The organism is Streptococcus sp. 27098_8_12 (genome assembly GCF_041432115.1).
Lineage (GTDB): Bacteria > Bacillota > Bacilli > Lactobacillales > Streptococcaceae > Streptococcus > Streptococcus parasanguinis_V.
In genome coordinates this window covers 1-97,936 of the sequence record NZ_JAPVZA010000007.1, presented here as the reverse complement: position 1 = coordinate 97,936, position 97,936 = coordinate 1, and the positions used below count along the sequence as shown (strand labels likewise).

Annotated in this window: 77 protein-coding genes and 6 pseudogenes; 29 read left to right on the top strand and 54 right to left on the bottom strand. The window is 44.1% G+C overall.

The genetic code is table 11. The features are described 5' to 3' along the window. Nucleotides 1–40: 40 nt before the first annotated feature. From nusB to uvrA, 7 genes are all read right to left on the bottom strand, one after another. Nucleotides 41–472, bottom strand: a complete 432-nt coding sequence (nusB, locus tag O3629_RS04240; RefSeq protein ID WP_003008602.1) for a transcription antitermination factor NusB — start codon at nucleotides 470–472, stop codon at nucleotides 41–43. Beyond that, nucleotides 465–854, bottom strand: coding sequence for an Asp23/Gls24 family envelope stress response protein (locus tag O3629_RS04235; RefSeq protein ID WP_003005404.1), 390 nt, complete (start codon nucleotides 852–854; stop codon nucleotides 465–467). Before O3629_RS04235 ends, nusB begins: the two co-directional genes overlap by 8 nt. Nucleotides 855–890: 36 nt before the next feature. Next, nucleotides 891–1,451, bottom strand: a complete 561-nt coding sequence (gene efp / locus O3629_RS04230) for an elongation factor P (RefSeq protein WP_003005479.1) — start codon at nucleotides 1,449–1,451, stop codon at nucleotides 891–893. Nucleotides 1,452–1,616: 165 nt separating this feature from the next. Continuing rightward, the gene (locus O3629_RS04225) at nucleotides 1,617–2,723 is read right to left on the bottom strand and encodes an SPFH domain-containing protein (protein WP_003008607.1); all 1,107 of its coding nucleotides are present in this window, start codon (nucleotides 2,721–2,723) and stop codon (nucleotides 1,617–1,619) included. A gap of 8 nt (nucleotides 2,724–2,731) precedes the next feature. Then, the gene (locus tag O3629_RS04220) at nucleotides 2,732–3,700 is read right to left on the bottom strand and encodes a TIM44-like domain-containing protein (RefSeq protein WP_049474082.1); all 969 of its coding nucleotides are present in this window, start codon (nucleotides 3,698–3,700) and stop codon (nucleotides 2,732–2,734) included. A 56-nt stretch (nucleotides 3,701–3,756) separates the two neighbouring features. After that, nucleotides 3,757–4,824, bottom strand: a complete 1,068-nt coding sequence (locus O3629_RS04215; protein WP_049482983.1) for a Xaa-Pro peptidase family protein — start codon at nucleotides 4,822–4,824, stop codon at nucleotides 3,757–3,759. Further along, the gene (uvrA, locus tag O3629_RS04210; protein WP_023919014.1) at nucleotides 4,821–7,646 is read right to left on the bottom strand and encodes an excinuclease ABC subunit UvrA; all 2,826 of its coding nucleotides are present in this window, start codon (nucleotides 7,644–7,646) and stop codon (nucleotides 4,821–4,823) included. Before uvrA ends, O3629_RS04215 begins: the two co-directional genes overlap by 4 nt. A 121-nt stretch (nucleotides 7,647–7,767) precedes the next feature. Here uvrA and O3629_RS04205 point away from each other — a divergent pair, with 121 nt between their 5' ends. Together O3629_RS04205 and O3629_RS04200 are read left to right on the top strand one after the other, a co-directional pair. After that, nucleotides 7,768–8,712 (top strand): magnesium transporter CorA family protein, encoded by a 945-nt coding sequence (locus O3629_RS04205; protein WP_003005422.1) that lies wholly within the window; start codon nucleotides 7,768–7,770, stop codon nucleotides 8,710–8,712. A gap of 27 nt (nucleotides 8,713–8,739) precedes the next feature. Beyond that, nucleotides 8,740–9,417 (top strand): DUF1129 domain-containing protein, encoded by a 678-nt coding sequence (locus tag O3629_RS04200; RefSeq protein WP_223344914.1) that lies wholly within the window; start codon nucleotides 8,740–8,742, stop codon nucleotides 9,415–9,417. 34 nt (nucleotides 9,418–9,451) lie between these two features. On the opposite strand, the gene O3629_RS04195 is transcribed toward O3629_RS04200, so the two are convergent. From O3629_RS04195 to rpsF, 4 genes are all read right to left on the bottom strand, one after another. Beyond that, nucleotides 9,452–9,973: a GNAT family N-acetyltransferase gene (locus O3629_RS04195; RefSeq protein ID WP_049523149.1), complete on the bottom strand. Its 522-nt coding sequence runs from the start codon at nucleotides 9,971–9,973 to the stop codon at nucleotides 9,452–9,454. A 307-nt stretch (nucleotides 9,974–10,280) separates the two neighbouring features. Next, nucleotides 10,281–10,520, bottom strand: coding sequence for a 30S ribosomal protein S18 (gene rpsR / locus O3629_RS04190; RefSeq protein WP_000068664.1), 240 nt, complete (start codon nucleotides 10,518–10,520; stop codon nucleotides 10,281–10,283). Between the two features lie 41 nt (nucleotides 10,521–10,561). After that, on the bottom strand, nucleotides 10,562–11,059 hold the full coding sequence (locus O3629_RS04185) for a single-stranded DNA-binding protein (RefSeq protein ID WP_003008622.1): 498 nt from the start codon (nucleotides 11,057–11,059) through the stop codon (nucleotides 10,562–10,564). A gap of 20 nt (nucleotides 11,060–11,079) precedes the next feature. After that, complete coding sequence (gene rpsF / locus O3629_RS04180; RefSeq protein WP_003005040.1) at nucleotides 11,080–11,370, bottom strand: 30S ribosomal protein S6; 291 nt, start codon at nucleotides 11,368–11,370, stop codon at nucleotides 11,080–11,082. Between the two features lie 303 nt (nucleotides 11,371–11,673). On the opposite strand from rpsF, the pseudogene O3629_RS04175 reads away from it, so the two are divergent. The 3 genes and pseudogenes from O3629_RS04175 to O3629_RS04165 all read left to right on the top strand — a co-directional run. Further along, nucleotides 11,674–11,955: pseudogene (locus tag O3629_RS04175) on the top strand (glycosyltransferase); the annotation flags it as partial. After that, nucleotides 11,946–12,551: pseudogene (locus tag O3629_RS04170) on the top strand (phosphodiester glycosidase family protein); the annotation flags it as partial. The pseudogenes O3629_RS04175 and O3629_RS04170, both read left to right, overlap by 10 nt. Beyond that, entirely contained in the window at nucleotides 12,532–12,939 is a 408-nt protein-coding gene (locus tag O3629_RS04165; RefSeq protein WP_049490889.1) for a hypothetical protein, read from the top strand. The pseudogene O3629_RS04170 and the gene O3629_RS04165, both read left to right, overlap by 20 nt. A gap of 66 nt (nucleotides 12,940–13,005) precedes the next feature. Here O3629_RS04165 and O3629_RS04160 read toward each other — a convergent pair whose 3' ends face one another. The 3 genes from O3629_RS04160 to hutI form a co-directional block, all read right to left on the bottom strand. Next, nucleotides 13,006–15,090, bottom strand: a complete 2,085-nt coding sequence (locus tag O3629_RS04160) for a 5'-nucleotidase C-terminal domain-containing protein (RefSeq protein ID WP_371608761.1) — start codon at nucleotides 15,088–15,090, stop codon at nucleotides 13,006–13,008. Between the two features lie 388 nt (nucleotides 15,091–15,478). Continuing rightward, on the bottom strand, nucleotides 15,479–17,863 hold the full coding sequence (locus O3629_RS04155) for a phosphoketolase (RefSeq protein WP_371608760.1): 2,385 nt from the start codon (nucleotides 17,861–17,863) through the stop codon (nucleotides 15,479–15,481). Nucleotides 17,864–18,154: 291 nt separating this feature from the next. Beyond that, a complete protein-coding gene (gene hutI, locus O3629_RS04150) occupies nucleotides 18,155–19,402 on the bottom strand; it encodes an imidazolonepropionase (protein ID WP_371608759.1) in 1,248 nt (415 codons plus the stop codon). A gap of 199 nt (nucleotides 19,403–19,601) precedes the next feature. Here hutI and O3629_RS04145 point away from each other — a divergent pair, with 199 nt between their 5' ends. The 8 genes from O3629_RS04145 (at nucleotide 19,602) to hutG (ending at nucleotide 29,808) form a co-directional block, all read left to right on the top strand. Further along, on the top strand, nucleotides 19,602–21,632 hold the full coding sequence (locus tag O3629_RS04145; RefSeq protein ID WP_254727393.1) for a urocanate hydratase: 2,031 nt from the start codon (nucleotides 19,602–19,604) through the stop codon (nucleotides 21,630–21,632). A gap of 82 nt (nucleotides 21,633–21,714) precedes the next feature. Next, a complete protein-coding gene (ftcD, locus tag O3629_RS04140; RefSeq protein WP_003008641.1) occupies nucleotides 21,715–22,614 on the top strand; it encodes a glutamate formimidoyltransferase in 900 nt (299 codons plus the stop codon). 12 nt (nucleotides 22,615–22,626) lie between these two features. Beyond that, nucleotides 22,627–23,256, top strand: coding sequence for a cyclodeaminase/cyclohydrolase family protein (locus O3629_RS04135; protein ID WP_021153806.1), 630 nt, complete (start codon nucleotides 22,627–22,629; stop codon nucleotides 23,254–23,256). Between the two features lie 85 nt (nucleotides 23,257–23,341). Next, nucleotides 23,342–25,015 (top strand): formate--tetrahydrofolate ligase, encoded by a 1,674-nt coding sequence (locus O3629_RS04130; RefSeq protein WP_371608758.1) that lies wholly within the window; start codon nucleotides 23,342–23,344, stop codon nucleotides 25,013–25,015. A gap of 15 nt (nucleotides 25,016–25,030) precedes the next feature. Next, nucleotides 25,031–25,609, top strand: a complete 579-nt coding sequence (locus tag O3629_RS04125; RefSeq protein ID WP_371608757.1) for a HutD family protein — start codon at nucleotides 25,031–25,033, stop codon at nucleotides 25,607–25,609. A 21-nt stretch (nucleotides 25,610–25,630) separates the two neighbouring features. After that, a complete protein-coding gene (locus O3629_RS04120; RefSeq protein WP_371608756.1) occupies nucleotides 25,631–26,974 on the top strand; it encodes an APC family permease in 1,344 nt (447 codons plus the stop codon). Nucleotides 26,975–27,189: 215 nt separating this feature from the next. Then, complete coding sequence (gene hutH, locus O3629_RS04115) at nucleotides 27,190–28,731, top strand: histidine ammonia-lyase (RefSeq protein ID WP_371608755.1); 1,542 nt, start codon at nucleotides 27,190–27,192, stop codon at nucleotides 28,729–28,731. An 84-nt stretch (nucleotides 28,732–28,815) separates the two neighbouring features. After that, nucleotides 28,816–29,808, top strand: coding sequence for a formimidoylglutamase (gene hutG, locus O3629_RS04110; protein ID WP_371608754.1), 993 nt, complete (start codon nucleotides 28,816–28,818; stop codon nucleotides 29,806–29,808). A 143-nt stretch (nucleotides 29,809–29,951) separates the two neighbouring features. On the opposite strand, the gene O3629_RS04105 is transcribed toward hutG, so the two are convergent. The 10 genes and pseudogenes from O3629_RS04105 to O3629_RS04060 form a co-directional block, all read right to left on the bottom strand. After that, entirely contained in the window at nucleotides 29,952–32,888 is a 2,937-nt protein-coding gene (locus O3629_RS04105) for an AAA family ATPase (protein ID WP_371608753.1), read from the bottom strand. A 132-nt stretch (nucleotides 32,889–33,020) separates the two neighbouring features. Next, nucleotides 33,021–33,896, bottom strand: coding sequence for a methylenetetrahydrofolate reductase [NAD(P)H] (gene metF, locus O3629_RS04100; protein ID WP_070662748.1), 876 nt, complete (start codon nucleotides 33,894–33,896; stop codon nucleotides 33,021–33,023). A gap of 113 nt (nucleotides 33,897–34,009) precedes the next feature. Next, nucleotides 34,010–36,259 carry a 5-methyltetrahydropteroyltriglutamate--homocysteine S-methyltransferase gene (gene metE / locus O3629_RS04095; RefSeq protein WP_371608752.1) on the bottom strand — a complete coding sequence of 750 codons (2,250 nt, stop codon included), beginning with the start codon at nucleotides 36,257–36,259 and terminating at the stop codon, nucleotides 34,010–34,012. A gap of 307 nt (nucleotides 36,260–36,566) precedes the next feature. Continuing rightward, a complete protein-coding gene (locus O3629_RS04090) occupies nucleotides 36,567–38,174 on the bottom strand; it encodes an alpha-glucosidase (RefSeq protein ID WP_371608751.1) in 1,608 nt (535 codons plus the stop codon). A gap of 68 nt (nucleotides 38,175–38,242) precedes the next feature. After that, entirely contained in the window at nucleotides 38,243–40,474 is a 2,232-nt protein-coding gene (locus O3629_RS04085; RefSeq protein ID WP_272157641.1) for a glycoside hydrolase family 31 protein, read from the bottom strand. Between the two features lie 120 nt (nucleotides 40,475–40,594). Further along, a pseudogene (locus O3629_RS04080) lies at nucleotides 40,595–40,690 on the bottom strand (CPBP family intramembrane glutamate endopeptidase); the annotation flags it as partial. 353 nt (nucleotides 40,691–41,043) lie between these two features. After that, the gene (locus O3629_RS04075) at nucleotides 41,044–41,709 is read right to left on the bottom strand and encodes a TrkA family potassium uptake protein (RefSeq protein WP_023919047.1); all 666 of its coding nucleotides are present in this window, start codon (nucleotides 41,707–41,709) and stop codon (nucleotides 41,044–41,046) included. Nucleotides 41,710–41,718: 9 nt separating this feature from the next. Next, entirely contained in the window at nucleotides 41,719–43,101 is a 1,383-nt protein-coding gene (locus O3629_RS04070; protein WP_070449318.1) for a TrkH family potassium uptake protein, read from the bottom strand. Between the two features lie 31 nt (nucleotides 43,102–43,132). Then, a complete protein-coding gene (locus O3629_RS04065) occupies nucleotides 43,133–43,897 on the bottom strand; it encodes a nucleoside phosphorylase (RefSeq protein ID WP_070466515.1) in 765 nt (254 codons plus the stop codon). Then, the gene (locus O3629_RS04060; protein ID WP_371608750.1) at nucleotides 43,894–44,463 is read right to left on the bottom strand and encodes a sugar O-acetyltransferase; all 570 of its coding nucleotides are present in this window, start codon (nucleotides 44,461–44,463) and stop codon (nucleotides 43,894–43,896) included. The genes O3629_RS04065 and O3629_RS04060 overlap by 4 nt, the downstream gene beginning before the upstream one ends. A gap of 177 nt (nucleotides 44,464–44,640) precedes the next feature. Here O3629_RS04060 and O3629_RS04055 point away from each other — a divergent pair, with 177 nt between their 5' ends. Next, nucleotides 44,641–45,384, top strand: a complete 744-nt coding sequence (locus tag O3629_RS04055; protein ID WP_070466517.1) for a DeoR/GlpR family DNA-binding transcription regulator — start codon at nucleotides 44,641–44,643, stop codon at nucleotides 45,382–45,384. Nucleotides 45,385–45,396: 12 nt separating this feature from the next. Next, nucleotides 45,397–46,206 (top strand): Cof-type HAD-IIB family hydrolase, encoded by an 810-nt coding sequence (locus tag O3629_RS04050; RefSeq protein ID WP_371608749.1) that lies wholly within the window; start codon nucleotides 45,397–45,399, stop codon nucleotides 46,204–46,206. A 90-nt stretch (nucleotides 46,207–46,296) separates the two neighbouring features. On the opposite strand, the gene O3629_RS04045 is transcribed toward O3629_RS04050, so the two are convergent. Together O3629_RS04045 and O3629_RS04040 are read right to left on the bottom strand one after the other, a co-directional pair. Continuing rightward, a complete protein-coding gene (locus O3629_RS04045; RefSeq protein WP_023919058.1) occupies nucleotides 46,297–47,244 on the bottom strand; it encodes an AEC family transporter in 948 nt (315 codons plus the stop codon). 83 nt (nucleotides 47,245–47,327) lie between these two features. After that, entirely contained in the window at nucleotides 47,328–48,953 is a 1,626-nt protein-coding gene (locus tag O3629_RS04040; protein ID WP_247919918.1) for a malolactic enzyme, read from the bottom strand. Between the two features lie 392 nt (nucleotides 48,954–49,345). Here O3629_RS04040 and O3629_RS04035 point away from each other — a divergent pair, with 392 nt between their 5' ends. From O3629_RS04035 to O3629_RS04020, 4 genes and pseudogenes are all read left to right on the top strand, one after another. Then, nucleotides 49,346–49,696: a helix-turn-helix domain-containing protein gene (locus tag O3629_RS04035; protein ID WP_003008684.1), complete on the top strand. Its 351-nt coding sequence runs from the start codon at nucleotides 49,346–49,348 to the stop codon at nucleotides 49,694–49,696. Nucleotides 49,697–49,807: 111 nt separating this feature from the next. Further along, nucleotides 49,808–50,683, top strand: a pseudogene (locus O3629_RS04030) (LysR family transcriptional regulator). Between the two features lie 301 nt (nucleotides 50,684–50,984). Continuing rightward, nucleotides 50,985–52,403, top strand: coding sequence for a VWA domain-containing protein (locus tag O3629_RS04025; protein WP_239665677.1), 1,419 nt, complete (start codon nucleotides 50,985–50,987; stop codon nucleotides 52,401–52,403). Between the two features lie 149 nt (nucleotides 52,404–52,552). Next, the gene (locus O3629_RS04020; protein ID WP_371608748.1) at nucleotides 52,553–55,267 is read left to right on the top strand and encodes a DEAD/DEAH box helicase family protein; all 2,715 of its coding nucleotides are present in this window, start codon (nucleotides 52,553–52,555) and stop codon (nucleotides 55,265–55,267) included. 55 nt (nucleotides 55,268–55,322) lie between these two features. Here O3629_RS04020 and O3629_RS04015 read toward each other — a convergent pair whose 3' ends face one another. From O3629_RS04015 to O3629_RS04000, 4 genes and pseudogenes are all read right to left on the bottom strand, one after another. Further along, the gene (locus O3629_RS04015) at nucleotides 55,323–56,360 is read right to left on the bottom strand and encodes a zinc-binding dehydrogenase (RefSeq protein WP_371608747.1); all 1,038 of its coding nucleotides are present in this window, start codon (nucleotides 56,358–56,360) and stop codon (nucleotides 55,323–55,325) included. 114 nt (nucleotides 56,361–56,474) lie between these two features. Continuing rightward, nucleotides 56,475–57,278: a hypothetical protein gene (locus O3629_RS04010; protein ID WP_070466531.1), complete on the bottom strand. Its 804-nt coding sequence runs from the start codon at nucleotides 57,276–57,278 to the stop codon at nucleotides 56,475–56,477. A 78-nt stretch (nucleotides 57,279–57,356) separates the two neighbouring features. Beyond that, nucleotides 57,357–57,695, bottom strand: a pseudogene (locus tag O3629_RS04005) (ATP-binding cassette domain-containing protein); the annotation flags it as partial. Nucleotides 57,696–57,791: 96 nt separating this feature from the next. Continuing rightward, on the bottom strand, nucleotides 57,792–58,691 hold the full coding sequence (locus O3629_RS04000; protein ID WP_371608746.1) for a cation diffusion facilitator family transporter: 900 nt from the start codon (nucleotides 58,689–58,691) through the stop codon (nucleotides 57,792–57,794). A 132-nt stretch (nucleotides 58,692–58,823) separates the two neighbouring features. Here O3629_RS04000 and O3629_RS03995 point away from each other — a divergent pair, with 132 nt between their 5' ends. The 3 genes from O3629_RS03995 to O3629_RS03985 are packed head-to-tail and all read left to right on the top strand — an operon-like array spanning nucleotide 58,824 to nucleotide 60,216. Continuing rightward, nucleotides 58,824–59,363 (top strand): TetR/AcrR family transcriptional regulator, encoded by a 540-nt coding sequence (locus O3629_RS03995; RefSeq protein ID WP_155167326.1) that lies wholly within the window; start codon nucleotides 58,824–58,826, stop codon nucleotides 59,361–59,363. Between the two features lie 15 nt (nucleotides 59,364–59,378). Next, nucleotides 59,379–59,849: an HXXEE domain-containing protein gene (locus tag O3629_RS03990; protein ID WP_045759843.1), complete on the top strand. Its 471-nt coding sequence runs from the start codon at nucleotides 59,379–59,381 to the stop codon at nucleotides 59,847–59,849. 34 nt (nucleotides 59,850–59,883) lie between these two features. Beyond that, entirely contained in the window at nucleotides 59,884–60,216 is a 333-nt protein-coding gene (locus tag O3629_RS03985) for a hypothetical protein (protein ID WP_045759844.1), read from the top strand. A 47-nt stretch (nucleotides 60,217–60,263) separates the two neighbouring features. On the opposite strand, the gene O3629_RS03980 is transcribed toward O3629_RS03985, so the two are convergent. From O3629_RS03980 to O3629_RS03945, 8 genes and pseudogenes are all read right to left on the bottom strand, one after another. Beyond that, entirely contained in the window at nucleotides 60,264–61,202 is a 939-nt protein-coding gene (locus tag O3629_RS03980; protein WP_371608745.1) for an AEC family transporter, read from the bottom strand. Nucleotides 61,203–61,331: 129 nt separating this feature from the next. Further along, nucleotides 61,332–61,703 (bottom strand): annotated as a pseudogene (gene pnuC, locus O3629_RS03975) (nicotinamide riboside transporter PnuC); the annotation flags it as partial. A gap of 166 nt (nucleotides 61,704–61,869) precedes the next feature. After that, on the bottom strand, nucleotides 61,870–62,670 hold the full coding sequence (locus O3629_RS03970) for an energy-coupling factor ABC transporter ATP-binding protein (protein WP_155199861.1): 801 nt from the start codon (nucleotides 62,668–62,670) through the stop codon (nucleotides 61,870–61,872). Then, nucleotides 62,657–63,493 carry an ABC transporter ATP-binding protein gene (locus tag O3629_RS03965; protein WP_045759846.1) on the bottom strand — a complete coding sequence of 279 codons (837 nt, stop codon included), beginning with the start codon at nucleotides 63,491–63,493 and terminating at the stop codon, nucleotides 62,657–62,659. The genes O3629_RS03970 and O3629_RS03965 overlap by 14 nt, the downstream gene beginning before the upstream one ends. After that, a complete protein-coding gene (locus O3629_RS03960; protein ID WP_171963570.1) occupies nucleotides 63,469–64,260 on the bottom strand; it encodes an energy-coupling factor transporter transmembrane component T in 792 nt (263 codons plus the stop codon). The genes O3629_RS03965 and O3629_RS03960 overlap by 25 nt, the downstream gene beginning before the upstream one ends. Next, nucleotides 64,260–64,862, bottom strand: coding sequence for a hypothetical protein (locus tag O3629_RS03955; RefSeq protein WP_023919079.1), 603 nt, complete (start codon nucleotides 64,860–64,862; stop codon nucleotides 64,260–64,262). The genes O3629_RS03960 and O3629_RS03955 overlap by 1 nt, the downstream gene beginning before the upstream one ends. A 332-nt stretch (nucleotides 64,863–65,194) precedes the next feature. Then, complete coding sequence (locus O3629_RS03950; RefSeq protein WP_070665597.1) at nucleotides 65,195–70,594, bottom strand: Cna B-type domain-containing protein; 5,400 nt, start codon at nucleotides 70,592–70,594, stop codon at nucleotides 65,195–65,197. Between the two features lie 302 nt (nucleotides 70,595–70,896). After that, nucleotides 70,897–71,952, bottom strand: coding sequence for an acyltransferase (locus O3629_RS03945; protein WP_155167320.1), 1,056 nt, complete (start codon nucleotides 71,950–71,952; stop codon nucleotides 70,897–70,899). Between the two features lie 118 nt (nucleotides 71,953–72,070). Here O3629_RS03945 and pabB point away from each other — a divergent pair, with 118 nt between their 5' ends. The 4 genes from pabB (at nucleotide 72,071) to O3629_RS03925 (ending at nucleotide 76,548) form a co-directional block, all read left to right on the top strand. Next, nucleotides 72,071–73,798: an aminodeoxychorismate synthase component I gene (gene pabB / locus O3629_RS03940; protein WP_155167318.1), complete on the top strand. Its 1,728-nt coding sequence runs from the start codon at nucleotides 72,071–72,073 to the stop codon at nucleotides 73,796–73,798. Then, on the top strand, nucleotides 73,798–74,412 hold the full coding sequence (locus O3629_RS03935) for an alpha/beta fold hydrolase (RefSeq protein WP_070595483.1): 615 nt from the start codon (nucleotides 73,798–73,800) through the stop codon (nucleotides 74,410–74,412). The genes pabB and O3629_RS03935 overlap by 1 nt, the downstream gene beginning before the upstream one ends. 417 nt (nucleotides 74,413–74,829) lie before the next feature. Beyond that, a complete protein-coding gene (locus tag O3629_RS03930; protein ID WP_031574611.1) occupies nucleotides 74,830–75,738 on the top strand; it encodes an ABC transporter ATP-binding protein in 909 nt (302 codons plus the stop codon). Between the two features lie 57 nt (nucleotides 75,739–75,795). Next, the gene (locus tag O3629_RS03925) at nucleotides 75,796–76,548 is read left to right on the top strand and encodes an ABC transporter permease (protein WP_006595651.1); all 753 of its coding nucleotides are present in this window, start codon (nucleotides 75,796–75,798) and stop codon (nucleotides 76,546–76,548) included. A 20-nt stretch (nucleotides 76,549–76,568) separates the two neighbouring features. Here O3629_RS03925 and O3629_RS03920 read toward each other — a convergent pair whose 3' ends face one another. Together O3629_RS03920 and O3629_RS03915 are read right to left on the bottom strand one after the other, a co-directional pair. Continuing rightward, nucleotides 76,569–77,456 carry a sensor histidine kinase KdpD gene (locus tag O3629_RS03920; RefSeq protein ID WP_070595484.1) on the bottom strand — a complete coding sequence of 296 codons (888 nt, stop codon included), beginning with the start codon at nucleotides 77,454–77,456 and terminating at the stop codon, nucleotides 76,569–76,571. Continuing rightward, nucleotides 77,456–78,145 (bottom strand): response regulator transcription factor, encoded by a 690-nt coding sequence (locus O3629_RS03915; protein ID WP_338323754.1) that lies wholly within the window; start codon nucleotides 78,143–78,145, stop codon nucleotides 77,456–77,458. The genes O3629_RS03920 and O3629_RS03915 overlap by 1 nt, the downstream gene beginning before the upstream one ends. A gap of 203 nt (nucleotides 78,146–78,348) precedes the next feature. Here O3629_RS03915 and O3629_RS03910 point away from each other — a divergent pair, with 203 nt between their 5' ends. Continuing rightward, the gene (locus tag O3629_RS03910; RefSeq protein WP_155167313.1) at nucleotides 78,349–78,882 is read left to right on the top strand and encodes a hypothetical protein; all 534 of its coding nucleotides are present in this window, start codon (nucleotides 78,349–78,351) and stop codon (nucleotides 78,880–78,882) included. Between the two features lie 114 nt (nucleotides 78,883–78,996). Here the strand turns inward: O3629_RS03910 and O3629_RS03905 are convergent, their stop codons facing one another. The 14 genes from O3629_RS03905 to O3629_RS03840 all read right to left on the bottom strand — a co-directional run bounded on the left by O3629_RS03905 (nucleotide 78,997) and on the right by O3629_RS03840 (nucleotide 95,673). Continuing rightward, on the bottom strand, nucleotides 78,997–80,436 hold the full coding sequence (locus O3629_RS03905) for a 6-phospho-beta-glucosidase (protein ID WP_070595490.1): 1,440 nt from the start codon (nucleotides 80,434–80,436) through the stop codon (nucleotides 78,997–78,999). A gap of 189 nt (nucleotides 80,437–80,625) precedes the next feature. Next, a complete protein-coding gene (locus O3629_RS03900) occupies nucleotides 80,626–80,973 on the bottom strand; it encodes a VOC family protein (RefSeq protein ID WP_070595492.1) in 348 nt (115 codons plus the stop codon). Between the two features lie 154 nt (nucleotides 80,974–81,127). After that, entirely contained in the window at nucleotides 81,128–82,903 is a 1,776-nt protein-coding gene (gene spxB, locus O3629_RS03895) for a pyruvate oxidase (protein WP_070595494.1), read from the bottom strand. Between the two features lie 348 nt (nucleotides 82,904–83,251). Further along, the gene (locus tag O3629_RS03890; protein ID WP_371608744.1) at nucleotides 83,252–85,474 is read right to left on the bottom strand and encodes a heavy metal translocating P-type ATPase; all 2,223 of its coding nucleotides are present in this window, start codon (nucleotides 85,472–85,474) and stop codon (nucleotides 83,252–83,254) included. A 10-nt stretch (nucleotides 85,475–85,484) separates the two neighbouring features. Then, a complete protein-coding gene (locus O3629_RS03885; protein WP_009731652.1) occupies nucleotides 85,485–85,856 on the bottom strand; it encodes a cupredoxin domain-containing protein in 372 nt (123 codons plus the stop codon). 18 nt (nucleotides 85,857–85,874) lie between these two features. Continuing rightward, a complete protein-coding gene (locus O3629_RS03880) occupies nucleotides 85,875–86,270 on the bottom strand; it encodes a CopY/TcrY family copper transport repressor (protein WP_371608743.1) in 396 nt (131 codons plus the stop codon). Between the two features lie 421 nt (nucleotides 86,271–86,691). Further along, nucleotides 86,692–87,324: an SGNH/GDSL hydrolase family protein gene (locus O3629_RS03875; RefSeq protein ID WP_045759855.1), complete on the bottom strand. Its 633-nt coding sequence runs from the start codon at nucleotides 87,322–87,324 to the stop codon at nucleotides 86,692–86,694. After that, entirely contained in the window at nucleotides 87,325–88,173 is an 849-nt protein-coding gene (locus O3629_RS03870; protein WP_155167309.1) for an HAD family hydrolase, read from the bottom strand. It lies immediately after the preceding gene. Nucleotides 88,174–88,779: 606 nt separating this feature from the next. Next, complete coding sequence (locus O3629_RS03865; RefSeq protein WP_155167307.1) at nucleotides 88,780–89,496, bottom strand: DUF554 domain-containing protein; 717 nt, start codon at nucleotides 89,494–89,496, stop codon at nucleotides 88,780–88,782. A 22-nt stretch (nucleotides 89,497–89,518) separates the two neighbouring features. Further along, nucleotides 89,519–91,183 carry a hypothetical protein gene (locus O3629_RS03860; protein ID WP_371608742.1) on the bottom strand — a complete coding sequence of 555 codons (1,665 nt, stop codon included), beginning with the start codon at nucleotides 91,181–91,183 and terminating at the stop codon, nucleotides 89,519–89,521. A gap of 3 nt (nucleotides 91,184–91,186) precedes the next feature. After that, on the bottom strand, nucleotides 91,187–92,530 hold the full coding sequence (locus tag O3629_RS03855; RefSeq protein WP_155167305.1) for a CapA family protein: 1,344 nt from the start codon (nucleotides 92,528–92,530) through the stop codon (nucleotides 91,187–91,189). 362 nt (nucleotides 92,531–92,892) lie between these two features. After that, complete coding sequence (gene msrB, locus O3629_RS03850) at nucleotides 92,893–93,828, bottom strand: peptide-methionine (R)-S-oxide reductase MsrB (protein ID WP_155167303.1); 936 nt, start codon at nucleotides 93,826–93,828, stop codon at nucleotides 92,893–92,895. A 274-nt stretch (nucleotides 93,829–94,102) separates the two neighbouring features. Then, nucleotides 94,103–94,459: a helicase BlpT gene (locus O3629_RS03845; RefSeq protein ID WP_070595509.1), complete on the bottom strand. Its 357-nt coding sequence runs from the start codon at nucleotides 94,457–94,459 to the stop codon at nucleotides 94,103–94,105. A 278-nt stretch (nucleotides 94,460–94,737) separates the two neighbouring features. After that, nucleotides 94,738–95,673 (bottom strand): dihydroorotate oxidase, encoded by a 936-nt coding sequence (locus O3629_RS03840; RefSeq protein ID WP_049474144.1) that lies wholly within the window; start codon nucleotides 95,671–95,673, stop codon nucleotides 94,738–94,740. A 299-nt stretch (nucleotides 95,674–95,972) separates the two neighbouring features. Here O3629_RS03840 and gdhA point away from each other — a divergent pair, with 299 nt between their 5' ends. After that, a complete protein-coding gene (gdhA, locus tag O3629_RS03835) occupies nucleotides 95,973–97,319 on the top strand; it encodes an NADP-specific glutamate dehydrogenase (RefSeq protein ID WP_003004977.1) in 1,347 nt (448 codons plus the stop codon). Nucleotides 97,320–97,598: 279 nt separating this feature from the next. Next, nucleotides 97,599–97,916: a hypothetical protein gene (locus tag O3629_RS03830; protein WP_003016835.1), complete on the top strand. Its 318-nt coding sequence runs from the start codon at nucleotides 97,599–97,601 to the stop codon at nucleotides 97,914–97,916. Nucleotides 97,917–97,936: the final 20 nt, after the last annotated feature.

The following is a 97,936-nucleotide window of genomic DNA, read 5'->3' as shown; positions in this document are numbered from 1 at the left end:
TATTTTTTACCAAAAAAAAGAGCCATCGGCTCTTTTTTAATTATTCTTCTGTCACAAATTGACTGAGGACACCGTTGACAAATCGTGAAGAGGTTTCATCTGAAAAGGCCTTGGCCAATTCCACCGCTTCATTGACTGCGACGATCTGTGGTGTATCAAACTCTGTCATTTCGTAAATTCCCAGACGAAGGATGTTTTTCTCTACCAAGGTCAAGCGCTCAACAGTCCAGCCGGTTTTCAAATGTTGACCGATTTGCTGGTCCAGTTGATCTTTGGATTGGTAGACACCCGTCACGAGATTCATGAGAAAGGCAGGAAGATCGACTTCTTTGTCTTCTGCTAGGTCCTTATCATGTAGATAAGCAAAACGACAAGCTTCAACAATGTCTCCATCGTATTCCAAGGCCATCAAGGCTTGGAAGGCGCGCTCACGCAAATCTCGACGTGATTCTAATAAAATTTCATCAGTCATTGAGGAAGTCCTCATTAAACAAATCTTTCAAGTCTGGTTTTGGAGATTTTTCCGTTGCGATACCAACAACGTGAATGTTGACAGCATCCAAGGTTACATCTGCCATATCATAAACTGCAGACTTGACCGCTTTTTGAATGGCTACAGCGACAGATGGTACAGCCACTCCGTATTCTAAATAGAGATAGATGTCTACTGAAACTTGACCATCTTCTTCTGTATGAAGGTAGACGCCACGTCCAAGGGAGCGTTTGGATAAGCTATCTGAAACACTCTTGTTTTCAAGCGAATAGACACCCTCTACTTTTGCTGTCGCAATCGCAATAATTTTTTCTAATACACGTGGTGCAATAACGATGTCACCAAATTGTTCAGTTGCCATAGAAGTTCCTTTCTATTTGACACCCTGAGATGTCTCTTATGCACGAGAAACGTAAGTTCCTTCAGTAGTGTTAATGACCAATTTTTGTCCAGCTTCGATGAAGTCAGGAACGTTTACGACCAAACCAGTTTCCATTGTAGCAGGTTTACCAGAACCAGTCACTGTAGCACCTTTGATAGATGGTTGAGTTTCTGCAACAGTTAATTCAACAGTTGTAGGAACTGTTACACCGATTACTTCGCTTCCGTAGAATTGAATTTTTACTTCTGAGTTTTCAAGGATGTAAAGCAATTCTTGTTCTACGTTCACAACTGGAATTTCATATTGGTCATATGTTTCCGTGTTCATGAAGTAGGCTGTATCATCCATTTTGTACAAGTATTGAGCTGGAACAGTTTCGATAATCGCTTGTTCAAATTTTTCTTCTGGACGGTAGCTAGTATCAAATGTTGAACCAGTACGGACATCACGCAATTTCATACGCATGATAGTGTTTCCTTTACCTGGTTTGTGGTGGCTAGCTTCCAAAACGCGGATCAATTTTCCGTCAGCTGTTTCAAAAGTCATACCAGCTTTCAATTTACTTGCTTCGATCATGTTTTATTACCTCTTTTTTAAAAATAGATTACTCTTTATTGTAACACACTATTTGATTTTTCTCAAACAGCAATTTTCTCTTTTTAGGAAGGCTAGAAGGCGGAGAGAGATTGTAGGAACGAGTCCTTAGAATCTCTACATTTCCACCACCAGCTTCACAATTCCTTATTGGTCTACAGGCACAATATTGCCATCAGCATCTTTGGTGACATGGACATATTTTCCATCTACTTCAATGTAGAAGGTATGAGGCTTGTCTTGAGCTGGAGAGGCTTGCTTTTGAAGGTCATTGCCAAGTGCTTGACCCAAGTTCATCCCCATAATCATGTTCATGCCATTGCCACCTTCATTTTTAGCAGCTGCGACCAAGGCCTCATTGCGAGCACGACGCTCTTCGATTTCAATGGTATTGTACTTCATCGCTGCCAATTCACTGTCCAGTTTATTGACCTTGGCCATACTGTCTGCATCGTAGCTCAAATCTTCGATGAGGACATTGGTTAATTCGATACCATATAATTCTGTCCACGTTTTGTTGACTTCGCGTTTTGCAACTTCATTGAAGACATCTTGGTCCGCATTGATATTGTAGATGTCTGCCTTATTTTCAGCCGTATATTTTGAAATGGCCACTGCAATTTTTGGTGCTAGATTTTGGCGCAAGGTTCCCTGAGCCACATCTTCCAAGGTAAATGGCTTATCTGCAGTGATTTGACGACTGACTGCACTGATGTAAAAGAGTACAGGATCTGCCACTTTAACATCATAAAGACCATAAAAACGAATGCTAAGAAGTTGTTGGTAACGGTCGCTAAAGTACTCAACTGGATTTTGAGTGCCAAATTTATTTCCTGTAAAAGGTTGCATCCGCACAAAAATAATTTCTTGTTGGGTGACCACTTGGCCTCCAAATGAGAAACGATTCTTGAACTGATCCCACGTTCCTTTCACACCACCCTTTTCAAACAACCAGGCATTTTCACCGGCTTGCCATTCGTGACTCCCTGCTTCTAGAAGGTCTCCTAGAAACGTTCCATTATTGACCAAGAGAGCAACATAGCCTTGGGGAACAATGACAACAGAGCCATCTGTCAATAGACCCGTATTTTGGTTGCTCTGACGAGAGCGCCCATCTGGATCTTTGGTCAAGAGCTGTCCCTTAATGGCCAAAGCTGTTGCTGGAACAGCTTCCGGCAAGGTAATGGCTTCCTTAAATTTACTATCTTGAAAACTTGAAATGCCCGCTGAAAGGGCTGCTTTAATAAATCCCATACATTCTCCTATCTGTAGAATTCAATTTCATCCACAACTTCGTAGACATCCAACACCCAATCTTTTGGATTGTGCTTCAAGGATGCTTGGCAATATTCACACTTGTCGATTGAATCGATCGTTAGTGGCGCACCACAGTTCGGACAGTGATCACTAACGACTTCTGAATTCTTAATGATCTCTGTCTGGGCTCCATGTTCACGGAGGAAGACCATGCGGTAAACGGTAAAGAGATCTTTGGTTGGATCCCCTTCGATCACACGACCCGTTTCATCATTTCGAATGTAATCTCTCATCGTCGAAGACAGAATGACTTCAATGCGGTCATTGCCTTCTGGATTTTCGATAAAGTCTTTGATCTTCGAATCTTCCACACATACGCGCTCTAGAACATTGGTTGTTTTGGCACGAATATGCTCTTGTAACTGCGTCAAGTGCTGCTCATAAAGACTCGTACTTTCTAAGTTCCGCACAGAATTCCAATCTTTTTCTGTCCAGGCAGACTGCAATTGAAGATAAACCAGCTTAACTTGCGACAAGAAGCGGTCTTCATCAAACATTGGATCCAGTTTACGGATGCGGCGAATCGCTTCATAGTTGTTCTCAATTGGTCGACCCGCCCGTTCTTCGGTTGTCCGTTTTGGACCACTATTTGAATAGGACGAATCATCACTCTCATTAGCCTCTTTTGCAATATTATAGACAAATCCAATCAATCCAATGATGGCGACAACTGCTACCGCCCCACCAGAGTCTGATCCAGAACTAGAACTGTAGCTACTGGATCCACCAGACCAGCTACTGCCACCAGACCAGCTACTTCCCCCTCCAGACCAGCTACTACCACCACCACCGCCAGAATGAATAGTGCTACTACCACCACTATGCGTATTGCCGACACCAGCATGAGCAGAAGGAGCAAATGCAAATAGAAGGGCTACTAGAAGAATTCCCAATACTAAAATTCGTTTTTTCATAGGCCTCATTTCTTATCTTTGTTTGTTACACAGGGGTTAAGAAAATACTGTCTATTTTATAGGACAATCAATTCTTTAGGAGCAAGAGTCAAGACTTCACAGCCAGTTTCTGTAATCAAGAGGTCATCTTCGATCCGCACGCCAGAGAGACCTTCGATATAAATACCTGGCTCATCTGTTAAGACCATACCTGCTTGAATCGCTTCTTTAGACGTTTGGCTGAAGTATGGTTCTTCGTGGATATCTAGCCCAATTCCATGACCGATTCCATGAGTAAAGTATTGACCATAGCCGGCTGCCTCGATCACATCACGTGGGATTTTATCAAAATCACGGAAGCCAAGTCCATCTTTAGCAGCATCAATCAAGGCTTGATTGGCTTTCAAAACGGTTTCGTAAATCTCTCTTTCCTTGTCGCTGACATGTCCTGCATAGATTGTCCGTGTCATATCGCTAACATAGTGATTATACAAGCAACCAAAATCAAGGGTCAAGGCATCTCCTGCTGAAATGACCCGATCACTTGGAGTCGCATGAGGCATGGCAGAGCGTTCACCAGCTGCTGAGATAATATCAAAAGATACACCAGAAGCTCCTAACTCCCGCATTCTAAAATCTAGGAAAGTCGCTGCTTCCAACTCTGTCGTTTTCCCTACCTTGATATAGTCTAAAATATCATGGAAGGCTTGGTCAGAGATGCTACAAGCTTTTTTAATCGCCGCAATCTCGGTCTCATCTTTAATCAAGCGCAATTCCATGACAAAGTTCGCTAGGGATTGAAGGCTAATACCACTGAAAACAGAAGCCATGCGGGCATGGTAGGCCACCGTCACTTCATCCTCAAAACCAAGTTCTTTGATTCCAAGGTCCTTAACGATCTCTGCAGCTGCAGTCAACTCATCGCGGGTTTCCACAATCTCTACAAAGGGGAAACAAGTCGCATGGGCATGGATGGTGTAGCGCGAATCTGTAAAGAGTACCACGCGTTCTTCTGTCACCAAAGCGGTCCCGTTTGAACCCCAGAAATTGGTTAAATAATAAACATTTTTCAAATTGTTAATCAATACCGCTTTGAGGTTTTGGGCTTTCATTTTGTTTCTTAAGTTGCTGATCCGTTGATTCATTGTAATTTTCCTTTCAAATATTGTCCTGTGTAGCTAGCAGGATTTGCTGCTACTTCTTCTGGTGTTCCGGTCGCAATAATGGTTCCACCACCGACACCGCCTTCTGGTCCTAAATCGATGATATGATCTGCTGTCTTAATAACATCTAAATTGTGCTCAATCACAAGGACTGTATTGCCATCATCCACAAAACGCTCTAAGACTTTGATCAAACGAGAAATGTCTTCGGTATGGAGTCCGGTCGTTGGTTCATCCAAGATATAGAAGGATTTTCCTGTAGAGCGCTTGTGCAATTCAGAAGCCAACTTCATCCGTTGCGCCTCCCCACCTGAAAGAGTAGTCGCTGGTTGGCCTAGTGTTACATAGCCCAAGCCCACATCTTGGATGGTCTTGAGTTTGCGTTCAATTTTTGGAATGTGCTTGAAGAATTCAACTGCCTTGTTGACCGTCATATCCAGCACTTCTGCAATATTTTTTTCCTTGTAGTGGACTTCAAGGGTCTCACTATTGTAACGACGTCCATGGCAGACCTCACAAGGAACGAAGACATCTGGCAAGAAGTGCATTTCAATCTTGATGATCCCATCTCCTGAGCAGGCTTCACAACGCCCGCCCTTGACATTGAAACTAAAGCGGCCTTTTTTATAGCCCCGAATTTTGGCTTCATTGGTCTGAGCAAAGAGATCACGAATGTCATCGAAGACGCCTGTATAGGTCGCTGGATTGGAACGAGGAGTCCGGCCAATCGGGCTTTGATCAATGTCGATCAAGCGATCGATATGCTCAATCCCCTGAATGGTCTTGTATTTCCCTGGTTTTTCCGAATTGCGGTTGAGCTTTTGAGCGATGGCTTTTTTCAAGATGCCATTAATCAAGGTCGATTTCCCAGAACCGGAAACTCCAGTGACTGCGATAAATTTGCCCAGAGGAAAGCGCGCTGTGATGTCTTGTAAGTTATTCTCACTGGCTCCTGTTATTTCAATAGAGCGACCATTCCCCGAACGGCGCTCTGTCGGAACCGGAATCTTGCGCTTGCCGGACAAATACTGGCCAGTGATGGATTTGCTGTTGCGTGCTACCTGCTTTGGAGTTCCTGCTGCAACGATCTCTCCCCCAAAGACACCGGCACCTGGGCCGACGTCGATCAGGTAGTCTGCCTCTCTCATGGTATCTTCATCATGTTCGACGACGATCAAGGTGTTGCCTAAATCGCGCATCTTCTTGAGACTGGCGATCAGGCGGTCATTGTCCCTTTGGTGGAGGCCGATAGACGGCTCATCCAAGATGTAAAGGACACCAGAGAGGTTGGAACCGATCTGGGTTGCCAAGCGAATGCGCTGGCTTTCTCCACCTGATAAGGTCCCAGCAGATCGTGACAAGGTCAAGTAATTGAGCCCCACATTGTTTAAGAAGGTCAAGCGATCCTTGATCTCTTTTAGGATCGGTCTTGCAATCGTAGCTTCATTGTCTGTTAAGATCAACTGATCTACGGCTTTTAAGTGGTCCGCAATCGATAGATCTGACACTTCCCCGATATGCATCCCCTTCTCCCCGCCGACACGAACAGAAAGAGCCTGGTCATTGAGGCGGTAGCCATGGCAGGTCGCACAGGTCAATTCGTTCATATAAGAGCGCATTTGATTACGGGTGAAATCACTATTGGTCTCACGGAAACGACGGTGAATGTTGTTTACGACCCCTTCAAAAGGAATTTCGATATCCCGAACTCCACCAAACTCATTTTCATAGTGGAAGTGGAATTCCTTCCCGTTTGAACCATAGAGGACCAAGTCCTTTTCTTCTTGAGAAAGATCGGAAAAAGGTCGGTCCATATCAACGCCAAAATGGATCATGGCCTGCTCCAACATCTGTGGATAGTAGTTGGAAGAGATAGGATTCCAAGGAGCGAGTGCTCCTTCGCGAAGGGTTAAGCGATCATCTGGCACCACCAAATCCAAGTCCACCTCTAGCTTAATCCCCAGCCCATCACAATCTGGACAAGATCCGAAAGGCGCATTGAAAGAAAAGAGGCGGGGCTCTAATTCAGGAACGGTAAAGCCACAGACTGGACAAGCATAATGCTCAGAAAAGAGCAATTCCTTGCCATCCATGGTATCAATCACCACATAACCATCCGCAATCCGAAGAGCTGCTTCAATCGAATCAAAGAGCCGCGAGCGGATGCCCTCTTTGATCACGATTCGGTCCACTACTACTTCAATCGTGTGCTGCTTGCTTTTAGACAGTTCTGGAACCTCTGTCACATCATAGATCTCACCATCGACCCTCACCCGGACATAGCCGTCTTTTTGCACCTTTTCAATGATATTCTTGTGCTGGCCTTTTTTCTTGCGAATAATGGGGGCTAGAATTTGCAGGCGTTGGCGCTCTGGTAATTCCAAGACTTGATCGACAATTTGCTCAACCGAAGAAGCTGTAATTGCTCCATGCCCATTGATACAATAAGGCGTCCCTACACGTGCATAGAGCAAGCGCAAGTAGTCATTGATCTCTGTTGCCGTCCCTACTGTAGAACGGGGGTTTTTACTGGTCGTTTTTTGGTCGATGGAAATAGCTGGACTCAAGCCGTCAATGGAGTCCACATCTGGTTTTTCCATATTTCCCAAGAACTGCCGGGCATAGGCCGATAAGCTCTCCACATAGCGGCGCTGGCCTTCTGCATAGAGGGTATCAAAGGCCAGACTGGACTTTCCAGAACCAGACAACCCCGTCACCACGACTAATTTGTCCCGTGGAATTTCCACGTCTATATTTTTTAAATTATGGGCGCGTGCCCCATGAATGACAATTTTATCTTGCATGTTCTTACTCTAATCACCTTTTTGTTAACCTCCATTATAACAAATTTTTTAGTATTCTTTTATCCAAAACCGTCCTTTTTCTGATATAATGTTAAGGTGTAAAAAAACAAGGGGAGGCACCATGAAACAGGTCTTTTTATCGACAACGACTGAATTTAAAGAAATAGAGACGCTGGAACCCGGTAGCTGGATCAACCTTGTTAACCCTTCTCAAAGTGAATCGATGGAAATCGCCTCTGCTTTTAATATCGATATTGCAGACTTGCGGGCACCACTCGATGCGGAAGAAATGTCCCGTATGACCATCGAAGATGAGTATACCTTGATCATCGTCGACGTTCCCATCAAGGAAGAGCGGAACAATCAGACCTACTACGTGACGATTCCGCTAGGAATTATCCTGACAGAAGAGGCTATTATCACGACTTGCTTGGAGAAATTACCACTTCTCGATATCTTTATCAACCGACGCTTGCGGAATTTCTATACCTTTATGCGGTCGCGCTTTATCTTTCAGATCCTCTATCGCAACGCTGAACTCTACTTGTCTGCGCTTCGTACCCTGGATCGCAAAAGCGAACAGATTGAAAGCCAATTGCACAAATCAACGCGTAATGAAGAGCTGATTGAGTTGATGGAGTTGGAAAAAACCATCGTCTACTTTAAGGCCTCTCTGAAAACCAATGAGCGCGTGATCAAGAAATTGACCAGTGCCACTAGTAACATCAAGAAATACCTAGAAGACGAGGATCTGTTGGAAGATACCTTGATCGAAACCCAGCAGGCCATCGAGATGGCAGATATTTATGGAAATATCCTGCACTCCATGACCGATACCTTCGCATCGATCATCTCCAACAACCAGAACAACATCATGAAGACCCTGGCTCTCGTCACCATTGTCATGTCCATTCCGACCATGATCTTTTCGGCCTACGGGATGAACTTCAAGGACAATGAGCTTCCGCTCAATGGCGAACCCCATGCCTTCTGGCTGATTATTTTCATCGCCTTTGCCCTGACCGGTTCTCTCGTCGTCTACCTCATCCATAAAAAATGGTTCTAACCAAACTTGTACATCAAAGGAGTAACTATGTCTCACACCGACCTTCATCAACTTAGTAAGAAAAATCAAGAATTTATCCGGATCGCCAAACACCAATTGCTTGAAAACGGAAAGACAGAGGAAGAAGCAGAAAGCCTCATCCAAGAAATTCTTCCCGCTATCCATGAAAACCAAGGAAAAGGAATTCCGGCACGGACCCTTTTTGGTGCTCCAACTGTTTGGGCGAATTCTTTCAGCGAGAAAGAACGCTATGAAAAAGAGCATCCGAAATTAAACGATGCTCCGTCTCTCATGATTTTGGATTCCTTCCTCTTTATCTTTGGTGTTTTTGCTGCGATTAGCGCCTTTATGAACTTGGTCGCACCGCGTCGTACTGGCTATGGGTTGATCACCTTGATTCTTGGAAGTTTGACAGGGGCCCTGCTCTTGTATCTCATGTACTACTTCTTCTATCAGTATATGGATGGCACAAAAGATCGCAGTGAGCGTCCTTCTCTTTGGAAATCCATGCCGATTCTTGTTGGAGTCATGTTCCTTTGGGTCATTGTCTTGTCCTTTACTTCCTTACTCCCACAGGTTCTCAACCCAACTATTCCAGATGTCCTCGCCATCGTTTTAGGAGCTTTAGCACTTGTCCTTCGCTTCTACCTTAAGAAACGCTTTAATATTAAAAGTTCGAGCACAGCACCCGCAACTCGACGCTAAAAAGAAACGGATGAAGTTTTCATCCGTTTTTGTTTTACTGTATTTCCCTGTTCAACCTTTTTGAAAAATATAGGACTAAGTCATCATTGTTTTCACAAGAACTGTAAGGGGCCAAGGGCTGATCCCTAAACCAAACTCCAGATCCATCTGGGATATAGCCCCGTTTGACATACAGTCTTTGAGCTGGGCCATAACCCGAGTGTAAACCAACCCCTAAAGTAACAATCTCTGATAGTAGCCGGACTCTTTTTTCTGCCTCCTCTAAGAGTTGATTCCCAATCCCTCGATTTCTAAATGGTTCAAAAACATTAAAATCAGATAGTTCAGGATAGACTCCCACGAAAGGGCCGTGCTTGGCAGCAGGCAATATAGTGATATAGCCTGCCACAAATCCATCCGACTCAGCTACTAATACGTCCCTCTCTCTATTCTCCTGCTCCTGAAAATAGCTAGTCAAGATATCCTCTCTACCCGGCCACCCTTGGTGGATAAAAGCTTGAGAGATGTGCTCAATATCTGCCTTTATCATCCTCCTGATGATTACACCTTCCTTCATAGTTCCCTCCTTGATACCTTTCTCCCCTCATTATAGCATAATCAGAGCTTGGGAAAGGTCAAAGAGCTTCACACGGACCTAACACACTATCACATTTCTATGCTCGCAAAAAAAGATCCAAAGGGTCTGAAAAAGAGGTCCACTGGACCTCAACTCGCTCTTACATTTCCACGCTCATGAAAAAAAGACCCGTTAGGGTCTTACTCGCTTTTTTTATTTTCAAGCTCGTGAAAAAAAGACCCGTTAGGGTCTTACTCGCTTTTTTTATTTTCAAGCTCGTGAAAAAGAGGTCCACTGGACCTCTTTTTTAATCTTCGTTTACGAAAGGCATCAAAGCCATTACGCGAGCGCGTTTGATAGCTGTTGTTACTTTACGTTGGTTCTTCGCTGAAGTTCCAGTTACACGACGAGGAAGGATTTTCCCACGTTCTGAAACGAAACGGCTAAGAAGCTCAGTATCTTTGTAATCGACATATTCGATTTTGTTTGCTGCGATGTAATCAACTTTTTTACGGCGTTTGAATCCGCCACGACGTTGTTGAGCCATGTTTAATTCTCCTTTATAGTTTTAATTCGTTAAACCCATTCTTAGAATGGAAGATCGTCGTCTGAGATATCCATTGGATTAGCTCCAAATGGATTTTCTTCACGACCAAAGTTTGGCGCTGCATTGCTTGGTTCAGATCCACCAAAGCTTGGGGTTGCATTTCCAGCAAAACCACCGTTGCCTGATGAATAGCCACCACCTGCATGCCCTTCGCGTGCTGCACGGCTTTCCAATAGTTGGAAGCTGTCTGCTACGACTTCAGTGACATAAACACGTTGACCTTGCTGGTTTTCGTAATTACGTGTTTGAATGCGACCGGTAATCCCAATCAAAGCACCTTTCTTAGCCCAGTTGGCTAAGTTTTCTGCTTGCTGACGCCAGATCACACAGTTGATGAAATCGGCTTCGCGCTCTCCATTTTGACTCTTGAAGTTGCGGTTGACAGCTAGGCTGAAAGTAGCAACTGCTTGATTGCTTGGAGTGTAGCGAAGTTCAGCATCACGGGTCATACGACCGACAAGTACAACATTGTTAATCATAAGTCACCTCTGATGATTTCTTACGCGTCAACTTTTACGATCATGTGACGAAGAATGTCACCGTTGATTTTTGAAAGACGGTCGAACTCGTTAAGAGCTACAGCGTCGTTCGCTTCAACGTTTACGATGTGGTAAAGTCCTTCACGGAAATCTTGGATTTCGTATGCAAGACGACGTTTTTCCCAATCTTTTGATTCAACAACAGTTGCACCGTTGTCAGTCAAGATAGAATCGAAACGTGCTACCAAAGCGTTTTTAGCTTCTTCTTCAATGTTTGGACGAATAATATAAAGAATTTCGTATTTAGCCATTGATAATGTTCCTCCTTTTGGACTAATGACCCCCTGTCTTTGCAAGGGGTAAGTGAGGTTTACTCACAAGAAACTATTATACCAGACTTTTCGAACAAAGGCAAGAATTATCTTTAGGATTTAAAAAATGATTCTGGACGTCCCCTTCGAGAAAAAAGAAAGAAATGTCCTAAAAAATGACATTTTATAGAAGAAACCCCTCCCCTTCTTTCTCCTCTTTCCTTAAAGAAAACTGATATCAGTTAGCTTTAAGCTTGAGTCTTTATACTAGCTACAACAAATCTCAAGAAACGAGGAACGATTATGAATTATCTTATCATCCCCGCCTATCAACCGGATCTGAATCTTGTCAAACTGGTTCGCTTGGTCCATGCTAAGAGCGATCTCCACATCATCGTGGTCGACGATGGGAGTGACGCTGACAAGAAAGCGATTTTTGACAAATTGGACGGTCTTGCAACAGTCCTGACCCACGAGCACAACCAAGGAAAAGGACAAGCTCTCAAGACTGCTTATGCCTACATCCTAGAAAGAGGCACCTATGGAAGCATTGTTACAGCTGATGCAGACGGTCAGCACAAAATACTTACGGAACCAACGTGACTGCTAAGACCTCTGTCACAGCTGCCAACAACAGTGCCATTCTAGCAGTGAATGGTGACTATTACGGGGCTAACAGTACAGGATACGTCATCCGAAATGGAGTGGTCTACCGCGATACCGTTCGGGAAGATTCAAGCAATGGTGACCTAGCCATTTACAAGGATGGATCCTTCAAAATTATCTATGAAGATGAGATATCTGCAAATCAATTGGTCAAGGACGGGGTCGTCAATCTCCTCGCTTTCGGTCCTTCCTTAGTTGAAAATGGAGAAATTACTGTCGATACCAACTCAGAGGTCGGACAATCCATGGCATCAAATCCACGGACAGCGATTGGGATCATCGATGAAAACCACTACATTATCGTCGTGTCAGATGGACGGACTTCAGAAAGTGAAGGGCTATCTCTCTACCAATTAGCAGAAGTGATGAAGTCTTATGGCGTTAAAACAGCCTACAACCTGGACGGGGGTGGATCTTCTACACTTTACTTCAATGGCCAAGTTATGAACAAACCAACTACAAATGGTACTATTTCAGAAAGGGCGGTGAGTGACATTGTCTACATCGGTTACTAATCCTATTAAACAACGGTTGAAAAAAACGATTCTCTGGTACACTCTGATTTCAGCTTTCTTCTTTGTCGGAAGTCGCATCTATGAACACTTTAGTTTTGGCGAAACCTCTGCCTTCATGCACTACCTCTTCTTGATTCCTTTGATCGGTGGCGCCCTACTAGTGGCTCTACAGTTGATGGTGAAAGGCTTCTCTCGACTGAGTCTCAATCTTTGGAATTCAGGAGTGGCTACCCTAACAGCCGGAGCCCTCTACCGAGGGATTGTCAACCTCTCTGGTCGATCTACCACAATGGATCAACCCTATTATTACCTTGGAGTTGCCTTTCTAGCACTAGCTCTGATCAGCCTCTTCTTTGTCCGCAGTGTCTGGGTGGAGAAAACAGCCTAAGACATCAAAAACGTCCGTTTCTTAAAAGAACGGACGTTTTTTGGGGTAAGTTAACGGATGAACGACTTAGCCTTCACGTTTTTTGCTAGCTACAAATCCTGCTAAAGCTAGTGAGGTCATGCCAAAGAGGCTAAGGACGGTTGAAGCCAATTCATCTTGACCTGTTTTTGGAAGACCAGTTGCTGGTGTAGCAGCTACTTCGGCTTGACCACCCGTATGATAAGTGACAGCAACTGGTTTGTTTGTTGCCACTTCTTTTGTTTCGCTTGCAGCTGGTTGAGCTGGAGTTACTGGAGTTTCAGGTTGAGGAGTTGGGGTAACAGGAGACACTGGAGCTACAGGATGGACTGGATTTACAGGACTTACCGGATCAACTGGCGCTGGCTGTGGTTGTGGTTCTGGAGTAGGTGTTTCTTCTTCCACTTTTTCCACAAAGGTCTTGTTGCCCAAGATTGAAGCAGACAACTTCTTCCCTGCCTTATTCACATCTTGGATGTACTGGATAAAGACTTCTGTATCCGGATTGATAGCCCCGATCAATTTGGTATCACGGAAGACTGAGAAGCCATCTCCACCCCCATACAAGAAGTCGTTGATAATTGCCTTGTAGGTCTTGTTGCGATCAATTTCAGTTCCGTCTGCCTTGTAAGCTTTCACGACCTTATATGGATTTTCTTCTGTTGCATCAGCTGGTTTTGTATAGGTGTACTTGATCCCTGCCATTTGCAAGAAGTAGAGTTCTTTCTCATCATACTGTTGGTCCAAAGCTTTATAAATTTGGTCTCCGGTAATTTCGACTACTTGAAGGATATTTCCAAATGGTTGCACTGCTTGAGCTGCACCCCAAGTGACTGTTCCGTCTGGTTTCACCACGAGGTCTGCACGAATTCCTCCATTATTGGTGAAGGCAAAGTCAACATCTGGATAACCTGATTTTTTAGCAATATCCAATTGGGCGGCTGTGACCAAATCTCCAACAGCACTTTCTTTTTGTGCATTCAATTCACGGGTAATATTTTCAGCCTTGTCTGCTGTACCGATTTTTGCTTCTGTTACTTTTTTAACCGTCGCATTGGCATCATCGATGATCGCTTGAACCTTGGCATCTTTTGCTTTGCCTTTCGATGGATCTACCGCAATAATTTTAGCAGTTGGAGCTTTAACAAAGTCAGCTGTATCTGTATCTAGGACTCCACGAACATCAGAGTAAGCTTTCCCTTGAGAAGTACCTTGAACGATCAAGGTATTTCCAACCATCCCGTTTGTATATTGGTGGTTGTGGCCTGCAAAGACGATATCCACTGAGTTTTCAGGATAGATTTGGTTTAATTTTTTGATCATGTCTGCAGCAGGACCTTCTGCTACACCATTCTTACTAGTGGCAGCAACGTGGGCCAAGACAGCGATGGCATGAACACCTTGGTCATTTAATTCACGCGCATATTTAGCAATCGATTCTGCTTCATCCAAAACGCGGTATTGTTCATGATTTTTACGCAAAACAAGATTTGGGAATTCTGTCGTAACAACCCCGATAAATCCGACCTTAACGGTCTTGTCATTGACTGGGATTTCTTTGATGGTATAAGGTTTCCAGTCAAATGGGATTTTATTGGTATCTTTGTCGACCAAGTTGGCAATCACGACTTCTTGTTTAGAAGCTTCATGAGGATATTCATCGACGATCTTATTGAATTGACCAGGTGTTGGGGCTTCTCCCTTCATGATCCGGTTGAATTCACCAAGTCCTTCGTCAAACTCGTGATTACCAAGGGTTCCGTATTCAAAGTTCATTTCATTGAAGACTTTTACAGTTGGTTCATCTTGAAGGAGGGCAGAATTGGCTGGACTAGCTCCGACCATATCTCCAGCTTGCACACGGATGCTGGCATTTGGCGTTCCGGCATTCTCCGTTTCAAAGTCTTTTTGCGAATCGTTCAAATAGGTTGCCAAAAGTGGGGCTGTTCCTGCGTTTTTCACAGTTTCGCCTTCTAAACGAGCTGTTCCTGTTTGTTCCAAGGCACCGTGGAAGTCATTGACGCCCATGAACTGCACGGGCAATTCGTCTGCAAAAACGCTATTGATCGCAAAAACACTAAGACCCGCAGCGACCGCTAGGATACTGCTTTTCAAGATAATTTTTTTCTTCATAGAATACTCCATTTTCTAATGTAGGACACTTCTCCAAAAAGGAGAACGCAGAACAGTTGATTGCTGAAATCAGCTCTTCCATTTTACTATTTTTTCGGTTTTACTTCAATATTTTCCTGTAAACTCTTACAATTTTATTGGAAAACGCTTGATTTCCGAACATCTATTTTCAGTCTCTTCCTTTTGTTACTTGCTGTTCCTCACAAAAGAGGCTGGGACAAAAGTCCTAGCCTCTCAATTATTTTTGGATTGTCGAGCAAGACGCAGTGGTTGAGTGGGCTCTACTACGCTGATTTCATCAGCTTTTACAGCCCTACTCAACTGTGCGGAGGTGGGACGACGAAATCGAATTCTAACGAATTACCGATTTCTGTCCCACTCTCTTTTCTTATTTATTCACGTTTTCCCATTTCCAGTTTTGAACTTCTGGAATGTCGTCTCCGTTTTCACGGATGTAGTCATGGTGGAAGGCGATTGTTTCGTCCATTTGAGCTGCGAATTCAGCTGCTTCTGGTCCAAGAGCTGCATTAGCTGCATCTTGTGCCAAGTGGAAGCGATCCAACTCAGACATCACACGCATATCAAATGGTGTGGTGATATCTCCGTTTTCACGGTAACCATGTACACGAAGGTTATGGTTGTGACGGTTGAAGAAGATATCACGAATCATGCCTTCGTAACCATGGAAGGCAAAGATGACTGGTTTATCAGTTGTGAAGACTTTGTCGAACTCTTCATCTGAAAGTCCACGCGCATCAACGGATGGGTGACGCAATTTCAAGATATCGATAACGTTAACAAAGCGGATCTTCAATTCTGGGAAGGTCTTGTGCAAGATTGTGATGGCTGCAAGAGCTTCTAAGTTTGGCTCTGTACCTGCAGCGGCAATAACAAGATCTGGCTCTTCATCTGCTGAAACAGTTGATGCCCAATCGATCACCTTGTATCCTTCACGAACCAATTCTTCTGCTTCAGCTGCTGAATAGAATTGAGGACGTGGGTGTTTAGAAGAAACAATCAAGTTGATCACATCTTCTCCCTTGAAGGCTTCATCCATCACTGCAAGCAAGCTATTGGTATCTGCTGGCAAGTACTCACGGATGTATTCAGGAGTTTTCTCAGCCAAGTGAGTCAAGATACCTGGATCTTGGTGAGTGTAACCATTGTGGTCTTGTTGGAAGACAGTTGAAGTTGCAATCAAGTTCAAGGCTGGGTAGTTTTTACGCCATGTTGTATGGGTCTTAGACTTACGCAACCATTTGAAGTGTTGAGTGATCATAGAATCTACAACACGAAGGAAGGATTCGTAAGAAGCGAAGAAGCCATGACGACCTGTCAAGACATATCCTTCAAGCATACCTTCTGCTTGGTGCTCTGACAATTGAGAGTCAATGACACGACCAGCAGGGCTCAAGGCTTCATCGTAGTCTGGTTTCATACGTCCTAACCATTGACGGCTTGTACGAGTGAAGACTTCTTGAAGACGGTTTGATTTGGTTTCGTCTGGACCAAAGATACGGAAGTTATCTGGGTTCGCATCTACCAAGTCTGCCGCATACTTACCAAATTCAATCATGTCTTGAGCCATGATTTCACCTGGTGTGTTGAATTGAAGGGCATGTTTCTTCCAATCAGCTGTGTTCATTGGTTTGATCACACCAGCATTTGTGATTGGGTTCATCGCCATGCGACGGTCACCTTTTGGTGCAATTTCCGCAATTTCAGGAACTAGTTTACCAGTTTCGTCGAACAATTCAGCTGGACGGTAAGATTCCAACCATGAAAGAAGGGCATCAACATGCTCCATGTGGTGAGCATCTACTGGGATTGGCACTTGGTGCGCACGGAATCCACCTTCGATTGGTGTTCCTTCCCATGCTTTTGGACCAGTCCAACCTTTAGGAATACGAGCAATCAAGACAGGGTATACTGGTTGAGTTGCTTCTTCAGCAGAACCTTTACGAGCTTCTGCTTGGACTTTCTTGATTTCTTCAATTGCTTCGTCCAATTTTTCAGCAAACAAAGCGTGTGCAGCTTCGTGGTCTTCTGAAATTGCAGTAACATTCGCAAAGATTGGTTTCCAACCAAGACCTTCAAAGAAGAGGGCCAATTCTTCGTCTGTTTTGCGCTCGAAGATGGTTGGGTTGTGGATCTTCCCACCATTGAGGTAGAAGATTGGAAGGATAGCCCCATCGTTGACTGGGTTCAAGAAGGTATTTGACAACCATCCTGCCATCAATGGACCTGTTTCTCCTTCACCGTCACCGATAACTGTAGCAGCAATCACATCTGGATTATCCAATACAGCACCTGCAGCGTGAGAAAGGGCATAACCAAGTTCTCCACCTTCGTGGATAGATCCTGGTGTTTCAGGCGCCGCGTGAGAAGCGATTCCTCCTGGGAATGAGAAGATCTTACACAAGTGTTTGAAACCTTCTTCATTTTGTGGGATGTTTGGATTTAATTCAGTATAAGAACCATCTAAGTATGAGTTCGATACCATTACTTGTCCACCGTGACCTGGTCCTTCAATATAGAACATATCCAAGTCGTATTTGTTGATGGCACGGTTCAAGTGAGCATAGATAAAGTTTTGCCCTGGTACAGTTCCCCAGTGTCCGATTGGGTGAGCTTTCAAGTCATTTTCAACGACTTCGCGCTTCAACAATGGGTTATCTTTCAAGTACATTTGAGCAGCTGAAATGTAGTTGGCTGCACGCCACCAAGCGTCTACTTTATCCAAGTAAGCTTTGCTGTTATAATCGACAGTCATCTTGTCTCCTCACAATTTCTAGACAGGTCTGTTGAACAACCTGTTCGTTTGATCAATAGTTTAAACAATCTGTTTTCACGTCAAACAGATGATATTGAAGAAAATATTCAATATTACCTCTATTCTATCAAGAATTTCCCTTTTTGTACATCAGAAAGTAAGAAAAATATTCTTTGAACGTCAAATTTTAATTTCCCACTAAAGTGGTCCTATTCCCTACAGGGATACGTTTTAAAAAAAGACTTCGCTGATTTTTACAAACCAGCAAAGTCCCAAATGAAATGGAGTCGGTTAAATGACTTTTTGACCTTTCTTGTAGACATCTGTCACGAGATTTGTCGCAAAGAAATAGAAGAGATAATCTAGATTTGGTGCATCAAAGATGGTAATGTCAGCCTGTTTGCCAACATCGAAAGAGCCGATTGTTTTAGCACGATCAACTGAATAGGCTGCATTGATGGTCACCGCATTGAGAATTTCTACTGGAGTTAGGCGCATCATGAAGCAACCCAGATGCATGGCAAACTGGAGATTGGCTGTCGGACAAGACCCTGGGTTGCTGTCCGTTGTTAGGGTGATGGCCATCCCAGCGTCCAACATCTTACGAGCCGGTGCATAGGTATCTTCCATGAGGCTGAAGGTTGTAGCTGGCAATAGATTTCCAATCACTTTTGCTGCAGCTAATTTTTGAATGCCTTCATCCGTAATCACCATCAAGTGTTCTGCGCTGGTAGATTCCAATTCAGCCGCCACATCAACACCACCAATGGACTCGATCTCATCGGCATGGATCCGTAGCTTGAAGCCCATCTCCTTAGCTTTTGAAAGCAGATAGCGAGATTCATCTGCTGTAAAGACACCTTTTTCACAGAAGATATCACAGAACTCAGCTAGCTTTTCTTCCTTCACTTTGGGAAGCATTTGCTCCACAATGAGATCTAAATATTCTTGGGAACGGCCCTTGTATTCTGTGGGAATCGCATGGGCTGCCATAAAGGTTGATACCAGATCAATTTCATGGTCACGGTCCAAGGCAGCTACTACATCTAGTTGGCGTTTTTCAGTTTCCCAATCTAAACCATAGCCACTCTTAGCTTCAACAGTAGTCACCCCATGACGCAACATGTAATCCAACAGTCGTTTGGACTTGTCATAGAGATTGTCAAAAGAAGCTTCCCGTGTCGCCCGAACCGTGCTCAGAATTCCACCGCCTTGAGCGAGGATGTCTAAGTAAGAAACACCTGCTAACTTTTTCGCAAATTCATGTTCACGACTGCCTCCATAGACCAAGTGAGTGTGGCAGTCAATTAAACCAGGAGTCGCAACTTTTCCTTCACAGGATTTGACTTCCGTATGGTCATCGATCAGTTCTGGATCTGGTTGACCTGTCCCAACTGCAAGAATCTTTCCATCTTTAATGGCGATATAAGCATCGGAAAGAATTGTTGCCTCTGCCATCTCCTTGCCATAGAGAGGATGGCCTAGATCATTCGGACAAAACAATTGGTTAAAGTGGGTTAATAGGATATCAGCAGACATATGAAACATTCCTTTCTATTTCCATTGTTATTCATTTTACAATTCTACAGGAAAAGCGTCAAAAAAAAGTCAAAAAGTTTTTCCCTCATTTTTTTTTGCTTTATTAAAAATTATATTTTTTTTTGACTCTTTATTGACGTTTCTTCGATACAATAAAGAAAATATAAATTCACAGTCCAACTATAAGGAGGGTTCTGCTATGTCATTTATAGACGAGAAAGAAATTGCAGCTGCTATGTCTGTCAAACTTGACTTTGATGTCCTACCTGAAAAGGCGACTTTTCAAGAAGGCATCCGTCGAGCACCTGATAGAGGCTTCCGCTTAACGCAAGCTCAGACTGAAATTGCCCTTAAAAATGCTTTGCGTTACATTCCTAAAAAATTCCACCAAGAGTTGATTCCAGAATTTCTGGAAGAACTAAAAACTCGCGGTCGGATCTATGGCTATCGCTTCCGTCCAAAAGATCGCATCTATGGAAAACCAATCGATGAGTACAAAGGAAAATGCACAGCTGCTAAGGCTATGCAGGTCATGATTGACAACAACTTGAGCTTTGAAATTGCTCTTTATCCATATGAATTGGTCACTTATGGGGAAACAGGATCTGTCTGTGCCAACTGGATGCAGTACAACTTGATCAAGAAATACTTGGAAGTCATGACAGAAGACCAAACCTTGGTGGTTGAATCGGGTCACCCTCTTGGCCTCTTCAAATCGAAACCGGAAGCTCCTCGTGTCGTCATTACCAACGGTCTCTTGATCGGTGAGTATGACAACATGCGCGACTGGGAAATTGCTGAAGAAATGGGAGTGACCAACTACGGTCAGATGACGGCTGGTGGCTGGATGTACATTGGTCCTCAAGGAATCGTTCACGGTACTTTCAACACCCTTCTCAATGCCGGTCGTCTCAAACTCGGTGTGCCTGATGACGGCGACTTAACAGGTAAACTCTTCATTTCATCTGGTCTCGGTGGAATGAGCGGAGCTCAAGGGAAAGCAGCTGAAATCGCAAAAGCAGTTGCTATCGTTGCAGAAGTGGACCGCTCTCGGATCGAAACCCGTCACTCTCAAGGCTGGATTAGCCAAGTGACCAACAGTGCCGAAGAAGCTGTGAAATTGGCTCAAGCAGCACTGGAAGCTGGTGAATCCACTTCGATTGCCTACCATGGAAATATCGTAGACTTGCTCGAATATGTCAATGAACACAATGTCCACGTTCATCTCTTGTCTGACCAAACCTCTTGCCACAACGTTTATGATGGTGGCTATTGCCCAGTTGGCATTAGTTTTGAAGAACGGACACGTTTGCTGGCAGAAGACAAAGAAACCTTCCGCCGTTTGGTTGATGAAACCTTGGCTCGTCACTTTGCAGTGATCAAAGCCTTGACAGCTAAAGGTACCTACTTCTTCGACTACGGTAATGCCTTCATGAAATCTGTTTACGACTCAGGTATCAAGGAAATTTCTAAGAATGGCTTGGATGACAAGGATGGCTTCATTTGGCCATCTTATGTAGAAGATATCATGGGACCTATGCTCTTTGACTATGGTTATGGTCCATTCCGTTGGGTCTGCCTCAGCGGTAAACACGAAGACTTGATTGCAACTGACCATGCAGCCATGGAAGCGATCGATCCAACTCGTCGCTACCAAGACCGCGACAACTACAACTGGATTCGCGATGCGGAAAAGAACCAACTAGTCGTTGGTACACAAGCACGTATCCTCTATCAAGATTGCATGGGCCGTGTTAACATTGCATTGAAATTCAATGAACTCATTCGCCAAGGTAAGATCGGACCGGTCATGATCGGACGTGACCACCACGACGTATCTGGTACAGATGCTCCATTCCGTGAAACATCAAACATCAAGGATGGTTCGAACGTCACTTGCGATATGGCGGTTCAATGTTACGCTGGTAACGCTGCTCGCGGTATGAGTCTCGTTGCCCTCCACAACGGTGGTGGTACTGGTATCGGTAAAGCCATCAACGGTGGATTTGGTCTCGTCCTAGACGGTAGTCACCGGATCGATGAAATCATCAAGTCTGCCATTGCCTGGGACACTATGGGTGGGGTTGCTCGTCGGAACTGGGCACGGAATAACCATGCCATTGAAACAGCGATCGAGTACAACCGTCTCCATGCAGGAACAGACCACATCACCATTCCTTATCTGGCAGATGAAGATTTGGTCAAAGAAGCCGTTCAAAAATTGTTTTAACATCAAAAAATAAAAACTGAGAAAGGGGAGGAAATGCAAAGACTCCTCCTCCCCAACTTCTCCTATAAAAAGAGGTAATCATATGGCAAAAATTGTTGAGTGTATTCCAAACTTCTCTGAAGGACGCAATCAAGCTGTGATCGACGGATTAGCAGCCACAGCAAAAAGTATTCCAGGTGTTACGCTGCTGGACTACTCGTCTGATGCCAGCCACAACCGTAGCGTCTTTACACTCGTTGGGGATGAAGAAAGCATTCAAGAAGTGGCTTTCCAATTGGTGAAATACGCTTCTGAAAACATCGATATGACCAAGCACGAAGGCGAACACCCTCGTATGGGGGCAACAGACGTTTGTCCATTCGTTCCGGTTAAAGATATCACTACAGCTGAATGCGTTGAGATCGCTAATAAAGTGGCCGAACGCATCAATCGTGAGTTGGGTATTCCAATCTTCCTTTATGAAGATGCCGCAACTCGTCCAGAACGGAAGAACTTGGCAAAAGTGCGTAAAGGACAATTTGAAGGAATGCCAGAAAAATTATTGGAAGAAGACTGGAAGCCAGACTACGGTGAACGCAAGATTCACCCAACTGCAGGGGTTACAGCTGTCGGTGTCCGTATGCCACTCGTTGCTTTCAATATCAACCTTGACACAGACGACCTAGAGATTGCCAATAAGATTTCTAAAATCATTCGTGGATCAAGCGGTGGATACAAGTACTGTAAAGCGATCGGCGTCATGCTAGAAGATCGCAACATTGCCCAAGTCTCCATTAACATGGTCAACTTGGAACAATTCCCATTGTATCGTGTCGTTGAAACCGTTCGTTTCGAAGCGCAACGCTATGGTGTTCGCATCATCGGAACAGAACTCATTGGACTGGCTCCTGCTAAGGCTTTGATCGACTCTGCTGAATACTACTTACAATTAGAAGACTTTGACTACAGCAAACAAGTCTTGGAAAATCACTTGTTGGGTTAGAAAGGGAGTTCTATGAAACTAGTTGACTTAAGTATTACGGAGTTTGCCAAGGTTCTTGGTTCAGATGCTCCAGCTCCAGGTGGTGGTTCTGCTGCTGCCCTATCCGCTGCAAATGGGATTTCCCTTACAAAAATGGTCTGTGAACTGACCATTGGAAAGAAAAAATACGCTGAATTCGAAGACCACATCAAAGGGGTTCACGAAAAAAGCGCTCACCTCCAAGACCAATTACTAGAAGCCATCGACAAGGATACAGAAGCCTTCAACGTCGTATCAGCTGTCTTTGATCTTCCAAAAGAAACGGAAGAAGAGAAAGCTGCTCGTCGTGAAGCCATGCAAAAAGCTTTGAAACACGCAACAGTATCTCCTTTCTCTATGATGGAGCTCATCGTTGAAGCGCTTGAAACCACCAAAGAAGCTGTTGGCAAGTCCAACACCAATGCAGCTAGTGACCTAGGGGTAGCTGCTTTGAATCTTAAAGCTGGCCTTCAAGGGGCTTGGCTCAACGTCCTGATCAACATTTCAGGAATCAAGGACCAAGACTTTGTCCAAGAATACCACGGCAAGGGTCTCGAACTCCTCCAAACAGGCTCTGATCTTGCAGACAACATTTACCAAACCATTTTAGAAAGTCTATCTTAAACCTAGCAAACAAATATTATCTTAAACCTAGCAAACAAATATTATCTTAAACCTAGCAAACAAATATAAAGAAAGAAGGGATTCTATGGTTTTATCGGATATTGAAATTGCCAATTCTGTCCAAATGAAGCCCATCACCGATATCGCTGCTGAACTTGGATTGACCGAAGACGACATTTCGCTCTACGGAAAATACAAGGCCAAAATCGATAGCAACCAACTGGAACAACTCAAGGATAAGGAAGATGGAAAGCTGATCCTCGTGACAGCCATCTCTCCGACACCTGCTGGAGAAGGAAAGACAACCACCTCTGTCGGCTTAGTCGATGCCCTCTCAGCTATTGGTGAAAAAGCCGTCATTGCCCTGCGCGAACCTTCTCTTGGCCCTGTCTTTGGGATCAAGGGTGGAGCTGCCGGTGGTGGATACGCCCAAGTGGTTCCAATGGAAGATATCAACCTTCACTTTACCGGAGACTTCCATGCCATTGGGATTGCCAACAACCTGCTTGCAGCTTTGATTGACAACCACATTCACCATGGAAATGAGTTGGGCATCGATTCTCGTCGGATTACCTGGAAACGGGTGGTCGACATGAACGACCGCCAACTCCGTCATATTGTCGATGGTCTTCAAGGAAAAACAAACGGAGTTCCTCGTGAAGATGGCTTTGACATCACCGTGGCTTCTGAAATCATGGCCATTCTTTGTCTCTCAGAAAATATCCTTGATCTCAAAGAACGTCTTGATCGCATCATTATCGGGTACAACTACCAAGGACAACCGGTCACAGCCAAAGACCTCAAGGCTGGAGGGGCCATGGCAGCTGTCCTCAAAGATGCCATCCATCCAAACTTGGTGCAAACCTTGGAGCGTACTCCTGCCATCATCCACGGCGGACCATTTGCCAATATCGCCCATGGCTGCAACAGTGTGCTGGCTACTAAACTAGCCCTCAAATATGCAGACTATGTCGTGACAGAAGCTGGCTTCGGAGCAGACCTCGGTGCTGAAAAATTCATCGATATCAAGTGCCGTATGGCCGGGCTCAAACCTGCTGCCGTTGTCCTCGTCGCAACCATCCGTGCTCTCAAGATGCATGGTGGAGTTGCCAAGGCAGACTTGGCAACTGAAAATGTCCAAGCCGTTATCGATGGTCTACCAAATCTAGACAAACACTTGGCCAACATCCAAGAAGTCTATGGTCTACCTGTGGTCGTTGCCATCAACAAATTCCCACTGGATACAGAGGCAGAGCTAGAAGCTGTCTATGAATCTTGTAAGAGACGCAATGTAGATGTGGTCATCTCAGATGTCTGGGCACATGGTGGAGCTGGTGGTCGTGACTTGGCTGAAAAAGTCATTCAACTGGCTCAAGAAGAAAACCACTTCTCTTATGTCTATGACGAAGAAGACAGCATTGAAACAAAATTGACCAAGATCGTCACAAAAGTCTATGGTGGTAAAGGCATCAGCTTAACACCAGCAGCCAAACGCGAACTGAAAGAATTGGAAGCTCTTGGCTTCTCAAACTACCCAATCTGTATGGCCAAAACCCAATACTCCTTCTCAGATGATGCGAAGAAGATGGGAGCACCTAAAGACTTCACTGTTAAAATCAGTAACCTTAAGGTGGCTGCCGGAGCTGGCTTTATCGTAGCTCTCACCGGTACCATTATGACCATGCCTGGCCTACCAAAAGCACCTGCCAGTGAAAAGATTGATATCGATGCCCACGGCAATATCACTGGTCTCTTTTAAGAAAGAAGGCGTCCTATGGTGACTCTCCTTCATCTTACCCCCGCAGATTATCAAATTTCTACTTGGTCCGGTGGCCAAACCACCCAACTCTTTCTCTCCCCAGAGGGAGGAAGCTATCCAGATCGGACCTTTGACTTCCGCCTCTCTACTGCAACAGTAGAGGTTGAAAAAAGTAACTTTACCGATCTCACGGGCTACCACCGAATCTTGATGCCCTTAAATGCCTCCATTAGGCTCACCCATCACCATAAAGAAGTGGTTTTGAACCCCTTTCAAAGCTACTTCTTTGATGGGGGAGATCCTGTATCTAGCCAAGGGAATTGTCAAGACTTTAATTTGATTTACAAACCTTCTTATCAGGGGCATATGAGTGCTATATCCCCAAAAGAGAGTGTCAAAAGTCAGAGTCGCTATCAATTGATCTATGCTCTCTGTCCACTAACACTCAAATGGGGAACCAATCATTCTCAAACTCTCCAAACTCACGAGCTCCTGGTGATCGAACAAGCATCTCCTCTTCAAGAGATGACAATCACGTTTTTACCCCATCAGTCTGGGGAGCAACCGATTGCTATCTGGACTGGACTACAATAATGTTCACAAAGGAGAAACATTATGAACGGAGCACATAAACAGTCGATTGAGGAACAAGAAAAAGCGAAATTCAGCTTTAGCGGTGCCACTCTTTACGGTATCAACGCCGTCATCGGATCTGGTATCTTCCTCCTCCCTCAAAAAATATATTCTGGCCTCGGACCAGCTTCTCTAGCTGTCATGTTCGGGGTTGCCATTCTCGTCATGCTACTATCGGCCTGTCTGGCTGAAACAGCTGGCTACTTCGACAAAAACGGTGGAGCCATGCAATACTCAAAAGCCGCTTTCGGAGACTTCGTTGGCTTTAACGTTGGGATTCTCGGTTGGGCCGTTACCGTTATCGCTTGGGCTGCCATGTTAGCCGGTTTTGCTAAGATCTTCATCATTACCTTCCCAGCATTTGAAGGCTACAACCTTCCGATCAGTATCGGTATGCTGATTCTCTTGAGTCTGATGAACATTGCCGGCCTGAAAACCTCTAAGATGTTTACTCTGACAGCTACTGTTGCAAAATTAATTCCAATTGTCCTCTTCTCACTCTTTGCCATCTTCTTCATTTCCGGTGGCGTGAGCAAGGGCAACTTCACACCTTTCCTTCAATTGGAAAGTGGAACAAGCCTCTTCAGTTCTATTTCTAGTACAGCCGTCTACATCTTCTACGGTTTCATCGGATTTGAAACCATGTCTATCGTTGCAGGGGAAATGCGCAACCCTGAAAAGAACGTTCCCCGCGCTATCCTAGGTTCTATCAGTATTGTATCTGTTCTCTACATGTTGATCATCGCAGGAACAATCGCCATGCTTGGTGGCCGCATTATGCAAACCGGTGCACCAGTACAAGACGCATTTGTCGAAATGATTGGCCCTATCGGAGCTCCCCTCGTTTCTTACGGAGCCCTCATTTCAATCGCTGGATTAAACATTGGTGAATCCATCATGGTCCCTCGTTTCGGTGCCGCATTAGCAACTGAAAAACTCTTACCAGAGGGTCTTGGAAAAACAAACTCTAAGAATGCTCCTGTCATTGCCATTATCATTTCTGGTATCTTCGCTTTCTTACTCTTGTTATCTGGCTCTTTTGAATCCTTAGCAACCTTTAGTGTTGTCTTCCGTTTCTTCCAATACATTCCAACAGCTTTGGCAGCCATCAAACTCAGAAAAATGTACCCAGACAAAAAGGTTACCTTCCGAGTACCATTTGGTCCCGTTATCCCAGTTCTAGCCGTTGTGATCAGTATCTTGATGATTGCAGGGGACAACATGATGAACTTTGTTTGGGGGGCCATCGGTCTCGTGATTGCAAGTGGACTCTACTTTGTTTTCCACGGTGATAAACTACATAAATCGAAAACCCTTCCTCACTAATTTTCTTTACACAGTAGATGGGAACAGAGACGGGAGCGAAGCTCGGTTTTGCTCCCTATCCCATCTAGGACTCCACGAATGTCAAACCTGAGCCCTTTTCTCTATGACTCTTTTCAATTTTTATGATCAATAGACAATGGGCCCATGTTTGGTATTCAAACCGAAGTAAACAACACTACTTCCACAGAACAACTATTCATAATCGGAGGTTTTATATGACTCAATTGATTCATTTAGATGGTAATAGCTTAACACTTGAAGAAGTCATCGCTGTAGCTCGGCACGGTGCCCAATGTGAGCTTGATGAACAAGCCAAAGAAGCCGTTATCGCATCCCGTAAAATCGTTGATGACATTGTCCGTGAAAAACGAGTCGTCTATGGTGTAACCACTGGCTTTGGTTCCCTCTGTAATGTCAGCATCTCTCCAGAAGATACTGTTCAACTGCAAGAAAACCTGATCCGGACTCACTCATCTGGTTTCGGTGATCCACTTCCGGAAGATGCTGTTCGTGCCATCATGCTGATCCGTATCAACTCACTCTTGAAAGGTTATTCTGGCATTCGTCTGTCAACTGTTGAAAAACTGTTAGAATTGCTCAACAAAGGAGTCACTCCTTATATCCCTGAAAAAGGCTCTCTCGGAGCTTCTGGAGACCTCGCTCCTCTATCTCACATGGTTTTACCAATGCTAGGTCTTGGACGCGCCTACTACAAAGGAGAACTTCTCAGTGGCCAAGAAGCCTTGGATCGTGCTGGAATTGAAAAGATCCAATTGGCTGCCAAAGAAGGGCTTGCCTTAATCAATGGTACAACCGTTCTAACCGGTATCGGAGCTCTTGCAACCTACGACGGTATTCAATTGCTTAAACTGTCTGACATTGCCGGTGCTCTCTCAATGGAAGTCCACAATGGGATTACCAGTCCATTTGAAGAAGACCTTCATACCATCCGTCCTCAAAGTGGACAATTGGCAACCGCTCGCAATATCCGCAACCTCCTTGAAGGAAGCAAGAACACAACGGTAGCAACCCAACAACGGGTCCAAGACCCTTACACACTCCGTTGTATCCCTCAAATCCATGGAGCTAGCAAGGATTCTATTGCTTATGTAAAAGAAAAAGTTGAAATCGAAATCAACTCTGTGACAGATAATCCAATTATTACTAAAGAAGGCCACGTCATCTCCGGCGGGAACTTCCACGGAGAACCAATGGCACAACCATTTGACTTCCTAGGGATCGCCCTTTCTGAAATCGGAAACGTATCTGAACGTCGGGTGGAACGCTTGGTCAACAGCCAGCTTAGTAAATTACCATCCTTCTTGGTTAAACACCCTGGACTCAACTCAGGCTTCATGATTACCCAGTATGCGTGTGCATCCCTTGCATCTGAAAACAAAATCTTGTCTCACCCAGCTAGCGTCGATTCTATCCCATCTTGTGAAAACCAAGAAGACTTCGTCAGCATGGGAACTACTGCCGCTCGTAAAGCAGCAGAAATTCTTAAGAACTCCCGTCGCATCGTTGCTACTGAAATCATGGCAGCCTGCCAAGCCTTGGATCTCAAACCAGAAAATCATGAACTTGGTAAAGGTACAAAACCAGCTTATGACCTGATCCGCAACAAGGTTTCCTTCATTGAATTTGACAAAGACATCGAAATCTTTGAAGAACTCAATAAGGCATCTGCTGTTGTCGAAAGTGAAGAATTCTTAGCAACTATCGAAAAAGTAGTTGACTTAAGCATTCAATACTGATACAGTAAAGATATAACAAAAACAGAGGCTGGCGATTTTCTCAGCCTCTGCATGCTTTCAAAAAATATAAGGGAGGCAACGACCTTGCTCACAAACTACTATCCAATGACCTATAGCTACTACCAAGGTAGCATCGAGGACAATCCCTACACTGCCAAATGGGGAATGGTCACCAAATTTTTAGACCTAAACGATGAGACCCTCACTCCATTTGAGGGGATGACCTTTGGGATCATCGGCTTTAAGAGCGACAAAGGAGTCTATATCAACAATGGGCGCGTAGGAGCGGTCGAGGGTCCTACAGCCATCCGTTCTCAAATCGCCAAACTTCCATGGCACTGGGGAACCAATGTAACAGTGTATGATGTGGGAAATATCGACGGGCCCAACCATTCGCTAGAAGAACTCCAAGAAAGTCTCTCACAAGCGATCCAGCGCATGTACCAATTAGGAATCCAACCCATCGTCCTAGGAGGCGGTCACGGAACTGCTTACGGCCACTACCTAGGGATCCAATCGAGCTTGAAAAAGGATGAACAACTGGCTGTGATCAATCTGGATGCCCACTTTGATCTGCGTCCTTACGACCAAACCGGGCCCAATTCTGGAACGGGATTTCGTCAAATGGCTGATCACGCCAAAGAAAAAGGTCAGGACTTCCCTTACCTCATCCTGGGGATCCAAGAGCACAATAATAACCTCTTCCTCTTTAATTACGTTGCTAAAACACCAAGCATTGATTTCTTAACAGGGCAAGACCTCTTCCAGATGAGCCACCAAGCCATTCTAGATCGAATCGATCAATTTTTAGAAAACCAAACCGCGATCTATCTGTCTATTGATATGGATTGCTTTGCAGTCGGCTCTGCTCCCGGTGTTAGTGCCATCCAATCACTTGGTGTCGATCCTAAACTGGCTCTCCTGCTTCTCCAACACATTGCTGCCAGTGGCAAACTAATCGGATTTGATGTCGTGGAAGTTTCTCCTCCTCATGACATAGACAACCATACTTCAAACCTTGCTGCGACCTTTATCTTTTACTTGACCCAAATATTGGCGCAACAAAAACTGAACTAAGAAGATTTCTACACACATAAAAAGCATAGAAACACTCATTGCTAGGGTATTTCTATGCTTTTTCTTCGTTTTCAGACACAATGATCTTTGCCTGAAAGGAGGCATGGCCTCTTATCCTTCACTTATGATTTAGATAAGAGACACTACATGTCTTTTAATTTCTTAAGAAACTGACGATCTCTGTAAGGATTCAAGTGTTGTTCTGCCACCTTCTTGTAGTAATTCTTATCTTCTTTCAAGAAGGTCCTCAGGGCAGGATCGAGCTCTTCCCCCTTCTCCTTTTGATTAGATAAGAAAGCTAATAGATAATGAACCATCCCCTTATCCCGTGAATTAGCAGATGGATTCATCGTCCTTTCTTTTCGAGCCAGATAATCCGCAACCTTTTCTTGATCTCCTTGCTGACAGGCGACTAAGGATTGATAAAATTCGAGCAATTCTTCCTTCCAAGGGAAGCGAACACTGGACAAAATTTTCTGAGCTCTGTCAAAACAGCGGCGAGCTTGGATCAAATCTCCCTTCCAATAATAGGCGATCCCAAGATCAATATCAAAGACGACGCGGACGGAATCAACAGCTTGATCTCCCACTAAACGCAGAACCTCTTCTAAGTGTGTGACCGCTACTTGGAAATGGCCTCTCACTTGCTCGATTTCAGCGAGGTAGGCCAAAGAAGCTGCAATTTGAATGGCATACTTGGCCTGCATGCTATTGGTCAAACTAAAGCAATCAATGGAGCGATACAAATGCCGGGTCGCCTGCTCCTCATCCCCAACCATCAGGTGATACAAGCCTTTCAAACGCAACTGGATCGCGATGACCTCATGATTATTGGCTTGGATGGCATCTTCCAAAGCCAAATCTGTATAATAAGCCATCTCAGAGATATTTTCCGTTTGAATGCAATAATAAATGATTTGCCGATAACCCTCTAAGAGGAAGTCGGATTGCTTGAGTTCCCGCGCATAGGAGATGACTTTTTGGATATCATGAATCCCCTTTTGATACTCCCCACTTCGAATAAAATAGCGACCTTCTAGGTACAAGTAACGCAGTTGTAAATGCTTGTATTCTCTATCTCTTTGGTGCCTTGAAAAGAGGTTATCTAATTCTAGGCGTAGACGGGATAGCTCTCCAAAAATGTCCAAACGGCTATTTGTACCATCTGATAGGAACCCCTCATCTACCTTGGAATAAATCGGAAACAGTTCATGCTCCAGCTGAAGGATTTCTTCTAAGTAGGTCAACTCAAAAGATAAGGAGCGCAAGAGATTTTGCGATTGCTTATATTGGTAGGCAATTTCCTTATAAAGAAGAAGGTCCGTCGAATCTTCTAAGCTTTCTTCCAATTTTTGCGCAATTTGTTGGTGGAAGAGCCGCCGTCTAGCTGGCGAAAGAAGATGGTAAAAGTACATAGCTACCAATTGCTTGCAGAATTGAACCAAGAGAGCCTCGTCTTCTTCTACGATTGAGACGATCGCTCTTTCAGATAAAGGCTCGATTAATTCAGTCAAAACAGGAAGCTCTGTAGCCGTCAATTCTGCCAAGATAGACAGAGAAATTGGCTTATGAAAACAAGATAGGTAGTGTAGAAGAGCTTCTTCTTCACTGCTCATATCCCCAAGTTCCTGAGAAAGATAGGCTTGAATGATATCAGGCAAGGGTTCTAAATTTTCATTTTCTTTCCACTCTTCGATATAGCTGGACAGTAAGAACGGACTGCCTTCACTCCATTCGACCATCTGCTCCATCACTGCCGGCTCTATTGCTCCCAGTTCCCCTTTCAAGAGGGCACGACTTTCACTTGGATCAAAATTGGTCAACTCTAGTTGAGACAGCCTTTTCTCTACCTTCAAGCTCCCCAAGAAGTTGACGAAAGAAGCTGGCAGAGGCTCTTCAGCTGTAAAAATCAGTTGCCATTTCTCCTGGTTTCTTCTCTCCTCTAGTTGTTTCACTTTTTCTAGAGACACTGCATCGATCCACTGGGCATTTTCAAGCAGAATCAGGAGCGGTTTTTCTTTGCTAAGGATCTGAAGCTGATTCCATACCGAAATGAGATCATCCTCCTCTTCCAGAAGGGAAATCCCCATCTCATCCCCCAGTTTCTCTAGAGCTTGTCTGAGATCATTCCAGGTGCTTCCTTCGTAGCGTTGACTAGTAGCTTTTCCTTCCGCCTTGATAAAGTTAAAACTGCGATTGGACATCAAGACCAACTGCCGCAACAGACGTTTCTTACCTGTTCCAGATTGCCCCATCACGAGAAAAGGACCTACCGCCTCACCCGTCTCGACTAAGGAAAGGTATTCCTCGAGTTGCGAGAGTTCTTGTTTCCGACCAAAGAAGGAAAGTTCACGAATATTCAAGCGATTGGTCAGTTTATGAGTTCGTTTGGCTTCCAAAACCGAGTGATAAAGTTCCTCAATCGCTCGACTGGGACGCACACTGAGCTCGCGATCCAATAAATCGACTAGCTTATAATAGGTCTCAAAAAATTTTCCTAGCTGATGATGGAAGCTATAATACTCCATTAAGAGCTGGTAGTTTTTCTCTTCAAATTCATCCAACTCTACCAAATGATGGAGCAAGAGTTCTATACTAGGATCTGCAAAACCGACCTGCTCAATTTTTTGGTAGCAACTTTCGACATAGAGCTTCCTATAAGCATCTCGTTTGCGAGAAGCCCACTGGTCAAAGTCTTCATCATCCTTGACATAGAAACCCTCTAGAAAATCTCCCCGATAGAGATCCAAGGCACTTAATGGGTCTCTTTCAAAGAGCTGAACATCTAAAGAAAGACTCAAGTCAGGATTAAGGGCCAAACTGCTCCGGCTTGGTGAGACAATGATATCTCCCTCAAAGATTTTATTGACTTGGTAAACCGTATTCCGTAAGTTTTTGCGAGCTACATGGTTTTCCTTATCTCCCCAAAGGATACCGGCTATTTCATCACGGTTAACTTGGCCCATGACCGCTAAATAATAAAGCAAGGCCTCCATCTTCGAAAAAGAAAACCGAATAGTTTTCTGATTGAAAACAACCTTAGGGGGTCCAAATAACTTTAACGTGAGATCTTTCTTCATTGCAAGCGCCTCCAAAAACTTCATATTAATACTATAAAAAAAAAGTTGGCTTTTAGCAAGTAATTTATCCAAATAAAAAGAGACTGAGAAATTTTCTTTCTCAATCTCTACACTTCCTACTAAAAGTGTTGATTAATTCCCTTCAAAATTCGGTTGATGATCAAATAACGCCTTTGTTGCTTGGTAGACGTGGTAAGCGACATCTTCATTGTTCATGGTGTAAAGGTGGACACCTGCCACATCTTGAGTGACCAAATCAACGATTTGATCGACTGCATAGGCAAGTCCTGCTGCTCTGAGTGACTCAGGATCATGCTCGTACTTGTCTAGAATGGCTTTAAACTTCCGTGGGATATGAACATTTTCACAAGTCTTAAGGAGACGAAGGGCCTGATTGCGATTGAGAATCGGCATCACTCCTGCATGAATAGGAACATTGATCCCAGCCAAGGTACACTTATCTTGAAAATCATAGAAACGCTCATTGTCAAAGAAAAGTTGAGTGACCAAGCTAGAGCACCCTGCATCGACCTTCTTTTTAAGATTTTGAATATCTGAAATTTGGTTGGGCGAATCCGGATGTCCCTCAGGATAGCAGGCACCAATCACCTCAAAATGGGGCGCTTCTGTTTTAATAAATTCAATCAGATCCGTTGCATAACGAAAGTCTTTTAAAGGTTCCACACCAGGGATAATATCCCCACGCAGAGCCAAAATCCGATGAACCCCTACTTCATCTAACTCATGAAGAGTATCGGCCACTTTTTCCTTGCTCAAATAGACGGCTGGCAAGTGAGCAATCGTCGGAATAGACAATTCATTTTGAATGTAATTGGCTAAAGCAACTGTCGTCTCTTTGATATTGTATTTATTATTGCTAGCGGTCACACTAATAAAGTGAGGAGCTAGCTCCTGCATATTTGCCAAGGCACGTAAGAGTTTGGCATTGCCTACTTCAGGATTTGGAGGAAAAACTTCAAATGACAGAGACGGTGTGTGTTGTGACATATTCTATCCTTTTCTTTTGTTTCTTTGATCAAGAACTCTGAGCCACTATTTCTAGGATAAAGGAACGATTCGAAAACCCTCTACACGATGATAGAAGGTCCTCGAAACATTTCTTACAAGTGTTCACGCGCTTCTTTAGCAGCATTAACGAGCTTGATCAAGCTTTCTTTTGTTTCTTTAATTCCGCGAGTCTTCAAACCACAGTCAGGGTTGATCCAAACTTTGCCACTTGGTACTTTTGCCAAGATTGCTTCGATAGTGTGATCAATTTCACCGTCTTGTGGGACACGTGGTGAGTGGATATCGTAAACCCCAGGTCCAACTTCTGTTTGGAAGTTTTTCGCTTTCAACTCATCCAAGATTTCAAGGTTTGAACGGCTTGCCTCAAATGAGATAACGTCCGCATCCAAGTTGTCGATAGCTGGGATGATATCTGTAAATTCTGAGTAACACATGTGAGTGTGGATTTGGGTGTCTGGTGCTACAGTTGAGTGTACCAAACGGAAGGCTGGAATCGCCCAGTCAAGGTAGTCTTCGTACCAGTCGCTACGACGGAGTGGCAATTTTTCACGAAGAGCAGCCTCGTCGATTTGGATGATTTTCACTCCTGCAGCTTCAAGGTCAAGAACTTCATCCTTGATGGCAAGAGCGATTTGAAGAGTAGAATCCTTGATAGAGATGTCTTCACGTGGGAATGACCAGTTAAGGATGGTCACAGGTCCAGTCAACATACCTTTAACCGGTTTGTCTGTACGGCTTTGTGCGTAGCTAGACCATTTCACAGTGATTGGGTTAAGACGAGTTACATCACCCCAGATGATTGGTGGTTTCACTCCACGCATACCGTATGATTGTACCCAACCGTTTTTAGAGAAGAGGTAACCAGACAAGTTTTGACCGAAGTACTCAACCATGTCGTTCCGCTCGAATTCACCGTGTACAAGTACGTCAAATCCAACTTCTTCTTGCCATTTGATCCATTCGTCGATCGTTTCAGCAAGGAAAGCATCGTATTCTTCTTGTGTCAATTCACCCTTACGGAAGGCCAAACGTTTAGCACGTACTTCCTTAGTTTGAGGGAATGAACCAATGGTAGTTGTTGGAAGAGCTGGAAGTTTGAAGGATTCTTTTTGGATTTCTTCGCGTTCTGCGAAAGCTGGCAAACGAGTGTAGTCTGCTCCTGTCAACGCTGCGATACGAGCATGAAGTTCAGCATTTGCTCCGACACGTTCGGTTGCGAAGAGTTCTTTGTTGGCAGCAAGAGCTTCTGCACCTTGACCATTGCGGATGGCATCCAAGTCACGCAATTCACCCAATTTTTCAACCGCAAAGGCGAAGTGGTCCAAAATAGCTGGTTCAAATTCTTCATTAGCAGTTGTAAATGGCACATGAAGAAGGGAGCAAGAAGTAGTCAAGACAACCTTTTCAGCTGGAACTTGATCCAAGATTTCTAAGCTCTTTTCATAGTTGTTGCGCCAGATGTTTTTCCCATTCACAATACCAGCATAAAGGGTCTTATCAGCTGGGAAGCCACCTTTCACCAATTCAAGTGTTTTCTTTCCTTCAACAAAGTCAAGACCAATACCATCTACTGGCAAGTTTACAAGGTCATTGTAGACATCACGAACATCACCAAAGTAGGTTTGAATCAAGACCTCAAGGCCTTTCTTGTCCGCCAAGAGTTTGTTGTAGAGGTTCAAGAAGAGGGCTTTTTCTTCAGCTGACAAATCTTTGACAAGAGCTGGCTCATCGAGTTGGATACGAGTCGCACCAAGCTCTGCCAATTTTGCAAAGACTTCTTGGTAAGCAGCAGCCAGGCTGTCGACGAAGTCTTCTGCTTTCACTCCATCTTCAAAGTCAGATAATTGAAGGAATGTGAAGGGTCCAACGACTACTGGACGAGTGTTAAGGCCCAAGTCTTTAGCTTCTTGGTACTCATCAAAAATCTTGTGACCAGCCAATTTCACTTCTGTTGTTTTTTCAAATTTAGGAACAATGTAATGGTAGTTCGTATTGAACCATTTTTTCATCGGAAGGGCACGCACATCCCCTTTTTCACCTTGGTAACCACGCGCCAAAGCAAAGTATTGTTCAAGGTCTGTCAAATCCAAGTTTTGAACAGATGCAGGCACGACGTTGAAAAGAAAGGCTGCATCAAGGAAATTGTCGTAATGTGAGAAGTCATTTGAAGGAATCTCTGAGATGCCTTGCTCTTTGACAATGTTCCAGTGTTTAGCACGCAAGTCTTTGGCAGCTGCCAAGAGCTCGTCTGCTGAGATTTCTTTTCTAAAGTATTTTTCAGTTGTAAATTTTAATTCACGGAATTCACCCAAACGTGGGAAACCGATAATTGTAGTTGACATGTTGTGTCCTCCAAAAATTCTAATTGACACTATCATATCAGAAGATAGCCGTCTTGTATAATTGCTTTTACACGAATTTTGATATAGGCAAAAACTATAACACAGATTTAATAGGCCTTGGGACCAGAGATCAAAAGCAAAAACTAGGACTACTTATAAATATTTCCTATAGCCCCTGCATCACCGAACCATTTTTGAGCGGATTCTGCTAGAAGAACAACCCCTAAAAAGCAAAACAGGCCTTCTCTATTGAGAAAGACCTGCTTTTATAAGGAAGTTCGTTCCTTAATTTTTTTCATTTGCTTCATTAGGCTAATTTGACACAGAAGGCATCCCAAGGGGCTAACTTGCCCGATTCGAGGACCTGCTCCACCTTGGTATTGGCAATGAGAACCTCTTCAACTCCATTGACAAGTGGTAAGTCTTGCTCTTGACTTGAGAGATTGACAACGACGAGGTAGGCTTGCACTCCTTCTACCCGCTTGTAAGCAAAAACCTTGTCTACTGCGTCCACCAATTCATAATCAGCCGTCACAAGCCAAGGATGCTCTTTTCTCAAGGCCACCAGAGTTTGATAGGTATAGAAAATGGAGTCTGGATCTGCTAGAGCAGCCTCAACATTGATCTCTTTGTGGTTTGGGTTGACCGCAAGCCATGGTTGACCTGTCGTAAAGCCAGCTTCTGCCTCATCATTCCACTGCATCGGTGTCCGTGCATTGTCCCGACCAATATGGCGGATCTGATCCATGATCACTTCGAGTGGCACTCCTTTTTCTAAGGCTTCATGGGCATAGTTGATTGACTCGATATCTTCTACATCCTCGAGGGTCTGAAATGGATAATTGGTCATCCCGATTTCTTCTCCTTGATAGATATACGGAGTCCCCTTCATCAAGTGAAGCAGAATTGCTAAAGCCTTGGCAGATTTGACACGGTAGTCGCCATCATCCCCCCAAGTTGACACAATCCGTGGCAAATCGTGGTTGTCCCAAAAGAGGGAATTCCAGCCTTCCTCTTCTCCTAATTCCGTCTGCCACTTGGTGAAAATTTCCTTCAATTTAGGCACATCCAATTCCTTCGCGTAGTGCCACTTTGGTTGACCCGGTTGGTATTGAAGGCCAATGTGTTCAAATTGGAAAACCATGGACAATTCTTGATTTTTTGGATTGGAGTATTGCTTGGCAATCTCTGGAGTTGCTCCCCAAGTTTCTCCCACTGTGAGCAGATCCTTATCGCCAAAGGTCGCTTGATTCATTTCCTTCAAATAAGGATGGAGCATGGGACCATTGCTGATGATTTCCTGATCTGGGATCTTACCGATCATATCGATGACATCCATACGGAAGCCACCAATTCCCTTGTCAATCCAGAAATTCATCATGTCATAGATCTGATGACGAAGCTCCTCGTTTTCCCAGTTGAGGTCTGGTTGCTTCTTACTGAAGTTATGCAGGTAGTATTGGCCTGATGCTTCATCAAATTCCCAAGCAGAGCCACTAAAAGCAGAAATAATGCCATTGGGCTCATCCCGCCAAATATAGAAATCCCGCTTTGGACTGTCTGGATTTTCACGTGCTTCGATAAACCAAGCATGCTCATCAGAGGTATGGTTGACTACCAAGTCCATAATGATTTTGATCTTGCGTTTATGGCCTTCTGCGATCAATTCTTCCATATCTTCCATGCTACCAAAGATGGAGGCAATATCCTCGTAATCCGAGATGTCATAGCCGTTATCATCCATGGGACTCTTGTAGACTGGTGAGAGCCAGATCGCTGTAATCCCTAATTTTTCCAAGTAGTCTAGCTTGCTCGTGATCCCCTTGAGATCCCCGATGCCATCGCCATTACTATCCTTGAAACTCTTTGGATAAACTTGGTAAATTACGGCATTATGCCACCATTTTTGTTCCATTTTTTCTTCTCCTTTATGATTGTGAAATCACTTTCATCATACAAAAATAGGGGTAAAATTGCAAGAATTTACAAGTCTTCATTCTCTTCACTGGAATAAATCACTTCAAAGAGACGTTGACGCAAACCTTCCTCTAAAGGCGTAATGATCTTCATCAACTGTTTCCAATCCTTGGCTGTTGAACAAGCCGCAAATAATTCATTCTTCCTATCGTAGGCCAGGTTGGCAGATTTCAAGAACTCAAACATCCGATCTTCTTTTGCAGTAGGACGCGATTGCAGCTCACCCATCGCAATCTCCTGACTGTGATTGTCCACTAAGATAGGGGTTGTCTCTAAGGTATGGAGGAAGAACCGGTGCTGTCTCTTTTCAGGAAGCAGCGTTCGATCACCTGTTAAATCCAGCTTAATCTTTCTTTCATCCCAATTGACAGTTAGGCGGGTTTCAACCCTGTTATCTCCTTCTCCTTCAACGAGTACGAAGGAACGATTGTCACCTGGGAAAAGATGCCAGTCCAGCATTTCTGGGAGCTCTACCCCTGTCTGCGGTTGTGCATCCATAGGGATGATGGCTCCTGCACGCGCAAAGACCGGAATATCCTGGCTAGCTCTAAAGACTGTAAGCTTGCCTTTTCCTTCGTACTTCCAATCATGGAAGAAATCATACCAAACTCCGTCTGGGAACCAAACACTCACAGAAGCACTATGATAGACAGGATCCAGAGCCTCTGTAATTGGGGCCACCATGAGTTCACTGCCATAGAAATATTGATTTTTAGCCTCATAAGCCTCTTCTTCGTTTGGGTAATGGTAATAGAGGGGCTGAATCAAAGGCAGTCCTTCTTCATGCGTCGTCACATTCATGGTGTAAAGATAAGGCAGTAAGCTGTGACGCAGACGCAAATACTGCTTCATCCAGCGACAGGTCTCAGGCGAGTAAAACCACGGTTCCTTACTGTTAAAGGCATTACAAGAACTATGGAGACGATTGATCGGGCTAAAGACCCCAAATTGCAACCAGCGAAGAGCCAAGTCTTCATCATAGTAACCCCGCATATGGCCACCAATATCGTGACTCCACCACGTATAACCGATATTTGAAGCTGTGCTGGTAAAATAGGGTTGAAAGGCTAGGGATTCCCAAGTCACAATGGTATCCCCTGAAAAACCGATCGGATACCGGTGGCTGCCAGGACCCCCATAACGCGATAAGATGAGACCAGCTTGGCCTTTTCGGCAATTGTCTAGATAATGATAGTGATTTAACAACCAAAGGGGATCCATCTTGCCATGACTTCCCTGTTGCCAATCAATCCACCAAAAGTCGACTCCTTGATTTTCCAAGGGATGGTGGACATCTTCGAAATAAGCTTCGCGAAAGGCTGGACTGTAAAAGTCAAAGCTAGCCGCTTCTTCTTTTTCCGCATCTAATCCCAAGCGTTTTGCGACCATGGGGTAAGCATCTTCGAAGGCGCGAATGCCATCTGCTGGATGGACATTTAAGGTCACCTTTAAACCACGCTCATGAAGACCATGTAAGAAGGCAGCTGGATCAGGGATCAAGTCCCGGTTCCAACTATAGCCCGTCCAACCACTTCCAAAGCGAGCAGGAATCGCTGTCTTGTGCCAGTCCATATCGATCACACTAACAGCTAAAGGCACCCCTTCTGCTTTGAAACGATCCATCAAATCTGTGTACTCCTGACTAGTATAAGGCCAATACCGACTCCACCAGTTTCCCAGAGCATAACGTGGCAAGAGGGGTGGTTGTCCCGTCAGATGGTAAAAATCTTTCAAGGCACCTAGATAATCGCGCCCATAACCGAAGAAATACAGATCCACTTCTGGACATGGCCGTGCTCTAAATCCGCTTTCGACATCATACAAGTAGGAATTGGAATCGTCCAAAAGAGCATAGCCGGCCTTGCTCAAGATCCCATCTTCCAACTCCATAGCTCCATCGACCTCGTCAAGCGTCCGACTGGTCCCTTTCAAGGTCTCAGGCTGATCTCCATAGTGCCACCGGCTACCATAGACTGCATACTGACCCTTGAGCTCGATAAAAAGCCGATCCGGTGTAAAAGGTCCCTTTTCAAAATGGAGGTGGAGATGCTCCGTATGAAGATCGAGGACCTCTTCTGTCTCTACGACCTCACAGGCTACAGGTCCAAAATCACGATTTTGCACAACTTGCGTCTGACCATCCTCAAAAACACCATCCTCTGAGTATTCCAAGCGCACCAAAGATTCCGTTAATACGGAGATTCGGTAGTTCTCTCCCTGTATCACTGATCCTGCCATTTGTCTTTCCTCCTCTTTTTATCTACTTCGCCTTACTGTGTAAACGTTTACGATTTTACTATAGCACTCAAAAAAAGGCCTGTCAACACCTGACAGAGCCTTTCCTAAAATTTTATAAGATCAACTTCCCCAATGAATCAAGAGATACATGAGACTCGATCCAAACATATCTGCCAAGGCATGCATGAGGAAAAATGGCAAGAGATTCTTGACGACCTTGAGGACGGACGTTAGGTGAAATTATCCAGTGGATGATTTCAGCAATCCAGGAAGTTCTATGACTAAATTAAGATACAGAGGGCGTCTGCGGAGTAAAAATTAAAAATCATTTTTCTGCAGAATCATTTCACCTATTTCAGTTAAAAAATAGGTGATCAACATTCTGAGGCTGGGACAAAAGTCCTAGCCTCAGAATTGTTTTTGGATTGTTGAGCAAGACGCAGTGGTTGAGCGGACTCTACTACGCTGATTTCATCAGCTTTTACAGCCCTACTCAACTGTGCGGAGGTGGGACGACGAAATCGAATTCTAATGAATTACCGATTTCTGTCCCACTCTCAATTACACGATTAGTCTAACAAGTCTTGGATTCTATCCAGATACTGGTTGTCTGTCACCGCCATCACGCGCACCCCTTCTGGCCAGATAAAGTCGGGAGCAATCTGAATATGAAGCGGTTGATCTTCCGCATCTCGATAACCAATAATGTTGAGATGGTACTCCTCTCTGACAGCCAAGTCCTGAAGACTTTTTCCTACCCAGCTGGATGGAACCGTAAACTCGACTACTACCACTTCTTCATCCAACTGGAAAACTTCAATCCGGTGTTGGAAAAGAACCATTTTGGCGAGGGACATGCCTGCTTCTACCTCTGGCAGGATGACCAAATCAGCCCCAATCTTTTCCAGAATTTCTTTGGTCACTTCATTTTTGACCTTGGCAATGACGTGCTCGACACCTAGTGCCTTACAGTGCATGACAGCCAGCACACTGGACTCCAGGTTTTCACCCGTCGCGATCACGACTGTGTCACAGTTCCCAATATCTGCTGCATCCAAGAGGTCCAACTCCGTAATGTCTCCAACAATTCCAGTCGTAATCATGGATTCATATTGGTTGATCACATCTGCGTGATCATCAATCGCAACAATATCCACATCCTGGTCTTGCAGGGTTTTCAGGACACTCTGTCCAAAAATTCCTAATCCTAAAATTCCAATGGTTCGATTTGCCATAAGTTTCTCCTATCCGATAATGATGTCTGCTTTAGCATATTGCAAGGCATCTGCCTTCTTAGCTTTGTAATTGTTCAAACTGACCATGAGGGTCAAGGGGCCGATCCGACCGATAAACATAAGCACCATGATGATCCCCAGCCCTGCTCCATTTAAGGTCGAGGTCACATTGGCTGTCACGCCTACTGTCGCTAGAGCCGATACTACCTCAAAGACCAGGTACAAAAAGCGTTGACCATCCGGAGTCACGAGACAAAGGCCAAAGAGTCCAAGGAGAAAAGTCAACTGGAAAATCACTGCCGTCCCCAAAGAGCGTTGGACCAAGTCTGGTGCGATGGTGCGCTTACCCAGGTTGGTATGTGGCAAGCCGAGCAACTCTTTGCGCGCTAAGAGAATCAGCACCAAGAAGGTGGTGATCTTCATCCCCCCTGCTGTCCCGCCTGGTGCCCCACCTAGGAACATCTGTAAGAGATAGATAAAGAGCGTCACTGGCCGGACTGCTGTATAATCCAACGAGGCAAAACCAGCCGTCCGCATACTGACAGTTTGGAAGAAGCTGACCAAGATCTTCTCTCCTAACGGAAGGGACCCAATCGTTGCTGGATTATTAAACTCGGTCATAAGACTAGTCACTGTCCCAAAGAGAAGGATCGCCGCCGTTAACCAGAGAACCACCTTGGTATGGAAGCGAAGAGTTCGCCGCCCTGATTGATTGCGGGCCTTGGTGGCTAGGTCAAACCAGACCATGAAGCCCAAGCCCCCAGTAATAATAAGGGCAGACAAGGTCAGATTGACCAACCAATCGGTCTGGAAGCTCATCATACTATCGCCTCCAAAATTATCAAAGCCCGCATTACAAAAGGCCGAGACCGCAACAAAGATGGAGTTAAAGATCCCATGCCCCCAGCCAAAGCGAGGGATAAAGCGGGTCATGAGGAGCAAGGCCCCCACCCCTTCGATGGTAAAGGTGGTAATGAAGATGGAGCGGACAAAACGGGCTAAGCTCTGGTTATTGCTAAAGCTAAAGCTGTCCCGGATGGTCTGTCGGTCCTTGTAGCTGAGCTTTTGACGACCTTCCATAAAGAAGAGACCGATAAAGGTCAAGATCCCTAGGCCTCCGATCTGGATCAAGAGCATACAGATCAATTGCCCCAAACCATTATAGGTCGAAGCCACCGACTGGGTAAAGAGCCCCGTCACACAGACCATGGAGACCGCTGTAAAGAGGTGGTCGATATAGCCTGCTTTTGAGCTCGCTTGCTGGACAAAAGGCAGACTCAATAAGAGCGAGCCCACCAGGATAACCAAGGCAAAGCTGAGAAAGATTCGCCTTGCCGGAGACAGGCTTTTAATTTTGGCCTGCCATTGTTTAAAAAATAATTTGACTAACATAGCTTCATTGTATCATAAAAAGTGAAAAGACCTACAAGTGATGAACCATCTCTAGGCACAATTCTAGGGCCTTCTCAAAAGCTTCAGCCCCCCAGTCACGCTGGTCATAATTTTCTAGGTCTGCAAGAGAATCTGCGGTAAATAGGAGCAAGCCCCAAACTGCATCACGAAGCTGGGCGACTGCTGCAAGTGAGGCACACTCCATCTCCACAACACGACACCCTTCTTCAATGCGATAGGCCACCTTGTCAGGTGTTTCTCTATAAAAACCGTCCGTCGACCAGGTCATGACCTCTTGATAAGGAATATCTTTTCCTTTCAAGACAGTTTCAATGGCGGTCAGTGCACGACTGTCCACTTCGATATAACGAGAAGGCGCTACATAATGGTAACTGGCTCCCTCATCTCGCAAGGCCTTGGTCGGGATCAAAAAGGCATTTTCTTCTATGTCCACCAAGACGCCACAGCTTCCTGAGGAAATGATTTTCCTCACCCCATAGCCAATCAACCAATCCATGAATTGGGCAGCAGGTGCAGATCCAACTGGCGCTTGTGCCAAGCAGACTTTCTCCCCTTGGTGCTCCAGAACATAGACTGGATAAGCCTTGGTAGCTGAAACAAAGGTAGCCACTTGCTCAGCTCCAACAGTTTTGGCAAAGCGATCAATCTCATCCTCCAAGAAAGCATACACACATTTTTCAGGTAGGTGCAGATCAAGTCCCTCATGGGTCGGCATAATGACTGCCTGCGGGTTGTCATCAAACTCTAAAATAGGAATTTCATGTTTTTGGATCATCCCTTCTCCTTTTTAATGGGTATTTCTTTGATGACACGGGCTGGGTTTCCTGCAAGGACCACATTGTCACCAAAAGACTTGGTCACGACTGCCCCAGCGCCAGCGACCACATTGTCACCCAGCGTGACACCAGGAAGGATGGTGACCCCTCCTCCTGCCCAGAAATTGTCCCCTATCGTAATCGGAGCTCCGTACTCAAGACCCGAGTTGCGCTCATCTGGATCCAGCGGGTGTAAGGGGGTCAAAAATTGGCAATTGGGACCAATCATGGCATTCTTTCCGATCGTAATGGGACAAATATCCAACATGGTCAAATTGTAATTGGCATAGAAATTTTCTCCTATATGGATGTTGCCCCCATAATCCACAAGAACCTGGCGATTGAGATAGAGGTTTTCACCGGTTGATCCAAACCACTCTTTGATGATGGATGCCCCCTTTTTAGGATCCAACTCTTGGTTAAAGGCCTCTTGTTTCTCCCGAGAGGCTTTTGCCAAAGCCCGTAATTCAGGGTCCGCAGGTCTATAATAGTCACCCGCAATCATTTTTTCATATTCACTGGCCATAAGGAAACCTCCACGTTATTTTGACATATTATAGCAGAATTTCCCCTTTAAAACAAACGTCAGAATAAGGCTTTACAAGGAAAAAGATCATAAATGCTTAAAAATAATTAAAAACACTTGCATTAACTTAATAAATGATGTAGAATATAGGCAAGAACAGAAACAAGGAGCGAGCTCATGTATCAGGAACAACGACTCGAAAAAATATTAGAACTCTTAGAAGAGCGAAAACAGCTATCGGCTAAAGAAATGGTCGACTATTTCAAGGTCTCAAAAGATACCATCCGTCGAGACTTCGCTCTCCTTAGTCAGCGCCAGCTGGTCCGCAGGACCCATGGTGGACTCCTCCCCTTAAACAAAGAACCCGGCCCTTCTTACCTAGACCGTAGTCAGAAAGCCAACAAGGAAAAGACTGCTATGGCTCAAAAGGCCCTGCAATTGATCCAAGATGGCCAAGTGATCTTTCTCGACGTTTCTACCTCGATGACCCTGCTTGCTGGCTTGCTTAATAAGGAAGTCACAGTCTATTCGCATTCCCTTGACAATACCATCCAGCTCAGTAGCCATTCCCAGGTTGACTTTCATCTTTTAGGAGGAAAATTCTACCCTAAAAACCGCTTCTACTATGACGCGAATCAAGCACAAATACTGGACAATCTTCGCTTTGATCTCGCTTTTTTTGGAGCGAGTAGCTTAGCCAATGGCGAAGTCACCTTTGAGGATGCTGAAGACGTTGCAGTCAAGTCTCTCGTTTTTGAGCGGACTCGTACCAAGGTGCTGGTGGCAGAAAGTACCAAGTTCCACCAACATGCCAACTACTATCTCGCTCGTCTCCAACAATTTGACTATTGGATTACTGATCAAAAACCAAGCCCTGACATCCTTAAACAAGTCGGCAACGAAACCACTATTCTCTATTAGGAGGTAATCTTTATGTCTCACATTCGTCTCATCATCAGCGATATCGATGGCACCATCTTAAATGACCACCATCAGATTGACCCAGAGTTGGCAGCATTGATCCCAGATTTAAAGCGTGAAGAGATCCCTTTCGTGCTAGCCTCTGCTCGCTCCCCCAAAGGAATGGCACCCATTGCCAAAGAACTCGGTATAGAAGACTGCCCCATGGCCTGCTACAACGGGGCCTTGATTCAAAAAGGCGAGCAGGTTCTGTTTGAGCATCCCTTAGACAAGAATGAAGCTCGTCAGTTTATCGACTGGGCCAACCAACACTTCCCTCAAGTTTCGATCAACCTCTATAGCGGAAAAGACTGGATGACCGATCATCTCGACCAATGGAGCCGAGAGGAAGCCCGGATTACAGGGGAAAAACCTCTTATTCTTCCCCTATTGGATCCTTTGCTGGATATGACAAAGCCCCTCCACAAATTGCTCTTAATTGGAGATGCAGAAGAGATCCAAGCCCTCTATCGTGCTATTTCTGCCGATGACTTCCCTTCTACCGCCTTTTATCTCTCCAAAGCCAACTACCTAGAAGTCACGGCTAAGCACGTCTCTAAAGAGGATGCTCTGGTTGAACTCGCCAACCACTACCACTTGATCTTAGAAGAAGTCCTCACCATGGGGGACAACTTCAATGACCTTCCTATGCTCAAAAAAGCAGGCATCGGGGTCGCTATGGGCAACGCTCCTCAAGAGGTGAAAGACGGAGCAGCAGTCGTGACAAAGACCAACAATGAAAACGGGGCTGGGCAAGCGGTTGAAACCTATGTGTTGATTTAGTCATCCGTTTAAAAAGGACGTCGAGTATAATACCCGACGTCCTTTTTGACGAATGTATAGCACTAAAACTACATCATTTTCATATAAATGCTATCCCAACAATGTCTGCAGAATTGGAACCACAATCACAAATAAGACTGTGCTGAGAGTGACCACATTCGTTGAAAACTCAACATCGCCTTTACCTTGATTGGCAAGGATAGGAAGAACTGCCAAGGCTGGTGTTGCTGATTGAATCATAAAGGTTCTAAATTCTGGTGCCACCATATTTGGAGAGAAGAACTTCAGAACCAAGAGCATGATGACCGGTGCAAGAATAAAACGACCAACCAGTGTGATAATGGTATCTTTATCAAAGCGAATCGTCTTAAGTCCTGCCTTAGCTAGGACGATACCGATATAGACAAGAGATAAGGGCGTTGTTAAACTACCAATATAAGTCAAGGTACTTTCCGCAAAACTTGGAACAGGAATACGTAACACCAAAAAGACGAGGGCTACGAGAAAACCTAATAAAGGAGCTGGGAAAAGCTTCTTCCAATTAAATTTTTGAGCCTGTTTTGAAGCCCCTTCTTTACTATCAGAAGTCATCAGATAGACACCTAATGTCCAAGTAGATACTGTATTTGTAATATAATAAACCAAGAAGTAAGGAAGGGCTTGATTTCCAAACAAAGCGATATTTAAAGGCAAACCAATAAATATGGTATTGGCATTAACAAAGGTATTAATCATGGTTCCTCGGCGTCCTGGGCGCACTTTAAAAACTTTCACTGCGATAAAGGCCGCTAGGTAACCAAGAATGAAGGCGATAAACGTATAGAGCAAACCGCCAGACAAGCTAATCAATTTATCTAAAGTTAAATATTTAAGAACAGAGGTAAAAATTGCAACAGGCATGGCCACGTTCATAATCAGTTTAGATAAGTCATTTCCGAAGCTCTCTTGAAACCAACCACGGACTTGCAAGAAATAACCAAGAATGATGATGACGATAATGGGCACAATACTCTGAATTGAAGTTAAAAAGATTTCCATAGTCTCCCTTTCTATCTAACAGGATATACAAGAAAAGGTGTACGAGGCATCCAGTCGCACTCGTACACCCCATTCCCATTTACTTATTTATATTCTGGGTACCATTTTAAATTACGAACTGCTTTAGCCATATCTGTTTCTTGAGCACGCGCAAGACCTTGTTCTTGCGCTTTTTTAGCAACTGCTTCTGCTACTTTGATAGACACATCAGCTACATACTTGAATGGAGGTAAGACTGGTGCTCCTGGTTCGCCTGGATTGACAATACCACTCAATGAATGTGCGGCAGCTCCAATCATTTCATCCGTCAACAGACTCGCTTCAGAAGCCAGCATACCAAGTCCAAGACCTGGATAAATCAGTGCGTTATTCGCTTGACCAATCACGTAGTCCACACCTTTATAGGAAACTGTACCAGCTGGAATTCCTGTTGCAACAAATGCTTTTCCGTCTGACCATTCGATCAAATCTTTGGCACTTGCTTCAGCTAGTTTGGTTGGGTTTGACAATGGGAAAATGATAGGATGTTCAGTGTTTTCACACATAGCTTCTACAATTTCTTTTGTGAAAGTATTTGGCTGAGTTGAAGTTCCCACAAGAATGGTTGGTTTAACCGTCTTCACTACTTCAAGAAGGTCCGTCAACTGATCTGCATTGGCAAAATCAGAACGTTTCTTAGCAAATGGTTTTTGTTGCGGCGTTAAGTCATCCATATCATCAAAAAGGAGACCTTGTTTGTCGACCATAAAGAAGCGTTTATAAGCTTCTTCTTCAGGCAGACCTTCACTAACCATTTCACGAAGGACACGAGAAGCAATCCCTGCACCAGCAGTCCCACCACCATAGCAGAGATAAACTTGATCCGTTAATTTTTCACCTGTAATATCCAATGCCCCAAAGATCCCACCAAGGGTTACAATACCAGTTCCTTGGATATCATCGTTAAAGGTTGGGATTTGTTTTCGATATTTTTCAAGGATGTTGGCAGCATTTAAGCGACCGAAATCTTCCCAGTGAAGGTAGAGTTTAGGGAAAAGACGTTCTGCAGTTTGGACAAATTGATCGATAAAATCATAGTAACGATCACCACGCACACGTTCGTGGCGATTTCCCAAGTAATTAGGATTGTTACGAAGTTCTTCACGATTGGTACCTGCGTCAATGACCAAAGGAAGTACCATTGAAGGATCAATTCCTGCAGCTCCAGTATAGACCATCAGTTTCCCAACAGAAATATCGACACCATTTGTACCCCAGTCACCAATACCGAGAATACCTTCTGCATCTGTCACAACAATAAGACGAATTTCACGATCACCCGCTGCATTTTTCAAAGTCGCTTCGATATTTTCAGGGTGATTGATGTCAAGATAGGCCGCATATTGTGGGTCTACAAAAAGATCGCTATAGCCTTCGATGGTATCGGCAATAGTTGGATCATAAACAATGGGATTAAACTCTTCCAAATGTTGAGCAAATAGGTAGTAAAATAGAGTACGATTTGTATTAAAAATTTCCATTAGGAACAAACGTTTTTCCAAATCATTAACCTTTGTTTGCATTTGCGCATAAGTTTGCGCTGCTTGTTCTTCAATGGTTTGAACGTAAGGTGGTAGGAGGCCAATGAGACCTAGTTGCTTACGTTCCTCTAAAGTAAAGGCAGTTCCTTTATTGAGGAAAGGGTTGTTTAAAATATCATGTGCAGTCATCATGTGACCTCCTTATTAGTTTAATTTATTATACCACTTATTTGCATTAAATGACACTTTGTTCTATATATGATACAATATGAATGAATCACTCAATGAAAGTTCAGGCGATACAACCGAAAATGATGCGATTTCAATAGATAACAAAATAATAGGTTTATCCATCACTTCCTAGATAGTCACGGTCATCTCTTAAAAAAGCCTGTTCCTTTCCACCTTTTAGAAGGTTATTCTCATCAAAAGATCCACTGTTTTCAGGTACTCTTTTTTCCACTTATGATGATCAATACCTATAAAAGCCATAGATAATAAATCCAAAATATGTTTGTTATAAGATACTTTGTTTTGTTTAAGGTGTTATTTTTGTCATTTAAAACTTGTATTCTGGTTACATGAAAACAAAACATTATTTACAACGGTATATAGCGCAAAAGGTCAAATATTTGCGAAAAAAACAAAACATGAGTCAAGAGGAGCTATCGGAACGGGCAGATCTTGGATTAAAATACATCAATCAATTGGAAAATCAAAACGTGAATCTGACCATTCACAGTCTTGAAAAAGTCATTTCTGCTCTTGAGTTAACGCCTGAAGAATTCTTCAATTTTAATTCACTTGAATCATCTTCAGATCCTAACGACAATCTTTCACTTAAGAGAGTAAATATGAAAATTAAGCAACTTCCAGTTGGAAAAAGGGAGAAGATCCTAACGATTTTCGAAGATCTTTTAGATAGCCTTTAATGATCCTCTGACTCACCTCAGATTGTAACAAACAAAAAATCATATAGTCAAATTAGCTATCACGGATAATTTTTGCTTATCCATGTCTGTCTATTTAGAAGAGGGAGCCCAATGAATCTTAAGGACTTTTATTATTTTCTTGATCTTAGTCAACAGTAATCCTTTACTGGGGTTGCCCAAAAACACGGGATCAGTCAACCATCCGTTTCCTATGCGATTAAACGACTAGAAAAGGAATTTCACTGCCCATTAATCGCGCACGATCCTTCTCACCGTACTTTCAAATTAACGCCCCAAGGAGAAATCTTGCTACGACATATTCAAAAGGTCCTACCTGAGATTCAAGGAGCTAAAAAAGAGATCCTCCGGAGTCTCTCTCAATTCAATACGATTGGTTTCCCACCAATCATCATTGACTATCTTGTCCGAAAACAACCCGCCTTTATCAGTAATGTTGCAGCTCTTCAAAGTATCCATCCTGTTCAAGAAGGGTCTGTCGAACTTTTGGAATTACTTTCCAAAGGAGAACTAGATGCTAGTTTTTTAGGGAGTTTAGAACCGATTAAAGATCATCGCTTCCAGGTAAGAGAAATGGCCAAACGAGATCTCTTCTATATCCTTCATCACAACCATCCACTAGCCTCAAAAAAAGTATTACAATTTTCAGACGTCATCGATGAAGATTTTATCATTCCAGATGAGCACTTTGTTCATTTAAAAGCCTTTGAACTGTTGAATGAGCGCTATCACCATGAGGCTACGCCCTTCTTTCAGACGGATGATATTCAGCTCCTAAAACAACTTCTTCGTAAACAAGTGGGGATCAGTTTACTAGCAGATCTTGCACTAACAGATGATGAAGAGGAATTGATTGCCATTCCGATGGATGAAGACGAACGGATCAGCTTTTACGTTTCATTAGTTGAACCGAGGGAAAGTAATCTCAAACCGGAGGTCATCCAATTCTTTGAAAAATTACTAAGCTAATCACAACCTCCATTCTTTGTCCTGATTTAGAAACATAAATAAAGTGACTAGCTAGTATTTTTTACGACTAAAAAATATAGTAGAAATGCCGATAAAATAAGGATTCCTGCAAATTTGTGGGAATCCTATTTTCTTTTGCGCACTTTGTATATTTAAATTATTTTATGTATATTTTTATCTCTCGTATTTTTATCAATAATTAGGGATATAAAAGTCGACAAAACCCTTGATTATTATACCGTTGACAAGTTTTTTAAAAACCTGTATGATAGAAAAAAGTTAATTAAAAAGGGGACGTATTTTGAAAAAATATACTATTTCACGTAAACAAACTTTAACTTTAGCTTCCGTTGTTTTAGCAACTGTCTTCACAGGAACGACTATTGCTTCTGCTGATGACGTTGCACCTAGCACAACCCAAGCTGCTCCTGTAGCTACTACAGCTGCAAAATCACCTATCACGGCTGCAACCGAAGAAATCAACGCCAAAGCCAATACACCAGTTGTTCCTGTTGATAAAGCAAAAACTGGGGATGTTATCGCTGTGGACGTTAAAAAAACTGGCCCATCTGCTAAAACAGACGGTGCAGATACAACCACTACCTCAACAGCAACCATCAAAACGACTAGCTTAGCAGATCAAGACACACCTGTTGGCACTTCAAAACCAGTCTCTTCTACCAAGACAGCTACATCCACTAAAGAAACAGCTGACTACACTGAGACAACAACTGAAACAGTCAATAAAACAACTGTGGTCGAAGTTACAAAAGAAGCCGATATCGTCAATAAAAAAGAAGTTCAAGGAACATCCGACATCGTCTTTGTCATCGACAAATCAACTTCAATGGATTCTCACATCAGGGATACGATGAAGAATGTCGAGACCTTCGTTCGCAATCTATCGGCAAAAAATATTCAAGCTCGTTTAGGATTGGTTGAATACGAAAGAGCTAGTGAAGTTAAATACCATGATTTCAATGGATCTAAGTTCACAAGTGATACAGAAAGTTTCATTTCTGCTTTGAAAACCATTAAAACTAAAGGCTACTATGAAAATGCTACTGTTCCATTGCATCATATCGCTACTTCAGGAGACTACAACTGGGGGACTGGGGCAAACAACCATCGCTTTGCTTTCTTGATTACAGATGAGGACATTGATCTTACAAAGGATACACCAACAAAAGAAGCGACACTGAAAGCCCTTAAAGATGCTGGTATCTCTTTGACAGTGGTTGGTGAAACACGTGAAAAAAAAGACTTTGATCCATTGGTCAATGGAACAAATGGTCTCTACTTAGATATCGACAAAAACTTTGCTAACTTGTTGAACGTTCAATTTGCCAATAAAGTCGTTGAAACTGTCCAAAAAGGTCGTGTCTTCAAAGTCCAAACAGACAAGTATGAGTTGATCTCAAAAACTCATCGTGTGGCGAAAGTAAAACCACAAACTCCTAGCATCCAAACGCCTGCAACACCGACTCCTACTCCTCAAAAACCGGCTGTTGTAACCCCTGCGAAACCGACTGTATTCACACCTGCTAAAAACGAGCCTGCCAAAACAGCAGTCTATATCGCACCTGCAGCTCTTCCTCAAAAAGAAGCAAGTCTTCCAAATACAGGAAGCAAGACCTCAATTGCCTTGACAACTCTTGGCCTTGGTCTTCTTAGCATGAGTGCTGCCTTTGGCCTCTCTCGTAAAACAAAGAAAGACTAACATGAAAAGCCTAATCCGTTGATTGGGCTTTTTATCACTCAAAATTTCCCCTTTGCTATTTTCATTAGAAAGCGGAAATCTTCAACTTCTACCAAGAGATTCTTGTCCTCCGCTATGATATAATGGGGACAGTACAAGGGAGGAAACCAATGTTACAAGAACTAGCCTTTACAGGCCAATGGAGACACTATCAAAAACGCGTTCTCGATAAGAGTGACGCTTTTATGGCGGATGGCCACCTGCATTTGGTAGCAGCTCCTGGCTCTGGAAAAACAACCCTGGGAATCGAATTTATCAGACGCTTCGGCCAGCCAACCCTGATCTTGGCTCCAACGGTCACCATTCGTCAACAATGGGTGGACCGGATTATCCAGGCATTCTTGAGTGATGAAAGCCAAGCAGAACAACTGATTTCACAAGACTTAAAACATCCTAAGCTGATTACAGTGGCTACCTATCAGGCCCTACACAGCGCCATGAACCAAGTCGTCGGTCAATCACAATCTGAGGATACCGATGACCAGGTAGAGATTGAAACATTTGATTTCAAAGGCTTTGATATCTTTACTACTTTCAAGGCCATCTCACTTGGGACCCTTTGTTTAGATGAGTGCCACCACTTACGCAATGAATGGTGGAAGAGCTTGGAAGCTTTTCGTCAAGCCTTCCCTGACTTAAAGATGATCTCCCTTACCGCCACCCCGCCCTATGAAGGGGATCCTGCCCTTTGGGATCGCTATATCCGCATGTGTGGTGAGATTGATGAGGAAATTACGGTTCCCGAATTGGTCAAGGAAGATACCCTTTGTCCCCACCAAGACTATGTCTACTTTGCCTTTCCAACCAAGGAAGAGCAAGAGCAGTTGGACGCTTTTAGCCAACAAAAGAATGCTCTCTTGCAACAACTGACTTCCGATCCCCTCTTTTGCCAATACCTCCAAACCTGCCAGGCCTTATCTGGTCAGATTAGCGATGATGAATTGCTCAATGAGCCCAAGTATCTCTCTGCTACCCTGATCTTTCTTCGAAGCAAGGGAATTGACTTTCCCAAACGTTTCCAGGACCTTTTAGGAGCCAAGAAACTACCTGCTTTCACCCTGGACTGGCTTGAAATTCTCCTGCAAGGTCTGCTCTTTCAGGTGCCTCACTGGTACAATCTACCTGAGGAATACGAGAAGCAACTGCTTCATGAATTAAAAGCAGCCAGCTTGATCGATCGAAAACAAGTCAAACTGGTCCGCAACAAAAAACAAGACCTTCTACTCAACCAATCCCTCGGAAAACTTAATGCCGTCCGAGAGATTTTCAAGGCCGAATACCAGGCTCTTGGAAGCCAACTACGACAACTGGTATTAACAGACTATATTCGTCAAGATTTTGAAGTTCATCTAGGAGATAAGGACGCCCAATTTACTCAATTGGGAGTGCTCTCTTATTTCGAATCTATTCGCAGGGAAAGCTTAGAGCAAGCAACTCCTCCTGCCATCGCTGTCTTAACCGGTAGCATCGTCATCATCCCGACGGTTGCTAAGCCAAGACTAGAGGAGCTGTTAGGAGGGAATAGACTGACTTATCAAAGTGTTGGCCAATTATCTCCTGATGACTTTCTCAAGGTTCGTTTGGTCGGTTCTCAACATGATTTGGTGACAGCTGTGACCCAGCTCTTTCAAGAGGGCCTCATCCAGGTTGTTATTGGAACCAAGTCTCTTCTAGGAGAAGGCTGGGATGCTCCTTGTGTCAATTCCCTGATCCTAGCGAGCTTTGTCGGCAGCTTTATGCTCAGCAACCAAATGCGAGGTCGTGCCATCCGAGTGTGGCCTGAGGATCCAGACAAGACCAGTAATATCTGGCATCTAGTCTCTATCAACCTTTCCCTAAAGAAATGGTATGAAAAGTCCGATCTTGAAAAGGAAGAAATCGAAGCCATCACTGATCAGTTGAAAGAATACAGTCCTGATCTGGAGCTCTTAGAAAGACGGATGAAGCAATTTTTAGGTCTCCATTACAAGGAGCCCTTCATCGAATCCGGTATTGAGCGTCTAGCCTTTGACAATATCCGCTATACCAAAAAACAGTTGCAAAAACTCAATGAAGAAACCTTAGAGCGCTCCACCCATCGTCAAGAACTCCGAGACGGCTGGAAAAAAGCCCTGCCTATTCTGGAGAATATGGAGATTGCAAACGAGGTCCAAGTGGATAAACACTTCCTGCCCCTGGCCCTATTTTTTGACGCCAGGAAGCTAGCTCGTTGGCTAACGGCCGCCACTTTGACCGATGCTTTCGCCAACTTTATTTACTATTCATATAGAGGAGGATGGAATAAAGGGTCTCTTATTCTTCTATTCTTCCTAGCTGTTCTCGCACTCCTTGCCTGGCTCCGCTACTATCTTTATAAGAGCCCTTATAAACGGCTAGAAGTCTTTGGTCAGGCTATCCACCAAGCTCTGCTCCTCTTTGGGCATATTCAGACTCAAGAGACCCGTATCCAAGTCGTACGAGACAGAAAGGATGCCATCAACACGCTAATCTATATGAAAGGCGGAACCATGCGGGAGAAGGAACTCTTCTCGCAAACCATGATCGAGTTTTTCGCTCCAATTGAAAATCAGCGCTATATCCTGAAAGCACAGGAAAAAGTGTCCGATCAGACAGAATATTTCGCAGTACCAAGCCTCTTTGACAAACGGAAAGAGGATGCCCAAGCCTTTGTGGAACAAATCCGAAAGAGTCTGGGCAAGTATGACCTCGTCTATACCCGAAGTGCCGAAGGCCGTGCCATTCTCCTTGATGCGCGCATCAAGGCCCTAGCCAACAAACAAGAGCGCACCTTCACCAAGAAACAAGTGATGTCGGATTTGAAATAAGATTTTATTTCACTACAAAAAATTCTAGTAGACAGCCTCTACTAGAATTTTTTTGTTAGTCAAGTACAATCATAGCCTTAATAGTCTTACGTTCATCCATGTCCTTATAAGCTTGGTCGATATCTTCCAGTTTATAGCTTGAGGTAAAGACACGACCCGGATTGATATCACCATCAAGGACCGCTTTTAACAAAACTTGTTTGTCATAAGTAGTAACTGAGGCTGCTCCACCTGCCACTGAGATATTTTGAGCAAAGGTCGAACCAAGGGCACGGTTATTGTAATGAGGAACGCCCACAAATCCCATGCGCCCTCCATTATGGAGGACTCCGAGAGCTTGCTCAACAGCTGCTTCTGTACCGACACATTCGAGAGCTGCATCTGCTCCGCCTCCAAGGATTTCACGGACCTTGGCAATCCCTTCTTCACCACGCTCAGCCACAACAGCTGTCGCACCTGACTCCAAGGCCATTTGTTGACGGTCTTGGTGGCGACTCATAAGGACGATTTGCGATGCCCCCCGCATCTTAGCTGCAATGACAGCACATTGGCCTACAGCTCCATCCCCGATGACCACGACTTTGTCACCCGGTTTCACATGAGCCACACGCGCCGCATGGTAACCCGTCGGCATAACATCTGCTAGTGTCAAGAAGGATTTGAGCATGGCTTCAGTATAATCAGACGGTTGCCCAGGGATTTTGACAAGGGCCCAGTTGGCATAGTGGAAGCGGATATACTCCGCTTGCACCCCGTCAGACCAGTTGTTCCCAATATGGCGGTCACAAGTCCCGTCATAGCCTGCACGACAGGCATCACACTGACCACAACCATGGGTGAAAGGCGCAATCACAAAGTCCCCCGGTTTGACCGTTGTAATAGCCTCACCGATTTCTTCAATGATCCCAATGGCTTCGTGACCACTATTTTGATGGCCCGCTTTAATATCTGGATTGCGGTAGCTCCAGAGATCGGAGCCACAGACACAGGTGCGAACAATGCGGAGAATAACATCTTTAGCATCCATAATCTTTGGACGGTCCATTGTTGTTAACCCAATGGTTCCCGCTTCCGTATAAATCGCTGATTTCATATAATCACCTCGGATTTTTATTACATTTATTATATCAAAAAACTATATTTTATATATTTTTTGCTTTTCAACACAGAAAGAAGCAGCTTTCGCTACTTCTTTGACTTTTAAATATTATTGTTTCAATTCAATTCCTTTATGTCCTTTTTTCACTAGCATCATAAAGTCATGGTAATCTCCAGGCTCATCACCTTCTAGTCCTGCTTCTGTGAGGCCTACATAGTAAGAACCTTTAACCTCACTTGCGTTTGAATCAAAGAACCCTTCTCTCAAGATTTTTTGAACAGTCACGGTTTGAAAATCCATAGACTCTTTAGCAAGCTGTTGCACCGAAAACGTTACAACCAGCTGCGTTTTGTCTTTTCTATACTCGTCTTCGTCGTAAGTACCAAAAGAGTAACTAACTGGCATCGCCTTTGGAGACTCATATTCTGCTGCATCCACTGCATTGAATTTTTCTTGCACGTCTTTGATTTGTTTATCTAATTGTTCAAATTTCTTGTCTGTTTCCGAAGAAGCCTTTGCACTCAGCCATAGCTTGATGTTTTCCTTTTTCAATGACTTTATTTGAACTTCCAACTTTTCTCTGAGTTGTTGTTTTTGGCGATAGAAATTGCGTTCAAACTGTTTTTGGGCTAGTTCTAAAATTTGTTTTTCATTCTTTCCTCCTAAATCCCCGAGGTTCAAATCCAATCCTGTATAGGCAAGCACATTCCCTTTTCCATCAAAATGATAGACCGCCGTCACCGTGTTATATTGATCCAGCACTACACTCTCTCCGTGATGCACATCCATCCATACTGTATCCGTCGTTTGCAACGCTTCTGGCAGTGAGATTTTTTGCAAACCACCGCCACCGCAAGCTACAAGCGCAACGGAAACCAGTGACATCAGCGCTAGTTTCATCCATGTCTTCATTTTCTTCCTCCAACGTTCAAACTCTCATACATTATTATACTACACACAGCCAAAATCTGCTTGCTTTCTCCAAACAAAAACACCAGAGAGCGTCATCGCAATCTCGACGTTTGAGAGTGCCGTTTGATGGCCGATGAGATTATCGGACTGGAAGACGAAACCAATCGTGTGGTTTCTGTAGCTATCCCAATCGCGGTCTTTAAATTGCTTTGTTGATTTTCCTTGGATGAGTAAATCACCCGATGTGTATTGGTCGAGTCCACCGATGATATTTAATAGGGTGGTTTTCCCAGAACCCGATTGTCCGAGAATGGAGACAAACTCATTTTCACGGAAGCGAATCGAGATGTCTTTGAGCGCGTGAAACTCTTGACTAGCTGTATGATAAACTTTTGAAATATGTTGTAGCTGTAACACGGGTTCTATCCTTTCAGTGTTATAAGTAGTCTATCATAATTTCATACTGGAGTAAATATGTTAAATTTACAATTCAACAAATGGATAATCAACTTCTTATGAATGATCATGCCCATGACTTTGACTGGCTTCCAGCTCTTCGATATTTCGCTTGTGGGCGCGGTGAGTTGCTAGGTCTTCATCCACTTCGATGGTGATATTTTGAAAGCCCCTCTCTTTGAGCAAGTCTCGGATAGACTCTTTGCAGACCTCCATATGTTTGACATGCTCCAGACAAACATGAACAATGGCATTTTTCTCTAGTCCATCCATGGTCCAAAGATTAAGCTGATTGACACTAGCGACATGGTCCAACTGCTCTAAGTCATTCTTAACTTGCTTGATATCTACCCCTTCTGGCACAGCATCGAGAAAAATCTTGAGCGTGCTCCAAAAACGTGGAATTGCTTTTGACAGAATAAAGATGGAAATGGCAAGAGATAAGAGCGGATCCAGAATATACCAGTCGGTAAATCGTAGAACAATGGCCATTAGGATAACAGCCACCCAACCCAAGGTATCTTCCAGAAAATGCAGGCTGAGAATGGATTCGTTCTTGGTTTGTCCTTTGCGAATGACGAGACTCGCTAGCACATTGATGCTGACGGCTATGATTCCTAGCCAAAGGATGCCCTCATCGTTGACAGGTTGTGGATGAAAGATTTTCGTTATATTTTCCAAAATAACCAGAACGGACCCTGTCATGAGAATCACTGCCGTTACCATGGCCCCTAAAAGGCTAAAGCGCTTGTAGCCCAAGGTATAGCGGCTGTCTTCTTCGCGATTGGAGATACTTTCCAAAAAGGCGGAGATCCCAATAGCGATCGCATCTCCCAAGTCATGGACCGAATCCGCAAGGACAGCGCTGGATCCAAAAATCCCTCCTGCAATAAACTCAACAATGGCATAACTCAAATTCAAGAAAAAAGCGATCCAGACCGCATGTTTTGTCTTCATAATCCTTAATCCTTTGTTATAATAGATTCATGAACATCATGTTCATTATCATTATCTAACATTCACAACAGAAAGGATAGGAGCAAACTGTTTAGGGTGTCCGTTACTGAACAGTTTGTTCTAAGTGTCCATATGACAGCACAGGATCGTCGCATCACCAAAACTCGAAAAGCTATCTATCAAGCTTTTTTACAATTACTCAACCAAAAAGACTACGAGGCCATCACGGTTCAGGAAATCATTGACTTAGCCGATGTGGGGCGATCAACCTTTTACAGCCATTACGAAAGTAAGGAATTATTGCTAGATGAACTCTGTCAAAAGCTCTTTCACCATCTCTTTGAGCGTGCTGAACACCTCTCACCACAAGACTATCTGGCTCATATCTTTCAGCATTTCAAGAAAAATCAAGACCATGTGACCAGTCTCTTGCTCTCTAAAAACGATTATTTTATCCGGCAACTGCGAAAAGAACTAGAACACGATGTCTACCCAATGGTAGCCGACGAACTCATCAAGGCCCATCCAACTCTCCCTCACTCTTACCTCAAACACTTGGTCGTCAGCCATTTCATCGAAACCCTCAGCTGGTGGTTGAAAAAAGGCAAGTCCTACACCGAACAAGAAGTGACCCAGTTTTATTTGGAGATTTTAAAAGTGGGGTCGAACTAGAAGGGAGTATTTTCAATGACCAGCGTACAATTTTACTTTCTATTTCCATCACTCTTCATGCTTCACGAACTGGAAGAAATCGTTTGGATGCCATCCTTTGTCAAAAAAATATCAATCCAGTATCCAAACAATCGAATCCTATCTTATTACACTCCTTTTGCTTTCAATGCCATTGTCTTGGAGCAATTTCTGATCCTAATAACGTCGCTATATCTTAGTTACCAGTTTAACAACTATAGCATTTACGCAAGCATCATAATCGCTTATATCTACCATGTGTTCGGACATCTGATTCAAACAATCGTTATACGAAAATATGTGCCTGGATTGTTGACGGGCATTTTAACGAGTTTGCTTGCTCTTTGCAATCTCAAAAATGAATTTCCAATTAAACTTTATGGTTACTCTCTTTTTACCTTATTGGTTATTATTTTAAATCTTGTAGTATCATTTATGATTCTTCATAAAATCAGTCATAAAAAATAGTACTCAGGCAATCATATCTTAGAAAGGAAACCCTATGTTCTTCCCCATTCTTCTCGGCTTTTTTACAGCCTTCTTTGCCCTTGCTTTTGTTCTTCTTCACTTATTGGCTTCTCTTTCTGAAGTTAAAAAAGGGAATCACACCCTAGGAAATACATTTCTCCTCATCGGAAGTAGCCTTGCGACCTTATCACTCATCCTCTACTTCTTTTTACCGATTGTCGCTCTAGTCCTTTGGCTGATCGGCTGTGGTTTGATTTGCTACGGAGCCTATTGGAATGGGAAACACAAAGGAAACTTCCATCCAGCTCACCACCTGATTCGGATGGGCATCGCTCTGGTCCTTACCATCTTGTTAGCCATGTTATAAGAAAAGCTCAAGTTTTAAAAAACTTGAGCTTTTGTATTTGCTATTTGTTAAGCCATCAACAGCATGAGAATAGGGATCACCACCATGGTTGCAAGGGTCGTCTCTGTCACCATGACGGCTGCATAATCACTATCAGCTCCGTAAAGTCTGGCAACGACTGGCGCATTGGTCATCACAGGCATGGCGGACTGAATGATAAAGACCTGCTTCATCAAGCTTGGAAGAGGGGCCCAGTAGACGATAGTCGCCATCAAGAGTGGAGCAACCAGGAAGCGTCCGAATAGAATCAGTAGCTGATCTTTTCCCAGTACTAACTGCTTCACACCTACATGAGACACTGACAAGCCGATGAATATCATGGATAAAGGGGTTGTTAAATTACCCAGATACTGCAAATCACTGGCTAGAAAGGCTGGCAACTTGATCTGCAGCATCACCATGACTAGCCCCAAGAGAAAGCCCATCAGGGGCGGAGAAAAGACTTTCTTCAGACTCGTTTTGAGATCAAACTGTGCTTCTCCCTCACCATCCCGCTGGATGAGATAAGTTCCCAAAGTCCAGAAAAAGGTCGTATTGCACATGTAATAGATCAAAACATAGGGAATGCTGGCATCCCCGAAAAGGGCCTGGTTGATGGGGAGCCCCACAAAAATCGTATTGGAATTAAAAAACATGGAAATAAAGAGGCCACGGCGGTCCTGCCTCACTGCAAAGATCCTTGCTACTGCTGTCGCGATGCCAAGTAAAATGACCATAGACAGGGCAGGAAACCGCAAGGCTGGCAACATTATAAGTAGATCCGCTGCTGTGAAGCGCTGCGTGATGGTGTAAAGCATATAGCAGGGAAGAGCAACTTGAGTGACTAATTTTGCGATCAAGCCACGTGACTTGTCATCAAACCAGCCTTTTTCACCTATGACAAAGCCCACTAATATCATCCCCAGAATGACCAGGATCCCCGATATGCTCTTAAGAAAGATATCCATGTTCTCTCCTTTTCTTTTTATAAATTTGAACTAGAAAACCCATTATTTTCAAGTCCCAAAAACTACTCTAGTATATCACAAAAAGAGGTGGATCAAAATGCTCAACCTCTTGTATTTTATTGATTGTTACTAGTAGCCTTTCTTGGCCACCTTCGTCCATTGGTACCAACCAACCAGACTATTGATCAAGTAAATGAAGTATTTCCCTTGAATTTGAAGGCTTTTTCCCCACCAAAGATAGATGGAGAATACATTGGTAGCCGCCCAGAAAATCCACTGTTCGCGGTAGACAGCCGTCATCAAGAGTTGGCCGACACCATTGGTCGCATCTGTAACGGAATCCCTGAAAGGCCGATTGGCTCCAACTGATTGGTAAATGAAACCAATGGTTAACCACCAAAGCACACTAATTAATAAGTACTTGATCCATCCCACCGCATCCAATTTACGGGCAACAAATTCCTGCTGTTCTTTTTTTGAACTGAACTGGGCTTGGTAGATCAAAAAGTGTTAAAAATAAGACAGTAACCTCAGAATAGATACTGTCTTATCTCTTTTTTTACTTAAAGCCTTGATAGACTTGACAAATGGTAGAAAAGAACCGTGAGTTCTTGCCAGAAGCTGAAGTTAATCCTTCAACCTGGAAAACCCGCAGAGGTAACTTTTTCTATACATCTCGATTTTTCTGGCAATAATCATTAACCGATAAATATGTCTGTGAATCACCCAGCGACTCCGCTATGTCCATAATCCGCGGTGGTAGTAATCCTACTCGCTGGACAAGTTCGTGATCGCTGAATAATTCCCGTGGACTGCCGGCGAAGCCAAACTTCCCGTGTTCCATAACATACACCGACTCAAACTCGGTGGCGACCCAATCCATGTCATGGGTGATGGTCACAACTTGGTGGCCCGAATCAGCCAACTGATGGAAAATTGCGGTCAACTTGCGCCGGCTTTCCCAATCAAGCGACATCATCGGCTCATCAAATAAATAAATCGCCGGATCCACTGCTAAAACTGTGGCAACGCTCAACAGCTTGCGTTCCGACAATGACAGGTCATATGGACTTTCAGCTGTTTTATCATCCAAGCCAACTCTTTTTAGAGCCGCTAAAGCCCGCCTCGTAATCGTGTCGTGGTCATCCATGACCTGCGCGACACTCCACTCCACCTCTCGTTGAACGGTCGGGTTGAAAAGCTGATCGTCAGGATTCTGAAAAGTAATCCCAACCTTCAGTAACTTTTCGACTGGTTTAAGATCATTAAAATTTTCTCCATCGATCTTAATCACACCGGTTTGTGGTGTCAGCAAGCCCGTCAACAATTTGAAGAGCGTTGATTTGCCGGCACCATTTTGGCCGACAATCGCCACCATCGGATCGGCGAAGAGTTTGTCTTCAACATCCAAGCTAAAGGACCGTTCCGGATAAGTGAACGTCAGGTGGTTCAGTTCAATTGTGGACATAACAAACCTCCTTCAGTTCAGCGTCATTCACCGGATACCGGCCATCAGCCAAGTGCCAATCCATTTTTTGAGCAAGTTGCTGGATTGTCGGGGCTGGAATCTGCCAGTCAGCTTCCAAATGATTAAACACCTCACCCGGCCTGCCCTGGGCTACCATTTGACCCTCGTGCAGCACCCACACAACGTCGGCGACTTCGCACAAATCGTCAATTTCACTGGTGACAATGAAGACAGTCGTCTCTTTGACTTGGGCCAGCCATTGGAAAAATTGTCGGCGGCCAAGGGGATCCATCTGACTGGTCGGATCATCCATAATCAAAACAGCCGGGTTAGCCGCAATCGCCGTGGCAATTGCCAACCGCTGGCTCTGACCACCGGAAAGGCTTTCGGGACGCAAATTCAGCTGTTCAATCAGCCCCATTTGCGTTGCAACTTCTTCAACCCGTTTTTGAATCAGTCCTTCAGCCATTCCCTGATTAATCAAGTCAAAGGCGATTTCATCGGCAACCGTGTCTGCCAACCCGCTTAGTTGGCCAGCTGGATTTTGCAGTACAACTCCATTCATGGCATTATAAACGGGCCAATTGTCGGACACTCGCTGGCCAAACATGTGCCAGTCGCCCTCAATCTCAGCAGACACCATTTTGGGAATGACCCCTGCCAGCACACGGCACAAAGTCGATTTGCCGGAGTGGCTATTCCCGATAATCCCAACCACCTGGCCGGTATGAACCTCCGCGTTAATCTGACGCAGTTGTGGTTGCTCAGTACCCGGATAACGGGTGGTCAAATTTTCAATTACAATCCGTTTATCTTCGTCCATATCTTCCACCCAATCAATAAAATTGCCAATCCAGTCAGACCAATGTGCAGCGTCCGCGACAGGCGATACACGCGCTGGGAGGTTCTGACAGTCCGGTTGGGATTATCAAAACCTCTCAGTTGGAGAGAAATCGACCGCGCCATCGATTGATCCAAGGTCTTAATCACCAATGGAATTAGAACCGGCAGGACTGACTTTAATTTCTGAATCAACGTTTTTTGCGGATTGGTTCCGCGAACTTTTTGTGCCTGCTGGATTTTCCGCATATTGCGCATCATTTCCGGCAAAATATAACACACCGACATCAGAACGTAGACGGTTTTATAAGACAATCCGGACAGTTCCAAATAGGCCGCGTTTTCTGAAATACTCGTGGTCACCATAAAAAAGCCACTGGTCAAAATAATCACCAATACTCGACAACCCAGAGTGGTGGCGTAAATCAGGCCTTCTTTGTAGAACGACACCCCAAGCACAGAAAACAGCACAGTTTGATTCCGACTGTAAAATAATCCTTGGATGATCAGCATGGTGCAAATCAGAAACAAGCTGAATCCCAGCGCCTTAAAGATGGTAGAACTCAATTTGGAAAATAACAATAGCAGTGTTGCGACAAGAATTAATCCGGCCTGAAGCAATAAATTCATACTGGCAAAGCTCAACAACGTCATGTCCAAGATGAACAAGAGCTTAGTAATCGGATCGATCACCTGGTACCACTTGAGCTTGACCCGTGGCGCTCCAGAAATCAATGTTTGATCAGTCATCATTTATCACCGCTAAAGAAGTGCACCATCCGCTTCGGCAGCTGACGATAGATGAAGAATGCCAGGTAGGCCACGCAGACTTTATCCAAAATATCCAAGACAAACTCATCGGTAAATGAGGCCAGCCACACTGGTGCATGATTGGCGACCATTACCGCAAACAATGAGTCACCCCAAGCGATACCGGTCTGACCACCCCAAAAGATGACGTTGAGTGGCGTTGAAATGGCAGCTGAAACGATGGCAATAATAATAGCAGAAACAAATACTCGTCGCGCTGACGAGAACCACCCATTGGCGTGCAAAACTCCGACAGCAATCCCAATTCCGATGCTGGTAATCGCATACACGGTTGAAATTGGCGATAAGGTCAGCCCATAGATCACGTTGTTGATGAAACCACTGATGGCACCGGCAACCGGCCCAGCCAACATGCTGGCAAGAAAGGTTCCCAAAGACCCCAGCCAAACGGGCAACTTTAACCCCTCCGCCAAGGCTTTGGCAACATAGTTAATCCCCACGGCAGCGGGAATCAAAGTCATGGTGGCAGCACTTAACTTAAATTTCCACATACTGGTACGATGAATCGGTTCTGTTTTCATAATCTTCTCCTTTTGTTTTTAAAGAGCCGTGTCTGTTTAGACTTTCGGACGCAACGCTCTATAGATTTTCGATTTGAACCGCTTCTCCTTTCACAGATCCCTTAGTCGACATCAGGGATTTTCTTGAAAATGATTGTTCAACAGTTCACAACTAATCATACTCCGATTTTCATAGAAGTCAAGAATTTCCTGAAATTTTTTTGGAAACGTTCGGGAATTGAAAAATAGAGCAAGCGCCCATGAGAATGATCGCAAGACAATAATAAGAGGCCACTATAAAAAAACAAACACCATCTCTGGTGTTTGTTTCATTTTATAAAGGAAGCACTAGCTTATTTTTTCTTTTTCTTCAAAATATAAGCTGCAATGCTTGCCAAGACAAAGGCTAAAACTAAGCTAATAATAGAGATGGTCGTACCTGTATTTGGTAAGAATCCTAAGATCTTGCCTGGTTTCTTCGGCTCTGGTTGGCTTGGTTTTTTAGGTTCAGGTTGACCCGGTTTCTTTGGTTCAGAAGAACTTGGAGGAGTTGGTTGTTTTGGAGTTTCTTTTGGAACATGCTTGTTAGTAATCACAACATTTCCTTTACCATCCTCGTCGTTACGAGCTTCATAGCCCTTTGGAACACTGACTTCTCTCACTGTATAAGTGATGGTGTTTCCATTTGCTTTTTCATCTAAATCTGCAAAGGTATGGGTCCACTTGTTTTCAGCTGACAATTCTACTTCTTGACCGACTTTTTGATCATTGGCATAGAGTTGAACGCGAATACTCTTCGGACGAATTCCATCCTTGTCATTCTCATCATCCCACTTCTTAGTGACCGTGACGCTTGTCTTACCAGGTGCATGGGTATTGGTAATGGTATAAGCAGCCTGATCAATTGTAGTCGTATATTCAGCTACCTTCTCTTCTTGAAGAGTATAGACGATTTCTTTTCCATCCTTGAATTTTGGTAGACCTGTGAAGCTTTCTTTCCAATCTGTCGCATTCGTGAGTTCTTTTTGAGCAACTTTTTCACCATTGGCAAGAAGATTCACCACGATACTTGCTGGACGAAGACCATCTTGATTGTCTTGGTCATTCCAGATCTTGGTCACTGGAATATCGATCACCGCAGGCGTATGCGTATTGGTCAAGATCGTGTGAGCAGCATCAGAGGTATCAGCAGTGACTTGGTAGCCTTCAGGAACAGAGACTTCTTCCACACGGTAGCTGATAGCTTGACCGGCTTTCTTTTCAGCTAATTTACTAAAGGTATGAGTCCACTGATTGTCCGCTGACAACTCCACTGGATCTCCTACTTTTTCATCACCAGCATAGAGTTGAACCTTAATGGATTTTGGACGAAGACCATCTTGGTCATTGGCATCTTCCCATTTCTTCGTAACTTTCATCTCTGTCAAAGCTGGTTCATGCGTATTGGTCAAGACAACATTGGCCTTGTCCTTATCATTTACCGTCACCTTGTAACCATCTGGAACAGCGACTTCTTTCACCGTGTAAGTGATTGCTTTTCCAGCTGCCTTGGCATCAAGGTTTTCAAATGCACCTTTCCAGTCATTCGCGGCTGAAAGTTCTACCACTTGATCCGTCGCAAGACCATCTTTGTATAATTGAACTTGAATGCTGGCTGGACGGAGACCATCTTGGTCGTCTCCATCTTCCCACTTCTTGCTCACTTCTACTTTGGTCTTTTCTGGTTCGTGCGTGTTGGTCACGACTACTTGACCTGGGTTGCTTGCTTCGACGGCTTGTGTGTAGCCTTCTGGAACATCGATTTCTTTTACTGTATAGTTGATAACTTGGCCAGCTTTCTTCTCGTCTAAGTTTGAGAAGGTATGGGTCCATTTGTTATCTGCTGACAATTCAATAGCCTTACCAACCTTTTGATCACCAGCATACAATTGAACCTTGATTGTTTTTGGACGAAGGCCATCTTGGTTATTGGCATCCTTCCAGTTTTTCGTAACAGTAAGGCTTGTCTTACCTGGTTTGTAAGTATTGGTAATCGTCGTTCCATCAATCTTAGTAGTGTAATTGTCCACTTTGTCTTCTGTCACTGTGTAGACAACTTTTTGACCATCTTTATAGACGGGTAGGTCTGTGAAGGTATGAGTCCATTCATCTCCTTCACCAGTCAGGTCAAGTGCTTGCACCTCTGTTCCATTTGCCAAGAGGTGAACTTTGATGGTAGATGGGCGAAGACCGTCTTGGTTTTGTGCATCATCCCAGACTTTCTTGACTGTAACCGTCGTTGTCTCAGGAGTGCGCTTGTTGGTGATGGTGGCTTTTCCATCTGTGAAGCTGGCTTCTTCTGTATCGACCGTATAATGAGTCGGAACTTTCACTTCTTTAACAGTGTAGGTGATGAGCTTGCCATCACTGTCTTTATCTGGAAGGTTCGTAAAGTGAGCTTTCCAGTCTGTTGCTGCTGAAACCGTGACTGGTTTTCCTTGAGCTTTGCCATTCTTGTAAAGTTGGAATTCCACACTTGCTGGTCGAAGCCCTTCTTGGTTGTCTTGGTCATCCCAAACTTTTGAAGCTTCAAGATCGAGATACTTGATATCTGCTTCATTAGCGATCTCAACTGGGACTGCTTTTGAGCCAACCGCTTTTCCATCCACCGTGACGTGGTAGATTTGTTTGTCCGCATCATAGGTGACAACCACAGCATGTTCTGTTTCATCCAACTTGTAGTTTTCAGGTGCTTTGATTTCTTTGAGCGTATAGGTTCCTTCTGTTAAGGTGTTAAAGGAGAGTTCTCCATTTTTATCAGAAGTGGCCGTCGCAACAACCGCACCATTTGCATCAGTTAAGGTAAATTCAGCACCTTCAAGGACTTTCTTAGGATCATCCTTGTCTACCTTCTTGACTTGGAAAGCAGCCGAGAAGATTTGTGCAGTTACGGTATTAGACTCACGATTTCCTTCGTGACCTTTCGCCTTGTAACCAAACTGGTTATGAGCTTGAACAAGACCGGAACGACCGCCGTTATCTTCATTATCTTTGGTACGTTTTTGCATCAAGGCCTTGACTTCATCGGTCAATTCACTTGGATTCACGACTGGGACACCAAAGCTGGCTTCTCCACGCGCAGGAATCGTAGTTCCTGCATTTGCAACTAACTTGATTCCTGTTACTTGACTGTAATCAGCCACAGCTGTCGTCCAGATATCCTTGTCAGCAGCTTGCGCCATGGTATCTGTCGTAACGCCTGTATCAGTTGTATAGTAGACCGTCCATCCTTCTGGAGCTGTCACTGGTCCACGAAGGCTGACCGTGTATTCTGTCATCCGACCAGATCCGTCTAGTGTGTTAACGTCTTTTACTTTTGGTAGGACATCATAGACGACTCCGTCTTCTACTGCCTTATCCGTATTATTTTTAATGGTGAGTTTGTAGTTAAAGGTTTCACCTGGTTTGAAGGTACGTGTCACAATCGAAGCGTCTGACAGGTCATCATTTTTAGCGATATATTTGCGTGCATAGATTCCTTCAGCCGCAACAATCGTATAGTTTGATTGAGCATATGGGATTTTATCCGTTGTTGAACCATTTCCATTCAGATCGTAAACGTCTTCCGTGACCCGATCAGGGTTGGCATTTTCAAGATCGTGGATCCCGTTTCCAGCGACATATACTTTATTTGTGAAGGTACCACCATCATCTTTCCCTTTCAGATCAGCCACAATAAACGGTAGACGCACGCGGTTAAGATCTTTCAGAGAAGCCTTAATAAACTCTTTTTGGTCCAAATGCATGATGAGAGCTGTCCGTCCAGAGTTGTGATAGTTTTCAATGACATCGTAACTCTTTAAGAATTTCATACCTTTTTCATTAGAGGCAAGGTTTCTCTCAAAATCTTTATAGTCGACTTTAAGGGTATTTGGATCATACAGATCAATGATTCGCAGGTCTCCATAATCCTTATCAGGATCTAAAACTACTTTGGTTGCCATCAAACCAAAACGAATATTTTCTCCATCAGTATAACGAACATCATTGTAATCCGTCGTTTTTGAAATCTCAAAGCTTTCCTTCAAAGGAATCAGCTTAAAGGTCCAATCTGATGTTTGGTCTTTAGCAATATTTGATTGTGTTTGATAAGTGACACGACCTGTATTCTTGAATTCATTCTTGGTCGCATCATTTTCATCGTAACGAGTCTTTTCTGGATCTTTGAAGCTTGTATAGGTATTGAGGCGAATTCCTTGACCAGATTTTAGGACAAAATCATCCTTCATTTCCATCCGCCAACCGACAACTGTTCCATACTTGGTTAAATCGATCAAGCCATTGCCGTCTTTATCAGTTTCTGGCTGAATTTCTTTTTTACTACCATCGTCCAAAGTAAGGATCAAGCGTTTCACATATTTGCTAACAAACTCGCCATTTCCATAATTCCCTTGCATGAGACGAGCGTAATCAATTTTGGTAAATTTTAACCGAGAGTCAACTGTCTCATCATAGAAAACAAAATTCTTTTGTGGTGAAGGAGTTTTGTTATCAAAGGCTATGATCCACTTATAATTTGCTGCTTTATATTCAGTTGAATCATAGACATCACCATCTGCTTTTTTGGCAAAACTTCCAGCCCCTTCAAGGTCACGAGAAGTCAAGCGGAAAATGAGGGAATCTTCAGCTGTAATATCCGGTTCTCCCTCTCCACGGTTGGCAGGAATCCCTACGATGCTACCAGTATTGGTCAAATCCTTACTAAGGACATCCTTGAGGGTTTGGTCTTTTTCTAAGACCAAATCAGGGAATTTCAAGTAGAGGTAACTTGTATCCTTGATTTTGGTCATAAATTCTTGGTGATAAGCTGCTGGATTGTTGTTTGCATCCGCCTTGAAAGTCTTCGTAACGGTACCATCTCCATTGTCTACCCAGCCTTCAGACTTGGTTGTATCAAGAACAGCTGTACGAGTCTTCCCACTTTTATCTGTATAGGTTGGTAACTTATCAGTGATCGTTGCTGATTCTAACTGACGGTATTGACCACCGTATTGACCACGCATTCCGTCCAATTGGAAGGCAAATGGGACAGAAGTTGGTGTTTCAATATAGTTCTTACCATCCGCACCTTTGACAATACCTGGCATTGCTTCCGCATAGTCCTTAGACATGGCTTCGTTCAAGTTTTGGTTGATGTACTTGGTGAAGCGATAGTCGTTGTACTTGGGTTTCCAAATGATATCATTGAGCGCTGTTTCCTGCCCATTGATGTTCAAGGTACCCGTAATATCCAATGAATAATTGGTCGGTGCATAACCGACTTTAAATTTTCCAATAAATGGTAGAGTTAGGACCTCTGACTTTTGGTAATTGTTAAAGTGAAGTGTGACTTGATAATCATCTCCAACTTTTGTAACCGTTGGTTTGTCATGCTCTGAAGCACTATTGAAGTCAGGGAAACTAACTTCTCGTAAGTACTTTCCAGGAACCTTCAAGGTCACCGTTACTTCATTAATATCCGTTGTCAAATTCTTAGGGGTGATCTGGATATAACCAGACATGGTATCCCCTGTGTAATAGGACATCCCATCTGGATGGTTCTGTTTATCCCCATACATAAGGGCAACATCCAAGGCCCCATTATCCCCGACTGCTAGCTCATTGGCAAAGGCTGTGATCGCCCCTTGGCCAAGCTGGCCTAGCATCATGAAAATTGTTAAAATGGCAAAACCTTTTTTCAAAAAGTCTTTCCATAATGAACGAAGCTTTTTCATGTCTTATCTCCTTTACTTTTGTTAGCCTTCCAAAAGGCCCTCCCTTTAATTTTATCACTTATTTTTTAAAATATCCTTTGCTTTTCAAATTAAATCATCACTATTCAATAATATAGACATTATTTACAATGATGTCTATATTATAAATCACTATCTGGTACTGATTTCCCCTTTCTTATATCCAAGGGCAAGAAAATAAAACATTTATAAACAAGGAGGAGCAGTCTGCCAATTCTTATTCTTCCTTGATTTTCTTCATACAAAAAAACTCAAACACATCTGCTTGAGTTTTGTACACCCTACTATTGGTTGGTTATTTTATCTAACTCTTCACCATTTGAAGGAATCTTTTGTTTTTCCCTTCTCTCTCGTACCCACAGCATGGCTAGTCCAAAGAGGTGGCTGCCAAACAAGGCCGTCACAAAAATCAGCTTGCCCCTGTCTGGATAAGAGAGAGGGGGGCTGCTAAAGCCATAGCGAGCCCACTCGATAAAGATCGGATGCGAAAAGTAAAGAGCTATACTCATTTGCTTTAAATACTGTAAATTATAGCTTTTCAAAAAGGACGATCGCAGGCAGGCATTGACAAAATAAACGGTCACAAAAGGAAGAAGAAAGAAAAAGTTCTTATCAATTCCTTCGTGTTGAAAAATAATGATCCCTTCTAGACAGAGCAATCCAAAGGCAAGAGCTAGCTTTTGCCAACGGTGAATTCTAAAAGTTTGTGCATGAAAATGGTCATACAGATAATAACCCATATAAATAAAAATGGGCGTGTAAAAGAGACCATTTCGCGCTGTAAAAAATAAATTGCTGTAGAGCTGGTAACCTTTGAGAAGACTTGTTGTGTCCAGATAAGCCGAATAGGTCTCGATCAAGCCCCAGCAATAAAGAAGAAAGGTGATCAACCCCGTCCAAACCATACCTAGGTATTTGACCAATTGATTGACCAAAAACAAACCCAGCAAAAAGGCTGGGATATACCAGAGTTGGTAGCACATCCCCAGATAGATCAGTGCAATGAGAACACCTGCTGGAAAAAGATAGACAGGAAGACGAAGACTAGAGAAAAAGAGCCAAGCATACGGAAGGTAAACAAAACTCCAAAACAAATAGGTTTTTACGATTTTGACCAGATAGGCCTTCATTTTCTGAGAATTCCCTAGTGATTGCTTAAAGAAAAAGCTGGCACAGACGATAAAAAATGGCACCGCTAGCCGGCCAAGCATACTCTTGAGACCAAAATGCACCGGCTCATATGAAGTTAAGCGACCACTATGCACCAAAATCACTGCAATCGCAAACAGATATTGAAAGAGACTAATACTAGAAGTATTGTAGAGGGAATTCTTTTGCATGTTCCTACTCCTTGCAAAATGCAGAATCTAAGGTTATTTTAGCATGAAAGAAAGGCCGGGGCAAGGAATCTTGTATCCTGATCTACCTTTTTTCCTCTATTTTTGATATACTCAAAGCATGCACAAACAAACGATTATTGATTTTAAAGAACTTGGATTGCGACACCTTTTCACCAAGCCCATAAAAGAATTAAAAACCAGAGACCTCGACCAAGTAGAGGCACTTCTTAAAGAAGTGGAAACTTACCAGGAGGCTGGTTTTTATGCTGTCGGCTATGTCAGCTATGAGGCAGCACCTGCATTTGAGAAAAAATTAGCTGTCCACCCTGCTCCTCTCATGGGAGAGTATCTCCTCTACTTCACTATCCACCAGGAGGTTGAAACCCTTCCTTTCCCAGAGGACTATGAAGCAGTGGACCTGCCAGCCAATTGGAAGGAAGAGGTCGAGGCTCCCGCTTACCAAGAAGCCATCAAGACTATCCATCACCACATCCGCCAGGGGGATACCTATCAGGTCAACTACACCGTCCAGCTTTCTCAAGAGCTAGAGGCGGATCCTCTCGCCATCTACAACCGACTAGTGGTAGAGCAGAAAGCTCATTACAATGCCTTCATCCAACATGATGATGTAGCCATCCTCTCCATTAGCCCTGAGCTCTTTTTTGAGCAAGACGACCGGCTACTGACCACTCGCCCTATGAAGGGAACGACACGCCGCGGGCTTACCAACCAAGCGGATCTCAAAGAGGCTGCTTGGCTAGAAGCCGATCCAAAAAATCGAGCAGAAAACATGATGATCGTCGACCTCCTCCGCAATGACATGAACCGGATTTCGGAGATTGGAAGTGAGCAGGTGATCCATCTCTGCCAAGTCGAGCAATACTCCACCGTTTGGCAGATGACCTCGACCATTGAAAGTCACTTACGAGCTGAGATCGACCTGGTCCAAACCTTCCGAGCTCTCTTCCCTTGTGGCTCGATTACAGGAGCACCAAAGATCTCCACTATGGAAATCATCCAAAAGACGGAGAAGGCTCCTCGAGGTGTCTACTGTGGAACGATCGGCATCCTTCTTCCAAAAGGGAAACGGATTTTTAATGTGGCCATCCGGACCCTTCAAATGCAGGGGGATCAAGCCATCTATGGCGTGGGAGGAGGCATCACTTGGGATAGCAAATGGGAAGGTGAATACCAGGAAACCAAGCAAAAATCGGCTGTCCTCTACCGACAAGAGTCTCACTTTGAGCTCCTGACGACCGGCCGCATCCACCAAGGAGAGTTGACTTTCTTAGACCAACATTTAACACGCTTGAGGGAAGCTAGTCGCTACTTTGCCTATCCTTATGATGAGTCGAAGCTCCTGAAAGAACTTCAAGAAGAGCTTGCTCATTTGGAGTCCAACCTTGATTATCGTTGTCGGATTGCCTTGCAAAAAAACGGGACCTTCCACCTAGAGATCACGGAGCTGACAGACTTGCCAGCTAGCTATCTACAGGCCCAACTGACAGAGCAGAAGCTTGATTTAGCGACGCCATTTACTTATTTCAAAACGAGTCAGAGAGACCATCTCAACCAGTCAGATCACGAGCAAATTTTCCATCTGCCAGACGGAACCTTGCTAGAGACGACGATTGGCAATCTGGTGCTGGAGATAGAGGGACAACTCTATACCCCACCAGCTCACCTCCCCTTACTCGATGGCATTTATCGGCGCCATCTTCTTGAGACCCAGCAGGTGGAAGAAAAACTCTTGACTCTGAACGATTTAACAGACGCTGATCGTATTTATGCCTGCAATGCTCTTCGTGGTCTCTACGAACTCGATTTTCAAAGAAAGGATTCCTGATGAAACTTATTTTTTTACATGGACTAGGGCAAGATGTCCTCTCTTGGCAAGGAGTCCAATTTGCACTTTCACCCTTGCACTCCAAAACTTTTGATATTTTCTCCCATCCAAAAGAAAGCTATCAGGAAGTCAAAGAAAGGTTGATGGAGCGCCTCCAGCAAGAAAGCGAACCCTTTATTCTGGTAGGACTCTCACTAGGTGGCGTGCTCGCTCTTGATCTCTCCAGACAAGACTTCCCGCAACTCAAGGGCTTAGTCCTTGTAGGAACACAATACAAACTTAACACCAATCCCCTCTATCGGCTCCAGATCCTTCTCTTTCGTCTACTTCCCAAGCATGTCTTTGAAAAACAAGATGCCAATAAACAACAGATGCTTCAAATCTTGACCGAATTAAAAGGGCTCAATTTAACCGATACCGTTAAAGCTTGCCCTCTTCCTAGCTTAGTTGTTTGTGGTAGCAGAGATTGGGCCAATCAATCTTCTTCTAAAAAATTGGCCAAGCTCCTGCCAAAAGGCCGCTATCAAGAAATTGCAGACGGAGGCCATCTACTCAATACCGAGAAACCCTATGAACTCGCGCAAGCCATCAAGGAGTTTGTCGCTGGGTTTTAAAATGAAGAGGCTAGCTTAAAAAACAGTTCCTCTTAATGTAGATAAAGTATTTTTTCATGTTATATAACTTAAAAAATCAAGAACTTTAAAGAAATGTTTATTTTTAAAGTTATGCATGAATTTCTTGAGGCTTTCCGCCGTGAGAAAAGTGCCTGAAACACAATTGTTTCAGGCACTCGGGAGTTTTGAGACCTTAGACTCAAAACTAAGTCATGGAACTTCTTTGAAGTTCGCTGACGTCCGTACTCACCTAAGGAAAGCCTCTAGGAAAACTTAGTCTTAAAGTCACGGCTAACTTTTTAAAAGTTAGTCGTTTTTTTAGAAATATTTGAGAATTGCTTGATAGTTATTTGAAAAGCAAGCTGTATACTAAGAGTGTAAAGAAAACAACTAGTCATTTGGACGAAGGAGAAAACCATGGAAAAAGTATTAGAAATTTCCCATTTGAGTAAAAAATTTGGTCAACAATACGCCTTAAATGATGTGAATCTCACCATTCGCAAAGGCGACGTTTATGGCCTGATCGGTAAGAACGGGGCTGGGAAAACCACTCTCATCAAGATCATCACCCAGCTGATTCAAGAAACTGACGGAAGCGTCTCTCTCTTTGCTTCTACAAATCGCTCCCAGTGGACCCAAGCCTTGAAACGGGTTGGATCTGTCATTGAAAGTCCCGTGGCTCACAAGCATATGACCGCCTATCAAAACCTGGTCTACTATTGCAAGGCTCGCCATATTCCCAATCCCGACCAGGTCATCAAAGAAACCTTGAACTATGTTGGCCTGAATAATACGGGTAAGAAGAAATTCCGTGATTTTTCACTCGGGATGAAACAACGGTTGGGAATTGCGATTGCTCTCATTGCTAAGCCAGATTTCCTTATTCTGGACGAACCCATCAATGGCCTTGATCCAGTCGGAATCAAGGAATTCCGTCAGATGATCAAACGCCTCAATGATGAACTCGGCATGACCATCCTCATTTCCAGTCACATCCTCTCCGAACTCTATCTGGTTGCCAATCGCTTTGGCATTGTCGACCAAGGACGCCTGATCAAAGAAATTAGCAAGGCTGAATTCGAAGAACAAGGAGAAGACTACATCATCCTCAAGACAAGTCAGCTAGCCCTTGCGAGTCAACTGATCCAGGATCAACTCCATCACCGCATCAAGGTCATCGATAAGGATGGAGAAATCCATATCTTCGGACAGACTCACGATATTAAAGTCATTGTCAAAGCCCTCGTTCAAGCCGATATTGACGTGGACGAAATCTACTATGCCCGCCAAGATCTGGAAAAATTCTTTACGGACTTGGTAGACTAGTCCAATCACCGTCTTCCTCTATTACCTATCCCACATATTTCATTTAGGAGATTTATCATGTTGCATACCATTCAAGCAGATTTTTACAGACTTTTTCGCTCCAAAGGTTTTTGGATTACAGAAGCCATTCTCGTTCTCAACATCCTGTCTGGAGTCATCTTTGGAGCTACTGGCCACGTCGGCGTCAATACGGAATCCAAATTGCCCCAAGCGACCGAAGTTTGGACAGGCTTTAAAGCTTTGACCAACTACTCTTCCAGCATCAGTGTGACTATCCTCTTTACCATTATTGTCATCACCTTGGTCCTGGGAACAGACTTAACGCAAAACTTATACAAGAATAGTCTGGCCTATGGCGTTTCGCGCACCAGTTACTACTTTGCCAAAAGCGCCGTTGTTCTGACCATTGCTCTCTTCCAATTTCTTGTTTCTTATGGTCTCGTCTTCTTGATCGCGACGCTCTACAATGGACTTGGCACCATGCCAGAGCACTTCCTTGCTCATTTTGGACTGACCGTGCTGATTCAGTTCCTTTCCACCTTGGCTTGGGTCAGCATCATTTCCTTCCTTCTTTATGCCAGCCAATCCATCACCTTGGCCTTCGTTGGCTACTTCATTGGAAATATCCTCTTAAGCCTTCCTGCGCTCTTCCTTAAAGATATTGATATTCTCCACTATCTAAACTTGGAATTCCAATATTCCATGGTACAGAGCACAACAGCAACAACCAACACCCTCTCGATCGCCCTTGGATTCATCCTTGTTTTCGGCTTCCTAGGACTGGCTACTTTTAAACACAAAGATTTATAACAAAAAGACTTGAGCAGTGCTCAAGCCTTTTTTCTTAGTGTAATGGTCAAGATAAACCAGTCTGCCTCCGTTGCCAGTTGCAAGTCCCCGCCTAAGATCTCTACAAAATTTTGAATGATATAGAGACCCAAGCCAGATGACTCTTCTGTATCCGAGAGATTTTCAGAGTAGAATCGACTAGCCAATTGGTCTAAGTGCTGGATCGGTTGTTGCACAATATTGCGCAGCTCGACCCGAATCGTGTCTGCATCCGACATCAAGGTCAAACGGGCCTGCTCCTTTCCATGCTTGAGGACATTGCTGAGCATATTTTGCAAGAGGCGCTCCCAAAGCTCAGGATCCGTAGCATAATGAAGATGCTCTTCTAGCTCTACCTCTAAGGTAATCCCCGCCTCAGACAAGCTATCATAATACTGGAACAACTGCTGGGTTAAGACTTGACTGAGATTAACGTTTGAAATCCGAGGCTGAATAGCTCCCTCCATCAAGCGTCTGTATTCCAAGAGAGATTCCAAACGTTTTGAGACGACTTGAAGATTGGAAGCAATTTTCTTCAGCTTCTCCTCTTCCTGCGTCCCACCCTTAATGATTTGTTGGGTATAGCCCGACGCAATGGTCAAAGGTGTCCGAATATCGTGAGCAATATTACTGATGGCCATATCCAAGGTCTTTTTCTCTTGAAAGGCAATCCGATTGGTCCGCTCGATCTGATCAAAGAGATCACTGACCTGCTTGGTCAAGGCGACCAATTCTTTTTTTGAGAGCTGAGAGGTCAGCCGTACCCCACTTCCGCTTTGAAGTTTCTTTTGAATCTGCTCCTGCAAATCCTTTAAGGCAGAAAGCAAGCGAGCATAGCCCAAACCCAAGAGAAGGACAAGGACGACAAGAATTAGAACTAAAACCCACATTACTTGTCTCCTTTCAAGCGAACACCCAAGCCCCAGACCGTTTCAATATAGTCCTCATCTGGATCAAGCTGGGCAATTTTCTTTCGGAGATTGCTTAATTGAGCATTGAGGGTATTGTCTCCAGGCAGATAAACTTCTTCCCAGACCGCCTCATACAATTCTTCTTTGGTGAAAATCTTCTTTGGATGTGACAGCAAGGTCTCAAAAATTTGAAATTCTTTTTTGCCCAAGCGAAGCGTCTGTTCTCCGGACTCCAATTCAAAGGTTTCTGGATTTAAGACCAAATTCTTAAAGGATAGCTTTTGCGACGATTGAGCTTCCTGTGCTACCGTCGGTTGATTTCTCAACTGCACCGTCACCCGAGCCGCCACTTCGTCCAGATTAAAGGGCTTGACAATATAATCATTGGCACCTGCAAGGAGATACTGGCTAATGAGGTGTTTATCTCCCAGAGCGGTCATCATGATAACCGGTGTTTGACTCTGCAAACGGATCTCCTCCAGGACCTGATCCCCATTCTTCCCTGGAAGCATGATATCCAGAAGGACCAAATCAACAGCTTCTTGCTGGAAGAGTCGCAGCCCTTCTGTACCGGAAAAAGCCTGAAGGACCTCATGGTCTTCACTTAAGAGACTGTATAAAATTTCTTGGATATCATTATTATCCTCGATTAATAAAATCCGTGCCACTTGCCTCGCTCCTTTTTTCTTTTCTTGTGAAATCAGTTCTATTCCCCTAGCCTATCAAATAAAGGGACCTTCGTCAATGAAAATCTGATAAAATTCTATTGTCCCCAGGTAGATCTGCATGTTAGGTCATCACAAGATGAACTTGACGATCCTTTCTTTCAAAGGGTATAATAGGACCAATGACACAATAGGGAGACTCATCTATGAAAAATAATGCTAAAACTAAAATCAGTCTTGTATCCATCCTTGTCATCCTGGGCGTTGCTGCAAGAATGATGCGAGTCATCCACCGCCAGCAAATCAGGGAGCAAAACAGACAAACCATCCAAACGACTAAAAAGGTTGCAGAGTTTCAGAAAACACTAGACGAGGAAGAAACGAAGAAACGCAACGAAACCTTCAACAAGATTTATAATGAATCCCTTGTTCGGACAAAATTTGAGAACTGGAAAAAAGTCGATGAACTTCATGGTTTGGGACAAAGAACTGGGCAATTTTATATCTATAACTTTGAAAAAAAAGAAGAGATTCTCTTAGAGAATACAGATCAAGCATTTGTTCTACCCATTCGATACAAGAGCGATAACATCACATTTCAGGCTATCTTTGCCCACAAGGACGGTCAGTGGCATATCCTAGAGCCAGACGGAAGTTCACAGTTGCAACTAGGAGCAGCCAACGTTTCCGCTGAATCTAAGTTTGTCATCGAGAATAATGTCTTAGATTACGACCAGTAAATCCGTAATAACTTGGCTAAACTACATACAAAAAGCTTAGGACCCCAGCTTGAAATTGGGATTCTAAGCTTTTTCGTTTATAGGAGAGAGTCGGCCAGCAAGTACCGAAAACTTTTATTCAACAGAAGCCCCATTGGTCGCAATGACTTCTTTGTACCAATAGAAGGATTTCTTACGTGAGCGCTCCAAGCTTCCCTTGCCTTCGTTGTCCCGGTCAACATAGATAAAACCGTAGCGCTTCTTCATTTCTCCTGTCCCGGCAGAGACCAGGTCAATACATCCCCAAGTTGTATAGCCCCAGAGGACAACGCCATCTTCGTTAATGGCATCCCGCATGGCCTTGATGTGAGCAGCCAGGTAGTCAATCCGGTAGTCATCCTCAATCTCCCCGTCTTCATTTGGGGTATCAACAGCGCCTAGTCCATTTTCTACAATAAACAGGGGTTTTTGATAACGATCCCAGATGGTGTTCAGCGTAATGCGGAGACCAAGAGGGTCAATCTGCCAACCCCATTCTGAACTTTCTAGGTAGGGGTTCTTCAGAGAGGCAAAGATATTGCCCGCTGTTTTCTCCCTTTCAGCTGGATCCCCTGAAGCGACTCGACTGGCATAGTAGGAGAAGGAAATAAAGTCCACTGTATGGTCTTTCAACAATTGCAGGTCCTGCTCCGTCATCTCAACCGTGATTCCCTGACGCTCCCACTCTTTCTTGGCATAGTTAGGGTATTCCCCACGCGCTTGCACATCGATGAAGAAATAGTTCTTGCGGTCTTCTTCTAGACCAGCCCAGACATCTCGTGGAGCACAGGTATGCGGATAGTTTTGCCCTGCTGCTAGCATACAGCCCACCTTATTGTTAGGATCAATCTCATGGGCTAGCTTGGTAGCAATGGCTGAAGCGACCAATTCATGGTGAGCCGCCTGGTATTTGACCTGCTCCTCATTCTCCCCTTCTTCAAAGCAGAGACCTGCTCCCATAAAAGGCGCATGAAGGATCATATTGATCTCATTAAAGGTTAGCCAGTAGTTGACCAAGCCCTTGTAGCGAGTGAAGAGGGTCCGGCAGAGTCGTTCATAACATTCCAACATCTTACGACTACGCCAACCTCCATACTCGGTAATCAAATGCATGGGACAGTCAAAGTGGGTAATGGTCACCAAGGGTTCAATGCCATACTTGTGGCACTCCTTAAAGAGGTCTTCATAGAACTGTAGACCTGCTTCATTCGGCTCTAGTTCATCTCCTTTAGGGAAGATCCGAGACCAGGCAATGGACAAACGATAGGTTTTAAAGCCCATTTCCCCAAAGAGCGCAATGTCTTCCTTGTAGCGATGGTACATATCAATGCCATCTTTAGCTGGATAAAAATAGCCTTCTTCAAAGTCGAACATCTTTTTCTGACCCGTAATAATGGCGTGACGATCAGGCCCAATCGGCACCACATCCACATTAGCCAAGCCACGGCCGTCTTCATTATAAGCTCCCTCACACTGGTTAGCAGCCGTCGCACCACCCCAAAGGAAACCATCTGGAAATTGAAGTTTGTCGGTCATCTCTCTACCTCACTTGATTTGATAGTTCTATTATACCCTTCTCTTTCCAAAAAATCCTACAAGATCCTATGAAAAACTGATACTATTCTAAGATTGTTTTTGTTCACGCGCAACACAAAAAGACCGGATAACTCCGATCTTTTTAAGTTCCACTCCAAGAACGTTTAAATTTTTTGATAATAGAATTACCTAGTTCATACGATAAAAATCAATCACTAAACCAGCTGGGCCTTTAACTAACAGGCTTTCGGTTCCCCAATCGGTTACAACTGGACCGTTTAAAACCTGTATACCAAGCTCTTTCAACCGTTTGTAGTTCTGGTCTACATCCTCAACCTCGATATGAAGAATGATTCCTGACTGAAAGTTTTCCAAAGGAACCAAATGATTTTGAGACAACATGAGACAGTGACTGCCAATCGTGAACTGAGCAAAACCGTCATCGGCATAGTCTGCCTTCTTATCCAAAATACGCTCCAAGCTAGCACAAACTTGGGTAACATCTGAAACGATAATATCTAATTGATTTAAATTCATTTCTTATCCTCCACAAAAAGACCGGATTGCTCCGATCTTTTTAAGTTCTGCTCTAAGAAAATCAAAGAATAAACAAGGCATCGAACCGCAGACAGTACTGGAATACAGCAAGGTGAAGATAACGCAGTTTACATTTGATTTTCCACGAGAGGAATTATTTGATTGCGCGTGATTGCAATCCTTCTTCTTCCAAGAAGAGGCGGAATGGTACGAGTTCTTCTGCTTCGTATTTTTCCTTGAAGGCTTTGATCGCTTCTTCTGAGTGTTGTTTTGGATCCAACTCAAGAACTTCTACTGGAAGTGGACGGTGTTGCGTGATGCGAGCATCGATGACAACTGTCTTACCTTCTTTGTTCAATTTAACAGCTTCAGCAACGACTGCGTCGATGTCTTCGATACGGTCAACTGTAAATCCAATAGCTCCTTGAGCTTCAGCGATTTTCGCATAGTCAGCATTAGGGAAGTCACAACCAAACAAATGTTTGTTTGTGTCTTCGTATTTGTCCTTGATGAAGGCATATTTACCATTTGAGAAGACAACGTTGATAACTGGAAGGTCGTATTGAACGTTTGTGATAACGTCTGGGTAGCACATGTTGAATGCACCGTCACCCATGATGTTCCATACTTGGCGATCTGGATTGTCTTTCTTAGCAGCGATACCACCAGGAAGGGCAATACCCATTGTCGCAAAGAGTGGAGATGTACGCCACATGTTCTTAGGTGTCATGTGAAGGTGACGAGTAGATGTTTGAGTAGTGTCACCGACGTCGATTGAATAGATAGCGTCTTGATCAGCATGTTTGTTGATTGCATTGTAAACTTGATACAATTGCAATTCACCCTCAGTTTTACCTTCGAGTTTGTTCATGTAATCACGCCAGTTTTGGTTATTCTTAACGTTTGCACGCCACCATGGAGTAGATTCAACTGGATTCACTTTATCAAGGATTGCTTTGGCTGCTTGACCTGCATCACCAAGAATTGAAGCGTCTAGGGCATGACGTTTACCAAGTTTGTAAGGGTCGATATCGACTTGGATGAATTTTTCAGTGTTCTTGAAGGCTTCGTAAACTTCAGCAAATGGGAAGTTTGAACCAAGGAAAAGAACAGTGTCTGCTTCAAAGACCACTTCGTTGGCTGGTTTCCAACCAACACGGTATGCAGAACCTGTCAAACCTTCGTAGTTCCATTCGAAGGCCTCGAAGTTTTTACCAGTTGTAATGATTGGTGCTTTAATTTTACGAGACAATTCAGTGATCACATCACCCGCACCAACTCCACCGAAACCAGCGTAGATCACTGGGCGTTCAGCATTGTTCAAGATTTCAACAGCTTTATCGATTTCCACTTCGTTCAAGGCAGGAGCGATAAAGTGACGTTCATAAGAACCTGATCCGTAGTAAGAGTTTTCGTCGATTTCTTGGAAACCAAAGTTTACTGGAATTTCAACAACGGCTGGACCTTTTTTAGAAACGGCAGCACGGCAAGCTTCATCGATTACTTTTGGCAATTGTTCTGCGTAAGCTACACGTTTGTTGTAAACAGCGATACCGTTGTACATTGGGTTTTGGTTCAATTCTTGGAAGGCATCCATGTTCAGCTCGTTGTTTGGACGTGATCCAAGAATGGCAAGGAATGGAGTGTTATCCATAGCTGCATCGTAAACACCGTTGATCAAGTGAGTCGCACCAGGTCCACCTGAACCAACTGCAACCCCGATAGAGCCACCAAATTTAGCTTGCATAACCGCTGCAAGAGCACCAGTTTCTTCGTGACGAACTTGCAAGAAACGGATATCTTTGTCTTCAGCCAAAGCGTCCATAAGTGAGCTAAGTGTTCCAGATGGGATACCGTAGATCGTATCTACGCCCCATGTTTTCAATACATTAAGCATTGCTGCAGATGCAGTAATTTTCCCTTGAGTCATTCTAACTCTCCTTTAATTCTATTTTGATCCCTTAAAATGCAGCATAGCGCTTCTACTTCATCTTTGCGATCATCTCGCCTTGAAAATGAGTTTTTTCTGACTTTTCTCATGAAAACGATTTACAAAACGATTACAGTATTAATTTATCACAAAGAGATTCACATGTATAAGGATCTGCTCAGAGATGCTCAATCCCTATTCCATAACAGATGCTCTTTTTGAGAAATTTTCACAAACTATCCTACAATAGGGTATTTTACTATAATTTGATACCTCCTCTTTTCCCTCGTCGCTCTAGGTAAAAGAGAAAAAGAGTGATACAGAATTCTGTACCACTTCTTATTTTCGTTAATCTATTTTCGCAACATTGAGAAGCAGCGAGCTAGTCAAAACAGACAAAGAACTAAGGGCCATAGCAAGACCTGCTAGTTCTGGATTGAGGGTCAATCCCAGTCCTACAAAGACTCCAGCAGCAATTGGAATCCCAAGGATATTGTAGATAGAGGCCCAGAAGAGATTGAGTAAGATCCTGCGGAAGGTCTTTTGACTCATGTCAAAGGCGCGCACAACGCCAAGCAAATCATTTTGCGTGAGCACGATGCCACCGGACTCGATCGCAATATCCGTTCCAGATCCCATGGCAATTCCGACATCTGCAATCGAAAGAGCCGGAGCATCATTGATCCCATCTCCAACAAAGGCGACCTTGCTAGCTTCTTGCAGTTTTTGGATGGCGCTAGCTTTTTCTTGAGGAAGGACATCAGCAATGACGGTGTCAATTCCCACTTGCTTAGCAATAGCTTGGGCCACCCGTTCATTATCCCCCGTTAACATGACCGTTTTCAAGCCCCGTTCTTTGAGCTTTTTGATCGCTTCTTTTGAGCTGGCCTTTGGAGCATCTTGAATGGCAATCAAGCCAATCACTTGCCCATCCACAGACAAACTGATCACTGTTTTGGCCTGCTCTTGCAACTCTACCATCCGTTTTTCAAGCTCAGGATCCATCGCTGTCCCGTCATGAAGTTTGCCATTTCCCAAGGTCACCAACTGCTGGTCGATCTGACCTTGGACCCCTTTTCCTTCAATCGCTTGGAAGTTTTCCACAGGGGATAACACCAAACCTTTTTCTTCTGCTTGGGATAACACCGCTTGGGCTAGTGGATGTTCTGAAAAAGTTTCAAGACTAGCAGCCAGTGTCAAGACACGCGCTTCATCTCCTACAACATCGGTTACAAGTGGTTGGCCAATGGTAATAGTCCCTGTCTTATCAAACACAACGGTTTGAATCTTTTGCACTTCTTGAAGAACTGTTCCATTTTTAATCAGAACCCCCATCTTGGCACTACGGCCGGTTCCGACCATGAGGGCTGTTGGGGTTGCTAAACCAAGGGCACAAGGACAGGCAATAATGAGGACAGAGACTGCATAGAGCATGGCCTCTTGAAGCGACGCGCCCAGAAGCACGGACCAAACCCAGAAAGTCGCAATGGCCAAAATCGTCACCACTGGAACAAAGATACCTGAAATCTTATCCGTCAAATCTTGAATGGGAGCACGACTGGATTGGGCCATTTTGACAAAGTCCACAATTTGAGATAAGAGGGTCTCACTACCGACTTTTTCAGCCTTAAAGAGAATGGTCCCATTGCTGTTGATAGTGGAGCCGATAACTGCATCACCAACTGATTTTTCCACAGGCAAGCTTTCACCTGTCACCATCGACTCATCAATGGTCGTACTTCCTTCTACAATCGTCCCATCAACCGCAATCTTTTCCCCAGGACGGACCCGAATCAAGTCATCAATTTGGATATCTTCTGCCGCCACCTCGACATAGTTCCCATCACGGAGAACTTGAGCCGTTTTTGCCTGCAAATCCAACAACTTTTCCACAGCCTCGGAGGCATTGTTACGCATCCGTTCCTCAAAGACTTGTCCTAAGAGGATAAAGAAGATGATAAAACCCGCAGCCTCAAAGTATACTGGCTGACCAGTAAAAAGGGCAAATACACTATAGACATAGGCTACCAGGGTTCCAAGAGCTACCAAGGTATCCATATTGGAATGGTGCTTCTTAAATGAGGCCCAGGCACTCTTGATAAAAGGAACTCCTGCTACCAACATGATCGGTGTTGTCGCTAGAAAAGTCCCCCAGCGACTGACTGAATGGGATACAAATCCTGCCATCATCCCGATCATCAAGATCAATAAAGGAAGAGTAAAGATACTAGTAATCCAAAAGCGACCCAGTAAACCTAAGACACGACGGCGTTTTTCCACAACCGTGTAGGAACCCTTTTGCATCTTCATTCCACATGAAAACTCGAAGTCCCCTGTTTCTGTCGGGGTAAAGGATATCACCTTATCCACACCGACTTCCAAAGGCTCTAAAATCCCCTGATCTTCAAACAAAATTTCCTTGTAACAGCCGGAAGGATTGACCCGATGGAAGGTGATTTCAGCAGGGATCCCTTTTTGAAGTTGAAATTCTTTGGGACTATAGCCCTTTTCTGCTGTAATACGGATCTTTTGCACTCCGTTTTCCACAACTGCTTTTTGTTTTTCTACCATACCTACTCCTTTATTCCACAATCATATGACCATGCATCATGTTCATTCCACATGAATACCCATATTCGCCCGCTTTTTCTGGCGTAATTTCAATGACATGTTTTTCACCTAAAGGCAAATCTTCATGAACGCCAAAATCTGGAAAGATCACTTGAGCCAGACATGAAGATGGATCCTTGCGATTAAAGATGATCCGGGCTGGAACATTTTTTTTCAGGACAATGGTTTCAGGCGAATAGCCCCCCATGACTTCGACTTCAATTTCTTGATAACCTGATTTCTGACGAGCGTGGCCGCTTACCTTTTCATGCTCTGCAAAGAACCACCAAGCAATAAAAGCAACCAAAAGTAAACAAACAATACTAATTAACAATCCAAACATGGAATTTCCTTCTTTCTATTACATACAATTGCAGCGGACTGTTGCGACAGCCTCTGCTTTCTTTTCTTCCAGGACCTGCTGCAGCTGATTAAGATCTGCTAGCGTAAAGTCACTCGCCTGAATCAAGTTTTCAAGCACCTGGACAATCCTTTTTGAGCAAACCTTGTCTTTCACATCCTCAACCACCAAGTCTATACTTTGGTCCTGCGTCAACAGAGCCGAGTAGACAAAGGCTTTGCCAGATTTTTCTCTAGTCAAGCACCCCTTTTCAACCAAGCGCGTCAAGAGGGTTTTGATCGTCGACTTGGACCAGTCAAAGCGCTCGGACAAGACGGCGATCAAATCCGTGCTGGTCTGCTTGCCTTCCATCCAGATAATCTTCATGATGCGCCATTCCGCATTGGAAATTTGCATGGCTTCTCCTTTCTAAATCTACATTTGTAAATCTTATGATGCTATTCTACTCCTAAGATTTACATTTGTCAACCAAAAAGACAAAAAATTTTCCTCTTGGAAATAGAGGAAGGGTGACAATCTGTTTTTACAAAAAATCATCTAAGGAAATCTAAAAAGAAATAGAATTGATTTCAATTATAAGAACCATTCAAATATTTCCTGAAACTATCCGCCGTGAGAAAAGTGCTAGAAACACTATTGTTTCTAGCACTCGGGAGTTTTGGAACCTTAGGTCCAAAACTAAGTCATGGAACTTCAAAGAAGTTCGCTGACGTCCGTACTCACCTAAGGAAAGTTTTTAAGAAGACTTTATCTTCGATCTGAAATTTTTCTTTGAAGATTTGTCTGATTGGGCTTTTTTCGCTCCCTATTTTTGTCTCTATAATATCTCCTGCAGAGCTTGGGCTAGGATGCGGTAACCAGCCACACTTAAATGGAGGCCATCTGTCGTATAGGCTTCTGCCAACTGCCCCTTTTCATCCAATAAAGACGAATACACATCGACATAGCTGACCTGGTGGTAGGCCTGAGCCAATTCGCGATAGGCCTGGTTGAGGGACTGAATTTTTTCATTGGTCCGCACATAGACCTTTTGTTTGTAGCGCTCTTCTTGACTCACCGGTAAAACCGAGATCAGGTTGATGTGGGTCAGCGGAAAATCTCGCATAATTGCTTGTAAGACCGCTTCTACATTGTCTAGGGTTTCCTTTTGAGGAATTTCTTTTCCGATATCATTGGTCCCGATCAAGAGAAAGATCTGATCCACCGCCGTTCCAAAGACATGGGCGTCTAGATGCTCACGAAGGAGATCCGTCTTATAGCCTCGCACTCCTCGATTGACCATGTGCTTGGGACTTTGTAATAGTTCATGAATGGGAAAATACTCTACGATGGAGTCTCCGATAAAGATCAAACCAGGCTCCTTCAGAGGGGCTTGATTGAGTTCCCGATAGGTTGTTATGATTTTCTCCTGCTCCTTTAAGAGCCAGTCTTCTAACAGTTGTACCGCCATCTACTTCTTTCCTTTCACTTGTTCCCAGGGGGTCAATCCTAGATACTCTTCGATCACCTGGTAGACACCACCTTCCTGATGGCTCGGTGCTAGGTGTTTGGCGACAGCTTTGACAGCTCCTTCTGCATTGGCCACAGCATAGGAGTGACCTGCCATTTCAAGCATTTCGATGTCGTTTCCACTATCCCCAAAGGCCATGACCTGGCTGGCGTTAAGCTGCCACATCTCCATTAATTGAGCCAGTCCCCAGGCCTTGTGAATGCCTGCTTGTAAGAGATCCATGCTCCCAAAACCACTTGAAACCGCCATCAGCTGATCTCCAAAAGCCTGCTGGACTTCCCGACGCACTTGATCAAGACGATCCAAGCCAACCACCAAGCTCATTTTAAGCACTTGATCAAATAGATCCGCTGTCAATTCCGGAACAAACTTCATTCGCTTGTACAAGGCTTCAATCACTTCCGGCTGCATGAATTTTTCAACTTCTGTAAAGACCGTGCCTTCCTTGACAAAGCCACCATTGACAGCTGATACAACCAATTGATCTGAAATTTCCCGGCCCTTAAAATAAGCAAGAACCGCCTCCACCAATTCCCGATCCCAGAATTTTCCTAGAACCATCTGGTCATTCTCAAAAATCCGAGCTCCGTTGGCGACGACCAGGGTCACCCGCTTGACCAAGGGACCCAAGAGCTGGCGCATGCGATGGATTTCATTTCCCGTCGCAATGACAAAGCGAATCCCTTTTTGATCCAAGTGGTCCAACAGCCTTTCCAGACGCGGAAGGTCCACCTCTCCTCGTTCATCTAATAAGGTTCCATCCATATCTGTTGCAATTAGTTTGATCATAACCATTCACCCTTCATCTTAGAAATGAATCCTATCTTTATTCATTTCTACTATTTTATCACATTTAACGGCAACCCCCTCCTTTTTCGGAGCACCTTCATTTTTCTAACAAGACTACAAAGGCAAGCAAAAGAGTTAACCTATTCTTACCGGTTAGCTTTAGAATGAGACAAACTATTTAAAAGTAAAATAAGTTAAGCGATACTGCAAAAAATAAGAATGCCTTCCAATTTTAAAATCGATTTAAGAAAATACCAAAACTTTCCGCCGTGAGAAAAGTGCTAGAAACACGATTGTTTCTAGCACTCGGAAGTTTTGGGAGTAAAACAGTTTAGGAAACTGTTTTAGCCTGAGCCCCAAAAACGAAAAGCGAAGGGGGCCAAAACAAATTGAACACGGGCTGCGGATTGTGTCAAAAAGATAAGTTCTCCTAGAATCTAAAGATTCTTCGTTAAACTTCCTATTTTGACTTTATCCGCAGACGCCCTTTGTATCTTGATTTAGTCATGGAACTTCTTCGAAGTTCGCTGACGTCCGTACTCACCTAAGGAAAGTTTTTAATATGACTTTGTCTTAAATCTGAAACTACTGCTTAGCTTCTATTTTTCACCCAACAAAAGCCCAAATAATGGCAATCAGCACTGCAGGCAGGAGATTAGCGACCTTGATTCGTTTGCCCCAGATGAGGTTGATCCCAACACAGAGAATGAGGCTGGAGCCGACCAGTGACAGATTCGACAGCGCTTGTGGGGTCATGATCGGTGCGATCAAATGGGCCAACAGCGTAATCGCCCCCTGAAAGATCACGAGTGGGACCACCGCAAAGATGGCACCCTTTCCTTTTGAAACGGTCAAAACCAAAACGATGACCATATCCAGAATAGCCTTAGCCAACAAGGTCGAAGTGTCCCCTGTCAAGCCATCCTGGACAGCTCCGACTACCGCCATAGCCCCGATACAAATGGTCAAGGCCGTGGTCATAAAGGCATCAACAAAGCTGGAATCGCCTTGGTTGCCTGTCTTTTCCTTCAGCCAGGTTCCCAGGCGCTCAAACCCCTCCTCAATCTTCAAGAGTTCCCCGATTACGGTCCCGATTACTAGACTCAGAATCAACATCATACTGCCGTGACTTTCCACATGACTTCCATGCACCACCAGCATCTTTTCCAAGGTCCCCGCGATGCCCAAGACAAAGACAGCAACTCCTGTCACTTTCAGAAGAGTCTCATGAAAATCTTCTGACAAACGTTGGCCGATGAGCAGTCCTAAAAGCCCACCAAATACAACTCCTAAGGCATTATAGAAGGTTCCTAAACCGATCATTTACAAATTCCTTCGTTCATTTTCATTCTTTTTCAATTTCTTTCAAAGACCAGTGTCCCGTCTCTTCATACTGGTCAATCAAGTCCTTGGCTGTTTGCGTAATCTCCTCTGGATAATGCAGGCTTTCTAGAGTATTGACCGCATTCTTGGTTACTGCTGATCCTGGCTTGATCTGGTAGTCAAAGACAATCTTGCCATCCACATAGCGACTGTCAAAATGGTAATTATCATTGACCTTACCAGAAGCTGCGACCAGCTCAATATCGTGACTGGAAATCATGTAGAGGCAGTTTTGGGCAGCCAACCAGCGGACAATCCCAAGACCTGATCCGATCCGCTCGATGGTATTGGTCCCCTTAAAGAGCTCGTCAATAAAGAAGTAGTGAAAGCCAGACTTCTTCAGATGCTGAATCATACGTAAAATAGCTTTACTTTCAGTGATGAAGTAACTATCTCCAACTTCAATGTCATCGCTCACATCCATAGCCGTTAGCACATGACCATAGGGAAGGGCTAATTTTTCTCCATAGGCAAAGCCTAATCCTTGAGCCAGAATGGCATTGATGGCGACAGTCTTCAAATAGGTCGATTTCCCGGAGGCATTGTCCCCACTGATGACCATATTTTTCTGAAAATGCACATCATTCGCAATCGGATTGGACAGCAAAGGATGATAGAGCGTCTCGCCCTCAATGCCACCCGTCTCTGTAAAGACTGGCTGGCAGACCACTTCTAGATCCCGCTTATGGCGCAAGAGACTAATGGCGACTTCCATCTCTCCAAGGAGATCCAGAAGCTTCTGGGCCTCTTTTTGATGAGCTTTCACCTGATTGTAAATATAGACCTGAGCGATCTGCGGGAGTAAAAAGAGGACGTTGAGGTAGAGGAGAACAATTTCCATCTCAGAGGTCCCCGTTGGACTCTGCAAGACACTGGCAAGGATCCGCGTTTTCTTAAAGGGTTTGACCGCTTGCTTTAGTTCTTCTTGTTGTGGCAAGGCTAGATGGCTCAAGCGTTCTGCCGAAGCAAAGATGCGGACCAGATAGCTAACATTGTCCAGACGGATTTTATTGGACCAATTGCGCAAACTCGAAAAGACAATATTAAAGACCACACTGATCACCAAGAGGGTAATGGCCCCGACTGGCTCAAAGGGGATGGCAAAGAGACAGACAATAGGAAGACAGGCCAAGACTAGATAGATGGGCAAACCTGCATAATGCTTGCCGGGATTTGCGACAATGCTTCGCGCCATGTTGTGGTTCTTCTTGCCCAGTTGGTTGAAAATGACCTGGACCTTGAGGCGCAAATCCGGATGCTCTTCAAAGAAGGCTTCTAAGTCATGAAGCTGGTCCTGAGGTTGGAATTCCAGCAGGCGCATTTTTTGATAGAGAGCCTCTGCTCCAAGGCTCGATTGGGTATAGTTGAGCTGATCAAAGACCGCATCCAAAGCCAAATCATGCCAGGTCTGATCATCCACTTGGCTGTCGATCGTCTGTCCCTTAGCCGGATAAGCCAGACTGTCTATCAAACTTTCTTCTGTATCTTTCTTGCGAAAGAAAGGAGCTCCATCCCAAGCCTTCTTCAGCTTTTGCTTGAGGCGGATGGCCGAAAGAAATTTGGTTGCCCAAATCACCACGATCAATCCTAGGATCCCAAGCGGGATCCAGTTCACATTTCCTTCCATGCTCTATTCCTTTCCACTCTGAGGCCAGTCCAAGTGAACATGTTCCTTCATTTCTCGGTAAGCCGTGTCCACTCTCTCCTTGGTCTCCTCATCCAGCTTGTCGCGGTATTTGCCACCCTGGATAAAATCTTCCAAAATATAGGTCTGGTACTTGTACAACTCATAACCTTCAGGAGAATAGGTGCCCTTCAGAGTCCGACTGACCCAGGTTGGATGAGCAGTAGCTGTCTTGATCTTTGTCTTGCGGCCAACCTTTTCAATGGTCACATCCATCAAGACCCCTCGCTCTGTCCATTGAGCAGTCTCCACATCTCCCATGGTTTCCAGACGCTGATTGGACAGGAAATTCCCCATTGAGTAGATGATAAGCTTGTTTTGACCATCTTTATTGACCACTTCAGCAGGCTCTACAACATGGGGATGCCCGCCAAAGACAATATCAGCCCCCCAAGAAACCATCTTGTGGTAGAGCTCTTTTTGCTCTTCTGTCGGCTCCAACTGGTACTCGATTCCCATCTGGGGCATGACAATGGTGATATCGGCCTCTTGCTCTGCCTTTTGGATCTCCGCCTTCATCCGCTCTTCATCCAAATCAGACAAGACATCTGCTTGCTCCTCTGGAGTGAGGGTCGTTTCCATCCCATTAAAGCCGTAAGCATAGGCTAGAATAGCAATCTTGATGCCATTCACTTCCTTGATCACCAAGGGAGCTTGTCCTCTCTTTTCATGCGTGTAGACACCGACAGGTGTGATGCCTGCATCTTCAAAGGCCTTGGCTGTCGAATAGACCCCTTCTAGACCGGAATCCAAGATATGGTTGTGTCCCAAATCCATGACATCATAACCAGCATCCTTGATGGCTGGTACGACTTCGCTCGGCGCATTAAAGAGAGGATAACCTGACAAATAATAATTCGGGTTAATGGTTCCCTCAAAATCGCCCAAGGCCAGATCCGCTTTTTGTAGCCAGGGTTTGACATACTCATAATTTTCATGAAAATCATAGGTCCCATCTTCTTTTTGTGCACTCATATAGACCAGATCATGATAGAGCTGATCTCCATTGGCCATGATCCGAGCTGTATGAGGAATCTGATCAGCCGGTGTCTTGGCCTTGTACACAACCTCTGGCCGTTCGGTTGCGGTGATCGGAAAGCCTTGGAACTTTTGCACCCACAAGATAGCATTGGCCACGATAAAAACGACTGACAAGAGCACATAGACAAACTGTTCATTGGTCAGCTGAATCTTTGAAAAGAGACGATCAAAAGCCCAATCAAAGGCCGCCGATAGCTCTTTCCCCATCGTTTTGATGGTCCCTTTCACACTCTCCAACTTCTCTAACATTCCTACCTCTTCTTCCTACCTAGTTTCTCCAATGATCCGCCAACAAATTGAGCTGTCATTGAAATACTTTCTCTTCATTGTATCACAAATTTCCAGAGGAGAATAAAAGTTCTGCAAAACAGAACTTCTAAATGATTTGATATTAAAAGAATGGTTTCTTCAAAGCAGAAAACATCATCACGATTTTCAACTGATGCAAGCATCTACTGAAACTTTCCGCTGTGAGAAAAGTGCCTGAAACATAATTGTTTCAGGCACACGGGAGTTTTGAAACCTTAGGTTCAAAACTAAGTCATGGAACTTCTATGAAGTTCGCTGACGTCCGTACTCACCTAAGGAAAGTTTCTAAGATGCTTTTTCTATTATCTCAAAGCTTTTAACAAATAACCATATCCTTCTTGCTCCATCTCTTCTTTTGGAATAAAGCGCAGAGAGGCCGAATTGATACAATAGCGAAGACCACCCTGGTCTTTTGGTCCATCGGTGAAGACATGGCCGAGATGGGCATTGCCTGAGCGGGATCGAACTTCGATCCGCTCCATCCCGTGGCTATGATCCTGGTAATAGTGGACAACATCTTTGGCAATGGGACGGGAGAAACTTGGCCATCCACAGCCAGAAGCAAACTTATCCTTGGCAAAAAAGAGAGGTTCCCCCGTCGTAATATCCACATAGATGCCCTCTTCAAAGGTCTGATCATAGGCATTGTGGAAAGGACGCTCCGTCGCACTTTCTTGAGTGACTTGGTACTGCTCTGCTGTCAGTTTCGCCTTTAGGATTTCTTGATCTGGCTTCTGATAGGCTGCTGGATCAAGCAAGGGTTGGGCTGCATCCGTCACATCAATATGGCAATAACCTCCAGGATTCTTCTTGAGGTAGTCTTGGTGGTAGTCCTCAGCTAGGATGTAGTGGCGCAAAGGTTCTAGCTCAACCGCTATTTTGCGGCCCAGTTGCTTCTCTTCTTCCGCAAACAGGTGGGCGATCACTTCACGATCTGCCTCGTCTGTATAATAGACACCGGTCCGATATTGGCGGCCTCGATCATTTCCCTGCTTGTTAATGGACAAGGGATCGATCACCCGGAAATAGTAGAGCAGAATCGCTCGTAGGGTGATTTTATCTGGATCGTAAATGACCTGAACGGTCTCTGCGTGATCCGTTTCCTTGATCAGTTGGTAGTTGGTCGTTTCTACCTGGCCATTGGCATAGCCCACCGTCGTCTGTTCTACACCAGGGATCCGTGAAAAATATTCCTCTAAGCCCCAAAAACAGCCACCTGCTAAATAAATCTCTGCCATCTTTTTTCCTCGCTTCCTGCATTCCCTACAAGGAACGCTTCTTACTATTAGCTCCATCATAATCCAAGAGCCTCAGATTTTCAAGGATTCTGCATCAAAAATCCCTTCTACTATATGTAAAAGGGATTCAATCCTTCTTATTTTTCAAATAAGAAAAAGAGCGAGTAATAAAAATTCCAAAACGATAGGGTTAACTGATGTAGAAAATCATGAAGGACTACCATGACCAACACCTCCTCTGAATATCTGTGGACAAGCACCAGGCTAGTATCAACTACAACACCACCGTCGGTCCGTAGACCTGTAACTGAGGTTTCACAACCTCGTAATGCCAGTGATCATAAGCTCGCCAAGCTTGAAAGGCCTCTTCGTTCAATGCTAGCCCGCCCAGACCAATCAATAGACTGGCGGTCTGATAAAACTTTTCCAACTTAATCAACAGACGATTGTCTACCCGCCTAGCCTTTCGTAAACCTTTCAACATCTGATCTAGATTTTCTCGAAATCGAAGGGTATCTGAACTAGGGGTGAATCCCTTAGAAAAGGCTGTTTGAAGAAGGGTGATCGTCGTTCTTGCCTCTTGAATCACATCCCTTTCTTCCATAGAAATCACCTTCCTTTTCACCTCCATTGTACACCTTTTTCTCTCTATAAAAATGGAAAATTCCTAAAACTAGGAACAGAATGAGGTTGGGGCAAAAGTCCTAGCCTCTCAATTATTTTTGGATTGTCGAGCAAGACGCAGTGGTTGAGTGGGCTCTACTACGCTGATTTCATCAGCTTTTACAGCCCTACTCAACTGTGCGGAGGTGGGACGACGAAATTGAATTCTAACGAATTACCGATTTCTGTCCCACTCTCATAAAAAACTTCCCCAAGTTTCCACTTGAGGAAGTTCTTTTCGAAAGATTAGTCAATGTAGTGCAATTTCCCACGGAAGTCTTCCAGGCTCTGGTATCCTTTTTCTTCCATGATGGCTTTGAGCTCCGCAGTGATGCGTTCAAATGCTCCTACTCCTTCTTTATGAAGCGTCGTGCCGATTTGCACCATACTAGCCCCACAAAGGATATGTTCAAAGGCATCGCGACCGGTCAAGACACCTCCTGTCCCCACAATCTGAATTTCTGGATTCAGACGTTGGTAAAAGGCATGGACATTGGCGAGAGCCGTTGGTTTGATGTATTCTCCACCAATCCCACCAAATCCGTTCTTAGGACGAATCACCACGGATTCATCCTCGATGTAGAGGCCATTTCCGATCGAATTGACGCAATTGACAAACTTGAGCGGGTATTTGTTAAAGATCGCTGCTGCCTGATCAAAATGAACGATATCAAAATAAGGTGGCAACTTGATGCCTAGAGGTTTGGTGAAATAGGCAAAGACCTCAGACAAGATCCGATCTGTCGTATCAAAATCATAGGCGATCTGAGGTTTCCCAGGGACATTGGGACAAGATAGGTTCAACTCTGTCAAGCCTTTAAAGTCACTATCTTGCACCTTTTTCAAGATGGTATGAGTTTCTTCAGGAGACATGCCGACGAGAGATAAGAAGAAGGTCCGGTCTGGATCCGTTTCTTGCAACTCCAATAAGTAATTCAAATAATAGTCCAACCCTTGGTTAGGTAGCCCCATTGAATTGATCGAACCAAGCGGCACATCTTGGTAGCGTGGCTCTGGATTACCAGCACGGAATTCTAAGGTCGCTGTCTTGGTCACAAAGGTCCCCGCAGCTGAGTTCTTCACTTCTTCTAATTCCTCAGTGGTCATACAGGCTACACCTGCCGCATTCATCAGGCAGTTGTCAAATTCAAAACCAGCAATTTGCGTTTTTGTCGATACCATCTTGTACTCCTTTTTTGAAACACCACCAACAGAATTGTTCGGGATGCTCTCTATTTTCTTCTTTCATTATACCATCACTTGGAAGCTTCCGGACTATCAAAGCTAAAAATTCTTCCAAACATTCGGACTTTCCTAGTCGCGATAAAATTTTCAGAAAATTCAACTTTTTTCTTTACAAGCCAAAAAAAGTCTGCTATAATGATCCATGTAATAAAACATGACATTGTTTGTCAACTGTCTCAAAACCACTCCCCTAGCGGGTTTGCTGGTTTTCGTTTCATTCACAAAGGAGAATTAACATGACAACTGCTAAAGAATATATCCAAAGCACTTTCGAAACTGTAAAGGCTCGTAACGGCCATGAAGCTGAATTCCTTCAAGCTGTTGAAGAGTTCCTCAGCACTTTGGAACCTGTTTTTGAAAAACATCCTGAATACATCGAAGAAAACATCTTGGCTCGTATTACAGAACCTGAACGCGTAATTTCTTTCCGTGTTCCTTGGGTTGACCGTGAAGGAAACATCCAAGTAAACCGTGGTTACCGTGTTCAATTCAACTCTGCTGTAGGTCCTTACAAAGGCGGACTTCGTTTCCACCCAACTGTTAACCAAGGGATCTTGAAATTCCTCGGTTTCGAACAAATCTTCAAAAACGTCTTGACTGGTCTTCCTATCGGTGGTGGTAAAGGTGGATCTGACTTCGATCCAAAAGGAAAAACAGACGCTGAAGTGATGCGTTTCTGCCAAAGCTTCATGACTGAATTGCAAAAACACATCGGTCCTTCACTTGATGTCCCAGCTGGTGATATCGGAGTTGGTGGACGTGAAATCGGATACCTTTACGGTCAGTACAAACGCCTTCGCCAATTTGATGCTGGTGTCTTGACTGGTAAACCTCTTGGTTTCGGTGGTAGCTTGATCCGTCCAGAAGCAACTGGTTATGGTTTGGTTTACTACACTGAAGAAATGCTCAAAGCAAACGGCGACAGCTTTGCTGGTAAGAAAGTCGTAATCTCAGGTTCTGGTAACGTTGCTCAATACGCTCTTCAAAAAGCAACTGAACTTGGTGCAACTGTTATCTCTGTATCTGACTCAAACGGTTACGTGATCGACGAAAACGGTATTGACTTTGACCTTCTTACAGACGTCAAAGAAAAACGTCGTGCACGTTTGACTGAATACGCTGCTGAAAAACCAACTGCTACTTACTACGAAGGTTCTGTATGGACTTATGCTGGTAACTATGACATCGCTCTTCCATGTGCAACTCAAAACGAAATCGATGGCGATGCTGCAAAACGTTTGGTCGCTCAAGGTGTGAAAGTTGTCTCTGAAGGAGCAAACATGCCAAGTAACATCGATGCCATCAACGTATACAAAGAAAATGGTATCCTTTACGGACCTGCTAAAGCAGCCAATGCTGGTGGGGTTGCTGTATCTGCTCTTGAAATGAGCCAAAACAGCCAACGTCTTTCATGGACACGCGAAGAAGTGGACGGACGTTTGAAAGACATCATGACCAACATCTTCAACACTGCTAAAACAACTGCAGAAACTTACGGTCTTGGTAAAGATTACCTTGCAGGTGCCAACATTGCTGCCTTTGAAAATGTCGCAAACGCGATGATTGCACAAGGTCTTGTATAATCAATCGATATTTTTCTTTAAGACCTTCGGGTCAAAGCCTCTCAACTCCTGAATCCAGTGTGTTTCGGGAGTTTTTTTATATCTAAAAGCCTCTGTCAAGACACCCCGTCCCAAGTGAGGAAAGCCATTTTTAAGACAAGGGGCTCAACTGTCTTTAGTGGGGAGATGTGAGCCCTCTCTTTTTCTGTATCTTTTTCTAAAAAAATTTTATTTTTTTTACTTTACCCCCTTGCATTTTTAATAAATTAGTATTAAACTATAGCAAAAGGAGGTGTGCTTATGTTTCTTTTAGCTCAAGAAAAATCAGATACGATCGAATTCCTTAAGTCTGAATTGGTCCAATTACTCTCCAATATGCGACAAGAAATCGCAGCTAGCCGTCAATCACAGACCGGTGCAGCTTGCCATCATATTGAATATTGCATGGACAAGATCCAAAGGGCAAAAAGTTCCGTAGCCATTGCCCTCCCAATCGAATCCTTAAATCTTGAAATCACGACTATGTTGCGCCAGCAACTCATCGTCTTGCCACCAGAGGCTCGAAAAAATTGGGACCAGATTAAAAAGCTGGATTTCAAATACTGCCACTTAAAATAGAGAGTGGGACAGAAATCGGT

Excerpts from the sequence above, each read along its gene's own strand:
- O3629_RS04220 (WP_049474082.1), bottom strand. The coding sequence starts at position 3,700 with ATGAAAAAACGAATTTTAGTATTGGGAATTCTTCTAGTAGCCCTTCTA.
- O3629_RS04215 (WP_049482983.1), bottom strand. The coding sequence starts at position 4,824 with ATGAATCAACGGATCAGCAACTTAAGAAACAAAATGAAAGCCCAAAAC.
- O3629_RS03970 (WP_155199861.1), bottom strand. The coding sequence starts at position 62,670 with ATGTCCACAATTGAACTGAACCACCTGACGTTCACTTATCCGGAACGG.
- O3629_RS03960 (WP_171963570.1), bottom strand. The coding sequence starts at position 64,260 with ATGACTGATCAAACATTGATTTCTGGAGCGCCACGGGTCAAGCTCAAG.
- pabB (WP_155167318.1), top strand. The coding sequence starts at position 72,071 with ATGCACAAACAAACGATTATTGATTTTAAAGAACTTGGATTGCGACAC.
- O3629_RS04060 (WP_371608750.1), bottom strand. The coding sequence starts at position 44,463 with ATGGCCAGTGAATATGAAAAAATGATTGCGGGTGACTATTATAGACCT.
- O3629_RS03890 (WP_371608744.1), bottom strand. The coding sequence starts at position 85,474 with ATGGTAGAAAAACAAAAAGCAGTTGTGGAAAACGGAGTGCAAAAGATC.
- O3629_RS04225 (WP_003008607.1), bottom strand. The coding sequence starts at position 2,723 with ATGGGATTTATTAAAGCAGCCCTTTCAGCGGGCATTTCAAGTTTTCAA.
- msrB (WP_155167303.1), bottom strand. The coding sequence starts at position 93,828 with ATGGCAGAGATTTATTTAGCAGGTGGCTGTTTTTGGGGCTTAGAGGAA.
- O3629_RS04085 (WP_272157641.1), bottom strand. The coding sequence starts at position 40,474 with ATGGCAGGATCAGTGATACAGGGAGAGAACTACCGAATCTCCGTATTA.
- gdhA (WP_003004977.1), top strand. The coding sequence starts at position 95,973 with ATGACAACTGCTAAAGAATATATCCAAAGCACTTTCGAAACTGTAAAG.
- O3629_RS03980 (WP_371608745.1), bottom strand. The coding sequence starts at position 61,202 with ATGGATATCTTTCTTAAGAGCATATCGGGGATCCTGGTCATTCTGGGG.
- O3629_RS04205 (WP_003005422.1), top strand. The coding sequence starts at position 7,768 with ATGAAACAGGTCTTTTTATCGACAACGACTGAATTTAAAGAAATAGAG.
- O3629_RS04160 (WP_371608761.1), bottom strand. The coding sequence starts at position 15,090 with ATGAAGAAAAAAATTATCTTGAAAAGCAGTATCCTAGCGGTCGCTGCG.
- rpsF (WP_003005040.1), bottom strand. The coding sequence starts at position 11,370 with ATGGCTAAATACGAAATTCTTTATATTATTCGTCCAAACATTGAAGAA.
- O3629_RS03860 (WP_371608742.1), bottom strand. The coding sequence starts at position 91,183 with ATGGAAGGAAATGTGAACTGGATCCCGCTTGGGATCCTAGGATTGATC.
- O3629_RS03840 (WP_049474144.1), bottom strand. The coding sequence starts at position 95,673 with ATGGTATCGACAAAAACGCAAATTGCTGGTTTTGAATTTGACAACTGC.
- efp (WP_003005479.1), bottom strand. The coding sequence starts at position 1,451 with ATGATCGAAGCAAGTAAATTGAAAGCTGGTATGACTTTTGAAACAGCT.
- ftcD (WP_003008641.1), top strand. The coding sequence starts at position 21,715 with ATGGCAAAAATTGTTGAGTGTATTCCAAACTTCTCTGAAGGACGCAAT.
- spxB (WP_070595494.1), bottom strand. The coding sequence starts at position 82,903 with ATGACTCAAGGGAAAATTACTGCATCTGCAGCAATGCTTAATGTATTG.
- O3629_RS04045 (WP_023919058.1), bottom strand. The coding sequence starts at position 47,244 with ATGGAAATCTTTTTAACTTCAATTCAGAGTATTGTGCCCATTATCGTC.
- O3629_RS04135 (WP_021153806.1), top strand. The coding sequence starts at position 22,627 with ATGAAACTAGTTGACTTAAGTATTACGGAGTTTGCCAAGGTTCTTGGT.
- O3629_RS03955 (WP_023919079.1), bottom strand. The coding sequence starts at position 64,862 with ATGAAAACAGAACCGATTCATCGTACCAGTATGTGGAAATTTAAGTTA.
- O3629_RS03900 (WP_070595492.1), bottom strand. The coding sequence starts at position 80,973 with ATGAATTTAAATCAATTAGATATTATCGTTTCAGATGTTACCCAAGTT.
- O3629_RS04035 (WP_003008684.1), top strand. The coding sequence starts at position 49,346 with ATGAAAACAAAACATTATTTACAACGGTATATAGCGCAAAAGGTCAAA.
- O3629_RS03930 (WP_031574611.1), top strand. The coding sequence starts at position 74,830 with ATGGAAAAAGTATTAGAAATTTCCCATTTGAGTAAAAAATTTGGTCAA.
- O3629_RS04070 (WP_070449318.1), bottom strand. The coding sequence starts at position 43,101 with ATGTTAGTCAAATTATTTTTTAAACAATGGCAGGCCAAAATTAAAAGC.
- O3629_RS03830 (WP_003016835.1), top strand. The coding sequence starts at position 97,599 with ATGTTTCTTTTAGCTCAAGAAAAATCAGATACGATCGAATTCCTTAAG.
- O3629_RS03995 (WP_155167326.1), top strand. The coding sequence starts at position 58,824 with ATGACAGCACAGGATCGTCGCATCACCAAAACTCGAAAAGCTATCTAT.
- O3629_RS04185 (WP_003008622.1), bottom strand. The coding sequence starts at position 11,059 with ATGATTAACAATGTTGTACTTGTCGGTCGTATGACCCGTGATGCTGAA.
- uvrA (WP_023919014.1), bottom strand. The coding sequence starts at position 7,646 with ATGCAAGATAAAATTGTCATTCATGGGGCACGCGCCCATAATTTAAAA.
- O3629_RS03880 (WP_371608743.1), bottom strand. The coding sequence starts at position 86,270 with ATGCAAATTTCCAATGCGGAATGGCGCATCATGAAGATTATCTGGATG.
- O3629_RS04010 (WP_070466531.1), bottom strand. The coding sequence starts at position 57,278 with ATGAAGACATGGATGAAACTAGCGCTGATGTCACTGGTTTCCGTTGCG.
- O3629_RS03905 (WP_070595490.1), bottom strand. The coding sequence starts at position 80,436 with ATGACCGACAAACTTCAATTTCCAGATGGTTTCCTTTGGGGTGGTGCG.
- O3629_RS03950 (WP_070665597.1), bottom strand. The coding sequence starts at position 70,594 with ATGAAAAAGCTTCGTTCATTATGGAAAGACTTTTTGAAAAAAGGTTTT.
- O3629_RS03965 (WP_045759846.1), bottom strand. The coding sequence starts at position 63,493 with ATGGACGAAGATAAACGGATTGTAATTGAAAATTTGACCACCCGTTAT.
- O3629_RS03910 (WP_155167313.1), top strand. The coding sequence starts at position 78,349 with ATGAAAAATAATGCTAAAACTAAAATCAGTCTTGTATCCATCCTTGTC.
- hutI (WP_371608759.1), bottom strand. The coding sequence starts at position 19,402 with ATGTCTGCTGATATCCTATTAACCCACTTTAACCAATTGTTTTGTCCG.
- O3629_RS03990 (WP_045759843.1), top strand. The coding sequence starts at position 59,379 with ATGACCAGCGTACAATTTTACTTTCTATTTCCATCACTCTTCATGCTT.
- O3629_RS04125 (WP_371608757.1), top strand. The coding sequence starts at position 25,031 with ATGGTGACTCTCCTTCATCTTACCCCCGCAGATTATCAAATTTCTACT.
- O3629_RS04000 (WP_371608746.1), bottom strand. The coding sequence starts at position 58,691 with ATGAAGACAAAACATGCGGTCTGGATCGCTTTTTTCTTGAATTTGAGT.
- O3629_RS04235 (WP_003005404.1), bottom strand. The coding sequence starts at position 854 with ATGGCAACTGAACAATTTGGTGACATCGTTATTGCACCACGTGTATTA.
- rpsR (WP_000068664.1), bottom strand. The coding sequence starts at position 10,520 with ATGGCTCAACAACGTCGTGGCGGATTCAAACGCCGTAAAAAAGTTGAT.
- O3629_RS04015 (WP_371608747.1), bottom strand. The coding sequence starts at position 56,360 with ATGAAATCAGCGATTTATACGGAAGCGGGAACCATTGGGTTAACAACA.
- O3629_RS03875 (WP_045759855.1), bottom strand. The coding sequence starts at position 87,324 with ATGGCGGTACAACTGTTAGAAGACTGGCTCTTAAAGGAGCAGGAGAAA.
- O3629_RS04020 (WP_371608748.1), top strand. The coding sequence starts at position 52,553 with ATGTTACAAGAACTAGCCTTTACAGGCCAATGGAGACACTATCAAAAA.
- O3629_RS04055 (WP_070466517.1), top strand. The coding sequence starts at position 44,641 with ATGTATCAGGAACAACGACTCGAAAAAATATTAGAACTCTTAGAAGAG.
- O3629_RS04195 (WP_049523149.1), bottom strand. The coding sequence starts at position 9,973 with ATGAAGGAAGGTGTAATCATCAGGAGGATGATAAAGGCAGATATTGAG.
- nusB (WP_003008602.1), bottom strand. The coding sequence starts at position 472 with ATGACTGATGAAATTTTATTAGAATCACGTCGAGATTTGCGTGAGCGC.
- O3629_RS03945 (WP_155167320.1), bottom strand. The coding sequence starts at position 71,952 with ATGCAAAAGAATTCCCTCTACAATACTTCTAGTATTAGTCTCTTTCAA.
- O3629_RS04040 (WP_247919918.1), bottom strand. The coding sequence starts at position 48,953 with ATGACTGCACATGATATTTTAAACAACCCTTTCCTCAATAAAGGAACT.
- O3629_RS04075 (WP_023919047.1), bottom strand. The coding sequence starts at position 41,709 with ATGGCAAATCGAACCATTGGAATTTTAGGATTAGGAATTTTTGGACAG.
- O3629_RS03925 (WP_006595651.1), top strand. The coding sequence starts at position 75,796 with ATGTTGCATACCATTCAAGCAGATTTTTACAGACTTTTTCGCTCCAAA.
- hutH (WP_371608755.1), top strand. The coding sequence starts at position 27,190 with ATGACTCAATTGATTCATTTAGATGGTAATAGCTTAACACTTGAAGAA.
- O3629_RS03935 (WP_070595483.1), top strand. The coding sequence starts at position 73,798 with ATGAAACTTATTTTTTTACATGGACTAGGGCAAGATGTCCTCTCTTGG.
- O3629_RS04120 (WP_371608756.1), top strand. The coding sequence starts at position 25,631 with ATGAACGGAGCACATAAACAGTCGATTGAGGAACAAGAAAAAGCGAAA.
- O3629_RS04145 (WP_254727393.1), top strand. The coding sequence starts at position 19,602 with ATGTCATTTATAGACGAGAAAGAAATTGCAGCTGCTATGTCTGTCAAA.
- O3629_RS03865 (WP_155167307.1), bottom strand. The coding sequence starts at position 89,496 with ATGATCGGTTTAGGAACCTTCTATAATGCCTTAGGAGTTGTATTTGGT.
- O3629_RS04130 (WP_371608758.1), top strand. The coding sequence starts at position 23,342 with ATGGTTTTATCGGATATTGAAATTGCCAATTCTGTCCAAATGAAGCCC.
- O3629_RS03870 (WP_155167309.1), bottom strand. The coding sequence starts at position 88,173 with ATGATCAAACTAATTGCAACAGATATGGATGGAACCTTATTAGATGAA.
- O3629_RS04155 (WP_371608760.1), bottom strand. The coding sequence starts at position 17,863 with ATGACTGTCGATTATAACAGCAAAGCTTACTTGGATAAAGTAGACGCT.
- O3629_RS03845 (WP_070595509.1), bottom strand. The coding sequence starts at position 94,459 with ATGGAGGTGAAAAGGAAGGTGATTTCTATGGAAGAAAGGGATGTGATT.
- metF (WP_070662748.1), bottom strand. The coding sequence starts at position 33,896 with ATGTCACAACACACACCGTCTCTGTCATTTGAAGTTTTTCCTCCAAAT.
- O3629_RS03920 (WP_070595484.1), bottom strand. The coding sequence starts at position 77,456 with ATGTGGGTTTTAGTTCTAATTCTTGTCGTCCTTGTCCTTCTCTTGGGT.
- O3629_RS04090 (WP_371608751.1), bottom strand. The coding sequence starts at position 38,174 with ATGGAACAAAAATGGTGGCATAATGCCGTAATTTACCAAGTTTATCCA.
- O3629_RS03855 (WP_155167305.1), bottom strand. The coding sequence starts at position 92,530 with ATGTTAGAGAAGTTGGAGAGTGTGAAAGGGACCATCAAAACGATGGGG.
- O3629_RS04200 (WP_223344914.1), top strand. The coding sequence starts at position 8,740 with ATGTCTCACACCGACCTTCATCAACTTAGTAAGAAAAATCAAGAATTT.
- O3629_RS04050 (WP_371608749.1), top strand. The coding sequence starts at position 45,397 with ATGTCTCACATTCGTCTCATCATCAGCGATATCGATGGCACCATCTTA.
- metE (WP_371608752.1), bottom strand. The coding sequence starts at position 36,259 with ATGTCAACTACAATTATCGGTTTCCCACGTTTGGGTGAATTCCGTGAA.
- O3629_RS04065 (WP_070466515.1), bottom strand. The coding sequence starts at position 43,897 with ATGATCCAAAAACATGAAATTCCTATTTTAGAGTTTGATGACAACCCG.
- O3629_RS04105 (WP_371608753.1), bottom strand. The coding sequence starts at position 32,888 with ATGAAGAAAGATCTCACGTTAAAGTTATTTGGACCCCCTAAGGTTGTT.
- O3629_RS03985 (WP_045759844.1), top strand. The coding sequence starts at position 59,884 with ATGTTCTTCCCCATTCTTCTCGGCTTTTTTACAGCCTTCTTTGCCCTT.
- O3629_RS03885 (WP_009731652.1), bottom strand. The coding sequence starts at position 85,856 with ATGTTTGGATTGTTAATTAGTATTGTTTGTTTACTTTTGGTTGCTTTT.